95 protein-coding genes, 1 tRNA gene and 5 pseudogenes (1 of these 101 running past the window's edge) are annotated in these 115,343 nt (G+C 72.5%); 48 read left to right on the plus strand and 53 right to left on the minus strand.

The features are described 5' to 3' along the window. Positions 1-524: pseudogene (locus tag AB0L37_RS20045) on the plus strand (Na+/H+ antiporter); the annotation flags it as partial. A gap of 12 nt (positions 525-536) precedes the next feature. Here AB0L37_RS20045 and AB0L37_RS20050 read toward each other — a convergent pair. From AB0L37_RS20050 to AB0L37_RS20060, 3 genes are all read right to left on the minus strand, one after another. Next, the gene (locus AB0L37_RS20050) at positions 537-1,991 is read right to left on the minus strand and encodes a pyridoxamine 5'-phosphate oxidase family protein (protein WP_365506833.1); all 1,455 of its coding nucleotides are present in this window, start codon (positions 1,989-1,991) and stop codon (positions 537-539) included. Between the two features lie 756 nt (positions 1,992-2,747). Then, positions 2,748-4,352, minus strand: a complete 1,605-nt coding sequence (locus AB0L37_RS20055; protein WP_365506836.1) for a mucoidy inhibitor MuiA family protein — start codon at positions 4,350-4,352, stop codon at positions 2,748-2,750. 7 nt (positions 4,353-4,359) lie between these two features. Continuing rightward, positions 4,360-6,363 carry a DUF4139 domain-containing protein gene (locus AB0L37_RS20060; RefSeq protein ID WP_365506839.1) on the minus strand — a complete coding sequence of 668 codons (2,004 nt, stop codon included), beginning with the start codon at positions 6,361-6,363 and terminating at the stop codon, positions 4,360-4,362. 68 nt (positions 6,364-6,431) lie between these two features. On the opposite strand from AB0L37_RS20060, the gene AB0L37_RS20065 reads away from it, so the two are divergent. From AB0L37_RS20065 to AB0L37_RS20075, 3 genes are all read left to right on the plus strand, one after another. Next, the gene (locus tag AB0L37_RS20065; protein WP_365506842.1) at positions 6,432-7,097 is read left to right on the plus strand and encodes a DUF6226 family protein; all 666 of its coding nucleotides are present in this window, start codon (positions 6,432-6,434) and stop codon (positions 7,095-7,097) included. A 296-nt stretch (positions 7,098-7,393) separates the two neighbouring features. Beyond that, positions 7,394-8,182: a cyclase family protein gene (locus tag AB0L37_RS20070; protein WP_365506844.1), complete on the plus strand. Its 789-nt coding sequence runs from the start codon at positions 7,394-7,396 to the stop codon at positions 8,180-8,182. Further along, complete coding sequence (locus AB0L37_RS20075) at positions 8,179-9,822, plus strand: thiamine pyrophosphate-binding protein (RefSeq protein ID WP_365506847.1); 1,644 nt, start codon at positions 8,179-8,181, stop codon at positions 9,820-9,822. The genes AB0L37_RS20070 and AB0L37_RS20075 overlap by 4 nt, the downstream gene beginning before the upstream one ends. Before the next feature lie 8 nt (positions 9,823-9,830). Here AB0L37_RS20075 and AB0L37_RS20080 read toward each other — a convergent pair whose 3' ends face one another. Then, on the minus strand, positions 9,831-11,036 hold the full coding sequence (locus AB0L37_RS20080; RefSeq protein ID WP_365506850.1) for a beta-ketoacyl-[acyl-carrier-protein] synthase family protein: 1,206 nt from the start codon (positions 11,034-11,036) through the stop codon (positions 9,831-9,833). Further along, entirely contained in the window at positions 11,033-11,302 is a 270-nt protein-coding gene (locus tag AB0L37_RS20085) for a phosphopantetheine-binding protein (protein ID WP_365506853.1), read from the minus strand. Before AB0L37_RS20085 ends, AB0L37_RS20080 begins: the two co-directional genes overlap by 4 nt. Before the next feature lie 102 nt (positions 11,303-11,404). Between AB0L37_RS20085 and AB0L37_RS20090 the strand changes: the two genes are divergently transcribed. Continuing rightward, positions 11,405-12,124 (plus strand): 1-acyl-sn-glycerol-3-phosphate acyltransferase, encoded by a 720-nt coding sequence (locus tag AB0L37_RS20090; RefSeq protein WP_365506856.1) that lies wholly within the window; start codon positions 11,405-11,407, stop codon positions 12,122-12,124. A gap of 23 nt (positions 12,125-12,147) precedes the next feature. Here AB0L37_RS20090 and AB0L37_RS20095 read toward each other — a convergent pair whose 3' ends face one another. The 3 genes from AB0L37_RS20095 to AB0L37_RS20105 form a co-directional block, all read right to left on the minus strand. Then, positions 12,148-13,617 (minus strand): hypothetical protein, encoded by a 1,470-nt coding sequence (locus tag AB0L37_RS20095; RefSeq protein WP_365506859.1) that lies wholly within the window; start codon positions 13,615-13,617, stop codon positions 12,148-12,150. 12 nt (positions 13,618-13,629) lie between these two features. After that, on the minus strand, positions 13,630-15,033 hold the full coding sequence (locus AB0L37_RS20100) for a lipase family protein (protein ID WP_365506862.1): 1,404 nt from the start codon (positions 15,031-15,033) through the stop codon (positions 13,630-13,632). A 257-nt stretch (positions 15,034-15,290) separates the two neighbouring features. Further along, positions 15,291-16,238, minus strand: coding sequence for a MerR family transcriptional regulator (locus tag AB0L37_RS20105; RefSeq protein WP_365506865.1), 948 nt, complete (start codon positions 16,236-16,238; stop codon positions 15,291-15,293). 79 nt (positions 16,239-16,317) lie between these two features. Here AB0L37_RS20105 and AB0L37_RS20110 point away from each other — a divergent pair, with 79 nt between their 5' ends. Both AB0L37_RS20110 and AB0L37_RS20115 read left to right on the plus strand, forming a co-directional pair. Next, positions 16,318-17,841, plus strand: coding sequence for an alpha/beta fold hydrolase (locus AB0L37_RS20110; RefSeq protein ID WP_365506868.1), 1,524 nt, complete (start codon positions 16,318-16,320; stop codon positions 17,839-17,841). A 101-nt stretch (positions 17,842-17,942) separates the two neighbouring features. Then, positions 17,943-20,912 carry a P-loop NTPase fold protein gene (locus tag AB0L37_RS20115; protein WP_365506871.1) on the plus strand — a complete coding sequence of 990 codons (2,970 nt, stop codon included), beginning with the start codon at positions 17,943-17,945 and terminating at the stop codon, positions 20,910-20,912. Positions 20,913-20,928: 16 nt separating this feature from the next. Here AB0L37_RS20115 and AB0L37_RS20120 read toward each other — a convergent pair whose 3' ends face one another. Further along, positions 20,929-21,426, minus strand: a complete 498-nt coding sequence (locus AB0L37_RS20120) for an FBP domain-containing protein (protein ID WP_365506874.1) — start codon at positions 21,424-21,426, stop codon at positions 20,929-20,931. 71 nt (positions 21,427-21,497) lie between these two features. On the opposite strand from AB0L37_RS20120, the gene AB0L37_RS20125 reads away from it, so the two are divergent. From AB0L37_RS20125 to AB0L37_RS20140, 4 genes are all read left to right on the plus strand, one after another. Then, positions 21,498-22,091 carry a WHG domain-containing protein gene (locus AB0L37_RS20125; RefSeq protein ID WP_365506877.1) on the plus strand — a complete coding sequence of 198 codons (594 nt, stop codon included), beginning with the start codon at positions 21,498-21,500 and terminating at the stop codon, positions 22,089-22,091. A 3-nt stretch (positions 22,092-22,094) separates the two neighbouring features. Beyond that, positions 22,095-23,288: a GDSL-type esterase/lipase family protein gene (locus AB0L37_RS20130; protein WP_365506880.1), complete on the plus strand. Its 1,194-nt coding sequence runs from the start codon at positions 22,095-22,097 to the stop codon at positions 23,286-23,288. 27 nt (positions 23,289-23,315) lie between these two features. Further along, a complete protein-coding gene (locus tag AB0L37_RS20135; protein WP_365506883.1) occupies positions 23,316-24,767 on the plus strand; it encodes a glyceraldehyde-3-phosphate dehydrogenase in 1,452 nt (483 codons plus the stop codon). A gap of 280 nt (positions 24,768-25,047) precedes the next feature. Continuing rightward, entirely contained in the window at positions 25,048-25,986 is a 939-nt protein-coding gene (locus AB0L37_RS20140; protein ID WP_365506886.1) for a TauD/TfdA family dioxygenase, read from the plus strand. Between the two features lie 8 nt (positions 25,987-25,994). Here the strand turns inward: AB0L37_RS20140 and AB0L37_RS20145 are convergent, their stop codons facing one another. Further along, positions 25,995-26,312: an AzlD domain-containing protein gene (locus AB0L37_RS20145; protein ID WP_365506888.1), complete on the minus strand. Its 318-nt coding sequence runs from the start codon at positions 26,310-26,312 to the stop codon at positions 25,995-25,997. Beyond that, positions 26,305-27,003, minus strand: a complete 699-nt coding sequence (locus AB0L37_RS20150) for an AzlC family ABC transporter permease (RefSeq protein ID WP_365506891.1) — start codon at positions 27,001-27,003, stop codon at positions 26,305-26,307. Before AB0L37_RS20150 ends, AB0L37_RS20145 begins: the two co-directional genes overlap by 8 nt. Positions 27,004-27,045: 42 nt before the next feature. Between AB0L37_RS20150 and AB0L37_RS20155 the strand changes: the two genes are divergently transcribed. Further along, positions 27,046-27,525 carry an Lrp/AsnC family transcriptional regulator gene (locus AB0L37_RS20155; protein ID WP_365506894.1) on the plus strand — a complete coding sequence of 160 codons (480 nt, stop codon included), beginning with the start codon at positions 27,046-27,048 and terminating at the stop codon, positions 27,523-27,525. A gap of 8 nt (positions 27,526-27,533) precedes the next feature. Continuing rightward, positions 27,534-28,313 (plus strand): dienelactone hydrolase family protein, encoded by a 780-nt coding sequence (locus AB0L37_RS20160; RefSeq protein WP_365506897.1) that lies wholly within the window; start codon positions 27,534-27,536, stop codon positions 28,311-28,313. A gap of 12 nt (positions 28,314-28,325) precedes the next feature. Here AB0L37_RS20160 and AB0L37_RS20165 read toward each other — a convergent pair whose 3' ends face one another. From AB0L37_RS20165 to AB0L37_RS20195, 7 genes are all read right to left on the minus strand, one after another. Continuing rightward, complete coding sequence (locus AB0L37_RS20165) at positions 28,326-28,805, minus strand: thioesterase family protein (protein WP_365506900.1); 480 nt, start codon at positions 28,803-28,805, stop codon at positions 28,326-28,328. Further along, entirely contained in the window at positions 28,802-29,755 is a 954-nt protein-coding gene (locus AB0L37_RS20170) for a 3-hydroxyacyl-CoA dehydrogenase NAD-binding domain-containing protein (RefSeq protein WP_365506903.1), read from the minus strand. Before AB0L37_RS20170 ends, AB0L37_RS20165 begins: the two co-directional genes overlap by 4 nt. Further along, positions 29,755-30,657, minus strand: coding sequence for a 3-keto-5-aminohexanoate cleavage protein (locus tag AB0L37_RS20175; protein ID WP_365506906.1), 903 nt, complete (start codon positions 30,655-30,657; stop codon positions 29,755-29,757). Before AB0L37_RS20175 ends, AB0L37_RS20170 begins: the two co-directional genes overlap by 1 nt. Positions 30,658-30,745: 88 nt before the next feature. Beyond that, entirely contained in the window at positions 30,746-31,591 is an 846-nt protein-coding gene (locus AB0L37_RS20180; protein ID WP_365506909.1) for a TetR/AcrR family transcriptional regulator, read from the minus strand. Between the two features lie 103 nt (positions 31,592-31,694). Continuing rightward, positions 31,695-33,611: a hypothetical protein gene (locus AB0L37_RS20185; RefSeq protein ID WP_365506912.1), complete on the minus strand. Its 1,917-nt coding sequence runs from the start codon at positions 33,609-33,611 to the stop codon at positions 31,695-31,697. After that, on the minus strand, positions 33,608-36,592 hold the full coding sequence (locus AB0L37_RS20190) for a glycoside hydrolase family 38 C-terminal domain-containing protein (RefSeq protein ID WP_365506915.1): 2,985 nt from the start codon (positions 36,590-36,592) through the stop codon (positions 33,608-33,610). The genes AB0L37_RS20185 and AB0L37_RS20190 overlap by 4 nt, the downstream gene beginning before the upstream one ends. Positions 36,593-36,650: 58 nt before the next feature. Then, complete coding sequence (locus tag AB0L37_RS20195; RefSeq protein WP_365506918.1) at positions 36,651-37,892, minus strand: glycosyl hydrolase; 1,242 nt, start codon at positions 37,890-37,892, stop codon at positions 36,651-36,653. Positions 37,893-38,183: 291 nt separating this feature from the next. Here AB0L37_RS20195 and AB0L37_RS20200 point away from each other — a divergent pair, with 291 nt between their 5' ends. From AB0L37_RS20200 to AB0L37_RS20235, 8 genes are all read left to right on the plus strand, one after another. Next, positions 38,184-39,227 (plus strand): LacI family DNA-binding transcriptional regulator, encoded by a 1,044-nt coding sequence (locus AB0L37_RS20200; RefSeq protein WP_365506921.1) that lies wholly within the window; start codon positions 38,184-38,186, stop codon positions 39,225-39,227. 101 nt (positions 39,228-39,328) lie between these two features. Then, positions 39,329-40,990 (plus strand): ABC transporter substrate-binding protein, encoded by a 1,662-nt coding sequence (locus AB0L37_RS20205; RefSeq protein ID WP_365506923.1) that lies wholly within the window; start codon positions 39,329-39,331, stop codon positions 40,988-40,990. A gap of 5 nt (positions 40,991-40,995) precedes the next feature. Then, positions 40,996-42,057, plus strand: coding sequence for an ABC transporter permease (locus tag AB0L37_RS20210; protein WP_365506926.1), 1,062 nt, complete (start codon positions 40,996-40,998; stop codon positions 42,055-42,057). Continuing rightward, a complete protein-coding gene (locus tag AB0L37_RS20215) occupies positions 42,054-43,088 on the plus strand; it encodes an ABC transporter permease (protein ID WP_365506929.1) in 1,035 nt (344 codons plus the stop codon). Before AB0L37_RS20210 ends, AB0L37_RS20215 begins: the two co-directional genes overlap by 4 nt. A 9-nt stretch (positions 43,089-43,097) precedes the next feature. Beyond that, positions 43,098-44,123, plus strand: coding sequence for an ABC transporter ATP-binding protein (locus AB0L37_RS20220; RefSeq protein ID WP_365506930.1), 1,026 nt, complete (start codon positions 43,098-43,100; stop codon positions 44,121-44,123). Continuing rightward, positions 44,110-45,144: an ABC transporter ATP-binding protein gene (locus AB0L37_RS20225; protein ID WP_365506933.1), complete on the plus strand. Its 1,035-nt coding sequence runs from the start codon at positions 44,110-44,112 to the stop codon at positions 45,142-45,144. The genes AB0L37_RS20220 and AB0L37_RS20225 overlap by 14 nt, the downstream gene beginning before the upstream one ends. Further along, complete coding sequence (locus AB0L37_RS20230; RefSeq protein ID WP_365506936.1) at positions 45,141-46,418, plus strand: alpha-L-fucosidase; 1,278 nt, start codon at positions 45,141-45,143, stop codon at positions 46,416-46,418. The genes AB0L37_RS20225 and AB0L37_RS20230 overlap by 4 nt, the downstream gene beginning before the upstream one ends. Before the next feature lie 28 nt (positions 46,419-46,446). Next, on the plus strand, positions 46,447-48,840 hold the full coding sequence (locus AB0L37_RS20235; RefSeq protein WP_365506939.1) for a beta-N-acetylglucosaminidase domain-containing protein: 2,394 nt from the start codon (positions 46,447-46,449) through the stop codon (positions 48,838-48,840). Positions 48,841-48,918: 78 nt separating this feature from the next. Here AB0L37_RS20235 and AB0L37_RS20240 read toward each other — a convergent pair whose 3' ends face one another. After that, positions 48,919-49,074, minus strand: coding sequence for a hypothetical protein (locus AB0L37_RS20240; RefSeq protein ID WP_365506942.1), 156 nt, complete (start codon positions 49,072-49,074; stop codon positions 48,919-48,921). A gap of 166 nt (positions 49,075-49,240) precedes the next feature. On the opposite strand from AB0L37_RS20240, the gene AB0L37_RS20245 reads away from it, so the two are divergent. From AB0L37_RS20245 to AB0L37_RS20270, 6 genes are all read left to right on the plus strand, one after another. Beyond that, positions 49,241-50,995, plus strand: a complete 1,755-nt coding sequence (locus tag AB0L37_RS20245; RefSeq protein ID WP_365506944.1) for a histidine kinase — start codon at positions 49,241-49,243, stop codon at positions 50,993-50,995. Then, complete coding sequence (locus AB0L37_RS20250) at positions 50,992-51,630, plus strand: response regulator transcription factor (RefSeq protein WP_365507331.1); 639 nt, start codon at positions 50,992-50,994, stop codon at positions 51,628-51,630. The genes AB0L37_RS20245 and AB0L37_RS20250 overlap by 4 nt, the downstream gene beginning before the upstream one ends. Before the next feature lie 285 nt (positions 51,631-51,915). Beyond that, positions 51,916-53,103 (plus strand): acetyl-CoA C-acyltransferase, encoded by a 1,188-nt coding sequence (locus tag AB0L37_RS20255; protein WP_365506947.1) that lies wholly within the window; start codon positions 51,916-51,918, stop codon positions 53,101-53,103. Positions 53,104-53,135: 32 nt separating this feature from the next. Beyond that, positions 53,136-53,894 carry a 3-oxoacyl-ACP reductase FabG gene (gene fabG, locus AB0L37_RS20260; RefSeq protein WP_365506950.1) on the plus strand — a complete coding sequence of 253 codons (759 nt, stop codon included), beginning with the start codon at positions 53,136-53,138 and terminating at the stop codon, positions 53,892-53,894. Positions 53,895-54,169: 275 nt separating this feature from the next. After that, positions 54,170-55,687 carry a long-chain fatty acid--CoA ligase gene (locus AB0L37_RS20265; protein WP_365506952.1) on the plus strand — a complete coding sequence of 506 codons (1,518 nt, stop codon included), beginning with the start codon at positions 54,170-54,172 and terminating at the stop codon, positions 55,685-55,687. Between the two features lie 69 nt (positions 55,688-55,756). Next, complete coding sequence (locus AB0L37_RS20270) at positions 55,757-56,521, plus strand: sulfite exporter TauE/SafE family protein (protein ID WP_365506954.1); 765 nt, start codon at positions 55,757-55,759, stop codon at positions 56,519-56,521. A gap of 35 nt (positions 56,522-56,556) precedes the next feature. Here the strand turns inward: AB0L37_RS20270 and AB0L37_RS20275 are convergent, their stop codons facing one another. Both AB0L37_RS20275 and AB0L37_RS20280 read right to left on the minus strand, forming a co-directional pair. Beyond that, positions 56,557-58,647 carry an MDR family MFS transporter gene (locus AB0L37_RS20275; protein ID WP_365506957.1) on the minus strand — a complete coding sequence of 697 codons (2,091 nt, stop codon included), beginning with the start codon at positions 58,645-58,647 and terminating at the stop codon, positions 56,557-56,559. A gap of 70 nt (positions 58,648-58,717) precedes the next feature. After that, a complete protein-coding gene (locus tag AB0L37_RS20280) occupies positions 58,718-59,215 on the minus strand; it encodes a DUF309 domain-containing protein (RefSeq protein ID WP_365506959.1) in 498 nt (165 codons plus the stop codon). A 117-nt stretch (positions 59,216-59,332) separates the two neighbouring features. On the opposite strand from AB0L37_RS20280, the gene AB0L37_RS20285 reads away from it, so the two are divergent. Continuing rightward, positions 59,333-59,406, plus strand: a tRNA-Pro gene (locus AB0L37_RS20285). Between the two features lie 91 nt (positions 59,407-59,497). On the opposite strand, the gene AB0L37_RS20290 is transcribed toward AB0L37_RS20285, so the two are convergent. The 7 genes and pseudogenes from AB0L37_RS20290 to AB0L37_RS20320 form a co-directional block, all read right to left on the minus strand. Further along, complete coding sequence (locus AB0L37_RS20290; protein WP_365506962.1) at positions 59,498-60,184, minus strand: helix-turn-helix domain-containing protein; 687 nt, start codon at positions 60,182-60,184, stop codon at positions 59,498-59,500. Between the two features lie 170 nt (positions 60,185-60,354). Then, positions 60,355-60,678 (minus strand): annotated as a pseudogene (locus AB0L37_RS20295) (hemin transporter); the annotation flags it as partial. Further along, positions 60,675-61,223: pseudogene (locus AB0L37_RS20300) on the minus strand (low temperature requirement protein A); the annotation flags it as partial. The pseudogenes AB0L37_RS20300 and AB0L37_RS20295, both read right to left, overlap by 4 nt. 42 nt (positions 61,224-61,265) lie before the next feature. Continuing rightward, positions 61,266-63,821 (minus strand): S8 family serine peptidase, encoded by a 2,556-nt coding sequence (locus tag AB0L37_RS20305; RefSeq protein WP_365506964.1) that lies wholly within the window; start codon positions 63,819-63,821, stop codon positions 61,266-61,268. A gap of 350 nt (positions 63,822-64,171) precedes the next feature. Beyond that, the gene (locus tag AB0L37_RS20310) at positions 64,172-65,182 is read right to left on the minus strand and encodes an ornithine cyclodeaminase family protein (protein ID WP_365507334.1); all 1,011 of its coding nucleotides are present in this window, start codon (positions 65,180-65,182) and stop codon (positions 64,172-64,174) included. Between the two features lie 54 nt (positions 65,183-65,236). Continuing rightward, positions 65,237-65,530 (minus strand): annotated as a pseudogene (locus AB0L37_RS20315) (two-component sensor histidine kinase); the annotation flags it as partial. A 175-nt stretch (positions 65,531-65,705) separates the two neighbouring features. Continuing rightward, on the minus strand, positions 65,706-67,049 hold the full coding sequence (locus AB0L37_RS20320; protein WP_365507337.1) for a 6-phospho-beta-glucosidase: 1,344 nt from the start codon (positions 67,047-67,049) through the stop codon (positions 65,706-65,708). A 127-nt stretch (positions 67,050-67,176) separates the two neighbouring features. Here AB0L37_RS20320 and AB0L37_RS20325 point away from each other — a divergent pair, with 127 nt between their 5' ends. Continuing rightward, a complete protein-coding gene (locus AB0L37_RS20325; protein WP_365506967.1) occupies positions 67,177-68,076 on the plus strand; it encodes an aminoglycoside phosphotransferase family protein in 900 nt (299 codons plus the stop codon). Here AB0L37_RS20325 and AB0L37_RS20330 read toward each other — a convergent pair. Both AB0L37_RS20330 and AB0L37_RS20335 read right to left on the minus strand, forming a co-directional pair. Continuing rightward, positions 68,051-69,151 carry a mechanosensitive ion channel family protein gene (locus AB0L37_RS20330; RefSeq protein ID WP_365506970.1) on the minus strand — a complete coding sequence of 367 codons (1,101 nt, stop codon included), beginning with the start codon at positions 69,149-69,151 and terminating at the stop codon, positions 68,051-68,053. The two genes, AB0L37_RS20325 and AB0L37_RS20330, sit on opposite strands and share 26 nt — an antisense overlap. Positions 69,152-69,444: 293 nt before the next feature. Continuing rightward, positions 69,445-70,389, minus strand: a complete 945-nt coding sequence (locus tag AB0L37_RS20335; protein WP_365506972.1) for an alpha/beta hydrolase — start codon at positions 70,387-70,389, stop codon at positions 69,445-69,447. Positions 70,390-70,478: 89 nt separating this feature from the next. Between AB0L37_RS20335 and AB0L37_RS20340 the strand changes: the two genes are divergently transcribed. Continuing rightward, positions 70,479-71,066: a TetR/AcrR family transcriptional regulator gene (locus tag AB0L37_RS20340; RefSeq protein WP_365506975.1), complete on the plus strand. Its 588-nt coding sequence runs from the start codon at positions 70,479-70,481 to the stop codon at positions 71,064-71,066. A gap of 117 nt (positions 71,067-71,183) precedes the next feature. On the opposite strand, the gene AB0L37_RS20345 is transcribed toward AB0L37_RS20340, so the two are convergent. The 6 genes from AB0L37_RS20345 to AB0L37_RS20370 are packed head-to-tail and all read right to left on the minus strand — an operon-like array spanning position 71,184 to position 77,551. After that, the gene (locus AB0L37_RS20345; RefSeq protein ID WP_365506978.1) at positions 71,184-72,218 is read right to left on the minus strand and encodes a Gfo/Idh/MocA family oxidoreductase; all 1,035 of its coding nucleotides are present in this window, start codon (positions 72,216-72,218) and stop codon (positions 71,184-71,186) included. Further along, entirely contained in the window at positions 72,215-73,231 is a 1,017-nt protein-coding gene (locus AB0L37_RS20350; RefSeq protein ID WP_365506981.1) for a Gfo/Idh/MocA family oxidoreductase, read from the minus strand. Before AB0L37_RS20350 ends, AB0L37_RS20345 begins: the two co-directional genes overlap by 4 nt. 46 nt (positions 73,232-73,277) lie before the next feature. Further along, positions 73,278-74,117 carry a carbohydrate ABC transporter permease gene (locus tag AB0L37_RS20355; protein WP_365506984.1) on the minus strand — a complete coding sequence of 280 codons (840 nt, stop codon included), beginning with the start codon at positions 74,115-74,117 and terminating at the stop codon, positions 73,278-73,280. Then, entirely contained in the window at positions 74,110-75,078 is a 969-nt protein-coding gene (locus AB0L37_RS20360) for a sugar ABC transporter permease (RefSeq protein ID WP_365506987.1), read from the minus strand. Before AB0L37_RS20360 ends, AB0L37_RS20355 begins: the two co-directional genes overlap by 8 nt. Further along, complete coding sequence (locus tag AB0L37_RS20365) at positions 75,078-76,358, minus strand: sugar ABC transporter substrate-binding protein (protein ID WP_365506990.1); 1,281 nt, start codon at positions 76,356-76,358, stop codon at positions 75,078-75,080. Before AB0L37_RS20365 ends, AB0L37_RS20360 begins: the two co-directional genes overlap by 1 nt. Positions 76,359-76,390: 32 nt before the next feature. Further along, positions 76,391-77,551, minus strand: coding sequence for an ROK family transcriptional regulator (locus AB0L37_RS20370; protein ID WP_365506993.1), 1,161 nt, complete (start codon positions 77,549-77,551; stop codon positions 76,391-76,393). Between the two features lie 220 nt (positions 77,552-77,771). Between AB0L37_RS20370 and AB0L37_RS20375 the strand changes: the two genes are divergently transcribed. Beyond that, a complete protein-coding gene (locus tag AB0L37_RS20375) occupies positions 77,772-79,028 on the plus strand; it encodes an aminotransferase class III-fold pyridoxal phosphate-dependent enzyme (protein ID WP_365506996.1) in 1,257 nt (418 codons plus the stop codon). Positions 79,029-79,107: 79 nt separating this feature from the next. Then, positions 79,108-80,574 (plus strand): NAD-dependent succinate-semialdehyde dehydrogenase, encoded by a 1,467-nt coding sequence (locus AB0L37_RS20380; RefSeq protein ID WP_365506999.1) that lies wholly within the window; start codon positions 79,108-79,110, stop codon positions 80,572-80,574. Between the two features lie 36 nt (positions 80,575-80,610). Here AB0L37_RS20380 and AB0L37_RS20385 read toward each other — a convergent pair whose 3' ends face one another. From AB0L37_RS20385 to AB0L37_RS20415, 7 genes and pseudogenes are all read right to left on the minus strand, one after another. After that, positions 80,611-81,780 (minus strand): hypothetical protein, encoded by a 1,170-nt coding sequence (locus AB0L37_RS20385; protein WP_365507002.1) that lies wholly within the window; start codon positions 81,778-81,780, stop codon positions 80,611-80,613. Then, positions 81,777-83,015 carry a hypothetical protein gene (locus AB0L37_RS20390; protein WP_365507005.1) on the minus strand — a complete coding sequence of 413 codons (1,239 nt, stop codon included), beginning with the start codon at positions 83,013-83,015 and terminating at the stop codon, positions 81,777-81,779. The genes AB0L37_RS20385 and AB0L37_RS20390 overlap by 4 nt, the downstream gene beginning before the upstream one ends. Before the next feature lie 158 nt (positions 83,016-83,173). Then, positions 83,174-83,401, minus strand: a pseudogene (locus AB0L37_RS20395) (hypothetical protein); the annotation flags it as partial. A 14-nt stretch (positions 83,402-83,415) separates the two neighbouring features. After that, complete coding sequence (locus AB0L37_RS20400; RefSeq protein ID WP_365507008.1) at positions 83,416-84,432, minus strand: phosphotransferase; 1,017 nt, start codon at positions 84,430-84,432, stop codon at positions 83,416-83,418. Beyond that, on the minus strand, positions 84,429-84,827 hold the full coding sequence (locus tag AB0L37_RS20405) for a carboxymuconolactone decarboxylase family protein (RefSeq protein WP_365507011.1): 399 nt from the start codon (positions 84,825-84,827) through the stop codon (positions 84,429-84,431). The genes AB0L37_RS20400 and AB0L37_RS20405 overlap by 4 nt, the downstream gene beginning before the upstream one ends. Positions 84,828-85,059: 232 nt before the next feature. After that, positions 85,060-85,239 carry a hypothetical protein gene (locus AB0L37_RS20410; RefSeq protein ID WP_365507013.1) on the minus strand — a complete coding sequence of 60 codons (180 nt, stop codon included), beginning with the start codon at positions 85,237-85,239 and terminating at the stop codon, positions 85,060-85,062. An 89-nt stretch (positions 85,240-85,328) separates the two neighbouring features. Then, positions 85,329-86,135: an SAM-dependent methyltransferase gene (locus AB0L37_RS20415; RefSeq protein ID WP_365507340.1), complete on the minus strand. Its 807-nt coding sequence runs from the start codon at positions 86,133-86,135 to the stop codon at positions 85,329-85,331. Positions 86,136-86,232: 97 nt separating this feature from the next. Here AB0L37_RS20415 and AB0L37_RS20420 point away from each other — a divergent pair, with 97 nt between their 5' ends. Beyond that, positions 86,233-87,075 (plus strand): GNAT family N-acetyltransferase, encoded by an 843-nt coding sequence (locus AB0L37_RS20420; protein ID WP_365507016.1) that lies wholly within the window; start codon positions 86,233-86,235, stop codon positions 87,073-87,075. 18 nt (positions 87,076-87,093) lie between these two features. Here the strand turns inward: AB0L37_RS20420 and AB0L37_RS20425 are convergent, their stop codons facing one another. Together AB0L37_RS20425 and AB0L37_RS20430 are read right to left on the minus strand one after the other, a co-directional pair. Continuing rightward, positions 87,094-87,858 (minus strand): crotonase/enoyl-CoA hydratase family protein, encoded by a 765-nt coding sequence (locus AB0L37_RS20425; RefSeq protein WP_365507019.1) that lies wholly within the window; start codon positions 87,856-87,858, stop codon positions 87,094-87,096. 32 nt (positions 87,859-87,890) lie between these two features. Next, entirely contained in the window at positions 87,891-90,143 is a 2,253-nt protein-coding gene (locus tag AB0L37_RS20430; protein ID WP_365507020.1) for a glycoside hydrolase family 3 N-terminal domain-containing protein, read from the minus strand. Positions 90,144-90,279: 136 nt separating this feature from the next. On the opposite strand from AB0L37_RS20430, the gene AB0L37_RS20435 reads away from it, so the two are divergent. The 3 genes from AB0L37_RS20435 to gap all read left to right on the plus strand — a co-directional run bounded on the left by AB0L37_RS20435 (position 90,280) and on the right by gap (position 96,373). Continuing rightward, positions 90,280-92,172, plus strand: coding sequence for an ABC transporter ATP-binding protein (locus AB0L37_RS20435; RefSeq protein WP_365507342.1), 1,893 nt, complete (start codon positions 90,280-90,282; stop codon positions 92,170-92,172). A gap of 95 nt (positions 92,173-92,267) precedes the next feature. Then, positions 92,268-95,018, plus strand: a complete 2,751-nt coding sequence (locus AB0L37_RS20440; protein WP_365507023.1) for an AAA family ATPase — start codon at positions 92,268-92,270, stop codon at positions 95,016-95,018. Between the two features lie 326 nt (positions 95,019-95,344). Beyond that, the gene (gene gap / locus AB0L37_RS20445; protein ID WP_365507026.1) at positions 95,345-96,373 is read left to right on the plus strand and encodes a type I glyceraldehyde-3-phosphate dehydrogenase; all 1,029 of its coding nucleotides are present in this window, start codon (positions 95,345-95,347) and stop codon (positions 96,371-96,373) included. On the opposite strand, the gene AB0L37_RS20450 is transcribed toward gap, so the two are convergent. Genes AB0L37_RS20450 through AB0L37_RS20465 form a run of 4 tightly spaced genes read right to left on the minus strand, consistent with a single transcriptional unit; the run spans position 96,336 to position 100,635 of the window. Further along, a complete protein-coding gene (locus tag AB0L37_RS20450) occupies positions 96,336-98,762 on the minus strand; it encodes a glycosyl hydrolase family 65 protein (RefSeq protein ID WP_365507028.1) in 2,427 nt (808 codons plus the stop codon). The genes gap and AB0L37_RS20450 overlap by 38 nt on opposite strands. Beyond that, the gene (locus tag AB0L37_RS20455) at positions 98,759-99,505 is read right to left on the minus strand and encodes an HAD-IA family hydrolase (protein ID WP_365507031.1); all 747 of its coding nucleotides are present in this window, start codon (positions 99,503-99,505) and stop codon (positions 98,759-98,761) included. The genes AB0L37_RS20450 and AB0L37_RS20455 overlap by 4 nt, the downstream gene beginning before the upstream one ends. Positions 99,506-99,515: 10 nt before the next feature. Then, the gene (locus AB0L37_RS20460) at positions 99,516-100,397 is read right to left on the minus strand and encodes a universal stress protein (protein ID WP_365507034.1); all 882 of its coding nucleotides are present in this window, start codon (positions 100,395-100,397) and stop codon (positions 99,516-99,518) included. Between the two features lie 31 nt (positions 100,398-100,428). Further along, complete coding sequence (locus AB0L37_RS20465) at positions 100,429-100,635, minus strand: hypothetical protein (RefSeq protein ID WP_365507036.1); 207 nt, start codon at positions 100,633-100,635, stop codon at positions 100,429-100,431. 201 nt (positions 100,636-100,836) lie between these two features. On the opposite strand from AB0L37_RS20465, the gene AB0L37_RS20470 reads away from it, so the two are divergent. From AB0L37_RS20470 to AB0L37_RS20495, 6 genes are all read left to right on the plus strand, one after another. Then, positions 100,837-101,829, plus strand: coding sequence for a nitroreductase family protein (locus AB0L37_RS20470; protein ID WP_365507039.1), 993 nt, complete (start codon positions 100,837-100,839; stop codon positions 101,827-101,829). 128 nt (positions 101,830-101,957) lie between these two features. Further along, a complete protein-coding gene (gene panD / locus AB0L37_RS20475; protein ID WP_365507046.1) occupies positions 101,958-102,380 on the plus strand; it encodes an aspartate 1-decarboxylase in 423 nt (140 codons plus the stop codon). Between the two features lie 32 nt (positions 102,381-102,412). Then, positions 102,413-102,775, plus strand: coding sequence for a GNAT family N-acetyltransferase (locus tag AB0L37_RS20480; protein WP_365507048.1), 363 nt, complete (start codon positions 102,413-102,415; stop codon positions 102,773-102,775). 25 nt (positions 102,776-102,800) lie between these two features. Beyond that, entirely contained in the window at positions 102,801-103,451 is a 651-nt protein-coding gene (locus tag AB0L37_RS20485) for an aspartate/glutamate racemase family protein (protein ID WP_365507051.1), read from the plus strand. A gap of 36 nt (positions 103,452-103,487) precedes the next feature. Continuing rightward, a complete protein-coding gene (locus tag AB0L37_RS20490) occupies positions 103,488-103,925 on the plus strand; it encodes a nitroreductase family deazaflavin-dependent oxidoreductase (protein ID WP_365507054.1) in 438 nt (145 codons plus the stop codon). 139 nt (positions 103,926-104,064) lie between these two features. Continuing rightward, positions 104,065-104,274 (plus strand): hypothetical protein, encoded by a 210-nt coding sequence (locus AB0L37_RS20495; RefSeq protein ID WP_338702715.1) that lies wholly within the window; start codon positions 104,065-104,067, stop codon positions 104,272-104,274. 69 nt (positions 104,275-104,343) lie between these two features. Here the strand turns inward: AB0L37_RS20495 and gndA are convergent, their stop codons facing one another. After that, a complete protein-coding gene (gndA, locus tag AB0L37_RS20500; protein ID WP_365507057.1) occupies positions 104,344-105,783 on the minus strand; it encodes an NADP-dependent phosphogluconate dehydrogenase in 1,440 nt (479 codons plus the stop codon). A gap of 97 nt (positions 105,784-105,880) precedes the next feature. Between gndA and AB0L37_RS20505 the strand changes: the two genes are divergently transcribed. Then, positions 105,881-106,852, plus strand: coding sequence for an acetylxylan esterase (locus tag AB0L37_RS20505; protein WP_365507060.1), 972 nt, complete (start codon positions 105,881-105,883; stop codon positions 106,850-106,852). 100 nt (positions 106,853-106,952) lie between these two features. Continuing rightward, on the plus strand, positions 106,953-108,107 hold the full coding sequence (locus tag AB0L37_RS20510; protein WP_365507063.1) for a transglycosylase family protein: 1,155 nt from the start codon (positions 106,953-106,955) through the stop codon (positions 108,105-108,107). Here the strand turns inward: AB0L37_RS20510 and AB0L37_RS20515 are convergent. Next, a complete protein-coding gene (locus AB0L37_RS20515; protein ID WP_365507066.1) occupies positions 108,097-109,116 on the minus strand; it encodes a DMT family transporter in 1,020 nt (339 codons plus the stop codon). The two genes, AB0L37_RS20510 and AB0L37_RS20515, sit on opposite strands and share 11 nt — an antisense overlap. A 280-nt stretch (positions 109,117-109,396) precedes the next feature. On the opposite strand from AB0L37_RS20515, the gene glgA reads away from it, so the two are divergent. Together glgA and glgC are read left to right on the plus strand one after the other, a co-directional pair. Then, positions 109,397-110,560 carry a glycogen synthase gene (gene glgA, locus AB0L37_RS20520; protein WP_365507069.1) on the plus strand — a complete coding sequence of 388 codons (1,164 nt, stop codon included), beginning with the start codon at positions 109,397-109,399 and terminating at the stop codon, positions 110,558-110,560. A 16-nt stretch (positions 110,561-110,576) separates the two neighbouring features. Beyond that, on the plus strand, positions 110,577-111,794 hold the full coding sequence (glgC, locus tag AB0L37_RS20525; protein ID WP_365507071.1) for a glucose-1-phosphate adenylyltransferase: 1,218 nt from the start codon (positions 110,577-110,579) through the stop codon (positions 111,792-111,794). Here the strand turns inward: glgC and AB0L37_RS20530 are convergent. Next, on the minus strand, positions 111,791-112,408 hold the full coding sequence (locus tag AB0L37_RS20530; protein ID WP_365507074.1) for a TetR/AcrR family transcriptional regulator: 618 nt from the start codon (positions 112,406-112,408) through the stop codon (positions 111,791-111,793). The two genes, glgC and AB0L37_RS20530, sit on opposite strands and share 4 nt — an antisense overlap. A gap of 113 nt (positions 112,409-112,521) precedes the next feature. Here AB0L37_RS20530 and AB0L37_RS20535 point away from each other — a divergent pair, with 113 nt between their 5' ends. Together AB0L37_RS20535 and AB0L37_RS20540 are read left to right on the plus strand one after the other, a co-directional pair. After that, on the plus strand, positions 112,522-114,099 hold the full coding sequence (locus AB0L37_RS20535) for a long-chain fatty acid--CoA ligase (RefSeq protein ID WP_365507076.1): 1,578 nt from the start codon (positions 112,522-112,524) through the stop codon (positions 114,097-114,099). Between the two features lie 12 nt (positions 114,100-114,111). Beyond that, positions 114,112-115,320, plus strand: a complete 1,209-nt coding sequence (locus AB0L37_RS20540) for an acyl-CoA dehydrogenase family protein (RefSeq protein ID WP_365507079.1) — start codon at positions 114,112-114,114, stop codon at positions 115,318-115,320. Here AB0L37_RS20540 and AB0L37_RS20545 read toward each other — a convergent pair. Further along, a protein-coding gene (locus tag AB0L37_RS20545) for an Lrp/AsnC family transcriptional regulator (protein WP_365507082.1) crosses the window boundary here: on the minus strand, positions 115,298-115,343 show its final stretch. 992 nt of this gene lie beyond the right edge of the window; the window shows 46 of its 1,038 coding nt (coding positions 993-1,038); the start codon falls outside the window, past its right edge; it ends in the stop codon at positions 115,298-115,300. The genes AB0L37_RS20540 and AB0L37_RS20545 overlap by 23 nt on opposite strands.

A 115,343-nucleotide genomic window follows, 5' to 3' on the forward strand; every position in this document is an offset into this window, starting at 1 on the left:
TCGGCATCCCCGCCACCCTCGACGACGGCTCGCCGTTCCCGCACCGCGAACTCATCGTGCTCGTCACCGGCGTGGTGATCGTGGTGACGATGGGGCAGGCACTGATCCTGCCGAGCGTGGTGCGCTGGGCGCGCATCCCCTGCGACCGGTCCGTGGCGCACGAGGAGTGGCTCGCCGAGTCCGGCGCCCTCAACGAAGCCCTCGCCGCGCTGCCCGACCTGGCCGCCCGTCTGAACACCGCGCCCGCGGTCGCCGAAGCGGTACGGGTCGCGAGCCAGGCGCAGGCCGACGCGCTCGCGCTGCGCTGCCGGGCCGCGGACGCGGACGCCGTCGAACCCGAACCGCATCCGCAGCGGCTGACCGACGACGCGGCCGCGCTGCGCCTGGCCCTGGTCGCCGAACGCCGGGCCGTCGTCGTCCGGCTGCGCGACAGCGGCGCCATCGACGACACGGTGCTGCGCAGGCTCCAGGGGCATCTCGACGCCGAGGAGCTCCATCTGCTGCGGCACGTGCCGGTGGAGTGAGCGGGGCTCCGCTCAGGCCTCGTCGGACAGAGTGATGCGGCGCCCGCTGACCCGGTGCGGCGTCACCACGAACCACCGGTCACGGTCGCGGCCCGCCCACGGGGCCGTGCCGGGGAGGGCGTCGAGGGCCGCGCCCGTGTCGGCGTCGGCGACCGCGCGCGCCGTGCCCACGACGAGCACGCTCCACCCGGTGCTCGTCGCGTCGTCGATCCGGTCGACCTCGAAGGCGACCCGCTGCCCGCCGGCCGCGTTCGTGACCGAGCCGGGCCGGGTGCGGAACGCGAGGCCGCCGTCCGGTGTGACGCGGTAGTTCAGGGGGACCACCACCGGGCCGTCCGGCGCGGTGAAGGCGAGCCGGCCCACTCCGTGGGAGGCGAGCAGGGACCGGGCCTCGGACTCCGACAGCGGTACGAGCGCGGGCTCGCGCCGCTCCCGCGCCAGCCCCGGCGGTACGTCGGTGAGGGCGCCGGAGAGCTCCTCGGCCGTCGTCTCCAGAGCGGCCGCGAGCCGGGTGAGGAAACCCGGGGCGGGGGACGCCGGATGGGTCTCCAGATAGCGCAGATAGGACGGCGACGCCTCGGTGCGGCGCGCGAGATCGGGGAGGGAGAGGCCGAGGCGGGCCCGGTGGGCGGCGATCCGCCGGCCCAGGTCCGTGAGGCGCTCCAGATGCTCGGCGGCCGGCTCGGCCGGGGCGGCGTCCGGTGTGTCCGTCGCCTCCAGCGCGTCCAGGAACAGCGTCGCCGCCAGCAGGCCCGCGCTGTCCGCCGGCGTGATCCCGTAGCGCCGGACGGTCCCCTCCAGGACGGCGAACCGCTGCGTTCCCTCCTCGGTGCCGCGCCCGCCCGCCTCCAGGACGGACGCGGCGTCCCTGCGCAGCATGCGCACGGCGAGCGGCCCGCGGGACGCGGCCACCGCCGGGTCCTGGCGGCGGGCCATCAGGGCGAGCAGCGCGTCGAGCCGTGCCGTGTCCTCGTCGTGGCCGAGGGCGCGGGCCTCGTGCAGGGCGGGCAGCGCGAAGTCGGTGATCAGCGCGTACGTGCCGAGCCCCGACGCCGCTTCGGCCCGCGCGCACACCTCGCGCACGGTGTCCGCGCCACCGGCCCGCGCCGCCACCAGCGGCAGCAGCGCGCGCAGCGCCTGGGCGAGGCCGAGCAGGCCCTCCTCGTCCGTCAGCCGGGCCCCGGCCTCCTCCCGTACGGCCGCCAGCTGCGACGCCGACAGGCCGGGCGACGACGCGGCCGCGTGGAACGCGTCGTACAGGGGCGCGGCGGCCGCGGCCAGCGAGGCGCCGCGCGCGTCGGACGTGTGGTCGGCGAGGCCCGGTTTAGGGGTGAGCAGCACCTGAGCGGCCACGGCGGCGACGGCCCGCTCGGCGAGGTCACGGGCCCGCGCGTCCGGATTGCCGGGCAGCCGCGGCAGCGGGCGGTCGAGGAGGTCGGCGTCGCGGATCTCGGATGCGGTGGTCATGGTGCCTCCCAGGGGGCGGGCGGGGCGGTGTGCTGATGCTGTGATGCCCGTGGCCCACGACGGGATACGGGACCAAGGGCACCGGGCGGCGGGACGGAGGTCCCGGCGGCGCGGGCCGCAGGACCATCGCAGCGGTCGGCCGAGCACGACCACTGCCCCAGCCGTGATCCCCGACCCGCGCGGGCAGCGGCACGGGTGCGCTCGCCGCCGCCGTACGGGCCATGCCGGGCACCTGAGCGCGGGGACCCGGAGGGCAATGCCCGACCTCGCGCCCCACGGGGACCGCACCGTCGTCGTCCCCGTCCGCCCGGCGGGGTCGCTGCCCCGCGCGACCGTGCGGCCGGCGCCCCGAAGGCGGACACCTCTCTACGCCGATGTGCACCGCACGGCCCATGCGACGCCGGACGCAGACGAGACCGCCGACGGGGGCGCCTCGCCCTGGCGGCGACGTGGGACGGCTGCCCCCGCAGGACCGTCAACTACCGCTGCCGCGATCCGAGTTGAGCGCGATGGCCCGCCGACTCCTTCGACGGCCGGGCGGTCCCTACCGCGCCACCCGGCTCGCCGTCTTCGCGCGGCCCTGGACGGACTCCACCACCGAGACCCGGCCCTCGCTGCTCCTCACCGGCGCCCGCCCGCCCGAAGCACGCCGAACGGCTGGCCGCCGAGGCCGGGGCCCGACGTCGTGTGGTCGTACCGGGTCGCGGCTCCCTGCGGCCCTTGCCGTCGCGCGAGCTTGCGCCGACCTCGCGATGCCTATACGCCGATGACCTTGCCGCTCGACGAGACGTCGTAGACCAGCGTCACCGTGCGCCGGCCGCCGGGCGGCAGCGTGAGATCCCAGCGGGCGATCCCGTCGGCGTCGACGGTGTCCGGGGCGGGGGAGCACGCCTCCTTGCGCAGCCGGACCTCGACCTGCGCCACCTCGGAGACCGGCAGGCGCTCCCGCAGCGTGACGACGCGCTCGCCCGTCTCGTCCGGCGCGGAGAACCGGGACAGATGCAGCCGCACCGTGCGCGTGGTCACCGTGCGATGCGTGAGGCCCGACGTGTCGCGCGACTCGTCCGTCTCACGGAGCACCCGGTACGTGTCCGCGCTGCCGAACGCCAGCTCGCCCGGGGCGCCCGGCGCGGTGAAGGCGAGTGTGCCGCGGCCGGTGAAACCGCTGCCCCTGACCAGGTCCACCGGCCCGGCGAGCAGCGCGTGCCCGGCGGTGTTCGTGAACCGGACGACTTCCGTGACCAGCGGGGAGAGTTCGGGCGCACAGGAGAACTCGCTGCGCGTCGCGCACTCGGCGGTGGTCAGCGGGACGCGGTGGGCGCGGCCGTCGCCGGGCACGCGGACCGGCGCGGAGGCGTGCAGGACGCGCACCTCGCCGCCGTCGTCCACGCCCGGCAGGCCCACGACGGGCGTGGGACCCACGTCCGCGATGTCCTCCTCGCGCACCTCGACGTCGACGATCCGGCGCTCCTCGGCGCTGCGGTCGCGCAGGGTCAGCCGGTCCTCGACCAGGCGCGGCGGGCTCGTCGCACCCGCCGACCGGGCCGTGGAGAGCGTCAGGTCCACGTCGGACCAGTCCTCGCCGGTGCGCTGCCACACCACCGCGTCGGTGTGCAGGGTGAGCGCGCCGTCGGAGCCGAGCACGGCGCGGTAGGCGGGGCGCCAGACGGCGCAGGGCGTGACGTGGCTCAGGCGCAGTTCGGCCCGGCCCGCGGCGCGCGCCCGCAGCGTCAGCTCGATGTGGGCGGTCAGATGCGCGGGCTCGTGCTCGGAGAGGTCCAACGCGCGCCGTGCCTCGGTGAGTTCCTGGTCGAGTGCCGTCAACCGGGTCTGGGCACCGAGCAGTTCCTCCTCGGCCGTGTCGCGCTCGGCGTCCACCCGGTCCAGCTCGCGCGTCCAGCGCTCCGGTTCGACCTCGCCGAAACCGGCACCCTCGCCGATGTCCCGCAGCAGATCGGCGGCCAGGGTGCTGAGCGCGTCCAGGCGGGCGCGGAGCCGGTCGAGCCGCTGGTTCAGGCGGCGCTCCTCCTCTTCCAGGGCGTGGGCGCGGTGGCGCAGTGGTGAGTCCTCGTCGCCGGGCGGCCGCGGGGCGGGCGGCGTCCAGGCCCGCACCACCCGTACGTCGAGGACGGTGGCGTCGGGGCCGCCGGTGAACTCGGCGTGCAGCGTCCGGTCGACGGCGAGCGCGCCGACCGGACCGAGGAGCAGTCGCTGCACGCCGGACGTCACCTCGACGGCCGCCGTGCGCTCGATGTGGGCGCGGTCCTCAAGGCAGGTCACGGCCGTCACCGGAAGGGGCGTCAACTCGGGCGTGTGCTCGGTGAGGTCGGTTTCGGTTTCGCGTTCGGGCGGTGTCGTCATGGCGGTGTCAGCTCCTCCGGTTGCCGCCGGTGAGGGCCTTGGCGGCCGGGACGCGGATCTCGTACCCGCCGTCGAGGGCGGCCGTGCCGCCCGCGGGCAGCTCCACCCGCCACAGGCGGGTACCGGGGGCGTGCGGCTCGGGCCCCTCACCGCCGGCCTCGGGGCGGACCCAGTCGGCGCGCTCCTCGATCCGTACGTCCGCGTCCGAGGTCACCGGGACGCGCTCGCGCACCTCGACGGTGACCGGACGGGCGAGCCGGTTGGCCAGCTCCACGTGGACGCGGTGGTCGAGGACCGTGGTGCCGCCCCGCAACCCCGCCGTCGACTCGCGCAGTTCGGTGCGGCGCGCGGCGCGGACCGCCTCGGCGGGCCCGAGCCCCACCCGGCCGGTGCTCCCGGGGGCGAGGGTGGGCAGCGCCGTCGTCGGCAGGGGCTCGCCGTCGACCGTGATGTCCACGGGCCCGGCGAGCAGCGCCTGGTCCGTGGTGTTGGAGACGAGCAGCGTCGCGAACACGGTCGGGTCGACCGACGGCACGCAGACGTACTCGGTGCGCAGGGCCACCGGCAGCTCGGCGACCGTGACGGTGTGCCAGGCGCCGTCGGACGGGATGTCGGCGGGCGCCGACGCGTCGAAGCGGTGGTCGAACGAACCGGCCGACTCGCGCGGCCGCACCGCGTGCCCCGGCAGCGGCAGCGAGGCCACCGACTCCGCGCGACGCCGGTACTCGACGGCGACGGCGTCGGAGGCGGAGCCCGGCAGCAGGACACCGCGCCGCGCCCCCTGCCCCTCAGGGCCGGCCAACACCAGGTCGGCGTAGTCGAGTTCGGCGGAGCTCGGCCGCGGCGGCCCCGGCTCGGGCGGCGGGGGAGGCGTCGGCGCGGCGGACGGCGCGCTGTCCAGGGCGGCGAGACTCGCTCGGCCGGCCGCCCGGGGGCGGACGGCGGCCGGTGCCGCGGGCACGGCACCCGCGTAGCCGCCCTGCGGGGCGGCCGGTGGCGCGGGCGCGCCGGGCGGTGGCGGCGCGCTGCCCACCTCGAACGCCGCCGCCGCGACCGGCATCTTCGCGACCGCGGCGGCAGGTGGTGGCCCCGCCGCGTCGTACCCGCTGAACAGATCGGCGAGCCCCGCCGGGGGCTCGCGCCAGCCGGACGGTTCGGGCGCGGTCCTGCGGCGCCCGATGCGCAGCGAGCGGAGTCTCGGCACGCCGGTGGGCCGTCGCAGATCGGCCGTCGACAGGGCGAGACGCACACCGGTCCAGTCCTCGCCCGTGCGCTGGGCCACCGAGGCCCGCAGCACGAGCCGCGCGTCACCGTCTCCCTGACGCTGCGTCAGGCGGTAGGCGGGGGCCCAGACCGCGCCCGGCACCCGGTACTCCACCTCGACCGCCACCTCCGCGCCCGCGGCCCCGCCCTCCACGGTGAGGTCCGCGGCGGCGGTGGTGCGCACGGCGGAGGCCGCGGCGTCCGTGGACGCCCGCTCCAGACGGTCGGTCGCGAGGTCGAGTTCGTGCGCGACCCGGCGCAGCTCCTCGTCGAGCGAGGCGAGCCCCTCGTGCAGGGCCGCCAACCGCGCGTCGACGAAGCCCGCGAGGTCCAGCCACGCGTCGACCGGCGCGCGACGGTGCGCGGGCTCGTCGCGCTTGCGGGGCGGCGGCACGGGCCGCAGCGCCGCGACCTCCGCGACGCGACGGGCCTGCCGGTCCCGGCGCGCCCGCACCGCATCCTCCTCCTGCCGCCACCGCTCGACCGCCCGGTACAACGCGCCGCGGTCCTCCGGCGCCACCGGCTCCGCCTCGACGACCGGCCGGGCCTCGGCGACCCGCAGCCCCGGCGCGTCCAGCACCCGCGCATGCAGCGAGTCGGGCTCCAGCGACCGCGGCAGGCCGCTCACCCGTACCCGCCCGTCGGACGGCACGACACCACGCGCCACGCGCCGGCACACCGCGCCCCGCGCGTACACCACCACCGACGTGAGCTCCGACTCCCACGACCGCGCCACCGGGTCCGTCATCAGGCCGCCTCCCCCTGTACGCCTCGGTCCGCAGCGTAGTCGCGGACGGCGGCCGTAGGCTGCCCGGTATGGAAGATCGATCCGGCCTGCTCCGAGCAGTCGACGCGGCGTTCGCCGTCACCGGCGCGGACACCCCGCCCTGGCCCGATCCGCACGAGGGCCGTGAGGTGCGCGACGAGGAGTACTCGCGCTGCCTCGACCCGGCCAAGTACCGCATCCTCGCGGCGCGCGGGGACGCCTGGGCGAAGGTGCTGTGCGAACGCGGCCTCGCCGACCCGGAGCCGGTCCCAGACGCCGCGGCTTGCGCGTCGCTCTGGCACCGGCCCCCGGAGGTCGACGTCAGCAGCGCGGTCCTGCTGCGCCCCCGCCGACCGGACGCCGTCCCGCTCGTCCTCGCCCACGCCGCCATCGACGACGTCCCCCGCTCGCTCCTGGTCCTCGGCGCGGGCGACCCCGCCGTACCGCTGGAGACCGTCCCGGACTGCGGCTGCGACGCGTGCGACGACGGCTCCGCCGGAATCCTCGAGATCGTCGACGAGCACGTACTCGCCGTCGTGGAGGGGACGTTCGTGTACGTCGACGACGGCCGCGGCGGGCGCCTCCTGGCCACGGAGGACGACGGCCTGTCGGCGCGCGACTGGGACAGCGGCGCCCACCCGGTGGACAAGACCCTCGCCGAGGCGCGGGCGGGACGGTCGCCGCACTACGTCCTGACGGGCCCGGCCTGGGCCTGAGGCATCGTCCCCGCGGCTGTCGGGACGACGACACGGCGCCACCCCGCCACCCCGAACACCCCTATGCGGCAACGGAATTGACCAGGCTGCGGGTACACACCACGTTCGTGCATCTGCGGGTCACCCTCGCGGACGTGCGCTGGCGCGGGTCGGGCAGACGATGGTCCGCGCGTACGCGGCGCACTGACCGCCGCGCGAAAAGGGGGCCCGGGATCTCTCTTCCCGGGCGCCGCCCCCGGTCCGTAACATCCGCGGCGACCCCGGGAATTCGCGAACCGCCCCCGCAGGAGGCCCTCATGTCGCCCCGCCCGTCCGTCCTGGCCGCCCTCACCTCCGGGTTGCGCGGCGGTTCGATCGAGGTCGTCGACCTCACGTCGCCGCTCTCCTCGGCCACGCCCGTCATCCAACTCCCGCCGGAATTCGGCCAGACCGCGTCCTTCGAGCTGGACGAGATCAGCCGGTACGACGACCGGGGGCCCGCCTGGTACTGGAACAACTTCCGCAGCGGCGAGCACACGGGGACGCACTTCGACGCGCCGAACCACTGGGTCACCGGCAAGGGGCTCGGTGACGTCGCCTCCGTGCCCGTACGGCAGTTGGTCGCTCCCGCGGTCGTCATCGACTTCTCGGCCGAGGCCGCCGCCGACCCGGATTTCCTCGTCGAGATCGCACACGTGAAGCGGTGGGAGCAGGCCAACGGGCCGCTGCCGGACGGGGGTTGGCTGCTGGTGCGGACCGGGTGGGACGCGCGCTCGCACGCGCAGGAGCCGTTCGTCAACGCCGACGAGAACGGGCCGCACACCCCCGGCCTGTCGCCCGAGTGCGCGCGGTGGGTGGCGCAGGAGACGCCCGTGATCGGGCTCGGCGTGGAGACGGTCGGCACGGACGCGGGCGCCGCGCACTCCTTCGACCCGGCGTTCCCCTGTCACTCGTACCTGATGGGCAGCGGCAAGTACGGGCTCACCCAGTTGCAGAACCTCGGGCGGCTGCCGGCGACCGGCGCTGTCGTCATCGCGGGACCGCTGCCCATCGTCACCGGGTCGGGGGCGCCCGCGCGGATCCTGGCCCTGGTGGAGCGGGCATGAAGGTCGCGGAGGCGGTCGGGCGGGCCCTGGCCGCGTCCGGCGTCGGGCAGGTCTTCGGTGTCGTCGGCTCCGGCAACTTCCATGTGACGAACGCCCTGGTGGCGGCGGGCAGCCGGTTCGTCGCCGCACGCCACGAGGGCGGGGCCGCCACCATGGCCGACGCGTACGCCCGGATGAGCGGGACGGTCTCCGCGCTGAGCGTGCACCAGGGATGCGGCCTGACGAACGCGCTGACCGGCATCGCCGAAGCGGCCAAGAGCCGTACGCCGCTGCTCGTCCTCGCGGCCGAGGCGACGTCGCCCGCGTCCAACTTCGCTGTCGACCAGGACGCGTTGGCACGCGCCGTCGGCGCGGTCCCGCTGCGCGTCACGTCGGCCGCGGAGGCGGTCGAGCAGGCCTGCGCCGCCGTCCGCCGCGCCCTGCACGAACGCCGCACCGTGCTCCTGAACCTGCCCCTGGACGTGCAGGCCGAGGACGTCCCCGACGGCGTGCTCGACCACGTGGCGCCGCCCGCGCCCCGGGCCGCCGTGACACCCGGCCCCGACGAGGTCGCGGCACTGACCGCACTGCTCGAAGCGGCCCGGCGGCCCGTCTTCGTCGCGGGCCGCGGCGCCCGGACCCCCGGCGCCCGCGATGCGCTCGCCGCCCTCGCCGCACGCCACGGCGCCCTGCTCGCGACCTCGGCCGTCGCCCGCGGCCTGTTCACCGGGGACCCCTGGTCGCTCGACGTCTCCGGGGGCTTCTCCTCACCCCTGACCGCCGACCTCATCCGGGGCGCCGACCTCGTCGTCGGCTGGGGCTGCGCCCTGACCATGTGGACGACGCGGCACGGCCGCCTGATCGGCGAGGACGCGCGTGTCGTCCAGGTCGACGACGAGCCGGCGGCGCTCGGCGCCCACCGCCCCCTGGACCTCGGCGTCACCGGCGACGTCGAACTCACCGCGCGCCGTGCCCTCGAGGCGGCGGGCGAGGGCCGCACGACCGGCTACCGCACCGCCGCCGTCGAGACGGACCTCGCCGCACGAGGGCGCTGGCGCGATGTCCCGTACGACGACGAGAGCACCCGCGAACGCATCGACCCGCGGACCCTGAACATCGCCCTCGACGACCTGCTGCCCACCGAGCGGGTCATCGGCGTCGACTCCGGGAACTTCATGGGCCACCCGACCATGTACCTGTCGGTGCCGGACCACGAAGGGCTCTGCTTCACGCAGGCGTTCCAGTCGATCGGGCTCGGTCTCGCCACGGCGATCGGCGCGGCCCTCGCCCGGCCCGACCGGCTGCCCGTAGCCGCGCTCGGGGACGGCGGCGCCCTGATGAGCGCCGCCGAACTCGACACCGTCCGCCGCCTCGCCCTGCCGATGGTGGTCGTCGTCCACAACGACGACGCCTACGGGGCGGAGGTCCACCACTTCGGCCCCGACGGACACGCCCTCGACACCGTCGAGTTCCCGCCCACGGACATCGCCGCCGTCGCCCGCGGCAACGGCTTCGACGCCGTGACCGTGCGAACTCCGCAGGATCTCAAGGCCGTCGAGGACTGGCTCGCCGGCCCGCGCACGCGGCCCCTGCTCATCGACGCCAAGGTCGTCCGCGACCGCGGGGCCTGGTGGCTGGAGGAGGCGTTCCGCGGACACTGAGAACCGTGTCAGGCGCGGGCCAGGACCACCGCCGCGTTGTGCCCGCCGAAGCCGAACGACGTGCTCAGCGCGACGGCGGACGGGTGCTCCCGCGCCGCCCCCGCGACCACGTCGATCCCGAACTCGGGGTCGACCTCGCGCAGCCCGGCGACGGGCGGCACCACGTCGTCGCGCAGCGCGAGGACCGTCAGCGCGGCCTCGATCGCCCCGGCCGCGCCCAGAGTGTGCCCCAGCGAGCCCTTCGCGGAGGTGACGGGCGGCCGGTGCGGGAGGACCCGGGCGAGCAGCGTCGCCTCCGTCGCGTCGCCGCGCGGGGTCGAGGTGCCGTGCGCGTTGACGTGGTCGACGTCGCCCGGCGCGATCCCGGCGTCGGCGAGGGCGGCACGCACCGCCCGCTCGCCCTGGCGGCCCTCGGGGTGCGGCGCCACCAGGTGGTGCGCGTCCGTACTGGCGCCGTAACCGACGAAGTGCGCGAGGCGCGGCGCGGAACGGGCCTGTGCGTGCGCGGCCCGCTCCAGGACGAGGGCACCCGCGCCCTCCGCGATGACGAAGCCGTCGCGGTCCACGTCGAAGGGGCGCGACCCCTGGTCGGACAGCGCGCCGAGCTGGCTGAAACCGGACGTGACGACCGGTGTGACGGCCGCGTCCGCGCCGCAGACCACGGCGATGTCGCAGGCACCGGAGGCGATCAGCCGCCGGGCCGCACCGAGCGCGTCGGCACCGGCGGCGCAGGCCGTGGTGAGGGACAGGGACGGCCCGGTGACGCCCAGGTGGAGGGTGAGCGCGGCCGCCGTCATGTTGGGCAGGAAGCCGGTGAGGAAGTACGGGGAGACGCTGGTCGCACCGCCGTGCGTGAACCGCTCGGTGGCCGTGTCCAGGGCCTGGACCCCGCCGATGCTGGTGCCGACGACCACCGCGACGCGGGAGGCGTCCCAGTCGGCGGGGGAGAGCTTGGCCCGGTCGAGGGCCTCGCCCACCGCGGTCAGCGCGAGGCGGGCGACCGGTTCGAGACGGGCGGCGCCGCGCAGGCCCGGGGGCAGGTCCCGCACGGCGTCGACCCGGCAGCTCAAGGACACCGGAAGACCGGCGAGTTCCGGATCGCGCCGGGCGGTGGGACGGCCAGCGCGGACGGCCTCCCAGGTGGTGGTCGCGTCCCGGCCCGCCGCGGTGACCAGGCCGAGACCGGTCACCGTCACGGCACCGTCACGCGTCACCGGGCCCGCCGCGCGTCGACGTGGACGGCGAACTCGGCGAGGGTCAGCTCGCGCAGCTCGTCCTCGGAGACGGTGACACCCAGCTCCTCCTTCAGCGTGACGGCCATCTCCACGACCATCAGCGAGTCGATGAGCAGTTCGGTCATCCGGGCGTCGGGCCTGACGGCCGCCGGGTCCACGTCGAAGTTGTCGACAAGGAGACCGGTGAGGAGTTCTGTGGCGGCGGGTGCGGTGGTCGATACGGGAGGTGTCGCGGAGGTACTCATGGCGCCTTTCCGAACAAGAGATGCGGGGACCACTTCAGACAGACCACCTGATTGGCACTTTTAGCCTTGCGGGCGGAGGTTTTCAGCCCAAAGTGGGACCTTGTGACCGAAGAAGACTGGAGCGACGCCGTCGACAGCGTCCTGGGCCGGCTGGCCGAGGGCTACTTCCGCGTCGAGGTGTCCGGGATCGAGCACATCCCCGCGACCGGCCCCGCGCTGCTCGTGTCCAACCACTCGGGAGCCTGGGGCCTCGACGGTCTCGTCCTCCACAAGCTGCTGCGACAGCGACTGCCGCGCCCCGTCCACTTCTATCTCTCGCCGCTCTTCCACCGGGTCCCGGCGCTCGCCGCGTACGCCCGGCGGTACGACGCCTTCTCCGACGACCCCACACTGGGCCACGACCGCCTCGCACGGGGCGCGCTCGTCGGCGTCTTCCCCGAAGGCACCGACGGCGTCGGCAAGAACTTCTCGCAGCGCTACCGGCTGCGGCCCTTCAGCCCCGGGTTCGCCGCGACCGCCGTGCTGACCGGGGCGCCGGTCGTCCCCGTGTCCATCGTCGGCGCCGAGGAGACGTATCCGAAGTTCGGCGACATCAAGGCGCTGGCCCGCCGGTTCGACCTGCCGTACTTCCCCGTCACGCCCCTGCTGCCGCTCCCGGCGAAATGGCTCATCAGGGTCGGCGAGCCGATCCCCGCGCCCGCCGCCCCGGCGACCTTCGCCCGCCGCGCCGCGGTGACCCGACGGCTCTGCGACGAGGTGTGGTTCACCGTTCAGGGCATGGTCGACCGCGACCGGCGCCGCCGTACGACCCCGTTCTGGTAGCGCCCGGGCCCCGTGCGGCGGCCTCAATGGGCCAGCCACTCGGCGGCCTTTCGGGCGTCGGCGGCGGCCCGGGTGCAGCGTTCGGCGTGGGCGAGGAGGGTCATCCGGCACTGCTCCCCGAAGGCGTCGTGGTTCCAGCCGGGCTGCCGCGCGCACTCGGCGAGGCGCCGCGCGTGCTCCTGAAGACCGCGGGCGCTCGCGGACACGAGCGCGGCGTAGTGCGCGGCACCGCGCCCGGCGGCGGGACCGTCCGCCGTGCCGGGCTGCTCGGGCCCGGCGTCCTGGGCGCGGGGCGCCGACTCCGTCTCGGCCAGGGCGATGCCGAGCGACGCGGGCGGCAGGGTGTGGGGGAGCGCGTCGGGGTCGAGGCGCGTCCCGCGGAGGGCCGGTTCGGCGCGGAGGGTGAGGGCCCGGACGAGTTCGGCGGCGGCGCACACGGCGAGTTCGGCGGCGGCGCACGGCTCGGGCGCCGCGCACAGGGACGCCGACGGGTCCTCGGCGACGCCCCCGTCCCCGTATCCGTCCTCGTCGCCCTGGATCCCGTCACTCTCGTCCAGGTCGCGCAGCCAGGACGTCGCGCGCAGGATGTCCGTGCCCGCCTCCACGGTCAGATCGCGCCACCGGAACGGCGCCGTGACCTCGTGCACCGTGGCCGCCAGCGGCGGATAGCGGCGCAGCGCCTCGGCGACCGTCAGCTCGACGCGGTCGGCTCCCGGCAGCGGCGGCCTGACCGTCAGGAGCGCCAGAGCCTGCGGCGCCGTCTCCGTGAGCGCGCGGGTGACGACCTCCAGGGCGTGCTCGACGGCTTCGTCGTCCCCGAGGGCAGGCGCGGCGTCCGCGTCGTGGACGTACGCGTCGAGCCGGCGGCGCAACGCCGCCGCGCGGTCGGCGTGTTCGTCGGGCTCGGTGGAGCGCAGCGTCGCGTCGAGGATGTCGCCGATCAGCGTGTCGTCGGCCGCGGCGTCACCGAGGACGAGGCGCCGGGCGAACCGTTGGGCGACCGCGCACCAGTCCTCACGGGTGACGACGCCGTCGGCCTGCCGCGCGGCGAGCAGTTCACCGGCCTCCTCGGCGGCGACGGAGCGCACGCGCGGACGCAGAGTGCGCAGCGCGACGTCCGGGGCGGCGTGCGGGGTCAGGGCCGAGCGGCGCCATTCGTCGCTGAGGGCGGTGACCCGGCCCCGCGCCCCCGCCTCCTGCGCCCGCGCGACGAGCGCGGCCGCGTCGTCGACGCTGAACGGCATCAGGAAGGTGCCGAACGCCGTGCGCAGCCGCACCGGCTGCCCCGACGCGCCGCGCCGCATCTGCGCGAGCGCCTGCCGCGTCAACTCCCGCCGCGTGAACGGCTTGAGGCCGAGGGCGCGGGCCGGCGCGTCGATCCAGGGCAGCCGCTGGGCCGCGAAGGCCGCACTGACCAGGGCGTTCTCCAGAGGCCATGCCGTGCTGGGCCGACGGGGAGCGGTGGTGGCGGTGCTGGTGTCACTGACGTCCATCGACGGTCTCCGTCACTTGTCGAGCAGTTGGTAGGGCTGGTTGGAGACGATCTCGCCCTCGTAGGCGGCGAGCAGCGCGTTGACCTGGCCCCGATGAGGGACGGAGTCGCCGCTCAGCGTGCCCGCGTACGCCTGCGGGGCGTGCGAGAGCGGGTAGTCGTACCGCTCGTCCAGCCAGGTCAGTTCGAGCCAGCCGTCCGGGACGTCGCGCGCGGCGGCGGGCCCCCGTCCGTCGAGCCCGGGGATCACGTCGTGCTTGTTGACGAGGCTCACGATCCGGACCGCCGGATCCAGCGGCCGTTTGTTGTCGATCGGGGAACCGACGGTCACCACATGCGTGAGCCGGTACGTCGTCACCACGTCCAGGTCGCACGCGAGGTTCATGGCGGTGATGCCGCCGAGGCTGTGCCCGACGACCAACAGCTCGGAACCGGCCGGGACGCCGGCCCGCCGCAGCAGGTTCTTCACCGCGCGCGTGTACGTCGTGTCGGTGCGCAGCACGCCGTCGAACGCGCCGACGAGGTCCTGCGGCGTGCTGTTCGTGACCCGTCCGAAGCTGGTGCCGGGCAGCAGCAGGACGTGCCGGGTGGCGCCGTCCGCGCAGTGGACGCGGCGCAGCAGGGCGAGCCCGTGGTTGCCGAGCGCGGAGATGTCGTCGAGGTAGCTGACGATGTCGTTGGACGAGCGGGTCAGGACCCGGGCGAGCGTCGCGTCGGGCGGGACCCGTTCGGCCCGTCCGGGACCCGGGTTGAAGTGCCGGATGAGCCCGGCGGGCAGCCCGAAGAACGGGTCGGACGTCGGCACCCCGCCGCCCAGCGTCACCCACGCGAAGCTGTCGTTGGTCGGGTTCTCGTCGAGCAGGCCGTTCAGCGCGAGCAGCTCCATGATCACGGGGCTGACGGTGGTCAGCGTGCGGGTCACGCCCATGAGGTCGACCAGTTCGCGGGCGGTGCGCAGCGCCTCGACCCGGCGGCCCGCGACGACGGCGGCCGTGAGCCGGCGGGCCAGCGGCTCCGCCAGGTTCGGGTGGTCGCGGGTCGCCGCCTCGATGCGCAGCGCGAACGCGTCGACCGCCATCGCCACGCAGGCGGGCCTGCGGCGCACCATCGCGCCCAGCGACCGGAACGTCTCGCCGACGACGCCGCCGTTCGCGGCGAGACCGAGACCCGCGGGGTTGGTCAGCGCGCGGGCGGCGGAGAGCGCGGTGGCGAGCCCCCATCCGGGGCGGCGCAACGCTTCGAGGCCCACCCGCCAGCTGGACGCGGCCGCGGTCAGTTCGGCTCCGGTCCTGCGGGCGGCGAGCGCGGCGTCGGCGAGCAGCACCGACGCCGCGATCATCAACTCGGCCTCGGTCCGTTCCGCGGCCGGGGCCCCGGTTCCGGCATCCGCCTCGACTGTGACTGTCCGGTCCGTCATCCGGCCACCTCGTCCTGTACGCGCTCACGTGCTCGGCCTGGCCCGCCCCAGAGCCATACAACGTGCACGGCAGAGCCCCGGCAGGCCCGCGACGGCCACTCGGGTGACTCACGCACGGTGAGGACGGCGGGCCGTGTACCGGGCGAAACGGCGCCGAACCGCTCCCCGGCCCCAACTGCCGGTACTGGGCGGGAAGTTCACACAGGCGGCCCGACGCGCTCCCCGGCGGCGACGACAGTGAACGTGCCCTGCCGGACCTACGCCGCCGCCACCGAGACCTGCTCATCGAGCGCCGCCCGCAACCAGTCGTGCGCGGACCCGGGCGTCGGCTCCGGCGGCCCGCCCGCGGGCGTCGTCAGCTCGGCGACCAGCTCCCAGTACCCGTCGAGCCGCGGGTCCACCGCGAGCTGCCCGGCGAGCCCGCGCCGGAAGTCCGGGCTGTCGCGCACTCCGACCACCCGCGCGTACGTCTCCACGAAACAGTCAAGTGCCCCTCCCGCACGCGGAGTTCGGCCGAGCCGCAGATCCTCGTACGCCAGCTCGTAGGCCTCGGCGAGACCGGCGTACAGGAGCGCCGACTCACGGGCGCCGGCCTCGCGGTGCGCGGCGGGCTGGCTCGGGGCGGCGTCCGTGCACGGGCGGGTCACCAGCGCGTAGAGCCGCGCGAAGGCGAGCACCTGGGCCGGCGTCGGATCGTCCGGCGGCTGCGGCACCGCCACCTCCAGGAACGCCGCCCGCGCCGCCGCCGGCATCCGCGGCGGCAGCCAGCCGCGCCAGAACCCGGCCACCGGCGCCGTGCTCGGCGGTGCCCCCACCGCCCCGACGAGCCGCAACCGGTCGGCGCGCTCCTGCGGCGGACACTCCTGTACGAGGTGGAGGGCGGCCTCCTGCCAGCGCAGCGCGCGCAGCTGTGTCCCGAGGGTGCGCAACTGCCCGGCGACGGCGTCCTCCAGGACGGCCTGTGCCCCGGACCGCTCCTCGACGACCCGGCCGACCTCCGCGACCGGCAGGCCGAGTTCGCGCAAGGAGCGGATCAGGCGCAGGCGTTCCAGGGCGGCGGGACCGTAGCGCCGATGGCCGCCGGCGCTGCGCGCCTGTTCCGGCAGCAGACCCCGGTCCGAGTAGAAACGCACGGTCTTGACGGTCGTGCCCGCGTGCTCGGCGAGCTCCCCGATGCTCCACAGGCCGTCCGGCGGCAGCGTCACTTGAACCTCCCTCTGGGGGAGTTCCTAACCTACCGGCCGACGCATCGAGACCCCTTGGGGCCTCTTGAGAGGAGCGGGCATGACCGTGTTCATTCTGGTGCCGGGTGTGTTCACCGGCGCAGCCGTGTGGGACGCGACGGCCGGGGAGCTCGCGGCCGCCGGGGCGAAGGTCCACGTCGTGGACCCGGCGAGCGGGAGCGGGGTGGACCTGGAGACGCACATCGGCCAGGTCGTCGAGGCGATCGACGCCGCCGGCTCCGCGGCCGACCGGGACGTCGTGCTGGTCGGCCACGACTACGGGGCGCACCCGGTGCTCGGCGCAGCGGACCGCAGGGCGCCGCGCATCGCCCGCATCGTCTACGTCGACTCCGCCCTGCCGCGCGACGGCGACCCCGCCCTCGCGGGCGTCCCCGACCAGGAACTGCGCGAACGGCTCACGGCCGAGGGGCCGGACGGCGCCGATCTGCCGGTGCCCGCGACAGCGGGGGAGTGGCAGCGGTGGGGCAGTACGGCCGGTGTCCCCGACGCCGCCCGGGACCGGCTGACCGCGCTCGGCTCGCCGCAACCGCTCGGCACCCTGCTCCAGCCGCTGCGGCTGACGGGCGCGGCGGCCGAGATCCCGAGCACGGGGGTGCTCTGCGCGGAGAACGGCAGCACTCTCGCCATGGTCCGTATCGTCGTGAGCCTCGGCGACCCCGCCCTCCAGGTACTGACCCGACCCGGGGTGACCTTCTTCGAACTGCCCACCGGACACTGGCCGATGCTCTCCTGCCCGGCACAACTCGCCGACGTCCTGCTGCGCGCGGCGGCCGGGGAGGGTGAGCGGCTGACGCCGCCCGAGAGCGAGGAGGAGCCCCAACTTCCCGCCTACCAGCGGCCGTTCCTGCTCGACGTCCCCGACGTCCCGCGCGAGCGCACCGGAAACGTGGACCTCTACCTCCCTGAAGACACAGACGCCGAAGGCCCGCGGCCCGCGATCGTCTTCGTGCACGGCGGCCCCGTCCCCGAGGGCGTCACCCCCACCCCGCGCGACTGGGAGACCCTCCGGGGGTACGGGCGCTACGCGGCCGGTCACGGTGTGGTGGGCGCGACCCTCGACCACCGCCTCCACGACGTGACCGACTATCCGCGGTCCGCCGCGGACGTGGCCGAGGCGGTGGAGCGGATCCGCGCCGACCCGCGCGTCGACGCGGACCGCGTCGCGCTGTGGTTCCTGTCGGGCGGCGGGCTGCTGACCGCGGAGTGGATCAGCGCCCGGCCCGGCTGGCTGTGCTGTCTCGCCGCCTGCTACCCGATCATGGCGCCGATGCCCAACTGGGGCCTGCCGCCGGGCCGGTTCCGCCCGGTGGAGGCGGTGGCCGGGGCCGGTCCGGACGCCCCGCCCTTCGTCCTGCTGCGCGCGGGCCTCGAAGCGCCCGCGATCGCGGCGACGGTCGCCGGGTTCGTGACGGCGGCCGAATCCGCGGGCGCCCCGGTCGAGATCATCGACGTACCGAACGGCCACCACGGTTTCGAGGGCCTGGACCCCACCGAGGAGACGCGGCGGGCCGTGCGCTCCGCGGTGGCGCGGGTCCTCGACCGGCTCGGGGCACGGCCCGCCTGATCCGGGGCGCGGATTGCGCAGAACCGCCCCCGTGCCCGTCCTCGTCCGTTCCAATGGAGTGCTTGGGGCGGACGGGGAGGAACGGCATGCCGGGGAGCGAGATGAGGCTCGGGCTCGAGGGCGAGTTCGAGCGGGAGGTGTACGCGGAGGTGCTCGGCGTCGCCCTCGACCGGCCCGACGTGGTGGAGCGCATCGGGGTGCGGCCCGGTGTGACCCGGGCGACCGTCGAGCACTTCATGACCACCGACCCCGAGCTCGGCAGGGCGCTGGACCGGCGCGGCCGCTTCCTCGTGGGCGCCCGCCGCACCCAGGCCGTCGTCCGGGCGCAGCACCGCAAGGTCGTGAACGCCCGGCGCTGGGCGCAGCGGAACCGCGAGGTGCGCGGCGCGGGGGGCGCGCGGCCGTGGTGGCGGACGGGAACGCGCAGGCTGCGCGGGTTCGCGCTGTGCTGCGTGCTCCTGGCCGCCGCGTTCTTCGGCCGCAGTGTCGCGGGCGTCGTCCTGCTGCTCTTCCTCCTGGCGCTCGGCGCGGTCGCCCGGTGGCGGACGGACCCCGTCCTGCGGGCGCGCTCCGCCGTACCGGGCGGTGACCTGGTCCTCGGCGTGGTCGGCGCCGCCGCCGTCCTCCTCCTCGGCGGGCTGCTCCTCGGCGGCGCCTGGCCGGTGTTCCTCGTCGCGACCACCGTCCTCGGCGCCGCCGTGGCCCGGCACCCCGCGTCCAGGGAAGGGCTGGGGAAAGCGGCCGAGGCGGTGTCGGGACTCCTCGTGATCGCGCCGGCCCTCTTGCTCTGCGAGATCCAACTCCAGCTGTGGCGGCGGGAGTTCCGCCGCGTCGACCTCGCCCCGGACGTCCACGCCCTGATCGAGGACCTCCTCCACTCGGACCCCGCTCAGGTGTGGATACCGAGGGACGCCACCGGTCTCCAGCAAGGGCACGCCAGCGAACTCGTCGTCCCCGTCGACTCGATGAAGCGGCTCGACACCAAGCTGGACCAGTTGCAAGGCGGCACCGTCGCCGTCAGCGGCCCGCGCGGCGCCGGCAAGTCGACGCTGCTGGGCAGCACCGCACGGCCCGAGGACTTCTCGGTGCTCGTGCAGGCCCCGGCGGGATACGCGGCGCACGACTTCCTGCTCCTGCTGTTCACCACCGTCTGCGAGCGGTACATCGAGTGGCGCGGACACCAGGCGCCCCGCTACGACGACCTGTCCCGGTTCCGCAGGATGCTGCGCAACGCCACCGGCCGCTCGCGCCGCCTGGTGGGCCGCACCGTCGTCCTCCTCCTGGCGTTCGTCCTCCTGGCCTTCGGCGTCGCGCCCGGCCTGCGCGCCCTCCAGGACTGGAACGGCGGTGTACTCCTGCACGGCGTCGAGGACACGGTACGGATCGGGCGGGAGGCCGCCGAGAACTCCTGGGCGGGCAGCCGCCCGACCGCCGCCCTGCTCCTGCTGCTCGCCGCGTTCCTGCTCTTCCGGCTGAGCCGGGCCAGCTGGCTCGGCCCGGGGCTCCGGCTGCTGTGGAACGCCGTCTGCGTCCTCGGCGGTCTCTCCCTCGTGTGCTGGAGCCTCGTCGACTTCCTGTACGACGACAGCATCACCCGGCACTGGGCCGAGTTCAGGCACAGCGGCCCCCGGGACGAGGACGGCAATCCGACCGACGGGCACCTGGCGCTCCTGATGCTCACCTTCGTGCCGCTGCTCGTGGCCTCGCACTGGTACGGCAAGAGCAAGACCCTGATGCGGGACGGCGGGGAGCGGTGGAAGGGCTGGGGCGCCGTCGCCGTCACCGCCGCGGCGACCGTGGGCGGTATCGCCGCGCCGCTGGGCTACCTGTGGCACAACGCGTACACCCGGCCCATCGTCCTCGACACCGGCAACCTGCCCCGCTCGGCCCTCTTCGCCCTCGGCGCCGTCCTCCTGAACGTGCGGGTGCGGCTGCGGCACGCGCCCGACGTGCCGGACCTGGTGCAGGACTGCCGTACGCAACTGCTGCGGCTGCGCACCGTGCAGACCGCCACGACGACCCTGACCGGTACGGCTCCCGTCGTCGCCCTCGGCAGTTCGCACGCCGCCTCCGTCACCTCGCTGCCGCCCCGGTTCCCTGAACTGGTCGAGGACTTCAGGAACCTGCTCGCCCGGATCGCGCTCGCCGCCCACGAGCAGGACAAGCGGGTCGTGATCGCCGTCGACGAACTCGACCGGCTCGGCACCGACACCCGCGCCCTGGAGTTCCTCGGCGAGATCAAGGCCGTCCTCGGCATCCCGCACGTCCACTTCCTGCTCTCCGTCGCCGAGGACGTCGGCGCCGCCTTCATCCGGCGCGGCCTGCCGCACCGCGACGCCACCGACAGCTCCCTCGACGACGTCCTGCACGTACAGCCGTGCACCCTGGAGGCGTCCCGGGCCATCCTCGACCGGCGCGCCGAGGGCATCCCCGAGCCGTACGTGCTGCTCGCGCACGCCCTGTCCGGCGGTATCCCGCGCGACCTGATCCGCTACGCCCGGCGCATCGTGGAGATGCAGCAGCACACCAACTCGCACGAACTGGCCACCGTCTGCCACCGCCTCGTCGTCGAGGAACTCGCCGACACGCTGGCCGGGTTCCGCATTCTGCTCGGCAAACAGGAGTGGTCCGCGCAGAGCAGCGAGGTGCTCACCCGCTTCCGTGGACTCACGACGCTGCTGCGCACCTCGACCGTGGCGTCCGAGACGCGGAACGGGGCGCTCATCGAGGCCCTCCAGAACTTCGCGTTCCACCCGTTGCCGCCGGCGCCCGGCATCCCGGAGAGCGCGGTCAGGCTGGTCGACGAGGCCACCGCGTACGCGTACCTCGCGCTGACCTTCCTCGAGGTGTTCGCGGGTCCGGGCTTCGCCGCGCGGCGCCTCGTGGCCGCCGCGGCCGGGCCGGACGGCGACCCCAACCTGCTGGCCGAGGCCCGTCAGGAGCTGGCCGTCTCCCCGCACAGCGCCCGCACACTCCTGGACGCGGTCCGCAGTGCCTGGAGCCTGCCGGTGCCCGAGACCGGCGACCCGCTGCACATCGTCATTCCGGCCCCGGGGGCGGCGACCCCCTGAGCCGATGGCCGTGGGCTCACGCGGACTGCGTGACCTTGGCGAAAAATGCGGCGACGTTCGTCACGGTCCGCTCGATCTTCTCCTCCAGGGTGAGCGTCTCGTGCAGCCGGGAGCCCGACCCCGCGTCCTTCTTGCCGCGCACATACAGGGAGCACGCGAGGTCGCTGCACATGTAGGCGCCCACGGAGTTGCCCTGCTTCCCGGCCTTGCCGGCCTTCGGGGCGACCAGCAGGGAGACCCCGCCGGTGTGCGTCGTGACGCACAGCGAACACATGCTGCGCCGCGTCTGCCCCACGGTCGAGTGCGAGGCGCGCAGCGTCAGCGCCTGGAGCCCGCCGTCGATCTCGGCCACGAGGTAGCCGCGGTCCGGCGCCTGTGGATCTCGCCAGCCGAAGAAGTCCAGGTCGTCCCAGGGGCGCTCGGCCAGATCGTGCGGCACGGACAGGCGCTTGGCCTCGCCCTTGCTGCAGTTCACGAACGCGGACCGGATCTCTCGCTCAGTCAGGGGTTTCATATGTGTGAGGCTAAGTTGCCTAAAGGCTTTAGGCAAATGCATAATGAGCTTCGGAAGAAGAGAGGGTGGTTATGGCGCGAGTGGGTCTGAACACCGAACGGCTGGCGCGAGCCGGCGCGGAGCTGGCCGACGAGGTCGGCTTCGAACAGGTCACCGTCTCGGCGCTGGCCCGCCGGTTCGACGTCAAGGTCGCGAGCCTGTACTCGCACATGAAGAACTCGCACGACCTCAAGACCCGGATCGCCCTGCTCGCCCTGGAGGAGCTGGCCGACCGCGCCGCCGAGGCGCTGGCCGGGCGTGCCGGCAAGGACGCCCTGGTCGCCTTGGCGAACGTGTACCGGGACTACGCCCGCGAGCACCCCGGTCGCTACGCGGCCACCCAGTACCGCCTCGACACGGAGACGGCCCTCGCCAGCGCCGGTGTGCGCCACTCGCAGATGACCCGGGCCCTGCTGCGCGGCTACGACCTCACCGAACCGGACGCGACCCATGCCGTCCGGCTCCTCGGCAGCGTCTTCCACGGCTACGTGAGCCTGGAGTTGGGCGGCGGCTTCAGCCACAGCGCCCCCGACTCCGACGAGACGTGGACCCGCACCCTCGACGCCCTCGACGCCCTCCTGCGGAACTGGCCCGCACCCGACCCCCGTACGACAGAAGCAGGTTGAGTCATGAGCACCGAGCACCCTTCCTGGATCACCACCCCCGTCACCGCCGATCTGCTGCGCGGAGCCCTCGACGTCGAGCGGACCGCGCTCGGGCTGCTGCCGCACCGGCTGCCCGCCTGGGCCCGCGCCCAGAACACTGACGCGCAGCTGGCGATGGCCGAGTCGCAGCCCTCCGGCGTCCGCCTGGTCTTCCGCACCCGCGCGACCGCGATCGAGCTGGACACCGTGCCGACCAAGCGGGTCTACGCCGGGATGCCACCGCGCCCCGACGGCGTGTACGACCTCGTCGTCGACGGCCGCCTCGCCGGGCAGGGGAGCGTCGCGGGCGGCCACACGCTGGCCGTCGACATGATCGCGGGCACCTTCGAGCGCACCCCCGGACGCCCCGGCACCCTCGCCTTCGCCGGGCTGTCCGACGCCCCGAAGACCGTCGAGATCTGGCTCCCGCACAACGAGACCACCGAGCTCGTCGCCCTGCGCACCGACGCCCCGGTGGAGGCCGCCGGGGAACCGGGCCGCCCGGTCTGGCTGCACCACGGCAGCTCCATCAGCCACGGCTCCGACGCCGCGAGCCCGACCGCCACCTGGCCCGCGCACGCCGCGTCACTCGGCGGCGCCGAGCTGATCAACATGGGGTTCGGCGGCGCGGCCCTCCTCGACCCGTTCACGGCGCGGGCCATGCGGGACACCCCGGCCGACCTGATCAGCGTCAAGATCGGCATCAACGTCGTCAACTACGACCTGATGCGGATGCGCGCCTTCGGCCCCGCCGTCCACGGCTTCCTCGACACCCTGCGCGAGGGCCACCCCACGGCCCCGATCCTGGTCGTCTCGCCGATCCTCTGCCCGATCCACGAGGACACCCCCGGCCCCGGCGCCCCCGATCCGGCGTCGTTCGGGAGCGGGCGGATCACGTTCATGGCGACGGGTGACCCGGCCGAGACCGCCAACGGGAAGCTCACGCTGCGCACCATCCGCGACGAGCTGGCCCGCGTCGTGGCGCAGCGCGCCGCCGACGACCCGCACCTCCACCACCTCGACGGCCGCGAGCTCTACGGCGAGGCCGACCACGCCGAGGCGCCGCTGCCGGACGCCGTGCACCCCGACGCCGCCACCCACCTGCGCATCGGCGAGCGGTTCGCGGAGCTGGCCTTCGCCCCCGGCGGAGCCTTCGCGAACCGTCGGGTTAGCATATGAGCGCCGCCTAGCTCGAAAGATGCAACTGTGACTGTCAATGACGACTCGTTCACCAATTGGAAGCACCGCGAGGAGACCGCGGAGTCGATGATCCCGATCATCGGGAAGCTGCACCGTGAGCGGGATGTGAACGTCCTGCTGCACAGCCGCTCCTTGGTGAACAAGTCGGTGGTCAGCATTCTCAAGACCCACCGATTCGCCCGCCAGATAGCCGGCGAGGAACTCTCGGTCACCGAGACGATGCCGTTCCTCCAGGCACTCGCCACCCTCGACCTCGGGCCCTCCCAGATCGACATCGGCATGCTCGCCGCGACGTACCGCAGCGACGAACGCGGGCTGTCCGTCGAGGAGTTCACCGCCGAGGCCGTCGCCGGCGCGATCGCCGACGCCACGGTCGAGCGCGGCTCGGGCCGCGACGTCGTCCTGTACGGTTTCGGCCGCATCGGCCGTCTCGTCGCCCGCCTGCTCATCGAGAAGGCCGGCTCCGGCAACGGCCTTCGGCTGCGCGCCATCGTCGTCCGCCAGGGCGGCGACCAGGACATCGTGAAGCGGGCCTCGCTGCTGCGCCGCGACTCGATCCACGGCCAGTTCCAGGGCACGATCACCGTCGACGAGGCGAACAGCACGATCGTCGCCAACGGCAACACCATCAAGGTGATCTACGCGAACGACCCGTCCGAGGTCGACTACACCGCGTACGGCATCAACGACGCGATCCTCATCGACAACACCGGCAAGTGGCGTGACCGCGAAGGCCTTTCGCAGCATCTGCGCCCCGGCATCGACAAGGTAGTCCTGACCGCGCCCGGCAAGGGCGACGTGCCGAACATCGTGCACGGCGTCAATCACGACACGATCAAGCCGGACGAGCAGATCCTGTCCTGCGCGTCCTGCACGACGAACGCGATCGTGCCGCCCCTCAAGGCGATGGCCGACGAGTACGGCGTGGTCCGCGGCCACGTGGAGACCGTCCACTCGTTCACCAACGACCAGAACCTGCTGGACAATTACCACAAGGCCGACCGCCGCGGCCGCTCCGCGCCGCTCAACATGGTCATCACCGAGACCGGCGCCGCGTCCGCCGTCGCGAAGGCACTCCCGGACCTCAAGGCGCCCATCACCGGCTCCTCGATCCGCGTGCCCGTGCCGGACGTCTCGATCGCGATCCTGAGCCTGCGCCTCGGCCGTGAGACCACCCGCGACGAGGTCCTCGACCACCTCCGTGAGGTCTCCCTCACGTCGCCGCTCAAGCGCCAGATCGACTTCACGAACGCGCCCGACGCCGTCTCCAGCGACTTCATCGGCTCGCGCCACGCGTCGATCGTCGACGCCGGCGCGACCAAGGTCGACGGCGACAACGCGATCCTCTACCTCTGGTACGACAACGAGTTCGGCTACTCGTGCCAGGTGATCCGCGTCGTCCAGCACGTCTCGGGCGTCGAGTACCCGACGTTCCCGGTTCCGGTCACCTCAGCCTGACCCGCAGCACCGAAGGCCGCCTCCACCCCTGGTGGAGGCGGCCTTCGCGCTTGACCTGGGCATCTTGGGAAGCGCAGGATGAGGGCCATGTTCACGCATCGCGCCCACGCGTTCGGATCGGCCACCGTGCCGGACCGATGTGGTTGCGCGCGCAGCGGCTTGTAGCGGGCGCCTCCGTCCCTCGTCGCTGATCTCCGTACGCCCCGCCGTGCCCCGTCGCGGGCCGCGCGCGTACGGCTCCCTTCCCTCGCCTCACCACCGCGTGCCTTGGAGAGTGCCCATGTCCGTGACGGACACCCCGCCCCTGAACTCCCTGCGTCCCGCCCGCATCCCCGACGACGGCCTGTACGAGGGCCGGCGCGTCCTGCGCCGCACCCCCGAGCACTGGGACGACCGCCCGTACGAGCTGTTTGGTCTCGTCCCGCAGGGCGCCACCATCGGCGCCGAGATCCACGGCGTCGACCTCTCCCGGCCGCTGTCGCCCACGCTGCGGGCCGAGTTGAACCGCGCCCTGCTCGAATGGAAGGTGCTCTTCTTCCGCGGGCAGCACCTCAGCAGCGAGCACCAGCGCGCGTTCGCCCTCAACTGGGGCGAGTTGGAGACCAACCCGCTGCTCGCGCGCGGCGACAGCGACGACGTCGTACGGTTCGACAAGAGCGCCGGGTCCGTGCCCACGTACGAGAACGTGTGGCACACCGACGTCACGTTCCGCGAACGGCCCGCGATGGGCGCCGTGTTGCAGCTGCGCGAGGTCCCGCCGTCAGGTGGCGACACGATGTGGGCCGACATGGCGGCCGCGTACGACAACCTGTCGCACGAGGTGAAGGACCGCATCGACGGGGCCGTCGCCGAGCACGACTTCCTGCCCGGCTTCCGGCGGTTCTACGGCCCCGAACGGCTCGCGCGGTGGCAGGAGTCGTTCCCGCCGGTCACGCATCCGGTCGTGCGCAGGCACCCCGAGACCGGCCGGCGCATGCTCTTCGTCAACACCTCCTTCACCACCCGCATCCTCGGCGTCGAGCGGGCCGAGAGCGACCGGCTGCTGAGGCTGCTCTTCCAGCAGGCCCATGTCCCGGAGTTCCAGGTGCGGTTCAGGTGGCAGGCGGGCGACATCGCCTTCTGGGACAACCGTGCCACGCAGCACTACGCCGTCGCCGACTACGGCGACGCCCGCCGGGTCGCGGAACGCGTCGCCATCGCGGGCGACCGCCCGTACTGATCCATTGGTCAGCCGGAGAGCACGGCGGCGACCATCACATACGCGGCCGTGCCGCCGAGAACCGACACGAGCAGGTTGCGCCGCCACAGATGCAGACCGACCGTGACCGCGAGGGCGAGCGCGGTCGGGCCCACCCGTCCCACGGCGTCGCGCAGCGTGTAGACCGTGAGGATCGTCAACACGCCCACCGGCATATGGCGGTTGAGGTAGGCGACGATCGCGCTGGAGCGCAGCGGCGCGAGCACGGCGAACGGCAGGGCGCGCAGCGCCCAGGTGACCGCCACCGCCACCCCGATCGCCGACAGCAGGTACGGGGCGTCAGGCACGGCTCGCTCCACCGGTCCGGCCCGTCCAGCGGTGACGTACCACCAGACCGGCCGTGAACAGGCCGAACGCCGCAAGGAGGAGCTGACCGGGGCACAGGAGCCGGGCGAGCAGCGCGCAGCCCAGCGCGAGCAGCGGAGTCGGCACGCCGGGGTGCTCCCGCAGCGCGTCCAGGGCGAGCGCCACGAACAGCGCCGTCACCGCGAAGTCGAGACCGGCCGGCCCGTCGGGAACCCGGCTCCCGGCCAGGGCGCCGAGCGTGGCGCCGCCCGCCCAGTACGCGTGGATGACGGCCTGCGCCCCCAGGATCCGCCCGCCCGGCCAACTCGCCGCCCCCGCACGGGTGGTGACGGCCCACGCCTCGTCGGACAGCGCGAACGTCCCGTACGCCTTGCCGGCCGCGCCGCGTATCCGGTGCAGCGGGAACGACAGCGCGTAGAAGACGTGCCGGACGTTGACGAGGAACGCCGTCGACGCCACCGCCGTCAGCGGTGCGACGGCCAGGACCAGGCCGAGCAGCAGGAATTCGAGCGACCCGGCGTACACGAGGCCGGAGATCACGCTCGCCCACCACCACGCCAGACCGGAGTGCGCCACGAGCACCCCGAACGCCATGCCCATCGGGAGCGCGCCGAGACCGACGGGACCGGCGTCGCGCACCGCAACTCCCGCGTACCGCAAGGGATTTCGCATGCCGTCAACGCTAGGCCGAAACCGGCGACATATGGTTTCCGGATGTGTCCCCGGCGGCGGCCTCCACGCAATGATCCGGCACTCGATCCGATAGACCGCGACATTCTGCGTCTCCTGCGCGAGGACGGCCGCCTCACCAACGTCGAACTCGCCCGCCGCGTCGGCCTCTCGCCGCCGCCCTGTCTGCGCCGCGTACGACGCCTCGAAGAGGCCGGGATCATCACCGGCTACCGGGCGAGCGTCGACCACGAGGCCCTCGGCGGCGGCCTGGAGGTGATGGTCTCCGTCGAGGTCTCCATGAGCGACCTGAAGACCCTCGCCGACCTGGAGGAGACCCTCGCCGGGTACGAGGAAGTCGTCGAGTTCCGGAGGCTGTTCGGGCGTCCCGACTACCTTCTGCGCGTCCTGGTCGCCGACTACTCCGCGTACGAGGCGTTCCAGACCGGCAAGGTCATCGGGCTGCCGGGGATCGCGCGGGTGGTGTCCCAGCCTACGATGAAGAAGATCAAGGTCCTTGACTGAGACCGCACTTGGAAGGAAGGTCCACCATTCCGCCCTTCGCAACGAACCTGTCGAACCTGCGGATCCCCACCCCGGACGGCACGGCCGACGCCTTCGCCGCCTTTCCCGACGACGGCGCGCGCCACCCCGGAGTGCTGCTGTACGGGGACGCCTTCGGCGACCGTCCCGTGCTGCGCTCCATGGCCGCCGAACTGGCGGGCCACGGCTACTACGTGCTCGTCCCCGACTTCCTTTACCGGCACGGTCCCGCGCCCCTGCTCGACCTGCCTGAGTTCATCGACGAGAAGGCGCGGCACACTGCCCTCGAGAAGCTCATGCCGCTCCTTCACGGGCACTCCGGCGAGCGGATCCTGCGCGACGCCGACGCGTTCCTCGACTTCCTCACCGAACAGCCCGAGGCCGCGGACGGACCGGTCGGCGTCCTCGGGTACTGCTTCGGCGGTCTGCTCGCGGTGCGCACCGCGGCGGCCCGCCCCGGACAGGTCGCGGCCCTCGCCGGGTTCCACTGTCCCGTGGTCCCCGACGCGTCCGAGAGCCTGCACGATCTGCTCTCCTGGATCTCCGCCGAGGTGTATCTCGGCCACGCCGCGAGCGACCTGACGCCCGAGGCTCTCGACGAGCTCAACGGCGCCCTGGACGGTGCCGGGCTGCGCCACCTGTCGGAGATCCACCCCGACACCGTCCACGGCTTCACCATGGCCGACACCGACGCCTTCAGCGCCGATGGCCTGCGGCGTCACTGGGAACGGCTCGTGCCGCTTCTCGACCGCAACCTGCCCCAGAAATAGGCGAGGTGAGGGTCAGCCGACCGGTGCGACGGACCGGCCCGCCCACGGCGGTGCCGGTTCCCTCAGGCGGGCGAAGCAGGCGCCGATGATGTCCGGGAAGGCGGCCGCGCGGCCCTGCTCCCGGTCCACGTGGACCCCCAGGATCTCCGTCGTCGCCACCGGCTCCGCGTCCGGGGCCGGTGGCGACGACGGGTCCGCGACCACGTACATCTCGTGCGTGAACCGCGCCTTCTTCGCCGCCACCCCCAACACCCGCGTACGGATGGCGAGATGGGCGCCCTCGGGCACGTCCCGCAGATAGCGGATGTGCGACTCGACCGTGTAGAGGGAGCAGCCGGTCGACTCGCGGTACGTCGAGTCGAGGCCCGTCTCGATCATCATCGCGTCGGTGGCGTGGCCGAAGGCGAGGACGTAGAACGCCTCGCTCATATGGCCGTTGTAGTCGATCCACTCCGGCCGGACCGTGCGGTGGAGCAGCGGGAGACCGGTCATCGCGCACCGCCCAGACGGCCCGTCGCGCGCAGTACGTCGATGACGCCGCGGTCGCGCTCGCCCACCAGGTCCGCGTGGGAGCGGCCGTCCGCCGCCTCGTCGCAGCCCGCGACCACGGCGTCGTACAACTCCCGGTCGAGTTCCGGCGCTTCGAGCCGCGTCCACGGGGACTTCAGGGACGGACCGAAGTGGTCCAGCATGTGCGCCATGCCGCCCTCGCCGCCCGCGAGCGCGAACGTCAGCATCGGGCCCATCACCGCCCAGCGCAGACCGGGGCCCTCGGTGATGGACGCGTCGATGTCGCGGACCGTCGCCTCCCCGTTGGCCACCATGTGCAACGCCTCGCGCCACAGGGCCTCTTGGAGCCGGTTCGCGATGAAGCCGGGCACCTCGCGGTCCATCGTGATGACGGACTTGCCCGCCACCTCGTAGAAGCGGGCCGCCCACGCGACGGCCACCGCGTCGGTGCGCTCCCCGCCGACGACCTCGACGAGCGGAATCAGGTACGGCGGGTTGAACGGATGCCCGACGACGAGCCGCGACGGGTCCGCGGCGGTGGTCTGCATGTCCGTCATGGGGTAGCCCGACGTGGACGAGGCGATGACGACACCGGGCGGGGCCGCGGCCTCGATCCGGGCCAGCAGATCGCGCTTCAGGTCGAGCTTCTCGGGTGCGCTCTCCTGTACGAACTCGGCGTCGGCGAGGGCCAGTTCGAGCGTGTCGGTGACGGTGAGCCGGTCGGGTGACGCGTCCTCGGCGAGACCCAGCTGCGTGAGCGCGGGCCAGGCCGCGTCGACCAGCCGGCGCAGCTTGCGCTCCGCGTCGGGCGCCGGGTCCCAGGCCGTGACGTCGTAGCCGCGGGCCAGGAAGTGGGCGACCCAGCCGCCGCCGATCACGCCGGCGCCGACGCAGGCGATCCGGCGTACGTTCTCGGGAGAGGTCGTGGTCATCAGTGGTTCGCCTTCCTGAGGCCGAGGATCTCGCGGGCTTCGTCCGGGGTCGCGACGCGCGCGCCCATCGACTCCGTGAGGGTCACGGCCCGCTCCACGAGCTGGGCGTTCGTCGCCTTGTTGCCCCTGCCGAGGTACAGGTTGTCCTCCAGGCCGACGCGTACGTGACCGCCGAGCAGGATCGACTGCGCCACCCACGGCATCTGCATCCGGCCGATCGCGAAACTCGCCCAACGGGCGTTCTCCGGAAGCATGGTGACCATTGACTGCAAGACCCCCGGGTCGGCGGGCGCACCCCACGGGATGCCCATGCACAGCTGGAAGACCGAGGGATCGTCGAGCAGCCCCTCCGCGAGCAACTGCTTGGCGAACCACAGGTGACCCGTGTCGAAGCACTCCAACTCGGGCCGTACGCCCAGCTCTTGGATGCGACGGGCGCCCGCGCGCAGCATGTCGGGGGTGGAGACGTAGAGGTTCGAGCCGTCACCGAAGTTCAGCGAGCCGCAGTCGAGCGTGCAGATGTCGGGGAGCAACTCCTCGACGTGGGGCAGCCGTTCGAGGCCGCCCACCAGATCGGAGCCGGGCAGCGGGAACCCGGCGAGCGGCCGCTCCGGGTCGATGACGAGGTCGCCGCCCATCCCGGCGGTGAGGTTGATGACGACGTCGGTCCCGGTCTCCTTGATCCGCTCGACGACCTCGCGGTACAGCCTCGGATCCCGGGACGGCGCACCGGTCTGCGGATCACGCACATGAATATGCACGACGGCGGCACCGGCATCGGCCGCCTCCACCGCGTTCCGGGCTATCTGCTCCGGCGTGACGGGCACGTGCGGACTTTTACGGACGGTGTCACCAGCGCCGGTGAGGGCGCAGGTGACGATGACGTTTTCAGTGACAGTCATAGGGGGGAAGCCTCCAGATCAAGCCCAAATCAAGCCCCTCCGGCGCTTGAGGAGCGGGGTCCGGGGCGAAGCCCCGGGGGGTGAGCCATCAGGCCAGAATCGTGCTACGGACATAAGCGATCAGCGCGGCGTGCATGGCATCAGCACCATCACCGGCTCCGGACGCGAGGACCTGCGTGGCGAGCCCGTCGATCAGCGCGGTCAGCGCCAACGCCGCCGCCCCCGGATCGACCTCCGCGCGGAACACGCCCTGCGCGACACCTCTGCGCACGACGTCGGCGACGGTCTCCCGCCACTGCCGGTAGTACTCGGCGTGCAGCCGGCCCACCGTGGTGGAGCGCGCGGCCTCGGCCCACAGATCGAGCCAGACCGCCCACTGGACGCGCTGCTGCGCGGTGCGCGGCGTCTGCAACTCGATGAGCTGGCGCAGCTCCGCCGCCGCGTCGTCCGCGTCGGCCAGCAGCGCGGCGCGCCGCGCGGTGTCCTCGTCCATGCACCAGCGCACCGCGGCTTCCAGCAGGTCGGCGCGGCCGGGGAAGTGGTAGTGGATCGCCGCGGTGCTGGTGGCACAGGCGCGGGCGATGTCCGCGACCCGCACCGCGTGGAAACCGTGCTCGGCGATGAGCCGGACCGTCGCGCGGACGATCTGAAGCGGCCGCCCGCCCTCGACGGGCTCGGCGACCGGGGCGGCGTCCTCGCGCGGCTTCGACCCGAGCAGCCAGCCCGCGTCGACGCGGCCCTCGTCGGCGATCCGCGCCAGCTCCGCCGCCGTGAAGCGACGGGTGCCGCTCAGTGAGCGGGACAGCTTGGACGGGTCCATGACGATGCGGCGCGCGAACTCGCGCTGGCTGACCCCGGCGGCCGTGATGACCTCACGGACGCGGGCGGCGGTGTCGGCGCCGGTCGCGCCGACGGGGACGTCGTCGGTTTCCACGGGGCACGACCCTAACCTCGTGTTGAGCAGAACTCAACACGGCCTCGTCAAAAACCGAAGTTCAGGCGGTATTGCGATGCTGACTGGCGCATCAGTCAGAGCCTCAACGCCCCACCGCCACCCGCGCCGCGGGCCCCCTCCGCCCGTCGACCCCCACCGGCACCAACTCCACGACACCGGAGCCGCCAGGCACCCCCGGCAGCCAGTACACGTCGTCGTACGCCCGCCCCAGCCACCGCCCGTCGCCGGCCATCAGGTCGTAGTGCGCCACGCCGCTCTGCGCGAGCCGCCACGACAGCACCAGCGCGCCGTCCGCCTCCGTCTCCTCGACCACGAACGCGTCCGGCACACCGGGCAGCTGGACCTCTCCCTCAGCCGGACGCAGCGCCAGCTCACCCACGCGCACCGCACACGAGGCGGCCCGCCCAGCGCTCACCCGCACGGCCAGTGCCGCGATCGTCCGGCCCGCGTACCCGCCGAGCGAGTGCCACGTCGTACGCCAGCCACCCGGCGACGGTTCGGCGGCCAGCCAGACCTGATCCTCCGGCGCATCGGCGAACACCAGGCCCACGTGCAGCGCGACGTCCCCCACTCCCCGGGCCGTCACCGACAGCCGCTCGCCGCCCGTGACCGCCAGCTCCGTCTTGTAGAGCCGCACCGCCGTCGCCTCGCCGGGGCCGAGCGCGCCGGTCAGGAGCAGTGACGTACCGCCGTCGTACGCGTCCGCGTGGTCGAAGTCGACGCCGACCCCCCGCGCGCCCCGCGTCAGGAACTGCCAGGTGGGCAGCACGTCCTGGATGCCTGCGTCGCACCAGTCGCCGTCGTGCGCGCGCCGCCCGCCGAGGAAGAACGCCCGCCCGTGCCCGGTGTTGAAGCGCGTCACGAACGGGAACGCGCCGATCACGGACCGCTCGGCGATGTAGTGCGCGACCCCGTCCCAGGCGTGCGGCTCGTCCCGGTCGCGCCGCTCGCGGTCGTGCGGGAGCGTGCGGCCGGTCCGGCTCGGGTCCTCGCGCGGGCCCGACCAGTACTGCCGCTCCCGGCGGAAGACGGCGTCCTGGTCGTCGGGGTCGGCGTGCCCGGGGTGCAGCTCCCACACGAAGTGCGAGCCGAGCAGTGCCCAGCTCGTCCGCGCCCGTCCGCCCTCCGGGAAGACGAGCCGCGGATCGTGGTCGGGGTCGAAGCCGAACTGCTCGTTCTCGGTGCCGTGGAAGACGACGGCGTACGGGTCGAGGCCCAGCCCGGCGGCTGTCGTGCGGGACAGCTCCACGCCCTCCTCGGTCATCCAGTAGTTGGCGAAGAAGCTGTCGGCAGCGCCGAGCCGCAGCCAGTCCGCGTTCGTCCCGTCCAGCCGGTTGCGGTAGTCGAGGTGCCCGTCCGGCGAGATCGTGTCGTACCACTGCACGTGGAATCCCTCGGGTGCCCGCGAGCGCAGATACCGCAGCAGCCGCATCAGCCGGCGCGCCTGGTCCGGCGGCGTCTCGGCCTCGTGGTTCACGAAGTAGCCGTCGAAGCCGAAGTACACGGCCATCGCGATCAGCGCGTCCGCCACCGGGAAGGATCCGTCGCCGCGCTCCTCCAGGTACTCCTCGAAGTCCCCGGAGCGCGGCCAGAACCAGCACCCCAGGCTGCGCACGCCGTTGCGGTGCGCGGCGTCCGTGTACGCGGGGTTGGGCAGATTGACCAGGCCGTGGTCCGGCTCGTCGACGGGGGAGCCGTCCACGGGAAGCCCGTGCCACGAGCCGAGGAAGTCGCTGTACTGCCAGAACCGCAGCAGCCGCCGCGCGAACACCGCGTCCCGCCGGTGGGCCGTCCAGAACTCCCCGTCGTAGTCGTTGCAGAGGTTCAACACCTGTGGCCCGTACGGGAGATGGGGGCGGGCCTGCGTCGCCGGGAACGGGGAGATGCGGGACGCCAGAGGCACCCGGGAGCGGAAGTGACGGGCCCAGCGGTCCGTCTCCGGGGACCAGTTCCTCAGCGCCGCCGCGTCGTACCCGTGCAGGAACGGGCGGCCGTTCACCCTTCCCCGCCCGGGGTCAGGCGCAGCGTCACCAGCTCGAAGGGAGTCAGGCGCAACGTCAACCCGTCGTCCTCCAAGGGGCGTTCGAGGAGATCGGTGCGGACCACGCCCGCCACCGCGAAGCTCGGCGTCACCCGCGCCGTCGCCCGTGCGCCGCGCGTCTCGTACAGCCGCACCACCACATCGCCCGACCCGTCGTCCGCGAGCTTCACCGCGCTGACCGCCACCGCGTCGTTGTCGACCGTGACGAGCGGCGCCACCGGCGCGGCGCCGCGGACGGTCCTGGCCGGAAGGTTGATCGCCGCGCCCTCGCGCACCGCGTCGCCGATCGTCGCCCCCACCACCAGGGCGTGCCGGAAGCGGTGCACGCCCTGGTCGGTCTCCGGGTCGGGGAAGCGCGGCGCGCGCAGCAGCGACACGCGCACCGTCGTCGTCCGCGCGGTGCGTGTCACGTCGTGCCCGTACGTCGAGTCGTTGACCAGGGCGACCCCCCAGTCCGGCTCCCCGACGTGCACGAAACGGTGGTTGCACGCCTCGAACTTGGCCGCGTCCCACGAGGTGTTGGTGTGGGTGGGCCGGTAGAAGTGCCCGAACTGGGTCTCCGACGCGTACTGCTGTGCCCGTACGTCGAGCGGGAACGCCAGCTTCAGGAACTTCTCCGTCTCGCGCCAGTCGACCTCCGTGGCGATGTCGAGGCGCCGCACGCCCGGCTCCAGGGTCAGCACCTGCGTCACCCGCGAGTCCCCGAAGGAACGGCCGACGCGTACGGCCGTCGCCGACTCCGCGACCAGTTCGTCGACGGCCGTCAGGTCCGTGCCGGTGTTCCGGTAGAACCGGTCCACGTCCCAGGCGTCCCACTGGTTGGGGAAGTCCGGGTGCAGTTGCAGCAGATTCGCGGCCGTACCCGCCGGCACCGTCTCGCGCTGTGCCGCGACGTCGTACACCGAGACGAGCAGGCCCCGACCGTCGACCTCGGCCCGCACCAGGCCGTTGTCCAGCACGAACCCGCCCCCCGGACGCGGCTGAACACGGGTCGCGCCGTCCGGTGCCCGGCGGACGTCCGCACCCCGCGCCGGGACGCCGGAGCGGCCGTGCGGGGCCGCGTTGAACTCCAGCTCCAGCGTGCCCTCCCCGGCCAGCGCGGCCTGCGCCGCCGCGATGATCCCGGTCAGCTCCCCGGCGACCCGCGCGTATGTGGCCCGCGCCTCCCGGTGCACCCAGGCGATCGACGAACCCGGCAGGATGTCGTGGAACTGGTGCAGCAGCACCGTCTTCCACAGCCGGTCCAACTCCTCGTACGGGTAAGGGAATCCGGTGCGTACAGCGGCCGTCGCCGCCCACAGTTCGGCCTCGTACAGGAGGTGCTCGCTGCGCCGGTTGCCCTGCTTCGTCTGCGCCTGGCTGGTCAGCGTCGCCCGGTGCAGTTCGAGGTAGAGCTCGCCGACCCACACCGGCGCGTCCGGGTACTCGGCCTCGGCCTTGGCGAAGAACGCGGCGGGCGGCTCCCACTCCACGGTCGGCGATCCGTCGAGCGAGCGCAGCCGCGCCGCCTTCGCCACCATCTCGCGCGTCGTGCCGCCCCCGCCGTCACCGAACCCGGTCGGTGCCAGCGAGTGGCTCGCGTGCCCCTTCTCCTTGAAGTTCCGTGCGGCGTGGGCGAGTTCACTGCCCTGCATCGAGCAGTTGTAGGTGTCCACCGGCGGAAAGTGCGTGAAGATCCGGGTGCCGTCGATGCCCTCCCACTGGAAGGTGTGGTGCGGGAACGTGTTCGTCTGTGACCACGAGATCTTCTGCGTCAGCAGCCACTTGGCGCCGGCCGCCTTGATGATCTGCGGCAGCCCGGCCGCGAAGCCGAACGTGTCCGGCAGCCACACCTCGTCGTTCTCCACGCCGAACTCGTCCAGGAAGAACCTTTTGCCGTGCGCGAACTGACGGGCCATCGCCTCCGAGCCCGGCATGTTCGTGTCCGACTCCACCCACATGCCGCCCGTCGGCACGAACCGCCCGTCGGCCACCGCCTTCTTCACCCGCGCGTACACCTCGGGCCGGTGCTCCTTGATCCAGGCGAGCTGCTGCGCCTGCGACATCGCGAAGACGAAGTCCGGTTCTTCGTCGAGGAGCTGGGTCATGTTGGCCGCCGTGCGGGCCACCTTGCGGACCGTCTCGCGCAGCGGCCACAGCCACGCCGAGTCGATGTGCGCGTGCCCCACCGCACTGATGCGGTGCGCGGTGGGCGAGGCCGGCGGGGCGAGCACGTCGACGAGTTCGGCGCGGGCCGCCCGCGCCGTGCCGTTCACGTCCTGGAGGTCGAGGGCGTCGAGCGAGCGCTCCACCGCCCGCAGCACCTCCCAGCGGCGCGCCCCCTCGACCGGCAGCTCGGCCATCAGCTCGCCGAGCACCTCCAGATCGTGCACGAGCTCCCACACCGTACGGTCGAACACCGCGAGGTCCATGCGTGCGAGCGTGTACTGCGGCTCGCTCCCGGCCGTCTCCACATCGCCCAACTCCGTCGGCCGGAACGGGTGGTAGTCGAGGATCACGGGGTTCGATGCCGCCTCGATCCGCAGGTCGACGCGCTCACCGCCGTGCACCCGGTCACCGATCCGCACCCACTGGTTGCGCGGGTTGAGCCCCTTCACCGGGGTGCCGTCCGGGCGGTACACGAGGCCCTCGCACTGGAACCCCGGCATGTTCTCGTCGAAGCCCAGATCGAGCAGCGCCTCCACGGTCTCGCCCGCCCACTCCTCGGGCACGGCCCCGGTCACCCGGAACCAGCTCGTGCCCCACGGCGCACCCCACCGCGCGCCCACCGCGATCGGCTCATGGCCGGCCGCGAGTCCCTCCGCGACCGGCACCGGCTCACCCGGCGCATGCCACACGGACACGTCGAGCGGCACCGAGCGCGGATACACGGCGGGCCGGATGCGCTCGCCGAGCACCCGGCGCAACCGGGACTCGACCAGGGAACGGTCGTCATGCATGAGGCAACTCCCGTACGAGAAAGGGGGGGATGGCGATGAAGAGGGTGATGGGGGCGGTTCAGGCAACGTTGTCAGGCGTGACGACCTCGGTGATCCCGCGCGCCGCGAGATGCTCCGCGTCGGCGGCGCGGCTCGCGAGCACCGCCGTCGGACGCACCCCCTCGGCGGCCAGCGCGGCGAACGCCTCGAAGACCGGGCCGCCCGGCGCGCACACCGAGCGGTGCGGCGCGAGGTCGTCGTCGCCCGCGTCCACGACCAGCGCGGTGGTGCGCGGCGCGGGGGAGTGGTCGCGCCCGCGCCACTCGGCGGCGAGCCGCGCGACCGCCTTCCCGGCCGGTTTCACCGCGCCGTCGTTGGTCAACAGGCCCAGCGAATACTCCAGTTCGGGAAAGTCGGCCAGGTCCCGCGACACGTCGTGCGAGCACCACCACGTGATGCCCCACAGGTCGGGGCAGTCCAGGACGGCCCCGATCGTCGCCTCCGTGAACCGGTCCGCGTGCTCCGCCGGGATCAGCGGCTGCGGCGCCCCGACCTCCTGCAACCACACCGGCCTGCGCGGATCGTCCGCCCACGCCTTGGACAGCTCGACGAGATAGGCCGCGTGCCCGTACGTCGCCGGGCCGTCCTTGCCGTGCCGCTGCGCCGTCCCGTTGAACACCCACGAGTGGACCGCCGTCAGCGCCCCGAGCCGTGCCGCGTGCGCCGGGGTGAACGGCTGGTCGTCCTGGTACCACGACGCGTCGTACTCGGCGTGCAGATGCGTCCGGCCCGGCGCCCCTTCCTCGCACGCGGCGAGGACCGTCGCCAGCCACCTGCCCGCCTGCTCGGCGGAGATGCGGTCCGGGTCGGGGTGCGGGGGACCGGCGGCGAACTGGGCGATCTCGTTGCCGATCGTCATCCCGATGAAGTTCGGCCGGTCCGCGAGTGCCGCGGCCAGGGTGCGCAGATACTCCGCCTGCGCGGTCACCACGGCCGGGTCGGTGAACAGATTGCGCCGATGCCACGTCCGCGTCCACGCGGGCAGGAAGTCGAAGCTGGACAGATGCCCCTGGAGCCCGTCGACGTTCACGTCGAGACCGCGCTCACCGGCCGCGTCCGCCAGCGCGACGAGCTGCTCCACCGCACGCGGCCTGATCAGCGAGCGGTTCGGCTGGAACACCGGCCACAGCGGGAACACCCGCACATGGTCGACACCCAGCGACGCGATCGCGTCGAGGTCGGCGCGCACGGCGTCCAGGTCGAAGTCCAGCCAGTGATGGAACCAGCCCTGAGAGGGGGTGTAGTTGACACCGAAACGCATCGTGGAATTCCCGCTCCTAGGAAGTCGGTGTACCGGCAGCGATCGTGAGCCACACCGAAGGCGCACGTCAACAGGGCGTCACCGCACGGAAATTGGCCCCCTCCCGCCCTCTTGCCGAACCAGCTATAGCGCTTTAGCGTGCTCCGCACTCAAGCGCTTGAGTAACGACCGCTCACGCCACGACCGCTCACGCCACGACCGCTCACGCCACGACCGCTCACGCCACGACCGCTCACGCCACGACCGCTCCAGTCGCGATCCATGTCGTCCCGCATCGGGAGGAGGCACCTCGTGCGCCGCGTTCCGGCCAGACGCCCCACCATCAAGGACATCGCCCGGCAGGCCGGCGTGTCCGAGAGCGCCGTCTCCTTCGCGCTCAACGGCAGGCCCGGGGTCTCCGACGCCACCCGCGAGCGGGTGCGCCGCGTCGCCGACGAGCTCGGCTGGCGGCCCAGCGCCGCCGCCCGCGCGATGGCAGGCGAGGGCCCCGCCACCATCGGTCTCGTCCTCGCCCGCCCCGCCAGCACCCTCGGCGTCGAGTCGTTCTTCCTCCAACTCGTCTCCGGCATCCAGGAAGTGCTCTCCCTGCGCCGCTTCGGGCTGCTCTTCCAGGTCGTCGAGGACATCGACGCCGAATGCGACGCCTACCGCCGCTGGTGGGCCGAGCACCGCGTCGACGGCGTCCTGGTCGTCGACCCGCGCGCCGCCGACCCGCGCCCGCCGCTCCTCGACGGACTCGGACTCCCGGCCGTCGTCATCGGCTCGCTTCCCCCCGGAGACGACGGCACGGGCCACCCCGGCATCGCCAACCTGTGGGCCGACGACGCCCGCGCCATGGCCGGCATCGTCGAGCGGCTGCACGCGCTCGGCCACCGCCGCATCGCCCACGTCGCAGGACTGCCCGACCTCGCGCACACCCGGCGCCGCATCGACTCGCTGCGCGCCGAGGCCGAGCGGTACGGCATCGACGCCCGCTCCCTGACCACCGACTACTCCGACACCGAGGGCGCCAAGACCACCCGCCGCGTCCTCGACTCCGACGCGCCGCCCACCGCGATCGTCTACGACAACGACGTCCTGGCCGTCGCGGGCCTCGGGGTCGCCGCCGAACGCGGCATCCCCGTACCGGACCGGCTTTCCCTCGTCGCCTGGGACGACTCGGTGCTGTGCCGCTCCACGCACCCCGCGCTCACCGCCCTGGTCCGCGACACCGCGGCGTTCGGGCGGCGGGCCGCGGAGGAACTGTTCGCACTCCTCGACGGCGGTCCCGCACGCCGCGTCGAGGACGCACTCCCGCACCTCCTGGAGCGCGGCTCGACCGCGCCCGCCCCCTGAAAGCCCGTCTTGCACGACCGGAACCGCTGCGCCGCCCCCCACCAGGCCCGTCACACGATCAGACAACGATGTCGACCGTCGACCGGAGGTATCCGTCCCCCATGGCACCCACCTCGCGCACCCCCTTGACCCGCTCGGTTCTCATCGGCACCGCCGCCCTCGCCCTCGCCCTCACCGGGTGTTCCGCCACCCCCACGGCCTCCAAGGGCGGCGGCGCCGACTCCCTCACCGTGAACCTCGGGTACGCGGGCACCACCATCACCCGCAACTTCAACCCCTTCTCCCTCAAGGCCACCCAGGGCACCTTCGGCTTCCAGTACGAGTCGCTGTTCGGCTTCAACATCCTCCAGGGCGGCAAGTTCGTGCCCTGGCTCGTCACCAAGTACGACTGGGCCGACGGCGGCAAGAAGATCACCCTGCACCTCGACCCGCGCGCCAACTGGAGCGACGGCTCGCCGCTCACCGCCTCCGACGTCGTGTTCACCGTGGACTACATCCGCGACCAGAAGCTCCAGCCGTCGTCCGGCACCTTCGCGTACAAGAAGGCGACCGCGGTCGACGCGCACACCGTCGAGATCACCTTCAAGGAGCCCGCCTACTCCAAGCTGAACGTCATCGGCGGCCTCACCCCGGTGCCCGCCAAGCTCTGGAAGGGCAAGGACGGGCAGACCTTCACCAACCCGGACCCGGTCGGCTCGGGCGCGTACAAGCTGGGCCAGTTCAGCGCGCAGCAGCTCACCTTCGAGGCGCGCGACGACTACTGGAAGCAGAAGAACGTCCCCGTGAAGACGGTCAAGGCGCCCGTCGTCGCCGGGGCGTCCGAGATCGGCAAGCTGCTGCGCGGCGACATCGAGTGGAGCGGCGGCGCCGTCGCCGACGTCAAGAAGCAGTACGTGGACGCCGACCCGAAGAACCATCACGCCTGGTACCCCACCTACGGCGGGCTGTACATGTTCTTCAACCACACCAAGGCGCCGTTCAAGGACGTCCACGTCCGCAAGGGACTCTCCCTCGCCGTCGACCGCTCCGAACTCGCCCAGCTCGGCAACCCCGGCATGTTCAACACCCTCAACCTCACCGGCCTCGACTCCAAGACGCAGGGCAAGTGGATCGACCCGAAGTACGCCGACGCCGACCAGCCGAAGCCCGAACTCGCCGCTGCCTACAAGGAGTTCGAGAAGGCCGGATACAAGAAGCAGGGCGGCGAACTGGTCGGCCCCGACGGCAAGCAGCTCTCCTTCACCATCATCGAGGTCTCCGACTTCGGCGACTCCATCCAGCGCGACAAGGTCATCGCCGAACAACTGAAGAAGGCCGGTGTCAAGGTCGACGTGCAGGCGCTGCCGAACGGACAGGTGGACCAGCGCAGGCGCGAGGCCAAGTTCGACGTCGTCGTCGGCGGCGCCGTCTACGGCAACACGCCCTTCAGCTTCTACCAGGACATGCTGGCCTCGAAGAACGCCGGCGTGTGGTGCAACTACGGCCACTACAAGAGCAAGAAGGTCGACGCCCTCCTCGCCGACCTGGAGAGCTCCGGCGACGAGGCCACCATCAAGAAGACCTCGGCCGAACTGGAGAAGGTCATGATCGAGGACGTGCCCGCCGCCCCGCTCATCACCATCGGCGCCTCGGCCGAGTACAACAGCAAGAACTGGACCGGCTGGCCCGACGCCGACGACCCGTACGCCAACCCTGCCCCCTGGTCGGGCACCATCAACGCGATGGCGATTCTGCTCAACCTCCGTCCGGCGAAGGGCAATTGACCGCCATGGCCATCGATGTCGGCGCCGTCGTCCCGGCTCCCGCCGAGACGCGGGCACGGCGGCCCCGCAACGGCGCCGCCCGCTACTTCCTGCGCCGCCTCGGCTTCTACGCCCTCGCCACCTGGGTCGCCCTCACCCTCAACTTCCTCATCCCGCGCCTGATGCCGGGCGACCCGGCGTCCGCGCTCGTCATGCAGATGCAGCAGAAACAGGCCCTGTCCTCCGAGCAAGTGGCCAGCATCTACAAGCTGTTCGGCAAACCGGGCGAACCTTTGTGGGACCAGTACGTCACCTACGTGGGCCAGGTCCTCCACTTCGACTTCGGCATCTCGATCGCGTACTACCCGACCCCCGTGTGGGAGGTGATCCGCACCGGTCTGCCGTGGACGATCGGCCTGGTCGGCCTGACCGCCGTCCTCGCGTTCGTGCTCGGCACGGCGGCCGGCGTGGTGTGCGGCAGCCGGGTCGGCTCCCGCTTCGACTCGATCGCCACCCCCGCCGCGATGTTCCTCGGCTCGCTGCCGTACTTCTGGGTGGCGCTGCTGCTCCTCATGGCGTTCGGCGCGCAGCTCGGCTGGCTGCCGCTGGGCGGCGGTTACGACGGCGACCTGGTGCCGTCCTTCGACGGCCCGTTCCTGGCGAGCGTCGTCAGCCACGGCATCCTGCCCGCCCTCACCGTCGTCCTCTCCTCGGTCGGCGGCTGGCTGGTCGGCATGCGCAACATGATGGTGACGACGGTCTCCGAGGACTACGTTCTCCTCGCCCGCGCCAAGGGCCTGTCCAAGGGCCGGGTGATGTTCCAGTACGCGGCCCGAAACGCGGTCCTGCCGAGCGTCGCCGGGTTCGCCCTCACCATCGGCACGGTCGTCAGCGGCCAGCTCCTGGTCGAGATCGTCTTCGCCTACCCGGGCGTCGGCTACCTCCTCTACCAGGCGGTCACGAACGTCGACTACCCGCTGATGCAGGCCCTGTTCCTGAACGTGTCCCTGTCCGTCCTGGCCGCGAACTTCCTCGCCGACTCGGTGTACGGGCTCATCGACCCCCGCGCGAGGGAGACCCGCTCATGACGGTGCCGCGCATCCCCCTGCCCGAGAACCGCAAGGTCCGCGCCGGACTCGCCGTCCTCGCCGGCTTCATCCTCGTCGCCCTGCTCGGCCCGTACGTCGTCGAGCACTGGTTGGGCCTGTCCCCGTCGGACATCCACACGGCCGACGCCCTGCAAGGCCCGTCCGCCTCCCACCCGCTGGGCACGACGGCCACCGGCGAGGACGTCCTCGCGCAGGTCGTCGTGGGCGCGCGCGTCTCGCTCCTGGTCGGCCTGGTCGCGGGCACGGTGACGACGGTCCTGTCCGTTCTCGTCGGCGTGAGCGGCGGCTACCTCGGCGGCCGTACGGACTCGCTCCTCACCGCGATCACCAACGTCAGCCTCGTCATCCCCGGCATGCCGCTCCTGATCATCATCGCGAGCTATGTACAGGGCCGCGGCGGCTGGCTCGCGGTCGCCCTCATCATCGGACTCACCGCATGGCCGTGGGGCGCCCGCCAAAAACGCGCCCAGACCCTGTCCTTGCGCCACCGGGACTTCGTCACCGCGGCGGAGATGACGGGGGAGAGCCGCTGGGGCGTCATCACCCGCGAACTCATCCCGAGCCTCGCCCCGATCATCTCCGTGAGCTTCCTCGGCGCGGTCGTCGGCTCGATGTTCGCCGACGCGGGCCTGGCGTTCATCGGGCTCGGCAACATCAACATCACCAGCTGGGGCTCGATGCTGTACTGGGCCCAGAACGGCTCGGCGCTCTCCCGCGGCGCCTGGTGGTGGTTCGTCCCGCCGGGCGCCTGCATCGCCCTGGTCGGCCTGGCCGCGGGCCTCGTCAACTTCGGCATGGACGAGATCTCCAACCCGCGCATGCGCCGCCCGGCGAAGGCGGCCCGCCGCCTGGCGGCGCATGCCGCCCGAGGGGCGCGCCCGAAGGTGCCGACCGCAGGTCGGCCTTTCAGGGGCGCGGGGCGGCATCCATCAGTGGCTCCGCCACGGGGCGCGACCAGCCACGACGAACCCGCACCGGCGAACGACACCTCAACCGCCCACGGCGCTTAGGCGAGGCCCATGACCCCCTCACCCACCCCGCTCCTCACCGTCCGCGACCTCACCGTCGACTACTACGACCAGGTCAACCCGGTCCACGCCGTCCGCGGCGTCGACCTGACCCTGCACCGCGGAGAGACCCTCGGCATCGTCGGCGAGAGCGGCTGCGGCAAATCCACCCTGGTCACCGCCGTCACCAGACTGCTGCGCCCACCGGCCGTCACCACGGCGGGCAGCGTCGTCCTGCACCCCAGGGACGGCGCCCCCGTGGACCTCCTGCGCCTGACGGAGCGCGAACTGAACACACTGCGCTGGGAGAAGATCGCCGTCGTCCTCCAGTCCGCGATGAACGCCCTGAACCCCGTGATGCGCCTGGGCACCCAGTTCACCGACGTGCTGCGCCGCCACCGCGGCCTGTCCAAGCGCGCGGCCCAGGAACGGGCGGCCGAACTCCTCGCCATGGTCGGCATCCCCGCCGACCGGCTGCGCTCCTACGCCCACGAACTCTCCGGCGGAATGCGCCAGCGCGCCACGATCGCCCTCGCGCTCGCCTGCGACCCCGACCTCGTCGTCATGGACGAGCCGACCACGGCCGTCGACGTCGTCATGCAACGCCAGATCCTGCGCCAAGTGGCCCGACTCAAGGCCGAGCTGGGGTTCTCGGTCGTGTTCATCACGCACGACCTGTCCCTCCTCATCGAGATCGCCGACCGCATCGCCGTGATGTACGCCGGTGAGGTCGTCGAGACCGGCCCGGCCCGCCGCCTCTACACCGACCCGCGCCACCCGTACACGGCGGCCCTGCGCGGCGCGTTCCCCCCGCTGCACGGACCGCGCCGCGAGATCGCCGGGATCCCCGGCTCCCCGCCCGGGCTGCGCACCCCGCCCACCGGCTGCGCCTTCCACCCGCGCTGCCCCCACCGCTTCGCGCCCTGCGACCACCAGACCCCGGTGCCGACCGACGACGAGCACGGCACGGTCGCCTGCCATCTCCTCGCAGGCCCCGCCCCGACCACCCGAGAGGACGGCCGGCATGCCCGTACCTGAGCCCCGTACCGCATCGGCCACCCCGGTCCTGGAGGCCCGCGCGGTCACCAAACGCTTCCCGTTGCACGGCCCCGGGCAGCACGGAAAGGAAGTCCACGCCCTTGAGGAGACGAGCCTCGCCCTGCACGAGGGACGGATCACCGCGCTCGTCGGCGAATCCGGCAGCGGCAAGTCGACCCTCGCCCGGCTGCTCGCCCTCGCGCACCCGCCCACCGACGGCGAGATCCGCCTCGACGGCGCCGCCGTGCAGCAGGCCAGGACGGCCCGCGGCCGGCGCGCGTACCACCGGCAGGTGCAGATGGTCTTCCAGGACCCCTTCTCGTCCCTGAGCCCGGTCCACCGCGTGCGCTACATCCTCGGCCGCCCGCTCCAGCTGCACGGCCACGCCTCAGGACGCGCCCAACTCGACGCACAGATCGCCCAGTTGCTGGAGCGCGTCAATCTCACCCCCGCCGACCAGTACATCGACAAGTTCCCGCACGAACTCTCCGGCGGGCAGCGCCAGCGCGTCGCCATCGCCCGCGCCCTCGCCGCCCGCCCCAAGGTCCTGCTCGGCGACGAACCCGTCTCCATGCTCGACGTGTCCATCCGCCTCGACATCCTCAACCTCCTCAACCGGCTCCGCGACGACGAGGGCCTGGCCATCCTGTACATCACCCACGACATCGCCAGCGCCCGCTACTTCGCCGACGAGATCAAGGTCCTGTACGCGGGCCAGCTCGTCGAGTCCGGGCCGGGCGACGCCGTCGTGGAGCGCCCCCTGCACCCGTACACCCGCCTCCTGCTCGAATCGGCCCCCGACCCGGACCGCGGCGGCCTGCTCGACGAGCCCGACGTCGTCGACGACGCCGAGACCCTCGGCGAACCGCCCTCGCTGGTCGACCCGCCCACGGGCTGCCGCTTCCACCCGCGCTGCCCGCTCGCCCGCCCCGTCTGCGCCACCGCGTTCCCCGCGCGCACGCACGTCGAAGGCGGGCAGTGGGTGCACTGCTGGAGCTACGACGAGGAGCACTACGCGTGAGTCAACTCCCGCCGGCCAAAGCCTGGTTCACCGACGCCAGGCTCGGCATCTTCATCCACTGGGGCATCTACAGCGTCGACGGAGTCGCCGAATCCTGGTCCTTCTTCCACGGCCAGGTCCCGTACGACACCTACATGGCCCAGCTGGACGGCTTCACCGCCGAACGCTTCGACCCCGACGCGTGGGCCGACCTCTTCGTGCGCGCCGGAGCCCGCTACGCCGTCCTCACCGCCAAGCACCACGACGGGGTCGCCCTCTGGGACACCCACGCGAACGACCTGTCCGTCGTCAAGCGCACCCCCGCCGGACGCGACCTGGTCCGCGAGTACGCCGACGCCCTGCGCCGGCGCGGTATCAAGGTCGGCCTCTACTACTCCCACCTCGACTGGTCCCACCCCGACTACGCCACGATCCGCCCCGAGGGGCAGGACCCCGACGACCGCGGCAACCCCTGCTCGATGCCCGCCGCCGGCGACGAGGACCCCGCCCGCTGGGACGCCTTCCTCGCCTTCCACCGCGCCCAGCTCACCGAACTCATCGACCTGTTCGCACCCGACCTGCTCTGGTTCGACGGCGAGTGGGAGCGCACCGCCGGGCAGTGGCGGATGGCCGAACTCGCCGCCTTCCTCGCCGAGAAGGCCCCGCACACCGTCGTCAACGGCCGCCTCACCGGATACGGCGACTACGCCACCCCTGAACAGGGAGTCCCCGTAGAACCCCCGCGCGGGCCCTGGGAGTTGTGCCTCACCATCAACGACTCCTGGGGCTACCAGCCACAGGACGACCACCACAAATCCCCGCGCCAACTGGTCCGCGTTCTCGCCGAGACCGCGGGCGGCGGCGGCAACCTCCTGCTCGACGTCGGCCCCCGCGCCGACGGCACGATCCTGCCCGGACAAGCCGACCGGCTGCGCGAGTTGGGCGCCTGGGCCGACCTGCACCGCGACGCCCTGTACGGCACCGGACGCGGCCTGCCGCACGGCCACCACTACGGCCCCTCCACCCTCTCCGCCGACCGCCGCACCCTCTACCTGTTCCTCTTCGACCGGCCGAACGAGTACGTCGTCCTGCGCGGCGTCCGCAACGCGGTGAGCGCCGCGCGGCTCCTCGGCAGCGGCACACCGGTGCGCCACGAACGCGTCGGCGGGCTCGGCGACGTACCCGGCTGGGAGTACCTGTACGTGTCCGACGAGCAGCTCGACCCGCTGTGCAGCGTGATCGCCGTCGACCTCGACGGCGAACTCGACCTGTACCGCGAACACACCCGCGACTGACCGCATGCGACTTCTGGAGGCGCCTCGTATGACCCCCGCCCGAAGAACCCTCAAGGCCGGCACCACGGCCGCCCTGCTGCTCGCCGCGTCCCTCGGCGCGGCCCCGACCGCCACAGCCGCCGCCCCGGAGCAGGCGGCCCTGCCCACCGTCTCGCCGACGCCGCAGCACCTCACCCGCGCGGGCGCCGACGTCCCGCTGCCCGCCCGCGCCGAACTCGTCGTCGACGACGGCACCGACGCCGCCGCCCGCACCCTGGTCACCAAGATCCTCAAGGATCACGGCGTGGAGCGGGTCCAGGTGACGGCGAAGGCCTCCGGCCGCGCCCCGCTCACCGTCCTGCTCGGCCCCGCCGCCCGCCCCGACATCGCCCGCGCCCTGCGCGGCACCGACGTCCCCGCGCACGCCGAGGGGTACGCGCTGCGCGCCGCGCACGGCACCGTCGCCCTCGGCGGCACCGACGCCACCGGCCAGTTCTACGCCGCCCAGACCCTGCGCCAGCTCGTCACCCGGCACACCGTCGCCGGCGCCTCGGTCTCCGACCACCCCTCGATGCGGCTGCGCGGCTCCATCGAGGGTTTCTACGGCCCGCCATGGACCACCGCCGAACGCCTCGACCAGATGGACTTCCTCGGCGAGGTCAAGTCCAACACGTACGTGTACGCGCCCAAGGACGACCCGTACCACCGCGACAAGTGGCGCGACCCGTACCCCGCCGACAAGTTGAAGGAGCTCGGCGACCTGGTCGACCGGGCCGCGGCCAACCACGTCCGCTTCACGTTCGCCGTCTCACCCGGCGGCTCCATCTGCTACTCGGACCCCGCCGACGTCAAGGCCCTGACCGCCAAGCTCCAGGCCCTCTACGACCTGGGCGTCCGTTCCTTCTCCGTACCGCTGGACGACATCAGCTACACGAAGTGGAACTGCGCCGGCGACCAGACCACGTTCGGCGCACCGGGGCGCGGCCCCGCCGCCCAGGCCCAGGTGGGCCTCCTGAACACCCTCCAACAGGACTTCGTCGCCACCCACGACGACACCCACGCCCTCCAGATGGTGCCCACCGAATACGGCGACCTCACCGACACCGCGTACAAGCAGGAGCTCCGCGCGCACCTCGACCCGGCCGTCGAAGTGATGTGGACCGGCACCGACGTCGTCCCGCCCGAGATCACCAACTCCCAGGCGCAGCAAGCCTCCAAGCTGTTCGGCCGCAAGGTCTTCGTCTGGGACAACTACCCGGTCAACGACTTCGGCCGCACCGCGGGACGCCTCCTCCTCGCCCCCTACGACAAGCGCGAGGCAGGCCTCTCCGACAACCTCAGCGGTCTCGTCTCCAACCCCATGAACCAGGAGGCGGCCAGCAAACTCGCCGTCTTCACCATGTCCGACTTCGCGTGGAACGACCGCGGCTACGACCGCACCCGCTCCGCCCGCCAGTCGGCGCTGCACCTCGCGGGCGGCGACGCACGCGTCGCCGACGCCGTCCAGGTCTTCGTCGACCTGAACCACATGGCGCCGACGTTCGGATCGACCCCGTGGCAGCCCCAGTCACCCATCCTGAGCGCGCGGTTGGCGTCCTTCTGGAAGACGTACGACACCGACCCGCGAGCCGCGCTGCGGGTCCTCGCCCCCACCGCCGCCACCATCGAGCGCACCCCCGCAGTCCTGCGCGCCGGCGTCCCCGACCCGCTCTTCCTCCACGACGCCGACCGCTGGCTGACCGCCACCGAACACTGGGGCGCGGCTCTGCGCCACGGCCTCACGGCCCTGAAGGCGATCAGCGCCCACGACGAGCCCGCGGCGGCAGCGGCCCGCAAGGCGATGGACACGGAGGCCGACACGGCCGCCCACGTCACGGTCGACCCGGCCGAACACCACCAGACGGGACCGGTGAAGATCGCCGACCCCTACCTCCAGGACTTCGTGACGAAGGTGGACGCCCTGCACGACACGTCGCTGGGCTTGCAACCGCTGCGTCAACTGGCCCTGAACAAGACGGCAGTTCAGGTCTCCGACTACGACCCGGGCGACGGCACCCGCCCCTACGGCGCGGCCAAGGCCGTGAACGGCGACCGCTACGACTTCTCCACCACGAGCGGGAAGGAAGCACAGCCCTGGTGGCAGGTCGACCTCGGCGCAGGCGCCGACCTGGAGCGGATCGACGTCCACAACCGCACGGACTGCTGTGCCGACCGGGTCAAGGACTACTACGTCCTGGTCTCCGACGCCCCCTTCACCGGCACCCTCACCGACCAGCTCACCAAACCCGGCGTCTGGTTCCACCACGAAACAGCCCAGGCGGGAGGCCCGACCTCCATCTCCGTCGCGCAGCACGGGCGTTACGTCCGGGTATGGCTCGCGAGCGAGAAGCCGGTCGAGCTGAACGTCGCGGAGGTGGAGGTGTTCGGCAGGTCGGCCGGGTGAGGCGGAGGGGGTGAGTCACGCGGTCGCACGTCAGGGGTAGTGCCGCTCCAGGACGCGGCGCACCCGGTGGCGGGGTCGTCACCGGGACGCCGGATCCACCGGCCGGCCGATGGACTCGAAGCGTCGCGGCATCGCGATGCCGCGCCGTACCCGGTCGTACAGCGCCGAGTTGAGGTGGACCGACGCCGAGAAGCTCCAGCGCGTCCGCGAACGACAGCATGTGCCTGACCCCATGCGACCGCACCCTCGTGCTCCGCCCTCACACCGGCTCCCCACCGTACGAGCGCGCCGCGGGAACCACCGCCACCTCCCGACACCCCTGGCCGCTGTGGCGGAAGCGACCCCGTGCGCCCCCGGCCGGCTTACCCTGTGTGCCCCCGAATGGCTTAACGTGTGGCCCGTGGACAGTCAGGGGAAGCGGGCGGTTCGGCTGCGCCTGACCGGGGCCGCGGCCCTCGCCGGCGTGTCCGGAGTGGCCGGGGCATGGGCGTACGCGCGCAGCGGTGCGTCCGCGTCGGACCTGGTGCGCGACCTCGCCGTCGGCTGGGCTTACGTGGTCGCCGGGATCATGGCCTGGAAGCGCAGGCCCGCCAACCACACCGGCCGTCTCATGGTGGCCGAGGGGATCACCTGGTTCTTCGGCAACCTCCAGGGCACCGCGGTCCCCGTCCTGTTCACCTTCGGCGCCTGGTGGGAAGCGCTGAACATGGCGGTGCTGCTGCACCTCGTGCTCTCGTTCCCCGAGGGACGCCTGACCACCGTCCTCACCCGCCGCCTCGTCCAGTTCGCGTACGGGCTCGTCGCCGTCGGCGGCCTGGTGCGCACCCTCCTGTTCGACCCGGCGGCCGACACCGGCGCGACCTACCTGGACTGCCGCGGCTGCGGTCCGAACCTGTTCTTCGTGCCCGGCTGGCACGGCCTGTTCGACACCTTCGACGCCGTGTACCACGCGGTCGGCTGGCTGATCTCCGCCGTCGCGGCCGTCGCGGTCGTGCAGCGCTGGCGGCACGCCTCGGCGGCCCGCCGCCGGGCGCTGCTGCCCGCCTGGTTCGGCATCGGCGTCGCCGTCGCGTTCCTCATGTGGGACATGCTGTTCTACGTCGTGCCGTGGCTCGGCGACGTCGGCTCGCTCGCGGAACAGGCCGTCTACCTGATGTCCGACCTCGCGCAGGTCGCCGTCCCCTTCGCCTTCCTCGGCGGCCTGCTGCGCATGCATCTCCAGCGCGCCGAGGTCAGCGGCCTCGTCATCGACGTCGGCACCGACCCGGACCCCTCGAAGGTCCGCGAGGCCCTCGTCCGCGTCCTCGGCGACCCGACGTTGCGGCTCGGCCTGTGGCGTGAGGAGAAGGGCGCGTACGTCGACGGGGCGGGGCGTGAGGTCTCCGCCGAGGGCGCCGGACGTACCCCGGTGCGCGCCTCCGACGGTCGCCCGCTCGCCCTGCTGCACCACGACCCGGCCCTCGCCGACGACCCCGAACTCCTCGAGTCGACCGCCGCCGCGCTGCGCCTCGCCCTGGAGAACGTGTGGCTGCGCACCCGTGCCAAGGACGTCGCCACCCGCATCGTCCAGGCCGCCGACGCCGAGCGCGGCCGCCTGGAGCGCGACCTGCACGACGGCGCGCAGACTCGCCTCGTCTTCGCCCTGATGTCGGTACGGCGCGTGCAGCGCGGCCTGGCCGACCACCCGGACCCGGCGCTGCGCGAGGCCGCCGACGAGGCCGAGTCGAGCCTGCGCCTGGCCATCGACGAGCTGCGCGGCATCGCCCAGGGCATCCACCCCGCCGTCCTCACCCGCGACGGCCTCGCCGCCGCGCTCGGCGCCCTCGCCAAGGAGGCGGCGCTGCCCGTCGTCGTCGCGGCCGAGCCCCGGCGCTACGACCCGCTCGTCGAGTCCACCGCCTACTTCACCGTCTGCGAGGCCCTGTCGAACGCGGCCAAGCACGCACGGGCCCGGGCCGTCAGCGTCTCGGCCCGGCACCTCGACGGCCGGCTCGTCGTCGAGACCGTCGACGACGGCATCGGCGGCGCCGACACCGCGCGCGGCACGGGCCTGCGCGGCCTCGCCGACCGGCTCGCCGCCGTCGACGGCGTACTGCACATACACAGTCCCGCCGGTGGCGGGACCAGGATCAGGGCGGAGCTTCCGTGCGGGTGATCGTGGCCGAGGACTCGGCACTCCTTCGGCAGGGGATCGTACGGCTGCTCACCGACGAGGGCGTCGAGGTCGTGGCCGAGTGCGCCGACACCGCGCCGCTCCCGGCGCTGGTCGCCGACCTCGCCCCCGACGTGGTGCTCCTCGACATCCGGATGCCGCCCACCCACACCGACGAGGGGCTGGTCGCGGCGGCGGCGCTGCGCGAGCGGCACCCCGGCACCGGCGTCCTGCTGCTGTCCCAGTACGTCGAGAGCAGCTCCACGGTCCAGGCCCTCGCCGAACGGCCGGAGGGCTTCGGCTATCTGCTCAAGGAACGCGTCGCCGACGTCGACGAACTGAGCAGCGCCCTGAAGCGGGTGGCCGCGGGTGAGACGGTGCTCGACCCGCTGGTGGTGGCCCGGCTGATGGACGCGCCGCGCCCGCCCGGGCCCCTGGACGAACTCACCGGCCGCGAGCGCGACGTCCTGGCCCTGATGGCCGAGGGCCGCTCGAACGAGGCCATCGCGCAGAAGCTGGTCATCGGCGGCAAGACGGTCGAGACCCACGTCCGCAACATCTTCGGCAAGCTCCGTCTGGAGCCCGACCTGCGCGAACACCGGCGAGTCATGGCCGTGCTGACCTATCTGCGCGGCTGACCCAAGAAGTCCCGGCTGTCCGCTCCGCTGGACGACGTCGTCCCCCGTTTCCCCCGTGGTCCCCCGTACGTCGTCCGCGGAGCGGTGCCGGACCTCCACAGTAGGCAGGCCGGGGGAGCGGTACATCAGGGCCAGCCCTGAGATGTGGAACGGCCTCCCCCTCTTTGATCACGGCATGTCCCTTTTTGCTCACTCGGAGCCTCTTCACAGGCGCCGAAGTGCGGGTCTATAGTCCAAAACTAGCACTGCTAATTTTGCCGTCTTCCCCGGAGCCTGGAGCCGCACGTGCGTCCCGTCCACTTCGCCGCCGCCCGCCGCACCCCGATCGGGAAGCTGCGCGGCGCGCTCTCCTCCGTACGCCCCGACGACCTCGCCGCCACCGTGATCCGGGGTCTGGTCGCCGACGCGCCCGCGCTCGACCCGGGCCGCATCGACGACGTCTACTGGGGCGCCGCGAACCAGGCGGGCGAGGACAACCGCAACGTCGCGCGCATGGCAGCCCTCCTCGCCGGCCTGCCCGAGTCCGTGCCGGGCGCCACCGTGAACCGGCTCTGCGCCTCCGGCCTCGAAGCCGTCACCCTGGCCGCCCGCACCATCGCGGCCGGCGAGGCCGACGTCGTGCTCGCGGGCGGCTCCGAGTCCATGAGCCGCGCCCCCTTCGTGCTGCCCCGCCCCGACGAGGCCCTGCCGCACACGATGCAGACGTACGACACCCGTCTCGGCTGGCGGCTGACCAACCCGGCGATGAAGGACCTGCACGGCGTCCTCGCGATGGGTGAGACGGCGGAGGAGGTCGCGGACCGCCACGGCATCTCCCGCGAGCGCCAGGACGCCTTCGCGCTCCGCAGCCACCAGCGGGCCGCCGCCGCCCGCAAGGACGGGCTCTTCGACGCCGAGATCCTCCCCGTCACCCTGCCCGACGGTGTCGTCGTCGACGAGGACGAGTCCATCCGCCCCGGCACGTCCCTGGAGAAGCTCGGCGCCCTCAAGCCCGTGTTCCGCAAGGGCGGTTCGGTCACGGCGGGCAACGCGTCGCCGATGAACGACGGCGCGGCGGGCCTGCTGCTCGTCAGCGAGGAGGCCCTGGAGGAGTTCGGCCTCGTCTCATTGGGCCGCTACGTCGCCGGCGCCTCGGCCGGCGTCCATCCCGACGTCATGGGCATCGGCCCCGTGCCCGCCACGCGGAAGGCGCTCGCCCGCGTCGGCTGGGGCATCGACGCCATCGAAGAGGCCGAGTTCAACGAGGCGTTCGCCGCCCAGGCGCTGGCCTGCGTCGACGGCCTCGGCATCGACCCCGACCTGGTCAACCCGACGGGCGGCGCCATCGCCCTCGGCCACCCGCTGGGCTGCTCCGGCGCCCGCATCCTCACCACGCTCCTGCACCGCCTGCGCCGCAGCGGCGCCGCGCGCGGCCTCGCCACCATGTGCGTCGGCGTCGGCCAGGGCAGCGCCGTCCTCGTCGAGCGCGCCTGAACACCCGTACCGGACAAGGAAGTCACGCATACATGAGCAGGTTCACCGGCCGTGTCGCCGTCGTCACCGGAGCCGCCCAGGGCATCGGCGCCGCCACCGCCCAGCGCCTCGCCGATGAGGGCGCCGCCGTCGCCGTCGTCGACCTCACCGCCGAGCGCGCCCAGGCCACCGTCGACGCCATCGAGGCCAAGGGCGGCACCGCCCGCGCGTACGGCTGCGACGTCACCGACCAGGACGCGGTCGAGGCGACGTTCGCGCAGCTCCACGAGGACCTCGGCGGGCTGCACATCCTCGTCAACAACGCGGGCATCACCCGTGACGGCATGTTCTTCAAGATGCCCAAGTCCGACTGGGACGCGGTCGTCAACGTCAACCTCACCTCGGTCTTCAACGGCTCGCAGGCCGCGCAGAAGTACATGTCGCAGGCCAGGTACGGCAAGATCGTCTCGCTCTCCTCGCGCTCCGCCCTCGGCAACCGCGGCCAGGCCAACTACGCCGCCGCCAAGGCCGGGATCCAGGGCTTCACCGCGACCCTCGCCATCGAGCTGGGCCGCTTCAACATCAACGTCAACGCCGTGGCGCCCGGCTACATCGCCACCGCCATGACCGCCGCCACCGCCGAGCGCGTCGGCTCCTCCGCCGACGAGCACCAGAAGCTCGCCGCCGACCGCACCCCGCTCGGCCGGGTCGGACAGCCCGAGGACATCGCGTCCGTCGTCGCGTTCCTCGCCAGCGACGACGCCTCCTACGTCAGCGGCCAGACCCTGTACGTCAACGGCGGCGCCCGCTAACGACTTCTCACGGCCCTGGGGCCTGTCGTCAAACTGCCGCCTGCCTCACGACGCCTGGCACGCACTCTCGCCGTACCGGGCACAAGGCCGAGTACATCCAGTACGAGGCCTTGCACCCGGCACTCCCCCCGGCCTTCGGCCGGGGGGACCCCCTAGAGCACGCACCAGACGCCGCGAGGCCGCCCTTCGGACGACGGCGGGAGTTTGACGACAGGCCCTCGCCGACCTGGTCCAACGCCGCACCAGCAGTCAGTACGGAACGGAGCACCACCCCCATGGCAACCCTGTCCCTCGCCGCGATCCTCGCCGACAACGCCCGCCGCCGGCCCGACAAGACCGGGCTCGTCGAAGGCGACCAGCGGTACACCTTCGCCGAGTTGTGGCTGCGCGCCCGCAAGCAGGCCGCCGCCCTCGCCGGCCTCGGCGTCCGCCCGGGGGACAAGGTCGCCCTCATGGCGCCCAACACCGCGGAGTTCCCGCGCGCCTACTACGCGGCGCTCGCGGCGGGCGCCGTCGTCGTCCCCGTACACCTGCTCCTGTCCGCTCAGGAAGTCGAGCACGTCCTCAAGGACAGCGGCGCGACCCTGCTCCTGTGCCACCCGGCGCAGGCCGCGACCGGCGAGGCGGCGGCCGCCGCCGTCGGCATCCGCACCGTCACGCTGGGCGCCGGCGGCGAGCTGGAGAAGCTCACCGACGCCGCCGAGCCGATCCACACGTACGCCACGCGCGACGCCGACGACCCGGCCGTCGTCTTCTACACGAGCGGCACCACCGGCGTCCCCAAGGGCGCGGTCCTCAGCCACCTCAACCTCGTCATGAACGCCACGGTCGACGCCTTCGACTGCAACGAGTACAGCCCCGACGACACCGTCCTCGGCGCGCTCCCGCTCTTCCACGCCTTCGGCCAGACCGCGTCCCTCAACGCCGTGTGGCGCGCGGGCAAGACGCTCGTCCTGCTGCCCCGCTTCGACGCCGCCAAGGCCATCGACCTGATGGTCGGCGAGAACGTCACCGTCTTCCACGGCGTGCCCACCATGTACGTCCACCTCCTCGCGGCCGGCGAGAAGGCCGCCGCCCTGCCGCGGCTGCGCGTCGCGGTCTCCGGCGGCGCCTCACTGCCCGTCGCCGTCCTCGAACGCTTCGAGGCGCTCTTCGGCGCCACCATCTACGAGGGGTACGGGCTGAGCGAGACCTCGCCCGTCGCCTCCGTCAACCAGCCCTGGTACGGCGCGCGGCCGGGCACCATCGGCCACTCCATCTGGGGCGTCGACGTCGAGGTCGCCCGCGCCGAGATCGACGACCGCATCGAGCTGCTGCCCACCGGCGAACTCGGCGAGATCGTCGTCCGCGGGCACTGCGTGTTCTCCGGCTACCTCGGCCGCCCCGAAGCGACCGAAGAGGCCCTGGTCGAGGGCTGGTTCCGCACCGGCGACCTCGGCACCAAGGACGAGGACGGCTATCTGCGCATCGTCGACCGCAAGAAGGACGTCATCATCCGCGGCGGCTACAACGTCTACCCGCGCGAGGTCGAGGAGGTCCTGATGCGTCACCCCGGCGTCGGCCACGCCGCCGTCATCGGCCTGCCCGACGACGTGCACGGCGAGGAGGTCTGCGCCGTCCTCGTCCCCAAGCCCGGCACCGCCCTCGACGCCGCCGAGGTCACCGCCTGGTCCAAGGAGCACCTGGCCAAGCACAAGTACCCGCGGCGCATCGAGATCGCCGACGAACTCCCGCTCGGCCCGAGCATGAAGGTACTCAAGCGGGAGCTGAAGGCGACCTACACCAAGGGGTAGCCGGGATCGTTTCACCATGTGGCGCCCCTGACGCGCGGCGAATAGTTGGGTCTAGCATCTGTCTTCGCCATGCACGACATATTCGGGATCACCCCCTGGGAGTTCACCGCCCTCGCCGCCGCGGCGCTGCTGGTCGGGTTCTCCAAGACCGCCGTCAGCGGCGCCAACACGGTCAGCCTCGCGATCTTCGCCGCGATCCTGCCCGCGCGCGCCTCCACCGGAGTGCTGCTGCCGATCCTCATCTGCGGCGACGTCCTCGCCGTCCTGACGTACCGGCGGCACGCCCACTGGCCCACCCTGTGGCGGCTCTTCCCTGCCGTCGCCGGGGGAGTGGTGCTCGGCACGGTCTTCCTCGCCTTCGCCGACGACGGGGCCGTGCGCACCTCCATCGGCGCGATCCTGCTCCTGATGGCGGCCGTCACCATCTGGCGCCGCAAGAAGGCGCAGGCTCCGGAAGTGGAGGACGAGGCCACGCGCGCGGGCCGCCTCAAGGCGCGCTCCTACGGGGTGCTCGGCGGCTTCACCACCATGGTCGCCAACGCGGGCGGCCCCGTGATGTCGATGTACCTGCTCTCCGCGGGCTTCCGGAAGCTGGGCTTCCTGGGCACCTCGGCCTGGTTCTTCCTCATCGTGAACTCGGCGAAGGTGCCCTTCAGCGTGGGCCTCGGCCTCATCGACGGCCGCTCACTGCTGCTCGACGCGGCACTCGCCGCGTTCGTCGTGCCGGGCGCACTCCTGGGCAAATGGGCCGTGAACCGCATCAACCAGCGCTTGTTCGAACAACTGGTCATCGCGGCAACGGTCGTGGGAGGCCTGCAACTCCTCCTGCGCTGACAGCCGACAGCGGACTGATGACTGATGACTGATGGCTAGGAGGCGGCGAGGGCCTTGTCCGCGTCGGTGCGCTGCGGCAGCCCCTGCGCGAGATCCTCGGCGAGCAGCCGCTTCGCGATCGAGTCGACCGCCGCCCGCAGCTCCGCGCCGGGCGGCCGCCCGAGGTCCTCCTCGATCCGCTTGCTCAGCCACTCGCCCCACGCCTGGGTGAGCACGGCGGCCTCGCGCCGGCCCGCCTCCGTGTGCGAGAAATACGTCCCCGTACGCGTCAGATAGCCCTCGTCGACCATCCGCTGGAAGACGGGCACGAGCACCTCGGGCGGCATCCTGCGACGCGCCGCGATCATGCCGAGGCTCGCGTGCCCGACCATCCGCGTGAAGAACTCCACCTGCATCACGGCCCACGCGCCCGCGACGTCCAGCCGTGTCTCCGACGTACTCAGCAGCCGCCGTGCGGTGTCCATGTCCGTCGTCTTCACGATGTGGCCCACGGCCCGCTCCAGCAGGTGCGCCGAGTCGCCGGTCGACGGCTGCGCGAACCCCTCGCCCATGTCGGCGGACCCGGCCCGCGCGGTGTCCCGCAACTGCACCTGCTTGAGGAACAGAGCCACGACGAACCCGAGGAGCGCGACCGGCACGGTCCACAGGAACACGGTGTGCAGCGAGTCCGCGTACCCCGCCACGATCGGCTCGCGCGCCGCTTCCGGCAGCGCGTGCAGCCCCTGCGGACTCTGCGCGGCCTTGGCGAGCGCCGCCGGATCGACCCCGGTGCCGGCCCGCGCCGCCTCCTGCACGCCCTGAGTGAGGTTCGGCTCCAGGGAGTTGGCGTAGATCGTGCCGAACACGGCGGTGCCGAAGGAGCTGCCGAGCGTACGGAAGAACGTCACACCGGACGTCGCCGTGCCCAGGTCCGCGTACTCGACGGTGTTCTGCACGGCGATCGTGAGGACCTGCATGCACAGGCCGATCCCCGCGCCGAGCACGAACATGTACACCGACTCCAGCCAGGCACTCGTCGAACTGCCCATCAGGGACAGCAGATAGAGGCCGACCGCCATCACCAGCGAACCCACGATCGGGAAGATCCGGTAGGTGCCGGTCTTGCTGACCACGTTGCCGGAGAAGATCGACGCGATCAGCAGACCGATCACCATGGGCAGCGTGCGCACCCCGGAGATCGTCGCCGAGTCGCCGTCCACGTACTGCAGATACGTCGGCAGGAACGTCATCGCGCCGAGCATCGCGAAGCCCACGATGAAGCTCAGGATCGAGCAGACGGTGAACACCGGGTTGGAGAACAGCCGCATCGGCAGCATGGGTTGAGCCGCGCGCGTCTCCACCCAGCAGAACAGGCCGAGCGCCACGATGCCGCCCGCGAACAGGCCGAGGATGACGCCGGAGCTCCATGCGTACTCGTTGCCGCCCCAACTCGTCGCCAGGATCAGGGAGCTCGCGCCGACCGCGACCAGCGCGATGCCCAGATAGTCGATGACCGGACGCACCGCCGACTTCACGACGGGGATGGTGCGGGCCGCGGCGATGACGACGACGATCGCGATCGGCACGTTGACGTAGAACGCCCAGCGCCAGGTCAGGTGGTCGGTGAACAGGCCGCCCAGGAGCGGCCCGATGACGGTCGACACGCCGAAGACGGCGCCGATCGCGCCCTGGTACTTCCCGCGCTCGCGCAGCGGAATGACGTCCGCGATGAGGGCCATCGACGTCACCATCAGACCGCCGGCGCCGATGCCCTGCACCGCCCGCCAGATGATGAGCAGCGTCATGTTCGTGGACAGGCCGCACAGGAACGAGCCCGTGATGAAGATGATCGCCGAGAGCTGGAAGACGACCTTGCGGCCGAACAGGTCGCCGAACTTGCCGACGAGGACGGTGGCGACCGTCTCCGCCAGCAGGTACGCGGTAACGACCCACGACATGTGCGCGGCGCCGCCCAGGTCCGAGACGATCGTCGGCAGGGCCGTGCCGACGATCGTCTGGTCGAGGGCCGCGAGCAGCATGCCGAGCATGATCGTCCCGAAGACGACGTTGCGGCGCCGTTTGTCGAGGACCGGCGGGGCTGTCGCCTCTGCGGCGGGCTGCGGGGCGGCGGTATCGGTGGTCGTCACCCTCGCAGGGTCACATCGGGGCAGGGCCGGCGCATGCGGGCGGGGTCCGGACCGGTGACACCGGCCCTGGTCAGGACCGGTGCGTCAGGCGCGGCGCCGACCGCGCCGCGTCCACCGGCCGCCCGGCCCCCTCCACCTCGTCCGCGAGCGCCGTCGCCCACCGCACCAGGCCCGCCGTGTCCAGACCCGCCGGGGGCTCACCCGCCCACCGCGCCAGCCCGTCCGCGCCGCGCCGCAGCAGCCGGGGGCCGCCCGTCGTGTTGCCCCGGGCCGCGTGCGTCATCCCCACCGCGAGCTGCGCCAGCGACCGCCACAGCTCGCGCTCGTCCGCGGGGCCCGACTTCCACGCGTCCTCGAAGACCTCGTGCGCGTGGAAGGGCCGCCCCGCGTCGAGCAGCGCCTGCGCCTCGGCGAGCGTCTCGGCCGGCGTGCGCACGACACCCTCGGGCTGTCGTTCGACGCCGGGAGCGCCATAGGGAAGGGGGCGGCCGAGACCGTCGCGGGGACGGGCGTTACGGGCCCGCCCCTCGTCGTCGCGGTCGCGGCCGGCGCTGCGCGAAGTGCTCATGCCCCGATTCTCACCCACGGGGCACGAGGACCGCGGAACGGGTTTCAAACCACCCGTGAGCTTGGGGTATTGTTCTTCTTGTCGCCGCCGGACGGAACACCGCGAGGCCGTCGACACCGGGACGTGGCGCAGCTTGGTAGCGCACTTGACTGGGGGTCAAGGGGTCGCAGGTTCAAATCCTGTCGTCCCGACAATTTTTGTCGGTTGTGGTTCGCGGTCTCCGCGGCTTGAGGGTCATCTTCGGATGGCCCTTTTTTGCTTGCCCTCCGGCGGACGTGAACGTCAGCCGGGGGATCGTAGAAGGCGGATCATGGCGTGGTAGAGGTCCGTACGTGGTGGGGCCTCCGGTAGGGGGATGACCGGTGCGTCCGTCGTGGCGTACGCGCGCAGCAGCTGCGCCGCGAGCCGGCGTGAGGCGCTGGAAGGGGGCGGGCCACTGGCGCGCAGGACACTGGAGTTGGCCATCAGGAGGATGGTGAGGTCGCGGTCGTCGACGTCCTTGCGGAGGTGGCCGGTCTCCTTGGCCCGGGCGATGAGGTCGAGGACACCACGGTCCGCTTCGGCGCGTCGGGTCTCGACGACGCCTGCGGGGAGGGTGATGGTCAGGACCTCCACGAAGTCCGGGTCCGCGGCCTGGAGGGTGCAGACGCACTGGACGTAGTCGGTGAAGCCCTGCCACGGGTCGGGGTCGTCGGCGCAGGTGGTCACGAGGTTGCTGTAGACGTTCACGCGGTCCATGAAGGCGGCCTCGATGAGGAGTTCCTTGGTGGCGAAGCGGCGGAAGAGGGTGGCGTTGCCGACTTCGGCCTCGCGGGCGATGGCGGTCATCGAGACGCCGAGCCCCTGGCGGGAGAAGAGGCGGCGGGCCGCTGCCAGGATGCGCTCGCGGTTGCGTTCGGCGTCGGCGCGCAGGGCCTCCGCGGGGCTCGGGCTCGGCGGCAGGTCGGCGATCACTGCTTGCTGAGCCACAGGTCGGGGCCGAACACCTCGTAGTGGAGGCCGTCCGCAGCGACCTGCTCGACCAATGAAGGCCAGGGGACCGCACAGGTACGCCGTGGTGCCGGGCGCCGGGACCACGCCCACCGCCTCGAACTCACCGAACTGACGGACCGTCTGCCCCACGCGTCACTGCACGTCTGGACGGTCACGGGCCGGTGGGGCGAGGCGGTGGCCAGGTGTTCCAGCATGGCCAGCATGGGGGTGACGCCGATGCCCGCCGAGGCGAGCAGCAGCGGGCCGGCGCCCTCGGACAGCAGGAGGTCGCCGAAGGGGAGGGAGACCTGGAGGGTGTCGCCGGGGCGGCCATGGGCGTGCAGCCAGGAGGAGACCTCACCCTCGGGGACCCGGCCGTCCGCGTCGTACTCCCGTTTGACGGTGATGCGCCAGGTCTTGAGGCCGGGGGCCGAGGAGAGGCTGTACTGCCGCATCTGGTGTGCCCCGTCGGGCAGTTCGACCCGGCACGCTCGGCCCAGACCGGCACCGCCAGCTCAAGCAGGGCGAGCAGCGCGAACGTGACGGTCCCGCCGTCGACCGGCACGGCGAGCCGCACCAGCCAGGCGACCTGCAGGACGAAAATGCCCACGGCGTACCGCGACGCGGACCGGCGCCGCTCCCGGTCCGTCCACGCGGCACGCACCCACTGGCTGACCATGGCACACCGCATCACCACGTAGCCCCAGGTGATGACGGTGAAATCCCCGTGCTCCAGGGCCCGGGCGGCCCCCGCCGCCATCACCAGCGCTCCGATGATCTGAACCAGCGTCAGAAGCCGGTACGGGACATCGTCCGTGTCGTACGCCGACGCGAACCAGGTGAAGTTCATCCACGCCCACCAGATCGCGAAGAACACCAGCGCGTACCCGAGCAGACCGTGTCCCGGCCTGCCCGAGAGCAACTCGTGCTCGAACGCGGACGACGCCTGTGCGACGGCGACGACGAAGCACAGATCGAAGAACAACTCCAAGGTGCTCGCGGCACGGTGTTCCTCACCGGCCCGGCGTGCCACCATCGGCCGGTACCAGGCGGTGAACACGTTCGTGGACTGACTCCCTTACGACCGGATCCCCGGGGCGTTTGTGACAGCTCCGCCCGCACGAACGACCGTCAGCGTCACATCGCCGTTCCGGTAGGACACCCTGAACGTGTGGCCGCCCGCGGTCAGGGTCCGCCGTTCCGGCAGGGACCGGAAGGTGCCACGGACCGAGTCGCCGCTCATGATCGTCAGAATCGTGCCCGGGGTGAGGGACGCACGGACGTCCAGGGTGAGTTCACCGTGCAGCACCAGTTCACCCGACGCCCGCACGCTCGTGCAGTCGTGGTCGCCGGAGATCGTGATGGCGAGCCGCCCCGCACCCCTGAGGGTCACGTCGCCGCCGACGGTCAGGACGTTTCCGGGTGTGATCTCGGTGAGGGTGACGGACAGCGCGGACGCCGCTTCCCTGGGCGACAGACCGGGCCGCAGGACGCCTCGGTGGACGTCGATGCCGCCGGCCACGGAACCGCTGCCGCCGAGCGTGCCGCCCTTGACGTCGATCGGGCTTGCGTGCGAGCCGGTGATCGACAGCTTCCCGCCCGCCACCGTCGTGCCGCCCTCGTAGGAGGCGTCGCCGGCGATGATCAGCGTCCCGGGGCCTCGCTTGGTCAGAGAAGCCGTGTAGAGGTCGTTGGCGATGCGGTGCTGGATGGCGGCCGCGCGCGCGTCCATCCATTCCCTGCGCCACCTGACGGCGTCCGCGTAGGCGATCTTGTCGTACATCTCGGGCCGGCCGTCGGTGATGGCCTGGACGTGCGGATCGGCCAGCAGGCCCTGCAACATGAAGGCCTGTTCGTCGAGCGTGCCGTCCGGCTTCAGCACATTGGGGCTGAACTCACCGGCGTAGGCGATGCCTTGCTTCTTGTAGTGCGCCAGCCACTGACGATCTTCCTTTTCCCTTTCCTTGATCGCGGTCTGGCTGATGTCGTTCGACCAGACGTCCACGGGGGCTTTGTCCATGGTGTAGGTCATGGGGCCCAGGAGCTGGCCGGGGCCGTACATGCCCTTGGCCAGATCGGGGATCCCCCAGCCCCAGCGTTCGTCCGGAACGCCGTCGGGAGCGGTCCAGGCGATGGATTTGCCGGAGGGGGAGGTCTGCCCGGCGCCGAGGAAGGTCACGCCGTCGGACATCTTGTTGTTCGCCGTGGTGCACATCACCTCGCGCACCTGCTTGGCGTCCATGTCCGGATAGCGGGAGAGCAGAACTCCCATCACCGCTGTCGCGACGGGCGTCGCCGGCGATGTGCCGTTCGAGTTCGAATAGCTGGTGTCACCGCCGCTGTTCGTGGTCCGAACGCTGTTGGACGGGGTGGACACGGTCCACCATTTGGCGAGTCCCGCCTCGTTGTACCCGAACTGCTTGGTGTATTCGGGGTTGGCCGCCGTGGGCGGTTGCACTCCGCCCACGGCTATCCACTGTCTTTCCGCCGAGGGGTTGAAGAAGGGATACGCCGGGCGGAAGTACGGGTTGCTCCAATCATTGTTCCCGGCCGACCTCACGTTGACGGTGCCGCTGTCCTTGATGGCGTGCCAGATGGCGTCCATGAAGGAAAGACCGGGATATTTCGGGTTGTACTGGATGCCGCCTTCCGAATAACTCTTCTTGAAGAAGAAATACTGGTACTCCAGATCCTTCAGGTGTTCGTTGGGTATGACCGTCGCCATTGCCGTGGCGCTGGCGCTGTCCTTTCCGGGCAGTTGGTAGGCGTTGGCGAGATTGCCGCCGACTCCGAGGTCGTTCCCCAGGCCGTCGAAGCGGGTTCGGTCAAGGGTCTGGACGTACGAGCCCCAACTGCTGTTGATGACCTGGGCGCCCGCGTCGACCAGGGCTTTGTTGGCTGTGTACCAGTACACGTAATCGTGGAAGGGTCCGTGGGACTGGGTATCGGAACCGCCGGTCCGGGCGACGTACATCGTCGATCCGAAGGCGATGCCGTGCTGCTCCTTGCCGTCGCGCAGGCCGGAGGTGACCCCGAGCATTCCGGTCCCGTGCCCGTAATCACTGGTTCTCGCCCGATCGCCGTCCACCGTGAACGGGGCGCCCGCGGTGAACGGGTTCGCGGGGGTGGCCGTGTTCCGATAACCGAAGCCGGATGTGCCGTACACGCCTTCCGCTCTCACCGGTATTATTCGCCCGGTCTGAAATGCTTCGTGCGTCACCCTGTAGCCCGAATCCATCATGCCCAGCGCGACGCCGCGCCCGCAGTACCCCAGGGCATAGGCGGTGGACGCGTTCACCGCGGCGAGCTGCCACGGGGAATTGACGTCCGTGCCGGGAGTGGCCGGATTGTGGCCGGTGTAATAGCCGTACTCCGGCGTCTCCCAACTGGCTCTGGCGGCATCCAGTTCCGCCGGGCTCGTGGCGACGAATCCGGGGTCGCCCGGGTACGAACACTGCGCGCAGCCCGCCGGGGAAGCCGGCCCGCCGTCCGTTCGGCCTGAGGGGGATGTCGGGGCGGTCCTGGACGATGCCGAGGCGAATCCGGCCGGCAGAAACGCGATGCCTGCTCCGGCGGCGAGGCCGGCTCCCAGGTGCCGTACGAACTGTCGCCGACTCGTGGATCTCTTGCTCATCTCTGGCTCCTTCTCGACGGGTCGATATCTCCGACGGACCGGGGCAGCAGGGCGCGCCTCGGCCGCATGATCGATACGTGCTGGTCAGGACGGAACGAGGTGCAGTTCAGCCAGTGCGGTGCCTCGGGGCGCGGCTGTCTTCGCCGGTGAGAAGGGAGCGAGCCGTGCTCGCATCCGTGTGGCGGCACACATGAACGGAGGGAAGTCCTGCCAGGTCGGAACGGCGAACCGCGGCTCTCCCACGCACAGCCTCCCCAGGTGATCAGCAGATTAGACTGCGGCGGAAGCGCCTCGTCAAGGGGGCAACTCCCGTGCGCCGGGGGGCGGTTGAGCCGTACACCGGCGGGGCCTCAGGCCGGGGCGGCCTCGCGGGCGCGGACCGCCGCCTCCGCGACCACGGCGTCCTGCCACGCCATGCCGCAGCCCTTGAACAGCACCGGCCGCGCCGGGTCGAGGTCGAGATCACCCCGCACCACCCGCGCCATCGGCAGCAGCCCGGCCGGCGCCAACACGCCCTCGGCCACCGGCAGCACGATGTCGCCGCACTCCCGCAGCGCCGTCGCCGGATCCTCCACGACCACCTGGGCGCGGGCGGCGAACGCCGAGTCCACCTCGCGGGCCCCCGGTTCGTGCGACCCGACCGCGAGGACCACCGACTCGGCGCCCAGGTGCGACGAGTCGAAGAGCGGGGTCGCGGAGGACGTGGCGCACACGACGAGGTCGGCCCGCCGCACCCACGCCGCACTGTCGGCGGCCGCGACCACCTCGTCCCGCCCGACGAGAGCCTGATCGACCCGCGCCGGGTCGCGCACCACGTACGTCACCTCCGCGAGGTCGACCCCGACGTCGCGCAGCGTCCGTACGTGTCCCGTCCCCTGCGGCCCGGCGCCGAAGACCACGCACCGCCACCCGCGCCCCGGCCGGATGAGGAGGGGAAGCACCGCCGCGACCGACACCGCGGGCGTGCGCAGCGCCGTGAGCGCGGCCCCGTCGACGACGGCGACGGGCGCGTACGAAGGGGGCCGGAAGACCAGATGGACCCCCTGGATCCGGGGCAGTCCGCGCTCGGCGTTGCCCGGCACGGCGGAGATCGTCTTCGCCCCGACGCCGAACGCGGACGCCGACGGCATCGACAGCAACTGCCCGTGCCCCTGTGGCAGTTCGAGGACGGTGCGCGGCGGATCGGCTGCCGGGTCGAGGCCTCCGGCGAGCGCGTTCCGGATCGCGGCGACGGCCTCGCGCGGAGGCAGCAGTCCGGCCAGTTCGGCGGCACCGATGAAGGCGATGGTCGTGGGCTGCACCGGCACGATGTGCTCTCTGTTCGTCGGTGGGGGTACGGATCCGCGTACCAGGGGCGGCATGAGCGTAGACGACGTGATGCGCGTCCTCAGGCGGGCCGGTTCGGCACCCGCAGTTACGGTGTAGCCGCCTTGCGGGGTGGGCTGCGCGGTGAGGGCGCCGTCGAGGAGCTCCGCGTGCTCCCGCAGGCCGATCAGGCCCTGCCGGGCGCTGGGCAGGGCGACGGACGGGCGGGTGGGGGCGGTGTGGGTGACGGTGACACCGAAGTGCTCCGCGTCGTGCCACAGCCGGACCTCGGCGCGGGCGTCCGGGGCGTGCTTGCGCACGTTCGTGAGGACCTCTTGGACCGTGCGGTAGACGGTGCGCTGGGCGGTGGTGCTGATGCGGGGCGGGAGTTCGCCGGTTTACAGCGCGGCCTGCCTGCCGCCGGAGGCGCCGCGTGGGCGGCGTGGGTCGAGGGGGTCGCGGGGGTCGTCACCAGCCTGGAAGGCCGCGCTTCGCGCCCGCCATCCGGCGATCGTCGGGGGCACCCCCGCCGAGCGGCCGGAGCGGCCCCCCATCCTGTGCACCTGGCCGCCGACTGCGTCAGCGCAGGTACGTCAGCCCCGGATGCGCAGCCCTGTACGCGTCGACCAGGCGGCGAGCCACGTTCACCGAGTCGACCAGCGGATGCAGCGCGAACGCCTTGACCGCTGTCGCGCGCGAGCCCGAGCGGGCCGCGGCGAGGATCTCGCGCTCCACCGCCTTCACCGTCGTGACCAGGCCCGTGGCGTGGCCGGGCAGTGGATCGACGGACACCGGGTGGGCGCCGTTGGCGTCGACCAGGCACGGCACCTCGATGACGGCGTCCGCGTCGAGTGCCGAAAGCGTCGTGCGGTTGCGGACGTTGAGGATCAGCGTGGCGCGTTCGTCGCGGGCGATCGCCCGCATCAGGTCGAGGGCGACCTTCTCGTAGCCGCCGGACTCCGTGAGGGACGCCTCGTCGCGCTCGCCCGCGCCCGCCGCCTCCCGGTTCTCCGCCATGTACGTGGCCTCGCGCTCCGCGCGCGTCGCGTCCCACGTCTTCAGGGGCGGGGCCGCCGGGTCGCGCATCCGGTCGTAGAAGCGGGCCTGCTGGTCGTTCAGGAACGCGCCGCGGGTGAACTCGGCCTCTTGGTAGGCGCGGACGGTCTCGCGGTTGAAGTAGTAGTAGTGCAGATACTCGTTCGGGACCGAGCCGAGCGAGCGCAGCCAGTCGGCGCCGAACAGCTTGCCCTCCTCGAACGAGCCGAGCAGCGCGTCGTCGGCGAGCAGCCGGGGCAGTTCGTCGCGGCCGTTCACCCGCAACCCGCGCAGCCAGCCCAGGTGGTTGAGGCCCACGTAGTCGACCCACGCGTCCTTCGGATCGGCGCCGAGGGCTCGTGCGACGCGCTTGCCGAGGCCCACGGGGGAGTCGCAGATGCCGATGACCCGGTCGCCCAGGTGCTCCGCGAGGGCCTCCGTGACCAGGCCCGCCGGGTTGGTGAAGTTGATGAACCAGGCGTCCGGGGCGAGCGCGGCCACCCGGCGTCCGATCTCCTCCGCCACCGGCAGCGTGCGCAGCCCGTAGGCGAGGCCGCCCGCGCCGACCGTCTCCTGCCCGAGGACGTCCTCGGCGAGCGCGATCCGCTCGTCGGCCGCGCGCCCTGCCAGGCCGCCGACGCGGATCGCCGAGAACACGAAGTCGGCGCCGCGCAGCGCCTCGTCGAGATCCGTCGTCACGGTCACGGTCGGCGCGTCGGGCACGCCCTCGGCCTGTTCGGCGAGGACCCGGGCGATCGCGTCGAGCCGGCCCGCGTCCAGGTCGTACAGCGCGACCTCGGTGACGCGGCCCTCCGCGTGGTCGGTGAGCAGGGCCCCGTACACCAGCGGTACGCGGAAACCGCCGCCGCCGAGCAGGGCCAACTTCATGGTGTGTCGTCGCTCTTCCAGCACGACGCGCACCCTACTCGGCGTCCGCGAAAACCGGTCGGCACCCGGCGGGCGTGGCCGTTAGGCTCGCCCGACGCCCCGCCCGCCGAGATCGTGAAAGGCACCCATGGCCGTACGCAAACTGCACCAGGACGAAGCCGACATCGACGAGCGGCTCGTGCGGTGCCTGGTCGACGAGCAGTTTCCGCGGTGGGCGGGGCTGCCTCTGCGGTACGTGGACTCGCACGGCACGCAGAACGTGCTGTACCGCCTCGGCGACGACCACGTCGTGCGGCTGCCGCGGATACGGGGTGCGGTGTCCGACCTGGCGCACGAGCAGCGGTGGATGCCGTTCCTGGCACGGCAGTTGCCGGTCCCCGTGCCCGAGCCGGTCGCCCAGGGCCGTCCCGCGCACGGCTTCCCGTGGACGTGGGCGGTGTACCGCTGGCTGCCCGGCGCGATCCCCGCCGTGGGGGAGCAGGAGAAGCCGGAGGTGCTCGGCGAGGACCTCGCGGCGTTCGTCGCGGCGCTGCGGAGCGTCGATCCGGCCGGGGCGCCGACCGCCTATCGGGGCGGCCCCCTCACCGAGCGGGACGCCGACACCCGCGCGGTCCTCGGGCGGATCGCCGACGTGATCGACCTCGACGCCGCCCTGGCCGTCTGGGACGCAGCGATGTGCGCCCCGCGCGGGCCGCAGCCCGCCGTCTGGCTGCACGGCGACCTCCAGCCCGGCAACGTCCTGGTGGACGGCGGACGCCTCAGCGCCGTCATCGACTTCGGCTGCATGGGCCTGGGCGACCCGGCCGTCGACCTGATCGCCGCCTGGTACGTGCTGGACGCGCGGGGACGCGAGCGTTTCCGTACCGCACTCGCGCCCGACGCGGACACCTGGGCGCGCGGTCGCGGCTGGGCCCTGACCCTCGCGGCGAACGAGCTCGCCTACTACCGGGAGTCGAACCCGTTCATGGCGGCCACGGCGACCCGGGTCATCGGTGAGCTGGTCAGTGCACCTCGGGAGCGGGCGTGACGGGGGAGATCGACGCCTCCCGCTGATGCGGGATCACGAGCGGCTGGCTGCCCGGGGCGATGGCCACCGTACGGACGGGCGACGGGATCCGGATGCCCTCCGTACGGAAGCGCTGGTGCAGGCGCTTGATGAACTCGTGCTTGATCCGGTACTGGTCGCTGAACTCGCCGACGCCGAGGATCACCGTGAAGCTGATCCGGGAGTCGCCGAACGTGTGGAAGCGGACCGCCGGTTCGTGCTCGGGCATCGCGCCCTCGACGCCCTTCATGACCTCCTCGACGACCGCGACCGTCACGCGCTCGACGTGCTCCAGGTCGCTGTCGTAGCCGACACCCACCTGCACGGTCAGGGTCATCTCCTGCTCGGGCCGGCTGAAGTTCGTCATGTTCGTGCCGGAGAGCTGCGTGTTGGGGATGATCACGAGGTTGTTGGAGAGCTGCCGCACCACCGTGTTGCGCCAGTTGATGTCGACGACATAGCCCTCCTCGCCGCTGCTGAGCCGGATGTAGTCGCCCGGCTGCACGGTCTTCGACGCCAGGATGTGCACACCCGCGAAGAGGTTCGCGAGGGTGTCCTGGAGCGCGAGGGCCACCGCGAGACCGCCCACGCCGAGGGCCGTGAGCAGCGGCGCAATGGAGATCCCGAGGGTCTGGAGGACGACGAGGAAGCCCATGGCGAGGACCACGACCCGGGTGATGTTCACGAAGATCGTGGCCGAGCCCGCCACCGCGGCCCGTGACTGGGCGACCGCCCGTACGAGCCCGGTGATGACCCGGGCCGCCGTCAGCGTCGCCGCGACGATGACGAACGCGGTCAGCGTCATGTTCACCGTGCGGCCCGTGCGCGCGGTCAGCGGCAGCGCTGTCGCCGCCACGGCCGCGCCCGCCGCCACCGCGGCCCACGGCACGAGGGTGCGCAGCGCGTCGACGATCACATCGTCCCCGCCCCAGCGCGTCTGCCCGGCCCGCACGCCGAGCCAGCGCAGCACCGTGCGCAGCAGCAGCCCGGCGAGCAGGCCCGCGACGAGCGCGATGCCGGCGACGATCAGGTCGTGGAGTTCGAGGGCTCGGGTCACCGGACACCTCCCGGACGCAACGCCGGGCCGTGGGTCGGTATGTGATGGTTCGTCACGTGGTACCTGTTCGTTCGGTTTCGGGGGCGGCGCGCGCCGCACCGCGCAGCGGCCGGGGCGCCGGACCGTCATCCTGCCGTACGTGGCGAAGCTGTGCGGAGGGTGGGGACCCGGTGTGACGAGTACCGCGTCAGAAACCGGGCGGGGAGCCGGTGTTGAGGAACCGGGCAGGCCGGTTCGTGTCGTTGAACCGCTGGTGCCGCTGGTGCCGCTGGTGCCACGGGAGTTCGCGGGAGCTATCCGGCATGCCCGCGCTCGATGAACGCGGTCAGCGCGGCCGCCGTCGCGTCGGGCTGCTCGTCCGGGATGAAGTGCCCGGCGTCGGCGATGACCGCCCCGGTCGCGTGTTCCGCCCAAGGGCCGATGGACGCGGCCATGTCGGGGATCGAGCCGTGCGAGCCGGAGATGCCGAGGACGGGGACGGTCAGCTTGCCCCGTTCCAGGGCCGCGTGATTCCCGCGCGCCGACTCCGTCGCGTCGCGGTAGTAGGCGAGGGACGCCCGCAGCCCGCCCTCGGCCGCGAGCGCGGCGGCGTAGTGGTCGATCTCTGCGTCGTCGAAGGCGTCCGGCAGGAGCGCCTTCGCCTTCAGGAACCAGCCGACGTACTCCCGCTCGCGGCCGGTGAGGAGGGTCTCGGGCAGGTCGGGCACCAGGTGGAACGCGAAGTGCCAGGTCTTGAGGGCCCGTTCGGGATCGAGGGGGACCGCGTCAGGGAGGGTGATCCCGGGGATGCCGGCGTCGAGCAGGGCGACGCCGTGCAGGCGCTCCTCGTAGGTCAGGGCGAGCGAGAAGGCGACCCAGGCCCCGATGTCGTGGGCGGCGAGCCAGTACTTCGGCACGTCGAGCGCGTCGAGCGCGGCCTGGACGTGCGAGGCGACGGTGTGGGTGTCGTAGCCGCCTCGGGGCCGCTCGGAGTGGCCCTGGCCCGGCAGGTCGACGGCGACCACCCGGTACCGCTCGGCGAGGCCCGGCATCACCTTCCGCCAGGCCCACCAGGTCTGCGGGAATCCGGCGAGCAGGACGACGGTGGGCCCGGCAGGCCGGCCGCCTTCCACGGCGTGCAGCCGGATGCCGTCCGCGTCGACCCAGCGGTGGGTGAAACCCGCGAGGTCGTGCAGCGGCAGCCCGGGGAGCGGGTTCCGGTGGTGGGAGCGGTTCGGGGTCGTGCTGTCCTCGATCATGACGTGAGGCTACAACATCTTGAACCAACCAGTTCAAGATAGAGTGGGCAGGGCCCAAAAGGCCCGGACGAGAACGAGGAGCACGCGCGATGGCGGGAAAGAAGCAGTTCGACGTGGAGGAGGTGCTCGACGCGGCGATGGTCCAGTTCTGGCGGGCCGGATACGCCGACACGTCCGTCGACGACCTGTCCAAGGCGACCGGCCTCAACCGCAGTTCCCTCTACTCCTCGTTCGGCGACAAGGACGCGCTCTACCTGCGCTGCCTGAACCGCTACGCCGCGCGGTACGGAGACAGGTACGACCGGGCGCTCGAAGGGGCGGCACAGGAACCGCTCCAGGCGGTACGGGCGTTCTTCGAGGTCACCCTGCGACGCATCGCCGACCCGGCCGTGCCCGACGGATGCCTGGTGGCCCAGACGGTGATGACCTCCCCCGTGCTCAGCCCCGCTGTCGCCGCCCGCGCGGGCGACGTCCTGGGGCGTCAGCGGGCGCGATTGCGTACGGCCCTGAGCGCCACGGAGCTGACCGAGAGCGAGGCCGACGACTTCGCGGTGCACTTCTCGGCGGTGAACCAGTCCCTCTCCGTGATGAGCAGGTCCGGCGCGAGCCAGGACGAACTGCGCACCGCCGTCGACATCAGCGTCAGCGCGCTGTCGTACGCCTTGCGCGACCGGTGACCCGTGATTGGTGACCAGTGATCAGTGATCGGTGATCAGTGGCCGGTGACCAGTGACCGGGGCCGGTGAGGGCGACCGTCGGACCCGGCGCGGTCCGACGGTCGATGTCGAGCACGGTCAGACGGTCACCCGTACCGTCCGCCCCGTCCGGGCCGACTCGTACGCCGCCGCCACGATCGCCACGGTCCGCAGCCCCGCCTCGCCGTCCGTCACACCGATCGGACCTGCGGCGTCCGCCTGGGGGAACAGGAACTCCCGCAGCATCAGCGCGTCGAGGTCGACCCCGTAGGGGAGTTCGACGCCGGCGCGGGCCGTCTCGCTGAAGCCGTGGATCTTCTGGTCGAAGGCGTCCATCTCCAGCGTCGCCCGCTCCCCGACGACCTGCATCGACAGGCCGCCCCACGCCGGATGGTGGCGCGGCTGGCTCCAGGAGCAGTCGATCGTGGCGACGGCCCCGTTCGCGTACGTGAGGGTGAGCAGGCCCGCCGTCTCGACCGGGACGGCGCCGTCGGCCTCGTTCTCGTACAGGACGTTGTTGGTCTGCGCGTAGACGGACGTCGCCGGGGATCCCTCGAAGAGGTCGTCGAGGAGGTCCGCGAGGTGCACGGTGTGGTCCATCAGGGCGCCGCCGCCCGCGAGGCGGGGATCGATGAACCAACGGCGCCGCGCGCCCGGCATGTAGCCGTTGTTGGCGCCGGACACGGTGAGGACCTCGCCGGTCGTGCCGGAGCGCACCGCGTCGCGCACCGCGAGATACGCCGGGCTGAACCGCACCGGATGCGCCACCGCGAGCCGCGCCCCGGCCGCCCGGCACGCCGCGACCATCGCCGCACCGTCCTCGGGGGTCGTCGCGAGGGGCTTCTCGCAGAGCACGTCGACGCCGTGCGACGCCGCGAGTTCGACGAGCGGGCGGTGGCGTACGTTCTCGGAGCAGACGACCACCTTGTCGGGGCCCCAGGCGAACAACTCCTCGTACGTGTCCACGTAGTTGACGCCGAGCCGGGCCGCGAAGTCCTTGCCGCGCACCTCGCCCGGCGCCGCCAGGTCCGTGTCGGGGTCGGCGGCGAGGACCTCCACACCGTCCATCGCGGCGAGCAGCCGCGCGAAGCCTCCCGCGTGGACATGGGCGAACGACAGCACTCCGACCTTCACAGCCCGGCCTCCTCGGTGATCTTGAGCTCGACGGGATCGCCGGTGCGGGCGGACTCGGCGGCCGCCAGGGCGATGCGGACCGCCTCGACGCCGTCGCGCGCCGACACCCGGGGCGCGGGCCCGCCCGCGACGGCCGCCGCGAAGTCCCGCAGCTCCGTCAGGTAGGGGCTCTCCGTCATGGGGCTGCGCGGGATGCCCTCGCCGAGCGGGCGGCTGCCCTGGGCGAGCACACGGAAGCCGGTGGGGGCGGTCGAGTCGTGCTCCAGGATGCCGCCGGGTCCTGCGACGCGGAACGTCGTACGGAACGGGAGGTCGGGCAGGCCCCACACGCCGAGCACATGGCTGATGGCACCGGAGGCGTGCGTGAGGACCGCCGTGCCCGTCGCCACGTCACCGGCGACCGCGCCCGGTTCCTGCTTCCCGCGCAGCCGCGCGTGGACGCGGACGACGTCCCCGGCGAGCAGCCGCGCGAAGTCGAAGTCGTGGATCATCTGGTCGACCAAGATGCCGCCCGACAGGGCCGGGTCCGCGAACCACGGCGCCCACACCGGGAAGCAGCCGGAGCGGGTGAAGCGGAGCACCGCCGGGGCGCCGAGGTCGCCCCGCGCGACGGACACGGCGAGCGCCGCGTACGCCGGGAAGTAGCGCACCACGTGCGCGGGGAACAGCAGGACCCCTGCCGCCCGCGCCGCCTCCGTCATCTCCTCGGCGTCGGCCACCGTCAGGGCCAGCGGCTTCTCGCACACCACGTGCTTGCCGGCGGTGATCGCGTCGAGGGCGAGCTCCCGGTGCGTGAACGTCGGGGTGCACACGTCGACGACCGTGCAGCGGTCCAGCAGGTCGGGGAGGCTGGACACGGCCGTGACGCCGAACTCGGCGTATTTGGCCGCCAGTTGCTCCGCGCGGCCATCGGTCGACAGGATCGTGACGCGTGCGCCCAGGGCGGTCCAGGCGGGCAGATGCGCGCGGGCGATGCCGCCGGCGCCGATCAGGCCCACGTCGAGGCGTGCCATGAAGGTCCTTTCCAGGGGGTGCGGTCGAGGTGTTCGAGGGCGGCTCTCAGCCCTTCGTGCCGCTCTGGGCGATGCCCTGCACGAAGTGCCGCTGGAGGAAGAGATAGAGGACGATCATCGGCAGGCTGGCGATCAGTGAACCGGCCATCATCACCGGGTAGTTGGTCTCGAACTGGCCCTCCAGGGAAGTCAGTCCGGCGCTGATCGGCATCTTCGCCGGATCGGTGTTCACGACGAGCGGCCACAGCAGGTCGTTCCAGGACCACATCGCCGTGATCACCGCGAGCGCGGCGAGCGCCGGGCGGATCAGCGGCAGCATGATCGACCAGAAGATCCGGAACGGGCCCGCCCCGTCGATGCGGGCCGCCTCCTCCAACTCCCGTGGCAGGGACAGGAAGAACTGCCGCAGCATGAACGTCCCGAACGCGCTGAACATGCCGGGAAGGAAGAGCGCGGGCGCCGTGTTCAGCAGGCCGAGCCGCTGGACGATGTCGTACTGCGGCAGGATGAGCAGTGACGACGGCACCAGCAGGACCGACAGGAACAGGGCGAACAGCACGTCCTTGCCGCGGAACCGCATCCGCGCGAACGCGTACGCGGCGAGCGAGCAGAACACCAGCTGGCCGGCGGTGCGCCCGACCGTGTTGATGACGCTGTTGCCGAGCATCTCCCCGTACGGCAGGGCGGTGAATACCTCTTTGAAGGAAGCCCCGTTCCACTGCTCGGGGAAGAACGTCGTGGGGACGTGCACCGCCTCGGGAAGCGTCTTCAGGGCCGTGAGCAGCTGCCACAGGAACGGGAAGACCATCACGAGCGCGCCGAGCGAGAGGAGGACGTGCGTGGCGACGGACCCTGTGTCCACGCGCCGCGTCAGCCGGTCACGCATAGTGCACCCACCTCTTCTGGAGCCGGAACTGAAGGAACGTCAGTGCCGCGGTGAGCAGCATCAGGAGGAAGGCGAGCGCGGCCGCCGCGCCCTGGTTGTTCTGCTGGAACGCCCACTGGTAGAAGAGGCTCACGACGGACTGCGTGGAGCCGAGCGCCGGGTTCGTGGGGCTCATCATCACGTAGATCAGGTCGAACATCTGGAGCGAGTTGATCACGCAGATGACCGCCGCGAAGAAGATGCTGGGGCTCAGCAGCGGCAGCGTGATGGAGAAGAAGCGGCGTACCGGGCCCGCGCCGTCCAGCTCGGCCGCCTCGTAGTAGTCCTGCGGGATGCCCTTGATCCCCGCGATGAAGATGATCAGGTAGTAGCCGACGCTCTGCCACACGGCGACCAGGCCGATCGCCCACAGCGCGGTCGACGGGTCCGACGCCCAGAAGTGGCGCGACATCCCGAACCACGACAGCACCTCGTTCAGGAGGCCGAAGTTGCCGTTGTAGAGCCAGTTCCAGACCAGGCCGACCGCGACCGGCAGCGTCACGAACGGGATGAAGTACAGGGCCCGGTACACGCCGACGCCGCGCAGTCCGCGCCGGTTGAGCAGGGCAGCCACGGCGATCGACAGCGGCAGCGTGAGCAGGCCGATCGCTCCGTACAGGAGCGTGTTGCCGATCGCGCGCCACACCGTGACGTCCTGGAGGACGCGAGCGTAGTTGTCGCCACCGATCCAGGTGTTGCCGCCGAACGGGCCGAAGTCGGTGAAGCTGTAGCCGAACGTCTGGAGCATCGGCCAGATGTAGAACACCAGGAAGCCGAGACCGATCGGCGCGATGAAGACGTACGCGGCTTTCTGCGTACGGGAGTTGGGGCCGCGAGCCGCGCCGTCGCGCCCGGCCTTCGTGCGGGGTTTCCTGATCCGGCCCTCCGCCTCGGCGGCGGCCGTCGACGGGAACACGGCCATCAGTTGTCCTCCTCGTCGAGCGCCCTGTCCATCTGCTTCGCCAGCGTCCGCGCCGCGCCCTCGACACCGCCCTTGCCGCTGAACGGTGCACCCAGCAGCAGGTATTCGAGGTCCTCCCACACGGCCGTGTTCCGTGAACTCGGGTAGGGGGCCGCGTCGTCGAGCATGTCGATGAAGACCTGTAGGTCGAACTCCGGCATCGACTTCAGCCAGGCGTCCTGCGTCCCTTCGTACGAGGAGATCGTCACGCCGCCCTTCGCCTGTATCTCGGCGGCCTCGCGCCGCGCCATGAAGTCCACGAATTTCCAAGCCGCTTTCTTCTTGCGGGACTTGGCGCTGATGACGTTGGCGAGGCCGTGGATGACGGTGGCCCGCTCGCGGCCCTCGGGCCCCTTGGGCCCCTTGGGCAGGACGGCGACGCCGCCGTGGTCCTTGATGGCGGGCGTGCCGTACATGAACGACGCCATCGCGGACAGGTCGTAGTTCATCGCCACCTGCTCGGACAGGTACAGGTTGCGGGCCCGCACCTCCGACATGGCGCTCTGCGGCGGCGACCAGCCCCGGTCGACCAGGTCGGTCCAGAAGCGCAGCCCCTCGATCGACCGTTCGTCGGCGAACCCGGACCGGCCGTCGCGCAGTACGTGTCCGCCCGCACCGAAGATGGTCGGATAGAACTTCGCCTGCCGGTCCATCTCGGCGGCGATGCCGTAGACCCGGGTCCGCGGATCGGTCAGTTCCTGCGCGGCGTCCCGCACGTCGTCCCAAGTCCAGGACGTATCGGGGTACTTGATGCCCGCCTTGTCGAAGAGGGCCTTGTTGTACCAGAGCCCGATCGTGTCGAAGTCCTTCGGCAGCCCGTACTGCCTGCCGTCGTACGCGTAGATGTCGCGCAGCGCCTTCGGGTGCTTGCCGACCGGGGTGCGGTCGCGCTCGATGTGCGTGCTCAGGGGCTCCAGGACGCCGTTGGACGCGTACAGCTGGATGTTCACGGCGTTCATCCAGAACACGTCGGGCGCCGTGCCGCCGCGCATCGCCGTGCGCAGCGTCGTCCAGTACGACGACCAGGGCGTGAGCTGGATCTCCACGGAGATGTCCGGGTTCTCGCGCTCGAAGGCCTGGATGATCTGCTGCATCCCGGCGGCCTGCGCGGGGTCCCACATGCCGTACGAGAGGGTCGTGCGGCCGCGTGAACCGGCGGCCGTGGAACCCGGGCCGGTGCTGCACCCGGCGGCGAGCGGGGCCGCCGCCAGCGCGCCGGCGAGAAGCGTTCTCCTGCGCATACGCGTCTCCGGTCGATAGGGGGAACGGGGAGTCAGGGAGCTGAGGGCGGCTGCAAAGGGCCTGTGTGGTAGCCGAGTTGGGCCTCGACCGCGTCCAGGGCGCGACGCACCGCGCCCAGGGCGACGCCCTCGCGGCCCAGCGCACTGACCGCGATCCGGGGCACGTGCAGGGTCAGGGGTCCGAGGTGTGCGGTGAGCAGCGGGCCGAGCGGGTCGCCGACCGGCGCCAACGCGCCGGACAGGACGAGGAGTTCGGGGTCGAGCGCGAGGACCAGGGCGGCGATGCCGGGCGCGACACCGGCCAGGTACCGGTCGAGGACGTCGAGCGCTTCGGCGTCCCCGGCGAGAACGGCCCGCGCGAGCGCGTCGGTCCCGGACTCGCCGGGCAGCCGCTCGCCCTCCCAGGCGAGGGCCTTCTCCGCCTCGTCCAGGCCGAGCTGAGGCAGGATGCCGAGTTCTCCCGCGCCGCCGCGGCGGCCGCGGTGCAGCCGCCCGTCGATGAGCAGGCCGCACGAGATGCGGTGCCCGACGAGGACGCACGCCACGTCGTCGGCGAGCGTCGCGGCGCCCCGCCAGTGCTCGGCGAGGACCGCCAGGTTGACGTCGTTCTCGACGAGGACACGGCAGGGCACGGTGTCCGCGAGCCGCCGTGCGAGGTCGAGATCGGTCCAGTCCGGCACGATCACCGAACGGATGCGTCCCGTCTCGTCGACCATGCCGGGCACGCCGACGCCCACGGCCCACACGTCGTCGGGGCCGAGCCCCTGGTCCGCGAGGAACCGCCGCAGCCGCGAGCGAAGGAGCGCGATCCGCTCGGCGCCCGACAACTCCGGTGGGAAATCCTCCCGCTGCCGGGCCACCACCTCGCCGTCGAGCCTGGACAGCAGCAGCACGAGCTTCTTCAGGCCGATGTCGACGCCGACGACGTGCCCGGCCTCGGCGCGGAACCGGAAGCGCCGTGCGGGCCTCCCGGGGGCCCGGCCCGCGGCCGGCGCGTCCGTCTCGGCGATCCAGCCCTGCGCGCAGAGCTCCTCCACCAGCGCCTCGACCGTCGGCCGGGACAGACCGGTCGCCGTGGTGAGCCCGCTCACCGTCTGCGGGCTCTCCTGCCGCAACGCCCGCAGCACGACAGCGGTGTTGAGGCCGCGCAACCCCGCGAGATCGTGCCCGCGCGCCCGGTCGTGCACCGCCATGCGCTCTCTCCTCCGTCGCCGGATCGGATGGGTTGCGCAGGACTGTTGCAGAACCCCGGACCCTTGGGAACCCCGCTCGTACGGAAATTACGCAGAACTCCTGCGAATTGAAGAAGCCGTGACCTGAGGAGCGGAGCGAGCGGCGGGCAAGCGGCGGGGGCGGGGAATCGTCACACTTGACCCATTGACGCCCGTTCGGCCCGGCACTGACGCTGGAGTCATGAGCCAACTGTCCGAGCATCTGCGCCAGGCCACCCCCGTCGTCGCGCAGCGCGGGGAAGGCGTCCACCTCTACGGCATCGACGGCCGCCGCTATCTCGACTTCACCGCCGGGATCGGCGTCACCAGCACCGGCCACTGTCATCCCCGCGTCGTGGCCGCCGCCCAGGAACAGGTCGCCACCCTCATCCACGGCCAGTACACGACCGTCATGCACCAGCCGCTCCAGCGCCTCGTCGAGAAGCTCGGCGACGTGCTGCCCGCGGGCCTCGACAGCCTCTTCTTCGTGAACTCCGGCAGCGAGGCCGTCGAGGCCGCGATGCGCCTGGCCCGCCAGGCCACCGGACGCCCCAACATCATCGTGGCGCACGGCGGCTTCCACGGCCGCACCGTCGCCGCCGCCTCCCTGACGACCTCCGGCACGAAGATGCGCACGGGGTTCGGCCCGCTGATGGCGGGCGTCGCCATCACCCCGTTCCCGAACGCGTACCACTACGGCTGGGACGAGGAGACGGCGACGCGGTTCGCGCTGCGCGAGTTCGACCACCTGCTCCAGACCGTCTCCGACCCCGACGACACCGCGGCGATCCTCGTCGAACCCGTCCTCGGCGAAGGCGGCTACGTCCCCGCCAACTCCGCCTTCCTGCAAGGCCTCCGGGAGCGTGCCGACCGCCACGGCATCCTGCTGATCCTCGACGAGATCCAGACCGGCGTCGGCCGCACCGGACGCTTCTGGGGCCACGACCACTTCGACGTCAGGCCGGACGTCCTCGTCACCGCGAAGGGCCTCGCCAGCGGCTTCCCGCTGTCCGGCATCGCCGCGCCGCAGGCCCTCATGCACAAGGTCAGGCCAGGCTCCCAGGGCGGCACGTACGGCGGCAACGCGGTGGCCTGCGCCGCCGCCTGCGCGACGCTCGACGTGATCGCGGAGGAGAACCTCGTCGCCAACGCGGCGGCGATGGGCGCACGCCTGCGCTCCGGCCTGGAGGACATCGCGGCCAAGACCCCCGCCATCGGTGACGTACGCGGCCTCGGCCTGATGCTGGCCAGCGAGTTCACGACGGCGGACGGCGAACCCGACCCGGCGACGGCCCTGCGCGCCCAACAGGCCGCCGCCGACGAGGGGTTGCTCCTCCTCACTTGCGGCCCGTGGGGCAACGTGGTCCGCATGATCCCGGCCCTGGTGGTCACCGAACCCCAGGTGGACGAGGCACTACGGACCTGGTCCACAGCGGTGACAGTGGCTACAGCCCCGTAAGGGGCGCGGGGAACGGCGCGAGCAACCACGACGCACGAGTCACCCGGCCACTACCCACCACCCCCACGGCGGAGCCCACATGACCACACACCCCGTGATCGAAACGGTCCCCAAACACCTCCACATCAAGGGCACGTGGCAGCCATCGGCGACGAACCGGACGATGCCGGTCGACAACCCCGCCACCGGCGCCACCCTCTGCCACGTCGCCGACGCGAGCCCCCAGGACGGCCGCGCGGCCCTGACCGCGGCGGTGGCCGCACAGCGCGACTGGGCCGCCACCCCACCCCGCACCCGATCGGAGATCCTCCGTCGCGCCCACGAGATCATCCTCGACCGCACCGAGGACCTCGCCCTCCTCATGACCCTCGAAATGGGCAAGCCCCTGGCCGAGGCGCGCGGTGAAGTGACGTACGCCGCCGAGTTCTTCCGCTGGTTCTCCGAGGAAGCGGTCCGTATCGACGGCGGCTACGCGACCAGCCCCGACGGCCGCAACCGCCACCTCGTCCTGCGCCAGCCGGTCGGCCCCTGCCTGCTGATCACGCCGTGGAACTTCCCGCTCGCCATGGGCACCCGCAAGATCGGCCCGGCCGTCGCCGCGGGCTGCACCATGATCCTCAAACCGGCGCCGCAGACACCGCTGTCGACCCTCGCCCTCACCCAGATCCTGACCGAGGCGGGCCTGCCGCCGGGTGTCCTCAACACGCTCACCACGTCCGACGCGGCCGGCCTCGTCGAACCCCTGCTGCGCGGCGGCGGCATCCGCAAGCTCTCCTTCACCGGCTCCACCCAGGTCGGCCGCACCCTCCTCGCGCAGTGCGCCGACACCGTCGTACGGACCTCGCTCGAACTCGGCGGCAACGCCCCGCTGATCGTCTTCGAGGACGCCGACCTCGACGCCGCGGTCGACGGCGCGATGGTCGCCAAGATGCGCAACATGGGGGAGGCCTGCACCGCCGCCAACCGCATCTACGTGCACAGCGCGGTCGCCGAGGAGTTCGGCGCCCGCCTCGCCGCCCGCATGTCCGCCCTGAAGGTCGGCGACGGCACCGCGCCCGGCACCGATGTCGGCCCGCTGATCGACGCGGCGGGCCGCGCCAAGGTCGAGCATCTGGTCCGCGACGCCGTCGAGCGCGGGGCGAAGGTCCTCACCGGGGGTGAACTTCCGCCCGGCGCCGGCACCTTCTACCCGCCGACCGTCCTTGCCCAGGTGCCGCGCGACGCCGAACTGACCGGTACCGAGATCTTCGGCCCGGTCGCCGCGCTGTTCACGTTCGACGACGAGGACGACGTCGTCGAGGCCGCCAACGACACCGAATGGGGACTCGTCTCGTACGTCTTCACACGCGACCTGGACCGCGCGCTGCGGGTCGGCGAGCGCCTGGAGACCGGCATGGTCGGCCTCAACACCGGCCTGGTGTCGAACCCGGCGGCCCCCTTCGGCGGCGTCAAACAGTCGGGCCTCGGCCGGGAGGGCGGCCGCGTCGGCATCGAGGAGTTCCTTGAGTACAAGTACCTCGCCATCCCGGTGAACGGGGGCTCCTAGGAAGGACCTTGAAGGGGGCGCGGCCGAGCGGCCGGTCTACAGTCGCTCGACCGCCCGGAACCCCGCGAGCCGTGACACCAGCATCCGCGCGGACGGGGCGAGTTCACCGATCGTCACCGTGCCGCCCGAGTTCAACAGGCCGACGACGGTGGAGAGTTCGGGCGCCGTCAGATCCGTCTCCATGACGTGCCCGCAGGCCGCGACGAGCCGCCGTCCGGCGGCCTCCGACCACAGGACCCGTTCGACGGCCCGTATCCCGTCGTCGTCGGTGAAGTAGCCGGGCCGGGCCGGCGGCGGGACCGGCCGCAGCCCGCCGTCCGTGGCGTGCCGCAGCGACTCCCGCGCCAGCCACCGTTCCAACGGCGCGGGCCGCCCCGCCGCGCGGTACTGGTCGAGGCTGTCGGCGAGCACCCGGGGGAGCCGGGCGGGCAGCGCGCCGGTGGCCGACGCACCCGGTACGAGGATGTCGTCGCCGCCCCAACCTCCCTGCGGGGACGCCGGGTTCGGCCCGGGCGCGAGCAGCCTGCACAGGCCGTCGCCGGGGTGCGGCGGGTGGCGCGGGACGCCCAGGTGCGCGACGGCGCCCGGTGTCGTGCCCGGCTCGGCCGCGTAGCGCTGCCCGGGCGGCCAGTAGAGCAGGTCGCCGGGCGGTACGTCGGCGGCGCGCTCGGCCGGTCCCGACGGGTCGAGGCGCAGCCGGGCGTGGCCGAGAAGCGGGTACAGAAACGTTGCGCCTCGGGTGCGTGACGCCAGGTCCGCGCCGCATGTCCCGAAGTGGAGCGTCGTCGTCGCGCCGAGCAGCGGCTGCCCCGTGCGGTCCCACAGGGCGGCGGCGAAGTCCCGCGCCCTCAGCCACACGGGATGGTGGCGCGCGTGCAGCTCCCGTACGACGAGGGCGAACGGCGTGCCGTCGATCTGCCGGGCCAGACGCCGCTGGTAGGCGGTGAAGTGCGCGTCCTCCGGCTGCGGGAGGAGATCGCCCGGGTCGGCGAGGCGCCGGGACCCGAGCGTGAACGTGATCCGGCCCGCGCGGGCCCGCGCGGCCGCCGCCACGGCGCCCTCGAAGACCTCGTGCCCGTCGAAGGGGGCGGGGCGGAAGCCGTGCCCGCGGATGAGCACGGGCCGCCGGTCCCAGTACGTGGCGAGGAACGTGTCCCAGTCGAACGCCTCCATGACGTCCACCGGACGAGGGCGGGCCGTACTCATGGCCGCGGCTCCGAAGGCGCCTCGGTCGTCTCGACGGCGCGCACCGCGTACAACTCGCCGAGCAGGGCGAGGAGTTCATGGTCGTCGGGCGGAAGCCCGCAGGCCGCGGCGAGCGCCGCGACCGTGGTGAGCGGGGTCGTGCGCAGCCGCGCGAGGATCCGGTCCGCCGCCGGGTGGACACTGCGTCGCGCATGGCCGTGCGCGGCCCAGATCAGCGTGCCGTCCCGGTCGGTGACGTGCAGGACCGAGGTGGTGCGCCGTAATCGGTGGCGCGGGGTGAGGGCGATGCGCGGCCGCGGCGGCGGCACCGGGTCGAGGCCCGCCGCGGAGCGCAGACCGGCCCAGCGCAGCAGCAGCGCGCGTTCGGGCTCGTCACCGGCGAGGACGGTGGCGTAGCGCCGGGCCTGGTCGGCGTGGTGGCGGGCGGGGGTGAGACGGCCGTCGGGGCCGGCAGGCGCGGGGTGCGGGGCGGTGGTCGGCCCGTCACCGGGGGCGGGGCGGTCGCGCAGCAGGTCCTCGAGGACGTCGCCGACGTACGGCAGGGCCGACGTGGTCCGTGCGGGGACGGCGAGCCGCAGCGTCGTACAGCGCGCCGACCGGTCGTCGAGGTGCGTGCTCCCGGCCGGCCAGTGCACCAGGTCGCCCGCCTCGGCGTGGAGTTCGAACTCGGTGCCGGTGTGCTCGGGTCGTACACGTACGGTCAGTGCGCCCTCGATGACCCAGGTGAGCACGGCGGCGTCCGGACGCGCCCCCGACTCCTCCGCCGCCTGGTGCCGTACGCCGACGGCGAGTTCCGCGGTGACGGGCAGCGCGGGCCAGCCGACGTGCCGCCACAGCCCCGCCAGCCGCTGCCGCACCCGCGACCAGAGGCCGAAGTCGAGGGAGAGCGGGTCGGCGACGGTCAACAGCCAGCCGCTGCCCGCCAGTTGGTCCGACGCCGAGATCCGTGCGGCGTACCCCCGGGTGTCGGGGTCGGCGGGGGAGGGGAGCAGGGGGCCCGGGGAGCGCAGGTCCCCGTCCGGGACGGCGAGACGGACCCGGCCGGCGTCTGTGCCGCCCGAAGCAGCCGTGGCCGCCGCGGCCACCAGAAGCGCATGAGCCTGTGCCGCGTCGAGGCCGCACGGCGGCCCGCCGGACAGGACCACCGGCTCCCGCGCCCAGTGCTTCTCCGCGAAGCGCCGCCAGTCGTCGGCCAACCGGAAGGCGTCGTGGGCTTGTTCGGGGCGGGGGTTCATCTGCGCTGGGATCTCCTCGGTCCCTCATCGGGGGCGGCACAAGGGGCCAAGCGACCCTGTCACTGCGCCTTGCGCCCCGTCAACGCCCTACGGAGAACGTGTGAACATCTGGCGCAGAACGATCGTCACGCCCCACGTCTCACCGGCAGGTGTGTCCGTCAGGCCGCGCTGCCGGCGTTCCAGTCCGACCAGGACATGTTCCAGCCATTGAGCCCGTTGGACGGATCGACGGTCTCCTCGCCGGAACGCCGCACCTCCACGACGTCTCCCACCATCGAGCTCTTGTAGAACTTCGCCCCCGGCGTCGACGCGTCGTCGGCGCCCTGGGCGTCCCGCAGCCCGATGCAGCCGTGACTGGTGTTGCTCGTACCGAAGAGGGAAGGGGCGACAGTCCGCGACATCAGGGGCGTTGAACAGGTGGCGGACGCAGGCCGGGCCGGACAGTGAGGAGCGCGGCACGCAGCGCCGCGGCCAGGCTCCCGAGCCGGGTGAGTTCGCCGCTGTCGGCCGTCATCCGGCGGATCACCCCGCACCGGTGCGCGAGCCGCTCCCGGGCCGTCACCGTCCCCCAGCTCCAGTCCTCGTACGGGATCCTGGCGAACTGGTCGACGGTGCCGCGCTCGGCCCGCGGCACCAGTGCGTCGCCGCGCAGCAGCCAGCCCGCGCACGCGTCGACGAGGCTGCCCTGTACGTCGGTGCCGGTCGTCCGGCGCCACGTGGCGCGGTAGGCGGTCTCCGCCGCGTCGAGGTGCGCTCGGGTGGGGACGGTGACGCACCAGCAGGTGGGGAACCCGATGTGCAGGTAAGCGAGTTCGACGAGGCCGTTGCCGAGAGCCGCCTGCTCGAAGTCGATGAACTTGATGCCGTCGCCGGTGTGCAGGTCGTTGCCGGGGCAGGGGTCGCCGTGCAGCAGCGCCCGGCCCGGGGCGGCGGCCAACCGGCCGGTCAGGGCGGTCAGTTCGCCTCTCGTCCCGGGTGGCACGGCGGCACCGAGCGCGTCCGCGAGCGCGAGGAGAGCGTTCACGTCCCGGTGGTCGGGGCCGGACCAGGCGGGCAGAGCGGCGTCGGCGCCGGTTGCGGTCGCCGAGTGGAGCCGGGCGAGGGCCTGCGCGTACCCGATCACCCAGTCCGCGCGCGGCTCCCGGTGCTCCAGATGTTCGAGGACCAGGATCCGCCGGTCAGGATCGGCCCGCAGGAGCCGCGGCACGACCAGTGGCTCGACCCGGGAGGCGAGCCGCAGCGCGGTGACCTCGCGCGCATACCGGTCGGCCGCCTCCGGAGCGTCGACGAGCTGCTTCACGACCACGGGCGTCCCGGCGAGCTCGGCCCGCCACAGCCGCGACCGCGGCCCGTCCCACTCCCTGGCCCGGCGCACCCCGGTCAGCTCCGGCAGCGGACCGCTGCGGCGCCCGATCATTCCTGCCGGACGGGAAGGAGCCCGCGCTCGCCGAAGACCTTCTTGGCGACGAACGTGGCGTTGAGCGCCCGGGGGAAACCGCAGTACCCGGCCGAGTGCAGCAGTGCCTCGACGATCTCCTCGGGGGTGAGGCCGACGTTCAGCGCGGCGTTGATGTGGACCTCCAGCTGCGCTTCGCAGCCGCCCAGCGAGGTGAGGATGCCGAGCGTCACCAACTGCCGGTCGCGCGGCGGCAGGGCCGGCCTGCTGTAGATCTCGCCGAATCCCCAGGCGACGATCTGGTGCGCCATCTCGGGACTGATGTCACCGAGGGCGTCGATCACGCGCTGTCCGGCCTCGCCGTCGACGCGGCTCAGCGTCTCCATGCCCCGGTCGAAGCGCTCCTGGCGGCTCATGGACGTCCCCTTCCTGCGGCTTCCGCTGCGATCTCCCGCGACGTGCGAGGAGACCTGCCCCGTGCCATCGTAAAGAAGGTCATATATGGGGTGAATACCCCGAAAGCAGCCGCAAGCAGTCACCGGGAGGCCCTCATGTCCTCGAAGCGACGCCGCAAGAAGAAGGCCCGCCGCAAGCACGCGGCGAACCACGGAAGCCGTCCGCAGTCCTGACCGACGGCCGGGCGGCGGGTCAGGCGTGCTGCACGACCCGTGTCGCCGCCGTCGCGGCCGCCCACTCGGTCACCAGAGCCTCGTACTCCGCGCGGTCGGCGGCGGACAGCCGGCCACCCGTGCGCGCCCAGAGGTCACGGATCTGATCGTTGACCACGTCGGCGGACCGTTCGGAGCGCGGGGTAGGAGTGGAGGACATGTGAACGAGGGTAGGGGATCGGTGCGACTTCGCGCTCCGTTGCGTCACGTGGTCATCGCCATGTGTGATGTTCGCCATTCCGCGCAACCTCACGGCTTGCGCGCGACTCCTGCGTACAGGGGAACCGGTGTGCCGTCCCGCTCCTCGTCGACCGCGAGCTCAGGATGCCAGTCGGGCAGCCAGACCACACCCGGTTCGAGCAGCTCAAGCCCGTCGAAGAACGCCGTGAACTCCTCACGCGTGCGCGGTACGAGGGTGACCCCGCCGGCCGCATACATGTCCACGGCCTGCTGCGTGCGCTCCGGGTCGTAATCGGACGCCAGTTGGGACAGGACCAGATGACTGCCCGACGGCAGCGCGTCCACCAGCGTACGGACGATGGCGTACGCGCCCTGCTCGTCCGGGATGAAGTGCAGCAGCGCGATCAGCGACACGGCGACCGGGCGGTCGAAGTCCAGGATCTCCCGGGCCAGTTCGAGGATGCGGCCCGGCTCGCGGGCGTCCGCCTGGAGGTACCGGGTGACGCCCTCGGGCGTCCCGCGCAGCAGCGCCTCCGCGTGCGCGAGGACGATCGGGTCGTTGTCGACGTAGACGACGGCCGCCTCGGGCACGGCACGCTGGGCGATCCGGTGCAGGTTCGGCTCCGTCGGTATGCCCGTGCCGATGTCGAGGAACTGGCGCACACCGCGCCGCGCCACGAGCATCCGCGTCGCCCGCTGCATGAACCAACGGTTGTGCCGCGCCCCGTACTTGGCGGTCGGCTCCATCGACGTGATCTGCCGGCCCAGCGCCTCGTCCACCGGATAGTTGTCCTTGCCGCCGAGGAACCAGTCGTACACCCGGGCCGGATGCGGCTTGCTGGTGTCGATGCGGGGCGTGGGGGACGTCTGCGTCATGGGCAACTCCCGGTTCGGCACGGCCTGTTCGAGCGTACGTCCGATCATCCTGCCGTACGGTGGTGAGGCGCGCGGGGCGATCGGGGAGGATGCCCGTATGAGTCACTCTCCGAAGCGTCTGGACATCGCGCGGGCCGCTCTCGCCGACTGGCCGGTGATCCGCGGCTGGGCCGCCGCCGAGGGGTGGAACCCCGGACTCGCCGACGGCCCGAGCTTCTTCGCGCAGGACCCCGACGGCTTCTTCCTCGGCCGGATCGACGGGGAGCCCGTCTCCGCCGTGTCGGTCGTCAACTACGGCGACGCGTACGCCTTCCTGGGCTGCTACCTCGTCCGCCCCGACCTGCGCGGGCTCGGTCACGGCATCGCCACGTGGCGGGCGGGCCTCGCGCACGCCGGCGCGCGGACCGTCGGCCTCGACGGGGTCGTCGCCCAGCAGGACAACTACCGGAAATCAGGCTTCCGGTTCGCCTACCGCACCATCCGCTACGAGGGCACGGCGCACGGCCGCGCACCCGCCACGGGCATCGTCCCCGTCGGCACCGACCTTGCCCCCGTCCTCGCCTACGACAGCGCCTGCTGTCCGGCCGACCGGCCCCGCTTCCTGGAGTCGTGGCTCACCACAAAGGGGCACACGGCGCTGGCCCGCGTCGTCGACGGCCGCGTCACCGGGTACGGGGTGCGGCGCCCCGGGCACGACCTGCCGCGGATCGGACCGCTGTTCGCGGACACGGCGGACGACGCCCGCGCCCTGTTCGACGCCCTCGCGCCCGCGGGGGAGCCGGTCGGCATCGACGTACCGGCGACGAACCCCGACGCCGTGGCGCTCGTGACATCGCGCGGCCTCACCCCCGGGTTCGAGACGGCCCGCATGTACACCGGCGCCGTCCGGCCGTTCGCCCAGGGGCGCGTCTTCGGCATCACGACCCTCGAACTCGGCTGAGGTGAGCGGCCGTCCGCGTCAGGCGGTGAAGCCGCCGTGCCGCCCCTCGCCCGCCACGAAACGCCCCGCGCCCTCGATCCCCTCCGTCAACACGCCCACCCCGTGCCGGAGTTCGCCCCGCATCGCCGTCTCCTCGTCGAGGCCGCCCTGCTCAAGCACCGACGCCCGGTCGCTGCGCAGACACGCCTGCGGGAAGGACGCGATCCGCGCGGCCAGCGCCTGCGCCTCCGCGCGGGCCCGGCCCGGCGGCACGACACGGTTGGCGAGGCCCATCTCGTACGCCTCGCGTGCCGGTACGGAGCGGCCGGTCAGGACGAGGTCGAGGGCGCGGCTCTCCCCGATCAGGCGCGGCAGCCGCACCGTGCCGCCGTCGATCAGCGGCACGCCCCAGCGGCGGCAGTACACCCCGAACACGGCGTCCTCCTCGGCGACCCGCAGGTCGCACCAGAGGGCCAGTTCGAGGCCGCCCGCCACGGCGTGGCCGCTGACCGCCGCGATCACCGGCTTCGACAGGCGCAGCCGGGTCGGCCCCATCGGGCCGTCCCCGTCCCGCGCCACCCGGTTGCCGCGCTCCGTGCCGACGGCCTTGAGGTCGGCGCCCGCGCAGAACGTGCCGCCCTCGCCCCACAGGACCGCCACCCGCGCGTCGCCGTCCGCCTCGAACGCCCTGAAGGCATCGGCGAGTCGAGCCGCCGTCGGACCGTCGACCGCGTTGCGGGCGTGCGGGCGCGACAGGATGACCGTGGTGACGTGCCCCTCGTGTTCGACCCGGACCGACGACATGCGGGACTCCCCTCAAGCGGCGCTGCGATCGGCTACTCGACCTTCAGGGTCAGTCTGGCCCGTGCCGTCGAGCTGTTCCCCACGAACAGCTCGAACGTCCCCTTCTCCAGCCGGAATTCACCCTCCGGGTCGTTCGTCCAGAACCCGAGGTCGTCCGCGCCCAGCATGAACCGGACGGTCGTAGCGGCTCCCGCGTCGAGGGCGACCCTCTTGAACCCCCGCAGCCTGCGCACCGGTTGTGCGATGCTCGCCGCCACGTCGTGGACGTACAGCTGCACCACCTCGTCGCCCGCGCGGGAGCCCGTGTTGCGCACGGGCACCGAAACCTGCACCGTGTCGCCCTCGCGCAGTGCGGCCGCCGGGATGCTCGCGCGGTTCAGGGACGGCGTGCCCAGCTCGAACGTCGTGTAGCTCAGGCCGTGCCCGAAGGGGAACTGCGGGGTCGGCGGCAGGTCCAGATACGTGGAGGTGAACTTGTTGTCCGCCGCGTAGGGTCGGCCGGTCGACTCGTGGTTGTAGTGGACCGGGAGCTGGCCGACGGTCCGCGGGAACGACACGGGCAGCTTGCCGCCCGGGTTCACCGTGCCGAACAGTACGTCCGCGATCGCGTGCCCCGCCTCGATGCCCGGATGCCAGGCCTCCAGGACGGCCGGGGCCGAGTCGAGCCAGTCGCCGACCGTCAGCGGGCGACCGTTCACCAGGACCACCGCGAACGGCTTCCCGGTGCCGGCCACCGCCGCGATGAGCTTCTCCTGCGCGCCGGGCAGCGAGAGGTCGCCGCGCGCCGCAGCCTCACCGCTCAGCGCCGCCGGCTCACCCACGACCACGACCGTGACGTCCGCGGCCCGCGCCGCAGCGACCGCCGCGTCGATCCCGGAGACGTCCGCGCCGTCGGGGCCGACGCCGCGCGCGTACGTGACCTGCGCGTCCGGCGCGGCGGCCCGCACCGCGTCGAGGACCTTCACCGCCGGGAACCGCTCCGCCGCGGCCGGCACCGTCCACGTACCCAGCAGATCGGCCGAATCGGCGAACGGGCCCACCAGCGCGAGGGAGTTGACCTTGGGGGAGAGAGGCAGCACGCCCTTGTCGTTCTTCAGCAGGACCATCCCGCGGGCCCCTGCCGCCCGCGCCGCTCCGCGTGCCGCCGCCGACGGCCCGGTGATCGCGGCGGACGCGTCGACGTACGGATCGTCGAAGAGGCCCAGCTCGTGCTTGAGGCGCAGGACGCGCGCGACCGCGTCGTCGATCCGCCGCTCCCGGACCCTTCCCGCGCGCAGCAGGCTTGTGCCGTGGGTGAGGAGGTTCGTGCTGGTCATCTCCATGTCGACGCCCGCGTTCAGCGCCAGGCGCGCCGCGTCCGCGCCGTCCTCGGCGAAGCCGTGCGCGATCAGCTCCTGCACCCCCGCCCAGTCGCTGACGACGAACCCCTCGAAACCCCACTCCTTCTTCAGGATGTCGGTGAGGGTATGCGTGTTCCCGTGGGCCGGGACGCCGCTGATCGTGTTGAACGACGCCATGACCGTCGCCGCGCCCGCCTCCAGCGCCGCCTTGAACGGCGGGAGGTACAGATTCCGCAGCCGCGACTCGGACACGTCGACCGTGTTGTAGTCGCGGCCGCCCTCGGCACCCCCGTACGCGACGAAGTGCTTGGCGCAGGCGGCGACGCGGTCCTTCGCGCCGTACCCGGAACCCTGGTAGCCGCGCACCTTGGCGGCCGCGAACTCGGCTGTCAGGTACGGGTCCTCGCCGCTGCCCTCGGCGATCCGGCCCCAGCGCGGCTCGCGCGTGACGTCCATCATCGGGGAGAACGTCCAGTGCACGCCGTTCGAGCGGGCCTCCTTCGCCGACACCTCGGCGTCCGCACGGGTCACCTCCGGATCGAAGCTCGCCGCCTGCGCGAGCGGGATCGGGAAAGTCGTCCAGAACCCGTGGATCACGTCCAGGCCGAAGAGGAGCGGGATGCCGAGCCGGGACTCCTCGACGGCGATGCGTTGCAGCGCGTTCGTGGTCGTCGCGCCGAAGATGCTGAGCACCGAGCCGAGCCGGCCCGCCCGCGCCGCGTCCTCCACGGCCTTCGTCGATCCCGAACCGGGGTTGAGGTCGTAGGACCAGGGAAGCTGCTGGAGCTGGCCGAGCTTCTCCTCCAGGGTCATCCGGGCGAGAAGGTCCCGTACATCGCTGTCGTACGGCTTCGGACGGGCCGAAGCGTGGGGGGAGGCGAGGGCGGACGCGGCGGCGGTGACGCCGATCGCGGACAGCAGGGTACGTCTGCGGAGTTCCGGCATGGTGTCGTTTCCTGGTGTTCCGGCGCCCGCAACTTGTGGGGTGGGCGCAACAATTGAGGCGAAGGTATGTTTCGGGTGATTCCCGCGAAGGCTTGACCTCAATATTGGTTGAGGTCCTAGCGTCATCCGTATGAGCATGGAGACCACAGCCTGGACGCAGCTGCACAGCGTCATGAACGCCCAGAACGGCGGCCCCGGCGGCCGCCCCTTCGCCCGCGCCACCCTGCGCCGCATCGCCGGCTTCGCCCGGCCGCACCGCCGCCGCATCGCCCAGTTCGTCCTCCTGAGCATCGTGACCGCGCTGCTCGCCGTCGCCACGCCGGTCCTCGCGGGCAACGTCGTCAACGCCATCGTCGGCGGCCACGACCAGGGGCACGTCGTCCGGCTCGCCGTTCTCATCGCCGTCATCGCCGTCGCCGAGGCGGGTGTCGGACTGCTCGCCCGCTGGCTCTCCTCGAACCTCGGCGAAGGCCTCATCCTCGACCTGCGCACCGCCGTCTTCGACCACGTCCAGCGGATGCCGGTCGCCTTCTTCACCCGGACCCGCACCGGCGCCCTGGTCAGCCGGCTCAACAACGACGTCATCGGTGCCCAGCGTGCCTTCAGCAACACCCTGTCCGGCGTCGTCGGCAACGTGGTCACCCTGCTCCTGACCCTCGCCGTCATGCTCTCCCTGTCCTGGCAGATCACCCTCCTCGCGCTGCTCCTGCTGCCCGTCTTCGTGCTGCCCGCCCGCCGCATGGGCTCCCGCATGGCAGGGCTCCAGCGCGAGGCCGCCGCCCACAACGCGGCGATGGGCACCCGGATGACCGAGCGGTTCTCCGCGCCCGGCGCCACCCTGATCAAGCTCTTCGGACGGCCCGGCGACGAGTCGGCCGAGTTCGCCGAGCGGGCCCGCCGGGTGCGTGACATCGGCGTGCGTACGGCGATGGCGCAGTCCGCGTTCATCACCGCGCTCACCCTCGTCTCGGCCCTCGCCCTGGCCCTCGTCTACGGCCTCGGCGGCTACTTCTCCCTCGAAGGCACCCTGGACGCCGGCGCCGTCGTCTCCCTGGCCCTGCTCCTGACCCGCCTCTACGCGCCGCTGACCTCCCTCGCCGGGGCTCGCGTCGAGGTCATGAGCGCGCTCGTCAGCTTCGAGCGGGTCTTCGAGGTCCTCGACCTCAAGCCGCTCATCGAGGAGAAGCCCGACGCCCGCGAGGTGCCCGACGGCCCGGTCGCCGTCGAGTTCGACGACGTCCGCTTCGGCTACCCGTCGGCCGACAAGGTCTCCCTCGCCTCTCTCGAAGAGGTCGCCTCGCTCGACACCCGCGGCGGGGCCGAGGTCCTGCACGGCGTCTCCTTCCGCGCCGAACCCGGCCAGACCGTCGCCCTCGTCGGCTCCTCCGGCGCCGGCAAGTCGACCGTCGCGCAGCTCCTGCCCCGCCTCTACGACACCGACTCCGGCGCCGTCCGCCTCGGCGGCGTCGACGTCCGCGACCTCAGCGCGACCTCGATCCGCGCCACCCTCGGCATGGTCACCCAGGACGGCCACCTCTTCCACGACTCGGTCCGCGCCAACCTGCTGCTCGCCCGGCCCGAGGCCACCGAGGACGACCTCTGGGACGTGCTGCGCAGGGCCCGCCTCGACACCCTCGTGCGGTCCCTGCCCGACGGCCTCGACACCGTCGTCGGCGAGCGCGGCTACCGGCTCTCCGGCGGCGAACGCCAGCGCATGACCATCGCCCGCCTGCTCCTCGCCCGCCAGCGCGTCGTCATCCTCGACGAGGCCACCGCCCACCTCGACAACACCTCCGAGGCGGCCGTCCAGGAAGCCCTCACCGAAGCCCTCGAAGGCCGCACGGCGATCGTCATCGCCCACCGTCTGTCGACCATCCGCGCCGCCGACCAGATCCTCGTTGTCGAGGACGGCCGGATCGTCGAAAGCGGTACGCACGAGACGCTCCTCGCCGCGGAGGGGCGCTACGCCGAGCTGTACCGCACCCAGTTCGCCGAAGCGGACAAGACGGCGGTCGCGGAGGCCGCGTGAAGGTACGGCGAACGTCTCGGAAAGAGGTCAACTCGGTTCCCGCAAGGGCCAGTTGACCTCTGCCGCGGCGGCATACCCGCGGTTACGCTGGCTCCATGCTGCTGGGTCGGACAGCGGAATGCGCCCGCCTCGCGGACCTCGTCGACGACGCCCGCAGAGGACGCAGCGCCGCCCTCGTCATCCGCGGCGAAGCGGGCATCGGCAAGACGAGCCTGCTCGGACACGCCGAGACGCTCGCCCATGACCTCACGCGGCTGCGCACCCACGGCATCGAGTCCGAGACCGGCCTTCCGTACGTGGGCCTCGCGGACCTCTTCCGGCCGGTCACCGACCACCTCGACCGGATCCCCGGCCGGCAGGCCGCCGCCCTCACCGGCGCCCTCGCGCTCGGGCCCGCCGTCGACCAGGACCGGTTCGCCGTCGCCGCGGGCACGCTCAGCCTGCTCGGCGCCGTCAGCGAGAGCGGCCCGGTCCTCGTCGTGGTCGACGACGCGCAATGGCTCGACCCGTACTCCCTGGACGCCCTCGCCTTCGCCACCCGCAGGCTCGGCCGCGAAGGCGTCGTCGTCCTGTTCGCCACCCGCGACACCGATACCGCCGCCTCCCGCCTCGCCCCGGTCGAGACCCTCACCCTGCGCGGCCTCGACACCGCCTCCGCACGGCAGTTGGTCGCGGGCGAACCCCTCCCCGCGCACGACGTCAACTGGCTCCTCGCCGAGGCGCGCGGCAACCCCCTCGCCCTCGTCGAACTCCCCGCGCTGCTCGCCCGCGGCGGCCACCGCCCCGACACCGGAGCCCCGCTGCCCATCGGCGAGATCCTCGCCCACACCTTCCACAGCGCCGTCGCCCGGCTCCCCGAGCGCACCCAGGACGCCATGCTGCTCCTCGCCGTCCTCGGCCCGCGCCCCCTCGCCGGCACCGAACGAGTGCTGCGCGCGCACGGGTTGAGCTACGCGAGCCTCGAACCCGCCGAGCGCGCGGGCCTGATGACCGTAGAGGAAGGCGCGTACGTCTTCCGGCACCCCCTGATCCGCTCCGGCGTCTACCACGGGGCGACCGCCGTGCGCCGCTGGCGTGCCCACCGCACCGTCGCCCACGCCCTGGAGGACGCCCAGGCACCCACGGCCCTGGAGCGGTACGCCTGGCACCTCGCCGAATCGGGCGCCGACCCCGACGAACAGGTCGCCGCCGGACTCGAACGCGCCGCGTCCGGCGGCCCCGGCAGCCTCACCCTGCCCCTCGCCGCCCGCCTGTACGCGCACGCCGCCCGCTTCACCCCCGACGACGAACACCGGGCACGGCGCCTGCTCTCCGCCGCCCGTGCCGCCCAGGCCGCGGGCTCCCTCGACGAGGCCGCCGACCTGCTCGACCGCGCCCTCGGCCACGCCGCCGAGGAGCGCACCCGCCTCGACATCCGCCAACTGCGCTGCTACGTCGACATCCAGCGCGGCCGCCCGGCCCGCGCCCGCGAACAACTGCGCGCCGCCGTCGACGAGGCGCGTCGCGTCGACCCCGCCCTCGCCGCCGTCATGCTCGGCGGCATCACCCTCACCGAACTCGCCATCGGCGACCTCACCGCCGCGCGCGCCACGTCCGCCGAGTCGATGCGGATCGCCGACGCGTACGGCGACATCCCCGCGACCCTGCCCGTACGGCTCCTCCACGCCCTCGTCCAGCTCCTCGGCGGCGACGCGGCCGAGGGTCGCACCCTGCTCCGCGCGCTCGAAAAGCCGCTGTCCGCACCCGACTTGGCGTTCCCCTACCCGGTCTCCGGCGTCGGTGGCCTGTGCTACCTCGCCACCGAGGAACTGGACACCGGCCACGACCTGCTCGACCGCGCCGTGCACGCCGCCCGCGCCTCCAGCACCGTAGGACTGCTCGCGCACCTCCTCGGCACCCTGTCCGTGATCGAGTACTGGCGCGGCGACTGGAACGCCTCCCTCGCGCACGCCGACGAGTCCGCCCGGCTCGGAGAGGACACCGGACGCGTCATCGAGGTGTGCCGGGCGCTCGCCGCGCAGGCCAGGACCGAGGCCGCCCGGGGCAGGGAAGCCGACTGCCGCCGCCACGGCGCCCAGGCCCGCTCCCTCGCGACGGCCGCAGAACTCCCCATGGACGCCGCCCGCGCCGACGGCGCCCTCGGCCTGCTCGAACTCGGCCTCGGCCGCTTCGAGGAAGCCGCCGGACACCTCGAACGGGTACGGGAGTTCTCCCTCGCCCACGGCCGCGGCGACGGCCTCTACCTGTCCTGGGCCGCCGACCTCGCCGACGCCTACCTCCACCTGCACCGCACCGACGAGGCGTACGACGTCCTGCGCGTCCTGGAGCACGAGGCGGGCCGCGGACACCGCCCCCTCACCGCGGCCGCCGCCGCCCGCTGCCGCGCCCTGCTCGAACCCGCCGACGCCGACCGGCACATGGACCGGGCCCTCGCCCAACTCGCCGACGTACAGGCCCCGTTCGAGCGTGGACGGACCGAGTTCGCGCGCGGAGAACTCCTGCGCCGTCAGGGCCGCCGCTCCGAGGCGCGGCGCTGGCTGCACCGCGGGCACGCCACCTTCGAGCGGCTCGGCGCGAGCGGCTGGGCGGCCCGCGCCGCCGCCGAACTCCACGCGGCGGGCGGCGACCGCGTCCCGGCGGGCCGCACCCCGCTCGACGGGCTCACCCCGCAGGAGCTGCGCGTCGCCCTCGCCGTCGGCCGCGGCGTCACCAACCACGAGGCGGCGGAACAGCTCTTCCTCAGCGTAAAGACGGTCGAGTTCCACCTCGGCAACATCTACCGCAAGCTCGACGGGGTGCACCGCAGGGCCCAACTCGTGCGCCTGCTCAGCCGGTCAGGACCCTGAACACATCACAGCGGGGGTGCCCTGTCGGGCACCCCCGTCCCCCGTACCCCCGTTGGATCCCCCGTTGGTTCCCCCGTGGTCGAAAGCCCCGTGAGCTTCCGTGTCTCCACGATGGACCCGGGCGGCTGATCGGGCCACGGTGAAAACCCTGGGATCGGGGCCCGGGGACGTACGGCCGTTGCTGTAGTCACCCGCCGGCCGGGGGAGTGACGCGGGGCCGAAGGTCCCGCACCCCGGCCCCGCACGACCCATCCCCGACCCGCGGCCCTGCCGGAAGGCTGAGGCGACACCACCACCGAACACCAGCCGATCGGGAGGCACCGGACATGAGTGTGCGCGTAGGCATCAACGGCTTCGGTCGCATCGGACGCAGCTACCTGCGCTGCGTCCTCGAGCGCGCGGAGAGCACGGCCGGCACACCGGTCGAGGTCGTCGCCGTCAACGACATCACCTCACCGGCCGCGATGGCACATCTGCTGGAGTACGACTCCACGTACGGCCGCCTCCACCGCGCCATCACCTACGACGACACGTCGCTCACGGTCGACGGGCACCGGATCGCCGTGACGGCCGAGCGCGATCCGGCGGCGCTCGCCTGGGACGCGTACGGCGTGGACGTCGTCATCGAGTCGACCGGCCGTTTCCGTACGCGCGACGACGCCGGCGCCCACCTGAAGTCGGGGCCGCGCAAGGTGCTGCTCTCCGTCCCCGGCAAGGGGGTCGACGCCACCCTGGTCATGGGCGTCAACCACGAGACGTACGACCCGGACCACCACCATGTCGTCTCCAACGCCTCCTGCACCACGAACTGCGTCGCGCCCATGGTGAAGGTGCTCGACGAGCGCTTCGGCATCGTCAAGGGCCTCATGACCACGATCCACGGCTACACCAACGACCAGGTCGTCCTCGACGGCCCGCACAAGGATCCACGCCGCGGCCGTTCGGCCGCCGTGAACATCATCCCGACCAGCACGGGCGCGGCGCGCGCGGTCGGCCTGGTGCTGCCGGAGCTCGCGGGCACGCTCGACGGCCTGGCGGTGCGGGTGCCCGTGGAGGACGGGTCCCTGACCGACCTGACGGTGCTCCTCGAAGCGCCCGTCTCCGCCGACGAGATCAACGCCGCGTTCCGCGAGGCCGCGGCAGGCCCCCTCAAGGGCGTCCTGCGCGTGTCGGACGCCCCGATCGTCTCGCGCGACGTCGTCGGCGACCCGTCCTCCTGCGTCCTGGACGCCGCCCTCACCCAGGTCAACGGCGATCTGGTCAAGATATTCGGCTGGTACGACAACGAGTGGGGCTACACCAACCGCCTCCTGGACCTCACCGAGTACATGGCGGGCCTGCTGCCCCAGGGCTAGTCGGGAGTTCGAGTTCGCACGTCTCGCCGGGCCGCACCACGACGGCGCGGTCCGGCAGCTCCACGGTGATCGGCGAGCGGTCCGACGCCGGAACGGTGAGATGCACCCGGTCCGGCAGCAGGCGCAGTCGCACGCCCCAGTGCCCTTGGTAGCGGAGCGTGAACGCGTAGGAGGAGCCGGTGAGTTGGGGAAGTGGCGCCGGATCCAGCCACAAGGCGTCACCATGCGTCTCAAGGCCCGTCAGCCCCCGCTGCACGAGGTCCACAGTGCCGGCCATGGCACCCAGGTGGATGCCCTCGCCCGTGGTGCCTCCCTGAAGATCCGCGATGTCGCCGACGAGCGCCTCGTGGGCGTACGTCCAGGCGCCCGCGCGGCGGGCGCGGGCGAGGACCCAGCCGTGCACGAGCCCGCTCAGCGTCGAGCCGTGACTGGTGCGGCGCAGGTAGTGGTCGACGGTGCGTTGCCAGGTGGCGTCGTCGAGGGAGTACCCCAAGTCGTGGAAAAGCGCGGCGAGTTCAGTCGGCGGGAAGAGGTACCCGAGCATCAGCACGTCCGCCTGCTTCGATGCCTGGTAACGGTTGACGGTGTCGCCCTCGGCCTCCAAAATCCGGTCCAGCCGGCGGATGTCCTCGTACTTCGCGCGGTACGTGTCCCAGTCCAGCTCGGCGAGCCGCTCGTAGCCCTCGAACTGGCTGATCACCCCGTCGTGGAAGGGGACGTACAGCGACCGCGACACGTCCCGCCACAGCTCGGCCTCGCCGCCGTCGAACGCGATCCGTTCGGCGAGCTCCTGACGGCGCGGATCCGGGAGCATCGCCAGCAGGTCGAGCGCCCGCGACAGCGTCCAGGCGGCGGTCACGTTCGTGTAGGCGTTGTCGTCGATTCCCGGACGGTCGGCGTCCGGATACGCGTCGTGGTACTCGTCGGGGCCCACGACACCACGCAGCCGGTAGCGGCCGATGCGCTCGTCGTAGGTCGCCGCATCCGCCCAGAACCGGGCGATCTGCAACAGCATCTCCGCGCCCTTGGTGTGCAGGAACTCGGCGTCCCCGGTGGCCTCCCAGTACCGCCAGATGTTGTACGCGACGGCCGAGCCGACATGGTGCTGCAAGTGCGTGTGATCCGGCAGCCAGCGCCCCGAGTCCGGGTTGAGGTGCAGCCGCTGTGTCTCCTCCCGGCCGTCGCTGCCGCTCTGCCACGGATACATCGCGCCGCGGAACCCCGCCTCGCGCGCCGAGCGGCAGGCCCGCTCAAGACGCCGGTGCCGGTAGCCGAGCAGCGCGCGGGAGACCTCGGGAAAGTGCAGGTTCAGATACGGCAGCACGAACAGCTCGTCCCAGAACACATGGCCGCGGTACGCCTCACCGTGCAGCCCGCGCGCCGGAACGCCGACGTCCAGCTCGGCGGTGTGCGGGGAGAGTGTCTGGAGGACGTGGAAGAGGTGCAGCCGCAGGATACGGCCCGCCTCGCCGGGCACGTCCAGCTCGGCCCGGCGCCAGAGCTGGTCCCACGCGGTGAGGTGCGCATCGAGCAGGTCGTCGAAGGACGCCGCCCCGCGTGCCCGGTCGACGGCGGCCTGCAACGGGTCGCTGATCGCCGGGTCGCGGGACGTGTGCAGCGCGACGATCTTGTCGAGGGTGCTGGTGTGCCCGGGCCGCACCGGCACATACAGCAACTGCGTCGCGCGCAGGTCGGTGTGGTGGCCGTACCTCTGCGTGGCGTCGGGGCAGACGGTACGGGCCGCGAGGGCGACGCGGACATCGGAGGCGCGGGTGCGGCAGCGCAGCCAGACGAGATCCTGGCCGTCCGTGCCGCTGTGCCCGTCGACGAGATGCCGGCCGGCCAGGTCGCGGTAGCGCGGCACACCGGCGTTGCTGACGGAGCCGTCGAGCGCGGCCTCCACCTCCAGCTCGCCCGACCAGTTCTCCGTGGTGAACTCCGAGCGCAGCGCGGCGAGATGAGCGTCCGCCATGTGGACGAGGCGCAGCTGCCGCACGCCGATGCGGCGGCCCTCGGCATCCTCGTACGTCGTCCGCCGCTCCAGCAGACCGCTGCCGAGGACGAGCGTCTGACGGTGTGCGACGATCCGGGCGGTGTCCGGATGCAGCCAGGGCCCCGCGCCGTGCTCGTCGCGGCAACGGAAGCGCAGCGGAAGCCAGTTGGGGACGTTGACGAGGTCCTCGTTCTCGACACCTCGGCCCGCGACGCGGGAGCGGAGGCGGTCGTAGACGCCCGCGACGTACGTGCCCGGGTAGTGGACCGCGTCCGCGTCGCACTCCGGGAGGGCGCCGCGCGTGGCGAAGTACCCGTTGCCCAGGGCGCACAGGGACTCCCGCAGGCGTTCGTCGCCGGGCGCGTAGCCGTCGTATTCCCACGTCCAGCGCGTCACCGGACGGCTCCCTTCACGAGCAGTTCGCCGAGGTCCGTGACGACCAGATCGGCGCCGTGGCGCAGGAGTTGGCCGGTGCGGGACTGCTCCGCTGTCCGGTCGACCCCGATCACCAGGCCGAAACCGCCGCGCCGGCCCGCCTCGACGCCCGCGAGAGCGTCCTCGACGACCGCGGTCCGCGCGGGCGCGACGCCCAGGGCGCGGGCGGCTTCGAGGAAAAGGTCGGGCGCCGGCTTGCCCGCGAGGCCGAGTCGCCGCGCGTCGGTGCCGTCCACCACCGCCGCGAACAGGCTCATCACCTGGGCGCGGGCGAGGAGTTCGCGGGCGTGCAGCGACGCGGAGACCGCGGCCGCGGGGACGTCGCCGCCGCGCAGGGCGTGCAGGAGATCCAGGGTGCCGGGGTAGGCGGGAACGGGCGGGCCGTGACGCAGCCGCTGCGTGTACAGGCGGTCCTTGGCCGCGGCCACGGCCTCCAGCGCCTTCGGGCCCGGCCGGATGCCTCGGGAGGCCAGGAACGCGGCCGCACCGTCGCGCCGCGACGTGCCGTCCACGTACGCCGGGTAGTCGAGCTCGATGTCGAACGGCCGCCGGTCCTTCGGCGACGGCGGCGGCTGTTCGCGCAGGAACGCGTCGAAGACCGCCTTCCATGCCTGGGCGTGCAGCCCCGCCGAGTCGGTGATCACCCCGTCGGTGTCGAGGACGACCGCGCCGAAGACCCGCAGTGGTGTCGCTGTCTCGCGCACGACTCCTCCTCTACTCCTCGGGAACGGTTCGGGATCCGTGCTGCGGGACCACCGCGACCGGGCAGTCCGCGTGGTGCAGGACGGCATGGGCGACACGGCCGAGCTGCAACCCGAAGTGGCCGTGGCGGCGGCGCGCGCCGACGATCACGAGGTCGGCCGCGGCGGAGCGGTCGATCAGGATCCTGCGGGCGGGTCCCTCCACGGTGACCGCGCGCACGGGCACGTCGGGACGTGCCCGTGCCGGACCGCGCAGGACGTCGGACAGGGCGTCCCGGGCGGCCTGCCCGCCGTCGTGCGGTGCGCTGTCGGCGGTGGTCGGGGCCGGCGCCCGCCAGGCGCGCACCGCGTCCAGCACGCAGTGCCGGGCCGCCGCCTCCGTGAACGCGAACCGGGTCGCCGAACCGGCGGACTCCTCATCGCCCACGCCGAGCAGGATGCGCTGGTGCGTACCGGCGATCCCCGCCGCGCTGCCGCGCACCACGATCACCGGGCACTGCGCGTGCGCGGCCACCGCCAGGCTGACGGAACCGAGCAGCAGCTCGCTCACCGGGCCGCGGCCGCTGCGCCCGGTGACCACGGCGACGGCGTTGCGCGCCGCGCGCAGCAGCGTCGTCTCCGGGTCCTCGGCCAAGGCGTCCGTGGAGACCTTCACCTCGGGACGGCACGCCGCGGCCCGCGCGACGGCGGCCCGCAGGATCTCCTCCGCGATATCGGGCCGGCCCCCTTGGGAACCGGTCGGCACGGCGGGAACCTCGCCCTCGTACGACTCCCAGAGCGACGCGTGCACCAGCCGCAGCGCCCAACCACGCACGGCCGCTTCCCGTGCCGCCCAGTCCACCGCGCGCAGACTGGCCTCGGAGCCGTCCACACCGACGACCAGTGGGAGCGCCATGGTGCCCACCGCCTCTCCGTTGCCGGGTGCCTCAACCGAGACGTCGGCCCGCGCCGACCGGAGTGCGCCGCGGCCGGGCCGGCGGCTGAGGCCGCCGCGCCACGTGCAGCCGACGCCTGCGGACGCAGCCCAGGTACAGGGCGTCGGCGACAGCGACCGTCACGAGGATCAGCACCATCGTCACGGCCAGTGACTCACCGAACATCCACCAGAACTCCGGAGGGAGAAACGTACGCATCCGGATCGCCTCCTTGACGTGCGGTCTTCCCAGGGGTGCGGTCTTCCGACAACTCCAGTCAACACCTCCGCCGCATACCGAGGTGTGGGCCGCCCGGGGCGTGATCCCAGGACCTTCGGCCCCTGCTGCGGCCCCGGTCGGACGGGAGGTGCGAAACCCGTCCGCGCAGGACAATGGGGAGGAGCGACATGAGGAGGCGCCATGCCGAATCGACCCCTGGCCGCCGAGACCGTCCGCAGCCTCGTCGCCGACGCGGCCGCGGCGCCCTCGATGCACAACGCGCAGCCCTGGAGCTTCCGCTTCCTGACGCGCACCGCGACGCTGGAACTCCGAGCGGACCTCGCTCGCGCCATGCCCCGCAGCGACTCCCGGCACAGGGCGCTGCATCTGGGCTGCGGTGCGGCGCTGTTCAACCTCCGGGTCGCCGCTGTCCACGCGGGCCGCCGTCCTGACGTACGGGTGCTGCCCGACCCGGCCGACCCCCTGCTGCTGGCCGCCGTCGAGCTGGCCGACTCCGCTCCGGGCGCGGACACGGCCGGTCTGTGGCCGCTGTACCCGGCGATTCACCAACGGCACACCAGCCGCTGGCCGTTCGCCGACACCGAGGTCCCTGACGACGTGCGGGCCACGCTGGTCGACGCCGCCCGTGCGGAGGGCGCCGAGCTGGACTTCGTCTTGTCCTGGCACGCGGAGGGGATCGTGGACCTGGTGCACGATGCCGAGGGCCGGGACGCCGCGGACCCTGAGCGGCGGCAGGAAGTGGACCGGTGGACGCGTATCGGCGACGACGCGGAGGCGGCGACCGAGGGCGTGCCCGAGTACGCCTTCGGCCCGCGACAGCGCGCAGGGAACGCGCCGGTACGGGACTTCGCGGGCCGGAACAAGGTCGCCGACCGGGGCGCGACCACGTTCGAACTGATTCCGCATCTCGCCCTGCTCGGCACGAAGGAGGACGGTCCCGGCGACTGGATCGGCGCCGGCCAGGCGATGCAGCGTGTCCTGCTCACGGCCACGACGAAGGGACTGGCCACCTCGCTCACGTCCCAAGCGCTGGAGTGGCAGGATCTGCGCACCCTGACCCGTGACCCGCTGACCGCCATGGGCCACGTCCAGATGGTGCTGCGGCTCGGCTACGGCCCGCAGGGCCCGGCGACCCCGCGCCGCCCGGTGGGCGACATCCTGAAGATCCTCTGAGGCGGACATCCGGGAACCCCGCGGATTCCCCGGGAACCGCCTGTCCGCCGACGTGTCGTTGTAGGCTGTCCGGACAGCCCTTGACCTGCAAAAACGCAGGCAGGGAGCCTAAGTCCAGGAGTGCCTTCATGCTGCGCACCATGTTCAAGTCCAAAATTCACCGCGCCACCGTCACCCAGGCCGACCTGCACTATGTGGGCTCGGTCACCATCGACGCCGATCTGCTCGACGCCGCCGATCTGCTCCCCGGCGAGCTGGTCCACATCGTCGACATCGACAACGGCGCCCGCCTGGAGACGTACGTCATCGAGGGCGAGCGCGGGTCGGGCGTCATCGGGATCAACGGGGCGGCGGCCCATCTCGTCCACCCGGGCGACCTGGTGATCATCATCAGTTACGCTCAGGTCGACGACGCCGAGGCGCGTTCGCTGCGGCCCAAGGTCGTGCACGTGGACCGGGACAACGCGATCGTGGCGCTCGGCGCGGACCCGTCCGAGCCGGCCCCCGGCGGCGACGCGATGCGCAGCCCCCAGGCGGTGCCGGCCCGCTGACCGGCGCCCCTCAAGGAACCGAGGAGAGCCCCGTGAGCCCCACCAGCGACATCGAGATCCACGACGACCGCGAGCGGGGCCTCCTCCAGGCCCGCGCGGGCGGAGCCGAGGGTGAAGTCGTCGGCTACATCCAGTACTTCGTGCTCGACGCGCCGCAGCGCGCCCTCGTCCCGGTGCACACCATCGTGGAGCCGGAGCACGAGGGCAAGGGCATCGCGGGCTCGCTCGCCCGGGAGCTGTACGGCATCGCGGCGCGCGAGACGATCGCCGTCGCGCCGCTGTGCCCGTTCGTCGTGCGGTGGGCCGAGCGGCACCCCGGTGAGGCCCCCGCCGCCCCCGCCGAGCTGCTGCTCGCCGCCAAGGAAGCCCTGGAGGCCGACCCGGGCAAGTGGTGACCTGCGGCGACATAGGGTCGCGGTCATGACCCTGACACTGCTGCACACCTCGCCGGTCCACATCCCCGTCTTCGATGCGCTTCGCGACGTGGACCACCCGGGGCTCGACCTGCGGCACGTCGTGCGCGAGGAACTCCTCGTGCGCGCCGGGGTGGAGGGGCCCGCCGCCGTCACCGACGAGGTGCGCTCGCTCCTGGAGGACGCCGCGCGGGACGGCGCCGACGCCGTGCTGTGCACCTGCTCCTCCATCGGCGCCGTCGCCGAGGGTCTCGCCGACACCGTGGGGGTGCCCGTCCTGCGCGTGGACCGGCCGATGGCCGCGCGGGCCGTCGCCGCCGGGTCGCGGATCACCGTCGTCGCCACCGTGCGCAGCACCTTCGGACCGACGGTCGCCCTCGTCGAGGAAGAGGCCGAGCGGGCCGGGCGCGCCGTCGACGTGCGGACCGTGTTCGTCGACGGGGCCTGGGAGCGGTTCCTGGCCGGGGACCGCGACGGCTACCTCGACCTCGTGGCCCTCGCGCTCGACGGCATCGCCGGTGCCGACGCGATCGTCCTCGCGCAGGCCTCCCTCACCGACGCCGCCGACCGCACCGGCACCGGCATCCCCGTACTCTCCAGCCCGCGCCCCGGCCTGGACGCCGCCGCGGCGGAATACGCGCGCGCCCGGACCGCTTGACACCCGGAGCAGCCCCTCAGAGCCAGGAGGAACGTGATGGCCGACAGCGACGTGATCATCAGCCCCACCGGATGGGTCGCCGACCAGGCCCGTACGTACGAGGAGTCCGGCGGCACCAAGGGCACCACCATCCAGGGCGTGCCGTGCCTGCTCCTCGACTACAAGGGCCGCCGGACGGGACAGTGGCGGCGCACCGTCCTGATCTACGGGCGCGACGGCGACGACTACCTGATCGTGGCCTCGTACGGCGGCTCCGACCAGCACCCGCAGTGGTACGTGAACCTCCAGGCCGAGCCCGACGTACGGCTGCGCGTCGGCGAGGAGCGGTTCGCCGCGCGCGCCGAGACCCTGAGCGCCGAGGAGAAGGCGCGGGTGTGGGACGGGCTCGTCGAGCTGTTCCCGCAGTACGCGCAGTACCAGAAGAAGACCAGCCGGGACATCCCCGTCGTCCGCCTGGTCAGGCAGCGGGGCTGAGGGCCGGCGGCTGAGCCATGCGTGGACTCGGCGGGCGTGGGCACGCGACCCGGGAGACAGTGGAAAGGACCCCTCCGAACCGTCGAGCGGGCCAGGGGACGCGCACCCGCCGTCCCCCGACCCGCCGGGAGGCACGACCATGACCCACCCGTTCCCCGACCCCGTACCGCCGACCCCCACGCCCGGCCCGGGCCCCGGGCCCGACGTCCCGGACCCGGTGCCGCTGCCCGACCCGTTCCCGGCGCCCGAGCCCCGGCCCGTGCCCGAGCCGTCGCCGTCACCGGTGCCGCCGCGGCCGAACCCGGAGCCCGAGCCGGCGCCGCCGCAGCCGGAGCCGTCGCCGGTCTGAGCCCCAGGGACTCTCCCGGACCCCTCCTGCCCCGTCCTTCGGACGACGGAGGGGCCCGGGAGACGAGCCCTACGCCTCGACCTCGGAGCGGTCACCGCCCCAGAGCGTGTGGAACGAGCCCTCGCGGTCGGTACGCCGGTACGTGTGCGCGCCGAAGAAGTCCCGCTGGCCCTGCGTGAGCGCGGCCGGCAGGCGCTCGGCGCGCAGCGCGTCGTAGTACGCGAGCGCCGCGGCGAAGCCCGGCGTGGGCACGCCCTGCGTGGTCGCGGCGACCAGGACGGCACGCCAGTCGTCCTGCGCCGCGGCGATCTCGTCGGCGAACCCCTTGTCGGACAGGAGCGACACCAGCTCCGGCTCGGCCTCGTACGCCGCCGTGATCCGGTCGAGGAACGCGGCGCGGATGATGCAGCCGCCGCGCCAGATCCGGGCCACCGCGCCCGAGTCGATGTCCCAGTCGTACGTCTCGCTGCCCGCGGCGATCTCGTGGAAGCCCTGCGTGTACGACACGATCTTCGAGGCGTACAGGGCCTGTTCGACCTGGTCGGCGAAGGCGGCCGCCTCGGACTCGCCGAGCGGGCGCGCCGTCGGGCCCGCCAACCCCTTGGAGGCGGCGCGCAGTTCGGCGTGCCCGGACAGGGAGCGCGCGAAGACGGCCTCCGCGATCCCGGAGACCGGCACCCCGAGGTCGAGCGCGATCTGCACCGTCCAGCGGCCGGTGCCCTTCTGCTCGGCCTGGTCCTGGACGACGTCCACGAACGGCTTCCCGGTGGCCGCGTCCACGTGGGAGAGGACCTCGGCGGTGATCTCGATGAGGTAGGAGTCGAGCCGGCCCGTGTTCCACGTACGGAAGATGTCGGCGATCTGCGCGGGGGAGTAGCCGGCGACATCGCGCAGCAACTGGTAGGCCTCGCCGATGAGTTGCATGTCGGCGTACTCGATGCCGTTGTGCACCATCTTCACGAAGTGACCCGCGCCGTCCGGGCCGACGTGCGTGACGCAGGGGGCTCCGTCCTTCGCCTTCGCGGAGATCTTCTCCAGCATCGGACCGAGTGCGTCGTACGACTCGACGCTGCCGCCCGGCATGATGCTCGGCCCGTGCAGTGCGCCCTCCTCGCCGCCCGAGACGCCGGTGCCCACGAAGTGGATGCCCTGCTCGCGCAGTTCTTTCTCGCGGCGGCGGGTGTCCGCGAAGTGCGCGTTGCCCCCGTCGACGATCATGTCGCCGGGCTCGAGGAGCGGCGCGAACTCCTTGATCACCGCGTCCGTCGGGTCACCGGCCTTGACCATGATCACCAGTCGGCGCGGGCGTTCGAGGGCGGCGACGAACTCCTCGGCCGTCTCCGTCGGGACGAAGATGCCTTCCTCGCCGAACTCCTCCACCAGTGCGTGCGTACGGGACGCGGTGCGGTTGTGGAGGGCGACGGTGTAGCCGTTGCGGGCGAAGTTGCGGGCGAGGTTGCGCCCCATGACAGCGAGCCCCGTGACACCGATCTGGGCTGTAGTGCTCATGCCTGTCGCTCCTGGATTGGGAAAATGAAAGATCTTGTTTATTTTGTTGCGCAGCTGGGGTTAGTCTCTGAAACTCTCTACGAATCCGGAGCCGCGCGTGCCTCATTTCGACCTGCCGATCGACGAACTGCGTGCCTTCAAGCCCGCGTTGACGGCCCCCGAAGACTTCGACGCCTTCTGGGAGAAGACCCTCACCGAGGCCAGGGAGTACGACCTCGACGCGCGCTTCGAGCCCGTCGACGTCCCGTACTCGGCGGTCGACGTCTACGACGTTACGTACGCGGGCTACGGAGGGCATCCCGTGAAGGGCTGGCTGGTCCTGCCCGCGGGCACCACCGAGCCAATACCGGCCGTGGTCGAGTACATCGGCTACAGCGGCGGCCGGGGCCTGCCGCACACCCACCTCAGGTGGGCGGCCGCCGGGTTCGCCCACTTCGTGATGGACACCCGAGGCCAGGGCAGCGGCGGCTCCGTCGGCGACACCACGGACCCGGTCGGCAGCGCGCCGTCGGTCTCCGGCTTCATGACGCGCGGCATCCAGGACCCGCACGACTACTACTACCGCCGCGTCTACACGGACGGCGTGCGGGCCGTCGACGCCGCCCGCTCGCACCCCCTGATCGACGCCTCCCGGGTCGCCGTCACCGGCGGCAGCCAGGGCGGCGGCATCACCATCGCCGTGGCCGGACTCGTGCCGGACCTCAAGGCGGCCGCGCCCGACGTGCCGTTCCTGTGCCACTTCGGGCGCGCGGCCACGCTCACCGAGCGTCACCCGTACCGCGAGATCGCGCTCTACCTCAAGGCGCACATCGGCGAGGACGAGCGCGTCTTCCGGACGCTCTCGTACTTCGACGGCATGAACTTCGCGGCCCGCGCCACGGCCCCCGGGCTGTTCTCCGCGGCCCTGGAGGACCTGACCTGCCCGCCGTCGACGGTCTTCGCCGCGTACAACCACTGGGCGGGCACGGAGCGCTCCATGGAGGTGTACGCCTTCAACGACCACGAGGGCGGCGGCCCGTTCCAGCAGGCGGTCCAACTGAAGTGGATTCCGGGGCACTTGAGGGGCTGAATCACGCCAGGGTGGCTTGGGGCACTCTTGTCATGACTGCGTAGGAGCGGCTAATTTGCCGCTCCTACGTGTGCCTGTACGGGTACCAGAGGGGGCTTTCATGGCGTTACGTGGCCGGCACCGCAGGTATCAGCCCAGCCGGGTCAACCGTGCCTCGCTCACCGTGACCGTCGGCGGCGCGGGCATCGCCATCCCGCTGATCGGCGCGGGCGCGGCCCAGGCCGCGGACGACGCCACGTGGAACAAGGTCGCCGCCTGCGAGTCCTCCGGCAACTGGTCGATCAACACCGGCAACGGGTACTACGGCGGGCTCCAGTTCACCCGCTCCACCTGGGCCGCGTACGGCGGCACGGCCTACGCGCCGCGCGCCGACCTCGCCACGAAGGACCAGCAGGTCGCGGTCGCCGAGAAGGTCCTCAAGGGCCAGGGACCCGGCGCCTGGCCGGTCTGCTCGCAGCGAGCGGGCCTGACCCGGGAGCCGGCCCGCACGGTGCGCGACGTCAAACCCGAGGTCATCCCGCAGTCCACCGCGGGCCGCGGCGAGTCCTACACCGTGCTCGGCGGCGACACCCTCTCCGGCATCGCGGACGCCCGCAAGGTGCGCGGCGGCTGGGAGCGCCTGTACGCGGCCAACCGTACGGTCATCGGCGGTGACCCGGACCTGATCGTCCCCGGCCAGCGGCTCTCCCTGCCGAAGGGCTCCGCCCCGGGCGGAACGGCGACGAAGACGCAGCCCGGGAAGACCGAGCCCCACAGGACACAGCCGAAGAAGGCCGAGCCGAAGAAGACTGCGCCGAAGCGGGCCGAACCCGCCAAGAAGACGACGGGCAGCACCCGGAAAGCCACCGCGGGCGGCGCCGTCGCCCCCGTCAGCGCCTCGCTCGGCACCCCGTACCACGCGGCCGGTTCCTCCTGGTCGAAGGGCTACCACACGGGCGTCGACTTCGCCGTGCCCACCGGCACCTCCGTCAAGGCCGTCGCCGCCGGCCAGGTCGTCTCGGCCGGCTGGGGCGGCTCGTACGGCTACGAGGTCGTGATCCGGCACGCGGACGGCAAGTACAGCCAGTACGGCCATCTGTCGGCCCTGTCCGTGAAGAGCGGGCAGCGCGTCGTGGAGGGGCAGCGCATCGCCCGCTCCGGGTCCACGGGCAACAGCACGGGCCCGCATCTGCACTTCGAGGTGCGGACCGGGCCCGGTTTCGGCAGTGACATCGACCCGCTCGCGTATCTGCGGGCCCACGGCGTCAGGATCTGACGTTCCCGACCGTCCACTCGCCGCACGGCGGCCGCGGCCGGCTCGGCATGGCCTCAAGGCCCGCCGGGCTGTCAGGCACCACCGGCGTCAGGGACGACATCGGCTCCGGCGCGGACCCCGGCCGGGCCGCGGACCTCGACTGTCCCGCGATCGGGACCGCCGGCTGCGGCTCGCTCGGGCGGACCGTGCCGATGCGCTCCGTCGTCAGCAGGATCAGACCGCCGGCCGCCACGACACCGCAGCCGAGGGCCAGGACGGTGCCGATCGTCCCGTAGCGGAACGACTCGCCGAACAGGGTCAGACCGACGACCGCGGCCGCCACCGGGTTCACCACGGTCGCGGTCGCCAGCGGCACGGCCAGGCCCGCGCCCCGGTAGGAGGCCTGCGACAGGAGCATGCCGGTCGTGGCCAGCGCCGCGATGGCCAGCAGGCTGGGCAGCTGCGCCAGCGGGCCGCCCGACCACTCGACGGCCACGGACTTCGTGAACACCGAGGCCATGCCGAACGAGCCGCCCGCCGCGACCGCGAGCAGCACCGAGCGCACCACGGGGTGCCGGTGCGCGGCCCGCGCCGACGTCATCAGGACCAGCACGCCACCGGCCGTGACCAGGCCGACCATCAGGCGCTCCGCGCCGTCCAGGGACTGCTCGGAGACGGAGGGCCCGGTCAGCGCCAGCAGGCCCGCCAGGCCCACCGTCGCCATGACCGCCCCGCGCCAGGCGGTCGCTCCCGCCCGACGCCCCACGAGCAGGGCCGCCATCGGCAGCGCGAGGACGATCGTCAGGGCGCCCAGCGGCTGGACCAGGCTCAGCGGCCCGTATGCCAGCGCCACGACGTGCAGCAGCGCGCCCGTGCCGTTCAGGGCGCCCGCGCCCCACCAGGCCGGGCGGCGCAGCGGCGCGTACGCCGATCCGGAGGTCTCCGCGACCCGCTCCTGCACGATCGCGCCGCCCGCATAGGCGACCGCCGAGACGAGCGAGAGCAGCACCGACAACGCCAAGGCACTCATGTGGCCCTCCTGACGGTGCGGCGCGGCGAACGGTCCGTTTTCATACCTCCACGATCTCTCGCCGCGCCGTTCCTGTCGTCCGACCCGAGAAGGCATTGGGTCCTACTGCCGATGGAGTACGCCGGGTCCTGAGTCATCCCCAGGGCGGGTGCCCGAGGTACTGCGGAGGGCTTGGTGACGTCCGCACCCTTTCGCGCGGGGGCGTCCATGGGTGACCATGAGGTGCGTTTCGATCCTGACCGTGTGAGCGAGTGTTGCCGACCGACGACGGGGGCCGCGCGTGCGAGTGGGACTGCTCACCAGGGAGTACCCGCCGGATGTCTACGGCGGCGCCGGTGTCCATGTCGAGTTCCTGGCACGGGAGTTGCGCCCGCTCGTCGACCTCGACGTGCACACCTGGGGCGAGGGGAAGGGCGAGGGCGTACGCCGCCACCGCGCCTGGCCCGCGCTCGACGGGGCCAACGACGCGCTGCGCACCCTCTCCGTGGACCTGTCCATCGCCGCCGCCCTCGAAGGCCGCGAACTGGTCCACTCGCACACCTGGTACACGGCCCTCGCCGGACACCTCGGCGCGCTCCACCTCGGTATACCGCACGTGATGACCGCTCACTCCCTGGAGCCGCTGCGCCCCTGGAAGGCCGAGCAGCTCGGCGGCGGTTACGCCCTGTCGGCCTGGGCCGAACGCACGGCGATCGAGGCGGCGGACGGTGTCATCGCCGTGTCCCGCGCGATGCGCGACGACATCCTCGCCTGCTACCCGGCGCTGGAACCCAAGCGCGTCCGTGTCGTGCACAACGGCATCGACGTCTCCCTCTACCACGCCGACCCCGGCACCGACGTGCTGCGCCGCCTCGGCGTCGACCCGCAGCGCCCGTACGTGCTCTTCGTCGGCCGCATCACCCGCCAGAAGGGCGTGCCGCACCTGCTGCGCGCAGCCCGCGAGCTGGTCAAGGACGCGCAGCTGGTGCTGTGCGCGGGCGCGCCCGACACCCCGGAGATCGGCCGTGAGTTCCGGGAACTGGTCGAGGAGTTGAAGCGGACGCGGGACGGGGTGCGCTGGATCCCGTCGATGCTGCCGCGTTCCGAGGTCGTCCAACTCCTCACGCACGCCTCGGTGTTCGTCTGCCCTTCGGTGTACGAGCCGCTCGGCATCGTCAATCTGGAGGCGATGGCCTGCGGCACCGCCGTCGTCGCCTCCCGGGTCGGCGGCATCCCCGAGGTCGTCGAGGACGGCGAGAGCGGGCTGCTCGTCCCCTACACGGAGCGGGACCCGGACGCCTTCGAGGCGGGCCTCGCCGAAGCGCTGAACCAGGTGGTCGCCGACCCCGGCGCGGCGCGCCGCATGGGCGAGGCCGGACGGGAGCGGGCCACGGCGGAGTTCGGCTGGGACGCGGTGGCCCGGCGCACGGTCGAGGTGTACCAGGAGATTCTCAACGGGACGTGACACACAGGGGGTTGGGATGCGTGGTGGGCCTTCGGTACTCGGGATCGTACTGGCGGGAGGGGAGGGCAAGCGGCTGATGCCGCTCACCGCCGACCGGGCGAAACCGGCGGTGACGTTCGGCGGCACGTACCGGCTCGTCGACTTCGTCCTGTCCAACCTGGTGAACGGCGACATCCTGCGCATCTGCGTCCTGACGCAGTACAAGTCGCACTCGCTCGACCGGCACGTGACGACGACCTGGCGGATGTCGAGCCTGCTCGGCAACTACGTCACCCCGGTGCCGGCGCAGCAGCGGCTCGGCCCGCGCTGGTACTCGGGCAGCGCCGACGCGATCCTGCAGTCCCTGAACCTGGTCCACGACGAACAGCCCGACTACATCGCGGTGTTCGGCGCTGACCACGTGTACCGGATGGACCCGCGGCAGATGCTCGCGCAGCACATCGAGTCCGGCGCGGGCGTCACCGTGGCGGGCATCCGCGTGCCGCGCGCCGAGGCGTCGTCGTTCGGGATCATCACGCCGGCCCGCGACGGCACACGCGTCGACGCCTTCCTGGAGAAGCCCACCGACCCGCCCGGGCTGCCCGGCACCCCGAACCAGGTCTTCGCCTCGATGGGCAACTACCTGTTCACCACGAAGACCCTGATCGACGCGCTCCAGACCGACGCCGAGGACGACAACTCGGCGCACGACATGGGCGGTTCGATCCTGCCGATGCTCACCGAGCGCGGCGTCGCCCAGCTCTACGACTTCGACGGCAACCACGTGCCCGGCGAGACCGAGCGCGACCACGGCTACTGGCGCGACGTCGGCACCCTGGACGCCTACTACGAGGCCCACATGGACCTCATCTCGGACCGCCCGGTCTTCAACCTCGACAACCGCCGCTGGCCGATCTACACCCACCCGGGACAGCTGCCGCCCGCCAAGTTCTGCGCGGGCGGCATCGCGAGCGACTCGATCGTCAGCCCCGGCTGCGTCATCCGCGGCCAGGTCACCCGCTCCGTGCTCTCCCCGGGCGTCACCATCGAGGACGGCGCGGTGGTCCAGGGCTCGGTCCTGCACGACAACGTACGGGTCGGCAGGGGAGCGGTGGTCCGCGGCGCGGTCCTCGACAAGAACGTGGAGGTCCCCTCCGGCGCGACGATCGGCGTCAACCCGGGCCGCGACGCCGAGCTGTACACGGTGTCGAAGGCCGGAGTGATCGCCCTCGGCAAGGGACAGGCCGTGCACTAGTCCCGGGCGGGCGGGGCCCCTTCGAAGCCGTTGGCCCAGTAGCGGCCCCGCAGCGAGAGCTCCAGGAGCATCTCGGTGGCCGCCTCCGGTGACATCGGGCGCGGCTCCTCCTCCAACCACCAGTGCAGTACGGCGAGTTGCTCGCCGACCCAGGCGCGCGCCAGGACGTCGAGACTGATGCGCGGGGTGACGCCCTCGTGCTCGGCGCGGGTGCGGAACACCTCCGCCGTGGCCTCCGTCTGCGCCTGCGTGAACTGCCGCAGGGCCCGCCCGTCGCCCTCGCCGCGCAGGATCATCCGGTAGACGTCCCGCTCCTCGGCGGCGTGCCGGAAGATCTCCAGGGCGGGCTTGCCGGTGAAGCCGACCTCGGAGGCAGGGACCAGTGGCCGCAGCCGCTCCGCCAGCTCGTCGAGCAGGTCGGTGACGACCCGGTCGAGCAGGTCGTCCTTGTCCGTGTAGTGGCTGTAGAACGTGGCCCGGCCCAGGTCGGCGCGCTCGGTGATGTCCTCCACGGTCACCGCCGCATAGCCGCGCTCGAGCACCAGGGACACCAGTGCGTCGCGCAGCAGACGGCGGGTGCGGCGTACTCGGCGGTCGCCCGCTTCCGGCGGCATGTCAGCTCTCCTCGTGTCCCCTCGTGTCCTTCGTCGGCGGCGGCAGCTTACACCGGATCATTGACAGCTCGAAGGTTTCTGGACACGCTGTCCATTAGTGGCCGCCATGACAAATGAGCCGACGAGCGTGGGAGCAGCCCGTGAACCTGGGCACGTACATCACTCGAAGCAGCACTTTCTGGCCGGAGCGCGAAGCTCTGGTCTGCGGTGAACGCCGCCTGACCTACGGGGAGCTGGAACGCACGACCAACCGCCTCGCCTCGGCGCTCATGGGGCGGGGCCTGACCGCGGGGCAGGCCGTCGCGACGTACGCGGGCAACTGTGCCGAGGTCGTCGAGACCGAGATGGCCCTGTGCAAGAGCGGCCTCGTGCGGGTGCCGATCAGCCCGCGCCTGTCCGTCGACGAGGTCGCGCACATCGTGGACGACGCCGACGTACGGGTCCTGTTCGTCGACGCAGACCGGGCGGACGCGGCGCGCACGGCCCTTGAGCGGGCAGCGGTCGACTGCCTGCTGGTCGCGTACGACGGTGACGCGGGCCTGGGGTACGCGGAGTTGGTGGGGGAGGGGAGCGAGCGGGCCGTGGCCGTCGAGGTCGGCGAGGACGATCCCGCCGTCCTGAACTTCACCTCGGGATCCACCGGCAAGCTCAAGGCCGCCGTGCAGACCCAGGGCAACCGCCTCGCCAACATGCGCAAGCGGATGATGAGTTCGGACAGCTCGCCCTCCGCCCGGGAGCGCTATCTCGTCGCCGGCCCCATCACGCACGCGCCCGGCATGCCGCTGCTCGCCTCCCTCGCGTACGGCTCCACCGTGGTGGTGCTGCCGCGGTGGGACACCGAACTCTTCCTGCGCACGATCGAGACCGAGCGGATCACGTCCACGTTCGTCGTGCCGACGATGCTCACCATGCTCCTCGCCCATCCGGCGACGGCGACGGCCGACCTCTCCAGCCTCCGGGCGCTCCACGTGGGCGGAGCCCCCGTCGCGCCGCAGCGGCTGCGCGAGGCCGTCGAGACGTTCGGGCCGATCCTCGTGCAGGGATACGGGCAGGTCGAGACGACCAGCGGCATCACGGAACTGACCCGTGAGGACATCCTCGCGGGCACCACCACCGACCCGGACCTGCTGGCCTCCTGCGGCCGGCCGGTGTTCGACACCGAGGTGCGGATCGTGGACGAGGCCGGTCAGACCGTGCCCGCGGGCACCGTCGGCGAGGTCATCGCGCGCGGCCCCGACTGCGTATCCGCGTACTGGCACGAGCCCGAACTGTCCGCGCAGACCTTCAAGAACGGCTGGGTGCACACCGGCGACCTCGGCTATCTGCGCCACGACGGCTACCTGTTCATCGTCGACCGCAAGAAGGACATGATCATCTCCGGCGGCTACAACGTGTACTGCAGCGAGGTGGAAGCCGTCCTCTACGCGCACCCGGCCCTCGCCGAGGTCTGCGTGGTCGGCGTGCCCGACGAGCGGTGGGGCGAGGCCGTCAAGGCCGTCGTCGTACGCAAGCCCGGCGCGCGGGCCGCCGAGGACGAGATCGTCGCGTTCTGCGCCGAGCGGCTCGCCCGCGTGAAGAAGCCGCGGTCCGTGGAGTTCGTGGACGCCCTGCCCGTCAACCGCAACGGCAAGATCGACCGCCGCGCCGTCCGCGCGCGCTACTGGGCCGGCGCCGAGCGCCGCGTCCACTGACAGGAGCCGGCAGTGACCTTCACCCTCACCCCCACCTACGACGACAACCCGCGCCTCCAGGACCTGGTGGGCCGGCTGCGGGAGTACCTGAGCGGGGAACTCGCCGCCTACGAGGCCGAGTTGGGGCTCGGCCCGGAGAGCGTCTACACGCGCGCCGACATCGAGCCCGTCTGGCGGCGCTCGCGCGAACTCGGCTTCTACGGTGTCCACCTGCCGAAGGAGCACGGCGGGCAGGACCTGACGTACACCGAACTCGCCGCCCTGAAAGAGGAGATCGGCGCCAGTGGGCGCATCCTCCAGCACAGCGTCCTCGGCGACATGGGCGGCCCGCTGCGCGCCGGTTCGATCCTTCAGTACGCCACCGAGCAACAACTGGAGACGTACCTCCTGCCGGTGATCCGCGGCGAGCGGGCCTGCTGCTTCTCGCTGACGGAGACCGACGCCGGGTCGGACGTGCGGGCCATGAGCACCGTCGCCGTCCCCGACGGGGACGGCTGGCGGATCACCGGGCACAAGGTGTTCTCGTCGGCAGGGCCGTTCGCCGACTTCTCCGTGCTGATCGCCAAGATGGCGCCCGAGCCCGGTGACCCCGATGACGCGAAGCCGTCGTTCTCGGCGTTCCTCGTCGACCTCGACGCTCCCGGCTGCACCGTGCTGCCGGGCGAGGTCCCCATGTCCGGCGAGCACATCGAGGCCGACATCGTCCTCGACAACTGCCGTGTCGGACCGGGGCAGTTGCTCGGCGCGGTCGGCGACGGGCTGCGCATCGGACTCGGCCGCGTCACCGCCAACCGGCTGCTGCACTGCCCGACCGCGCTCGGCCAGGCCCGCCGCGCCCTCGACCTGACCCTCGACTTCGCCCGCACCCGGCAGGTCTTCGGCGCCCCCCTCGGCGCGCTCCAGTCCATCCAGCACAAGCTCGCCGACATGGCCACCTCGTACTACGCGGCGCGCAGCATGACCTACGACGCGCTCGCCGACCTCGACGCGGGCCGCGAACCCCGAACCGAGGCCTTCATGTGCAAACTGTTCGTCGCCGAGAGCGCCTTCCGGATCGCCGACGAGGCCGTGCAGATCCACGGCAAGGCGGGCCTGGTGCGCGGCGCCGACGTCGAGGGGATCTTCCGGCGGCTGCGCATGTTCCGGGTGCTCACCGGCTCCTCCGAGATCCAGAAGAACGGGATCGCCCGCGACCTGCTCATGCCCCGTCCACCGTCCTGACGTCGATCGGCACCGCGCCCGTG

This window comes from Streptomyces sp. NPDC052225, from assembly GCF_040679615.1.
In the GTDB taxonomy this organism is placed as follows: domain Bacteria; phylum Actinomycetota; class Actinomycetes; order Streptomycetales; family Streptomycetaceae; genus Streptomyces.

Coding starts and splice junctions, on each gene's coding strand:
- AB0L37_RS20155 (WP_365506894.1), top strand. CDS start 27,046: ATGTGTCCCCGGCGGCGGCCTCCACGCAATGATCCGGCACTCGATCCG.
- AB0L37_RS20340 (WP_365506975.1), top strand. CDS start 70,479: ATGGCGGGAAAGAAGCAGTTCGACGTGGAGGAGGTGCTCGACGCGGCG.
- AB0L37_RS20490 (WP_365507054.1), top strand. CDS start 103,488: ATGGCCGACAGCGACGTGATCATCAGCCCCACCGGATGGGTCGCCGAC.
- AB0L37_RS20190 (WP_365506915.1), bottom strand. CDS start 36,592: ATGCATGACGACCGTTCCCTGGTCGAGTCCCGGTTGCGCCGGGTGCTC.
- AB0L37_RS20175 (WP_365506906.1), bottom strand. CDS start 30,657: ATGACTGTCACTGAAAACGTCATCGTCACCTGCGCCCTCACCGGCGCT.
- AB0L37_RS20210 (WP_365506926.1), top strand. CDS start 40,996: ATGGCCATCGATGTCGGCGCCGTCGTCCCGGCTCCCGCCGAGACGCGG.
- AB0L37_RS20205 (WP_365506923.1), top strand. CDS start 39,329: ATGGCACCCACCTCGCGCACCCCCTTGACCCGCTCGGTTCTCATCGGC.
- AB0L37_RS20425 (WP_365507019.1), bottom strand. CDS start 87,858: ATGTCGTCGGTCCGGGTCGAACACGAGGGGCACGTCACCACGGTCATC.
- AB0L37_RS20050 (WP_365506833.1), bottom strand. CDS start 1,991: ATGACCACCGCATCCGAGATCCGCGACGCCGACCTCCTCGACCGCCCG.
- AB0L37_RS20215 (WP_365506929.1), top strand. CDS start 42,054: ATGACGGTGCCGCGCATCCCCCTGCCCGAGAACCGCAAGGTCCGCGCC.
- AB0L37_RS20310 (WP_365507334.1), bottom strand. CDS start 65,182: ATGCCGCCCCTGGTACGCGGATCCGTACCCCCACCGACGAACAGAGAG.
- AB0L37_RS20170 (WP_365506903.1), bottom strand. CDS start 29,755: ATGACCACGACCTCTCCCGAGAACGTACGCCGGATCGCCTGCGTCGGC.
- AB0L37_RS20415 (WP_365507340.1), bottom strand. CDS start 86,135: ATGACGCAGACGTCCCCCACGCCCCGCATCGACACCAGCAAGCCGCAT.
- AB0L37_RS20375 (WP_365506996.1), top strand. CDS start 77,772: ATGAGCCAACTGTCCGAGCATCTGCGCCAGGCCACCCCCGTCGTCGCG.
- AB0L37_RS20430 (WP_365507020.1), bottom strand. CDS start 90,143: ATGCCGGAACTCCGCAGACGTACCCTGCTGTCCGCGATCGGCGTCACC.
- AB0L37_RS20485 (WP_365507051.1), top strand. CDS start 102,801: ATGACCCTGACACTGCTGCACACCTCGCCGGTCCACATCCCCGTCTTC.
- AB0L37_RS20440 (WP_365507023.1), top strand. CDS start 92,268: ATGCTGCTGGGTCGGACAGCGGAATGCGCCCGCCTCGCGGACCTCGTC.
- AB0L37_RS20515 (WP_365507066.1), bottom strand. CDS start 109,116: ATGAGTGCCTTGGCGTTGTCGGTGCTGCTCTCGCTCGTCTCGGCGGTC.
- AB0L37_RS20070 (WP_365506844.1), top strand. CDS start 7,394: ATGTCGCCCCGCCCGTCCGTCCTGGCCGCCCTCACCTCCGGGTTGCGC.
- AB0L37_RS20165 (WP_365506900.1), bottom strand. CDS start 28,805: ATGACCGGTCTCCCGCTGCTCCACCGCACGGTCCGGCCGGAGTGGATC.
- AB0L37_RS20535 (WP_365507076.1), top strand. CDS start 112,522: ATGAGCCGACGAGCGTGGGAGCAGCCCGTGAACCTGGGCACGTACATC.
- AB0L37_RS20265 (WP_365506952.1), top strand. CDS start 54,170: ATGGCAACCCTGTCCCTCGCCGCGATCCTCGCCGACAACGCCCGCCGC.
- AB0L37_RS20370 (WP_365506993.1), bottom strand. CDS start 77,551: ATGGCGGTGCACGACCGGGCGCGCGGGCACGATCTCGCGGGGTTGCGC.
- AB0L37_RS20405 (WP_365507011.1), bottom strand. CDS start 84,827: ATGAGCCGCCAGGAGCGCTTCGACCGGGGCATGGAGACGCTGAGCCGC.
- AB0L37_RS20495 (WP_338702715.1), top strand. CDS start 104,065: ATGACCCACCCGTTCCCCGACCCCGTACCGCCGACCCCCACGCCCGGC.
- AB0L37_RS20055 (WP_365506836.1), bottom strand. CDS start 4,352: ATGACGACACCGCCCGAACGCGAAACCGAAACCGACCTCACCGAGCAC.
- AB0L37_RS20530 (WP_365507074.1), bottom strand. CDS start 112,408: ATGCCGCCGGAAGCGGGCGACCGCCGAGTACGCCGCACCCGCCGTCTG.
- AB0L37_RS20325 (WP_365506967.1), top strand. CDS start 67,177: ATGGCCGTACGCAAACTGCACCAGGACGAAGCCGACATCGACGAGCGG.
- AB0L37_RS20095 (WP_365506859.1), bottom strand. CDS start 13,617: ATGGACGTCAGTGACACCAGCACCGCCACCACCGCTCCCCGTCGGCCC.
- AB0L37_RS20240 (WP_365506942.1), bottom strand. CDS start 49,074: ATGGGGTCAGGCACATGCTGTCGTTCGCGGACGCGCTGGAGCTTCTCG.
- AB0L37_RS20085 (WP_365506853.1), bottom strand. CDS start 11,302: ATGAGTACCTCCGCGACACCTCCCGTATCGACCACCGCACCCGCCGCC.
- AB0L37_RS20110 (WP_365506868.1), top strand. CDS start 16,318: ATGACCGTGTTCATTCTGGTGCCGGGTGTGTTCACCGGCGCAGCCGTG.
- AB0L37_RS20465 (WP_365507036.1), bottom strand. CDS start 100,635: ATGCGTACGTTTCTCCCTCCGGAGTTCTGGTGGATGTTCGGTGAGTCA.
- AB0L37_RS20150 (WP_365506891.1), bottom strand. CDS start 27,003: ATGCGAAATCCCTTGCGGTACGCGGGAGTTGCGGTGCGCGACGCCGGT.
- AB0L37_RS20100 (WP_365506862.1), bottom strand. CDS start 15,033: ATGACGGACCGGACAGTCACAGTCGAGGCGGATGCCGGAACCGGGGCC.
- AB0L37_RS20280 (WP_365506959.1), bottom strand. CDS start 59,215: ATGAGCACTTCGCGCAGCGCCGGCCGCGACCGCGACGACGAGGGGCGG.
- AB0L37_RS20410 (WP_365507013.1), bottom strand. CDS start 85,239: ATGTCCTCCACTCCTACCCCGCGCTCCGAACGGTCCGCCGACGTGGTC.
- AB0L37_RS20130 (WP_365506880.1), top strand. CDS start 22,095: ATGAGCACCGAGCACCCTTCCTGGATCACCACCCCCGTCACCGCCGAT.
- AB0L37_RS20365 (WP_365506990.1), bottom strand. CDS start 76,358: ATGCGCAGGAGAACGCTTCTCGCCGGCGCGCTGGCGGCGGCCCCGCTC.
- panD (WP_365507046.1), top strand. CDS start 101,958: ATGCTGCGCACCATGTTCAAGTCCAAAATTCACCGCGCCACCGTCACC.
- AB0L37_RS20120 (WP_365506874.1), bottom strand. CDS start 21,426: ATGAAACCCCTGACTGAGCGAGAGATCCGGTCCGCGTTCGTGAACTGC.
- AB0L37_RS20125 (WP_365506877.1), top strand. CDS start 21,498: ATGGCGCGAGTGGGTCTGAACACCGAACGGCTGGCGCGAGCCGGCGCG.
- AB0L37_RS20225 (WP_365506933.1), top strand. CDS start 44,110: ATGCCCGTACCTGAGCCCCGTACCGCATCGGCCACCCCGGTCCTGGAG.
- AB0L37_RS20235 (WP_365506939.1), top strand. CDS start 46,447: ATGACCCCCGCCCGAAGAACCCTCAAGGCCGGCACCACGGCCGCCCTG.
- fabG (WP_365506950.1), top strand. CDS start 53,136: ATGAGCAGGTTCACCGGCCGTGTCGCCGTCGTCACCGGAGCCGCCCAG.
- AB0L37_RS20420 (WP_365507016.1), top strand. CDS start 86,233: ATGAGTCACTCTCCGAAGCGTCTGGACATCGCGCGGGCCGCTCTCGCC.
- AB0L37_RS20075 (WP_365506847.1), top strand. CDS start 8,179: ATGAAGGTCGCGGAGGCGGTCGGGCGGGCCCTGGCCGCGTCCGGCGTC.
- AB0L37_RS20220 (WP_365506930.1), top strand. CDS start 43,098: ATGACCCCCTCACCCACCCCGCTCCTCACCGTCCGCGACCTCACCGTC.
- AB0L37_RS20305 (WP_365506964.1), bottom strand. CDS start 63,821: ATGAGCAAGAGATCCACGAGTCGGCGACAGTTCGTACGGCACCTGGGA.
- gap (WP_365507026.1), top strand. CDS start 95,345: ATGAGTGTGCGCGTAGGCATCAACGGCTTCGGTCGCATCGGACGCAGC.
- AB0L37_RS20115 (WP_365506871.1), top strand. CDS start 17,943: ATGAGGCTCGGGCTCGAGGGCGAGTTCGAGCGGGAGGTGTACGCGGAG.
- gndA (WP_365507057.1), bottom strand. CDS start 105,783: ATGAGCACTACAGCCCAGATCGGTGTCACGGGGCTCGCTGTCATGGGG.
- AB0L37_RS20470 (WP_365507039.1), top strand. CDS start 100,837: ATGCCGAATCGACCCCTGGCCGCCGAGACCGTCCGCAGCCTCGTCGCC.
- AB0L37_RS20060 (WP_365506839.1), bottom strand. CDS start 6,363: ATGACGGACCCGGTGGCGCGGTCGTGGGAGTCGGAGCTCACGTCGGTG.
- AB0L37_RS20390 (WP_365507005.1), bottom strand. CDS start 83,015: ATGAACCCCCGCCCCGAACAAGCCCACGACGCCTTCCGGTTGGCCGAC.
- AB0L37_RS20335 (WP_365506972.1), bottom strand. CDS start 70,389: ATGATCGAGGACAGCACGACCCCGAACCGCTCCCACCACCGGAACCCG.
- AB0L37_RS20195 (WP_365506918.1), bottom strand. CDS start 37,892: ATGCGTTTCGGTGTCAACTACACCCCCTCTCAGGGCTGGTTCCATCAC.
- AB0L37_RS20400 (WP_365507008.1), bottom strand. CDS start 84,432: ATGATCGGGCGCCGCAGCGGTCCGCTGCCGGAGCTGACCGGGGTGCGC.
- AB0L37_RS20435 (WP_365507342.1), top strand. CDS start 90,280: ATGGAGACCACAGCCTGGACGCAGCTGCACAGCGTCATGAACGCCCAG.
- AB0L37_RS20320 (WP_365507337.1), bottom strand. CDS start 67,049: ATGAAGTTGGCCCTGCTCGGCGGCGGCGGTTTCCGCGTACCGCTGGTG.
- AB0L37_RS20510 (WP_365507063.1), top strand. CDS start 106,953: ATGGCGTTACGTGGCCGGCACCGCAGGTATCAGCCCAGCCGGGTCAAC.
- AB0L37_RS20360 (WP_365506987.1), bottom strand. CDS start 75,078: ATGGCCGTGTTCCCGTCGACGGCCGCCGCCGAGGCGGAGGGCCGGATC.
- AB0L37_RS20460 (WP_365507034.1), bottom strand. CDS start 100,397: ATGGCGCTCCCACTGGTCGTCGGTGTGGACGGCTCCGAGGCCAGTCTG.
- AB0L37_RS20385 (WP_365507002.1), bottom strand. CDS start 81,780: ATGAGTACGGCCCGCCCTCGTCCGGTGGACGTCATGGAGGCGTTCGAC.
- AB0L37_RS20065 (WP_365506842.1), top strand. CDS start 6,432: ATGGAAGATCGATCCGGCCTGCTCCGAGCAGTCGACGCGGCGTTCGCC.
- AB0L37_RS20350 (WP_365506981.1), bottom strand. CDS start 73,231: ATGGCACGCCTCGACGTGGGCCTGATCGGCGCCGGCGGCATCGCCCGC.
- AB0L37_RS20270 (WP_365506954.1), top strand. CDS start 55,757: ATGCACGACATATTCGGGATCACCCCCTGGGAGTTCACCGCCCTCGCC.
- AB0L37_RS20355 (WP_365506984.1), bottom strand. CDS start 74,117: ATGCGTGACCGGCTGACGCGGCGCGTGGACACAGGGTCCGTCGCCACG.
- AB0L37_RS20380 (WP_365506999.1), top strand. CDS start 79,108: ATGACCACACACCCCGTGATCGAAACGGTCCCCAAACACCTCCACATC.
- glgC (WP_365507071.1), top strand. CDS start 110,577: ATGCGTGGTGGGCCTTCGGTACTCGGGATCGTACTGGCGGGAGGGGAG.
- AB0L37_RS20140 (WP_365506886.1), top strand. CDS start 25,048: ATGTCCGTGACGGACACCCCGCCCCTGAACTCCCTGCGTCCCGCCCGC.